This window comes from Photobacterium satsumensis (assembly GCF_050336935.1).
Classification (GTDB): domain Bacteria; phylum Pseudomonadota; class Gammaproteobacteria; order Enterobacterales; family Vibrionaceae; genus Photobacterium; species Photobacterium satsumensis.
The window spans coordinates 692,058-807,400 of record NZ_JAKJSK010000006.1 but is presented as its reverse complement, the minus strand read 5'-3'; the positions used below and the strand labels follow the sequence as shown (position 1 = coordinate 807,400).

105 protein-coding genes and 1 pseudogene (2 of these 106 cut by a window edge) are annotated in these 115,343 nt (G+C 44.2%); 58 read left to right on the top strand and 48 right to left on the bottom strand.

The window, feature by feature from the left end:
- Window positions 1-301 carry the start of a zinc-binding alcohol dehydrogenase family protein gene (locus L4D79_RS03785; RefSeq protein ID WP_428647579.1) on the bottom strand. 707 nt of this gene lie to the left of the window's left edge, so the window shows 301 of its 1,008 coding nt (coding positions 1-301); its start codon is at window positions 299-301; its stop codon lies beyond the left edge, outside the window.
- 265 nt (window positions 302-566) lie between these two features.
- On the opposite strand from L4D79_RS03785, the gene L4D79_RS03780 reads away from it, so the two are divergent.
- The 3 genes from L4D79_RS03780 to L4D79_RS03770 all read left to right on the top strand — a co-directional run bounded on the left by L4D79_RS03780 (window position 567) and on the right by L4D79_RS03770 (window position 3,175).
- Window positions 567-1,655: a mandelate racemase/muconate lactonizing enzyme family protein gene (locus tag L4D79_RS03780; protein ID WP_428647576.1), complete on the top strand. Its 1,089-nt coding sequence runs from the start codon at window positions 567-569 to the stop codon at window positions 1,653-1,655.
- On the top strand, window positions 1,655-2,437 hold the full coding sequence (locus L4D79_RS03775; RefSeq protein WP_428647573.1) for an SDR family NAD(P)-dependent oxidoreductase: 783 nt from the start codon (window positions 1,655-1,657) through the stop codon (window positions 2,435-2,437). Before L4D79_RS03780 ends, L4D79_RS03775 begins: the two co-directional genes overlap by 1 nt.
- A gap of 78 nt (window positions 2,438-2,515) precedes the next feature.
- Window positions 2,516-3,175 carry a GntR family transcriptional regulator gene (locus tag L4D79_RS03770; RefSeq protein ID WP_428647570.1) on the top strand — a complete coding sequence of 220 codons (660 nt, stop codon included), beginning with the start codon at window positions 2,516-2,518 and terminating at the stop codon, window positions 3,173-3,175.
- 187 nt (window positions 3,176-3,362) lie between these two features.
- On the opposite strand, the gene L4D79_RS03765 is transcribed toward L4D79_RS03770, so the two are convergent.
- Complete coding sequence (locus L4D79_RS03765) at window positions 3,363-4,544, bottom strand: hypothetical protein (protein ID WP_428647567.1); 1,182 nt, start codon at window positions 4,542-4,544, stop codon at window positions 3,363-3,365.
- Between the two features lie 523 nt (window positions 4,545-5,067).
- On the opposite strand from L4D79_RS03765, the pseudogene L4D79_RS03760 reads away from it, so the two are divergent.
- A pseudogene (locus tag L4D79_RS03760) lies at window positions 5,068-5,357 on the top strand (YcxB family protein); the annotation flags it as partial.
- Between the two features lie 114 nt (window positions 5,358-5,471).
- Here L4D79_RS03760 and L4D79_RS03755 read toward each other — a convergent pair.
- On the bottom strand, window positions 5,472-6,398 hold the full coding sequence (locus tag L4D79_RS03755) for a LysR family transcriptional regulator (protein ID WP_428647564.1): 927 nt from the start codon (window positions 6,396-6,398) through the stop codon (window positions 5,472-5,474).
- Between the two features lie 90 nt (window positions 6,399-6,488).
- Here L4D79_RS03755 and L4D79_RS03750 point away from each other — a divergent pair, with 90 nt between their 5' ends.
- A complete protein-coding gene (locus L4D79_RS03750; protein ID WP_428647561.1) occupies window positions 6,489-7,145 on the top strand; it encodes a CatB-related O-acetyltransferase in 657 nt (218 codons plus the stop codon).
- A gap of 61 nt (window positions 7,146-7,206) precedes the next feature.
- On the opposite strand, the gene L4D79_RS03745 is transcribed toward L4D79_RS03750, so the two are convergent.
- Window positions 7,207-8,019, bottom strand: coding sequence for an enoyl-CoA hydratase/isomerase family protein (locus L4D79_RS03745; RefSeq protein WP_428647558.1), 813 nt, complete (start codon window positions 8,017-8,019; stop codon window positions 7,207-7,209).
- Between the two features lie 723 nt (window positions 8,020-8,742).
- On the opposite strand from L4D79_RS03745, the gene L4D79_RS03740 reads away from it, so the two are divergent.
- The 11 genes from L4D79_RS03740 (at window position 8,743) to L4D79_RS03690 (ending at window position 17,748) form a co-directional block, all read left to right on the top strand.
- The gene (locus L4D79_RS03740) at window positions 8,743-9,771 is read left to right on the top strand and encodes a glycerophosphodiester phosphodiesterase family protein (RefSeq protein WP_428647555.1); all 1,029 of its coding nucleotides are present in this window, start codon (window positions 8,743-8,745) and stop codon (window positions 9,769-9,771) included.
- Window positions 9,772-10,508: 737 nt separating this feature from the next.
- Window positions 10,509-11,135, top strand: a complete 627-nt coding sequence (locus L4D79_RS03735) for a PepSY-associated TM helix domain-containing protein (RefSeq protein ID WP_428651693.1) — start codon at window positions 10,509-10,511, stop codon at window positions 11,133-11,135.
- A gap of 24 nt (window positions 11,136-11,159) precedes the next feature.
- Window positions 11,160-11,681 carry a DUF2271 domain-containing protein gene (locus L4D79_RS03730; protein WP_428647552.1) on the top strand — a complete coding sequence of 174 codons (522 nt, stop codon included), beginning with the start codon at window positions 11,160-11,162 and terminating at the stop codon, window positions 11,679-11,681.
- Window positions 11,682-11,724: 43 nt separating this feature from the next.
- A complete protein-coding gene (locus tag L4D79_RS03725; protein WP_428647549.1) occupies window positions 11,725-12,561 on the top strand; it encodes a DUF4198 domain-containing protein in 837 nt (278 codons plus the stop codon).
- A 65-nt stretch (window positions 12,562-12,626) separates the two neighbouring features.
- Window positions 12,627-12,956 carry a hypothetical protein gene (locus tag L4D79_RS03720; RefSeq protein WP_428647546.1) on the top strand — a complete coding sequence of 110 codons (330 nt, stop codon included), beginning with the start codon at window positions 12,627-12,629 and terminating at the stop codon, window positions 12,954-12,956.
- Complete coding sequence (locus tag L4D79_RS03715) at window positions 12,953-13,558, top strand: DUF6162 family protein (protein ID WP_428647543.1); 606 nt, start codon at window positions 12,953-12,955, stop codon at window positions 13,556-13,558. Before L4D79_RS03720 ends, L4D79_RS03715 begins: the two co-directional genes overlap by 4 nt.
- Before the next feature lie 89 nt (window positions 13,559-13,647).
- Window positions 13,648-14,520: a metal ABC transporter solute-binding protein, Zn/Mn family gene (locus tag L4D79_RS03710; RefSeq protein WP_428651691.1), complete on the top strand. Its 873-nt coding sequence runs from the start codon at window positions 13,648-13,650 to the stop codon at window positions 14,518-14,520.
- A complete protein-coding gene (locus L4D79_RS03705) occupies window positions 14,520-15,272 on the top strand; it encodes a metal ABC transporter ATP-binding protein (RefSeq protein WP_428647540.1) in 753 nt (250 codons plus the stop codon). Before L4D79_RS03710 ends, L4D79_RS03705 begins: the two co-directional genes overlap by 1 nt.
- Complete coding sequence (locus L4D79_RS03700) at window positions 15,272-16,147, top strand: metal ABC transporter permease (RefSeq protein ID WP_428651689.1); 876 nt, start codon at window positions 15,272-15,274, stop codon at window positions 16,145-16,147. Before L4D79_RS03705 ends, L4D79_RS03700 begins: the two co-directional genes overlap by 1 nt.
- 17 nt (window positions 16,148-16,164) lie before the next feature.
- Window positions 16,165-17,049: a metal ABC transporter solute-binding protein, Zn/Mn family gene (locus L4D79_RS03695; protein WP_428647537.1), complete on the top strand. Its 885-nt coding sequence runs from the start codon at window positions 16,165-16,167 to the stop codon at window positions 17,047-17,049.
- Between the two features lie 159 nt (window positions 17,050-17,208).
- Window positions 17,209-17,748 carry a hypothetical protein gene (locus L4D79_RS03690; protein ID WP_428647534.1) on the top strand — a complete coding sequence of 180 codons (540 nt, stop codon included), beginning with the start codon at window positions 17,209-17,211 and terminating at the stop codon, window positions 17,746-17,748.
- 78 nt (window positions 17,749-17,826) lie between these two features.
- Here L4D79_RS03690 and L4D79_RS03685 read toward each other — a convergent pair whose 3' ends face one another.
- Entirely contained in the window at window positions 17,827-18,912 is a 1,086-nt protein-coding gene (locus tag L4D79_RS03685) for a hypothetical protein (RefSeq protein WP_428647531.1), read from the bottom strand.
- Window positions 18,913-19,228: 316 nt separating this feature from the next.
- On the opposite strand from L4D79_RS03685, the gene L4D79_RS03680 reads away from it, so the two are divergent.
- Window positions 19,229-19,510 (top strand): hypothetical protein, encoded by a 282-nt coding sequence (locus tag L4D79_RS03680; RefSeq protein WP_428647528.1) that lies wholly within the window; start codon window positions 19,229-19,231, stop codon window positions 19,508-19,510.
- A gap of 138 nt (window positions 19,511-19,648) precedes the next feature.
- On the opposite strand, the gene L4D79_RS03675 is transcribed toward L4D79_RS03680, so the two are convergent.
- From L4D79_RS03675 to L4D79_RS03655, 5 genes are read right to left on the bottom strand one after another with little or no spacing between them, the layout of a single operon-like run.
- Window positions 19,649-20,578: a hydroxymethylglutaryl-CoA lyase gene (locus L4D79_RS03675; RefSeq protein WP_428647525.1), complete on the bottom strand. Its 930-nt coding sequence runs from the start codon at window positions 20,576-20,578 to the stop codon at window positions 19,649-19,651.
- Window positions 20,571-21,413, bottom strand: coding sequence for an enoyl-CoA hydratase-related protein (locus tag L4D79_RS03670; protein ID WP_428647522.1), 843 nt, complete (start codon window positions 21,411-21,413; stop codon window positions 20,571-20,573). The genes L4D79_RS03675 and L4D79_RS03670 overlap by 8 nt, the downstream gene beginning before the upstream one ends.
- 28 nt (window positions 21,414-21,441) lie before the next feature.
- The gene (locus tag L4D79_RS03665; RefSeq protein WP_428647519.1) at window positions 21,442-23,046 is read right to left on the bottom strand and encodes a carboxyl transferase domain-containing protein; all 1,605 of its coding nucleotides are present in this window, start codon (window positions 23,044-23,046) and stop codon (window positions 21,442-21,444) included.
- Window positions 23,047-23,055: 9 nt separating this feature from the next.
- Complete coding sequence (locus L4D79_RS03660; RefSeq protein ID WP_428647516.1) at window positions 23,056-24,225, bottom strand: isovaleryl-CoA dehydrogenase; 1,170 nt, start codon at window positions 24,223-24,225, stop codon at window positions 23,056-23,058.
- Between the two features lie 31 nt (window positions 24,226-24,256).
- Window positions 24,257-24,649, bottom strand: a complete 393-nt coding sequence (locus L4D79_RS03655) for a MerR family transcriptional regulator (protein WP_428647513.1) — start codon at window positions 24,647-24,649, stop codon at window positions 24,257-24,259.
- Between the two features lie 167 nt (window positions 24,650-24,816).
- Here L4D79_RS03655 and L4D79_RS03650 point away from each other — a divergent pair, with 167 nt between their 5' ends.
- The 7 genes from L4D79_RS03650 to L4D79_RS03620 all read left to right on the top strand — a co-directional run bounded on the left by L4D79_RS03650 (window position 24,817) and on the right by L4D79_RS03620 (window position 32,723).
- The gene (locus L4D79_RS03650) at window positions 24,817-26,019 is read left to right on the top strand and encodes a thiolase family protein (protein ID WP_428647510.1); all 1,203 of its coding nucleotides are present in this window, start codon (window positions 24,817-24,819) and stop codon (window positions 26,017-26,019) included.
- A 13-nt stretch (window positions 26,020-26,032) separates the two neighbouring features.
- A complete protein-coding gene (locus L4D79_RS03645; RefSeq protein ID WP_428647508.1) occupies window positions 26,033-27,541 on the top strand; it encodes a CoA-acylating methylmalonate-semialdehyde dehydrogenase in 1,509 nt (502 codons plus the stop codon).
- A 32-nt stretch (window positions 27,542-27,573) separates the two neighbouring features.
- The gene (locus L4D79_RS03640; protein ID WP_428647505.1) at window positions 27,574-28,734 is read left to right on the top strand and encodes an acyl-CoA dehydrogenase family protein; all 1,161 of its coding nucleotides are present in this window, start codon (window positions 27,574-27,576) and stop codon (window positions 28,732-28,734) included.
- A 25-nt stretch (window positions 28,735-28,759) separates the two neighbouring features.
- On the top strand, window positions 28,760-29,542 hold the full coding sequence (locus L4D79_RS03635) for an enoyl-CoA hydratase (protein ID WP_428647502.1): 783 nt from the start codon (window positions 28,760-28,762) through the stop codon (window positions 29,540-29,542).
- Window positions 29,543-29,583: 41 nt separating this feature from the next.
- Window positions 29,584-30,762 carry an enoyl-CoA hydratase/isomerase family protein gene (locus tag L4D79_RS03630; protein WP_428647499.1) on the top strand — a complete coding sequence of 393 codons (1,179 nt, stop codon included), beginning with the start codon at window positions 29,584-29,586 and terminating at the stop codon, window positions 30,760-30,762.
- Window positions 30,762-31,667 (top strand): 3-hydroxyisobutyrate dehydrogenase, encoded by a 906-nt coding sequence (mmsB, locus tag L4D79_RS03625; protein ID WP_428647496.1) that lies wholly within the window; start codon window positions 30,762-30,764, stop codon window positions 31,665-31,667. Before L4D79_RS03630 ends, mmsB begins: the two co-directional genes overlap by 1 nt.
- Before the next feature lie 297 nt (window positions 31,668-31,964).
- A complete protein-coding gene (locus L4D79_RS03620; RefSeq protein ID WP_428647493.1) occupies window positions 31,965-32,723 on the top strand; it encodes an SDR family oxidoreductase in 759 nt (252 codons plus the stop codon).
- A 53-nt stretch (window positions 32,724-32,776) separates the two neighbouring features.
- Here L4D79_RS03620 and L4D79_RS03615 read toward each other — a convergent pair whose 3' ends face one another.
- Both L4D79_RS03615 and L4D79_RS03610 read right to left on the bottom strand, forming a co-directional pair.
- Complete coding sequence (locus tag L4D79_RS03615) at window positions 32,777-32,884, bottom strand: 3-ketoacyl-ACP reductase (RefSeq protein WP_107347444.1); 108 nt, start codon at window positions 32,882-32,884, stop codon at window positions 32,777-32,779.
- Window positions 32,885-33,056: 172 nt separating this feature from the next.
- The gene (locus L4D79_RS03610) at window positions 33,057-35,075 is read right to left on the bottom strand and encodes an alkyl/aryl-sulfatase (RefSeq protein WP_428647489.1); all 2,019 of its coding nucleotides are present in this window, start codon (window positions 35,073-35,075) and stop codon (window positions 33,057-33,059) included.
- Window positions 35,076-35,193: 118 nt separating this feature from the next.
- On the opposite strand from L4D79_RS03610, the gene L4D79_RS03605 reads away from it, so the two are divergent.
- Window positions 35,194-36,096 carry a LysR family transcriptional regulator gene (locus tag L4D79_RS03605; RefSeq protein ID WP_428647486.1) on the top strand — a complete coding sequence of 301 codons (903 nt, stop codon included), beginning with the start codon at window positions 35,194-35,196 and terminating at the stop codon, window positions 36,094-36,096.
- A gap of 58 nt (window positions 36,097-36,154) precedes the next feature.
- On the opposite strand, the gene L4D79_RS03600 is transcribed toward L4D79_RS03605, so the two are convergent.
- From L4D79_RS03600 to L4D79_RS03590, 3 genes are all read right to left on the bottom strand, one after another.
- Window positions 36,155-36,694, bottom strand: a complete 540-nt coding sequence (locus L4D79_RS03600; protein ID WP_428651688.1) for an NUDIX hydrolase — start codon at window positions 36,692-36,694, stop codon at window positions 36,155-36,157.
- A gap of 6 nt (window positions 36,695-36,700) precedes the next feature.
- Window positions 36,701-37,750 carry a GGDEF domain-containing protein gene (locus L4D79_RS03595; protein WP_428647484.1) on the bottom strand — a complete coding sequence of 350 codons (1,050 nt, stop codon included), beginning with the start codon at window positions 37,748-37,750 and terminating at the stop codon, window positions 36,701-36,703.
- Window positions 37,751-37,901: 151 nt separating this feature from the next.
- Window positions 37,902-38,834: an alpha/beta fold hydrolase gene (locus tag L4D79_RS03590; protein WP_428647482.1), complete on the bottom strand. Its 933-nt coding sequence runs from the start codon at window positions 38,832-38,834 to the stop codon at window positions 37,902-37,904.
- Between the two features lie 194 nt (window positions 38,835-39,028).
- On the opposite strand from L4D79_RS03590, the gene galE reads away from it, so the two are divergent.
- Window positions 39,029-40,045, top strand: coding sequence for a UDP-glucose 4-epimerase GalE (galE, locus tag L4D79_RS03585; RefSeq protein WP_428647479.1), 1,017 nt, complete (start codon window positions 39,029-39,031; stop codon window positions 40,043-40,045).
- Between the two features lie 367 nt (window positions 40,046-40,412).
- A complete protein-coding gene (locus L4D79_RS03580; protein ID WP_428647476.1) occupies window positions 40,413-41,753 on the top strand; it encodes a DEAD/DEAH box helicase in 1,341 nt (446 codons plus the stop codon).
- Between the two features lie 84 nt (window positions 41,754-41,837).
- Here L4D79_RS03580 and L4D79_RS03575 read toward each other — a convergent pair whose 3' ends face one another.
- The 3 genes from L4D79_RS03575 to pdhA are packed head-to-tail and all read right to left on the bottom strand — an operon-like array spanning window position 41,838 to window position 45,047.
- Window positions 41,838-42,986, bottom strand: coding sequence for a dihydrolipoamide acetyltransferase family protein (locus L4D79_RS03575; protein WP_428647473.1), 1,149 nt, complete (start codon window positions 42,984-42,986; stop codon window positions 41,838-41,840).
- Window positions 42,983-43,966, bottom strand: coding sequence for an alpha-ketoacid dehydrogenase subunit beta (locus L4D79_RS03570; protein ID WP_428647470.1), 984 nt, complete (start codon window positions 43,964-43,966; stop codon window positions 42,983-42,985). Before L4D79_RS03570 ends, L4D79_RS03575 begins: the two co-directional genes overlap by 4 nt.
- Window positions 43,959-45,047 carry a pyruvate dehydrogenase (acetyl-transferring) E1 component subunit alpha gene (pdhA, locus tag L4D79_RS03565; protein ID WP_428647467.1) on the bottom strand — a complete coding sequence of 363 codons (1,089 nt, stop codon included), beginning with the start codon at window positions 45,045-45,047 and terminating at the stop codon, window positions 43,959-43,961. The genes L4D79_RS03570 and pdhA overlap by 8 nt, the downstream gene beginning before the upstream one ends.
- A 392-nt stretch (window positions 45,048-45,439) precedes the next feature.
- On the opposite strand from pdhA, the gene L4D79_RS03560 reads away from it, so the two are divergent.
- The 3 genes from L4D79_RS03560 to L4D79_RS03550 all read left to right on the top strand — a co-directional run bounded on the left by L4D79_RS03560 (window position 45,440) and on the right by L4D79_RS03550 (window position 47,458).
- Window positions 45,440-45,892 carry a hypothetical protein gene (locus L4D79_RS03560; RefSeq protein WP_428647464.1) on the top strand — a complete coding sequence of 151 codons (453 nt, stop codon included), beginning with the start codon at window positions 45,440-45,442 and terminating at the stop codon, window positions 45,890-45,892.
- Between the two features lie 93 nt (window positions 45,893-45,985).
- The gene (locus tag L4D79_RS03555) at window positions 45,986-46,420 is read left to right on the top strand and encodes a DUF6568 family protein (protein WP_428647461.1); all 435 of its coding nucleotides are present in this window, start codon (window positions 45,986-45,988) and stop codon (window positions 46,418-46,420) included.
- A gap of 123 nt (window positions 46,421-46,543) precedes the next feature.
- Entirely contained in the window at window positions 46,544-47,458 is a 915-nt protein-coding gene (locus L4D79_RS03550; protein ID WP_428647458.1) for a cation diffusion facilitator family transporter, read from the top strand.
- 758 nt (window positions 47,459-48,216) lie between these two features.
- On the opposite strand, the gene nagZ is transcribed toward L4D79_RS03550, so the two are convergent.
- Window positions 48,217-49,221 carry a beta-N-acetylhexosaminidase gene (gene nagZ / locus L4D79_RS03545; protein ID WP_428647455.1) on the bottom strand — a complete coding sequence of 335 codons (1,005 nt, stop codon included), beginning with the start codon at window positions 49,219-49,221 and terminating at the stop codon, window positions 48,217-48,219.
- Window positions 49,222-49,598: 377 nt separating this feature from the next.
- Here nagZ and L4D79_RS03540 point away from each other — a divergent pair, with 377 nt between their 5' ends.
- Complete coding sequence (locus tag L4D79_RS03540; protein ID WP_428647452.1) at window positions 49,599-50,078, top strand: DUF1097 domain-containing protein; 480 nt, start codon at window positions 49,599-49,601, stop codon at window positions 50,076-50,078.
- A 73-nt stretch (window positions 50,079-50,151) separates the two neighbouring features.
- Here the strand turns inward: L4D79_RS03540 and L4D79_RS03535 are convergent, their stop codons facing one another.
- Window positions 50,152-51,105: a precorrin-2 dehydrogenase/sirohydrochlorin ferrochelatase family protein gene (locus L4D79_RS03535; protein WP_428647450.1), complete on the bottom strand. Its 954-nt coding sequence runs from the start codon at window positions 51,103-51,105 to the stop codon at window positions 50,152-50,154.
- Between the two features lie 336 nt (window positions 51,106-51,441).
- Between L4D79_RS03535 and L4D79_RS03530 the strand changes: the two genes are divergently transcribed.
- Complete coding sequence (locus L4D79_RS03530) at window positions 51,442-52,563, top strand: efflux RND transporter periplasmic adaptor subunit (protein WP_428647447.1); 1,122 nt, start codon at window positions 51,442-51,444, stop codon at window positions 52,561-52,563.
- A gap of 2 nt (window positions 52,564-52,565) precedes the next feature.
- Window positions 52,566-55,718, top strand: a complete 3,153-nt coding sequence (locus L4D79_RS03525; protein WP_428647445.1) for an efflux RND transporter permease subunit — start codon at window positions 52,566-52,568, stop codon at window positions 55,716-55,718.
- Window positions 55,719-55,825: 107 nt separating this feature from the next.
- Here the strand turns inward: L4D79_RS03525 and L4D79_RS03520 are convergent, their stop codons facing one another.
- Both L4D79_RS03520 and L4D79_RS03515 read right to left on the bottom strand, forming a co-directional pair.
- Complete coding sequence (locus L4D79_RS03520) at window positions 55,826-57,013, bottom strand: S1 family peptidase (protein WP_428647442.1); 1,188 nt, start codon at window positions 57,011-57,013, stop codon at window positions 55,826-55,828.
- Between the two features lie 298 nt (window positions 57,014-57,311).
- Entirely contained in the window at window positions 57,312-58,406 is a 1,095-nt protein-coding gene (locus tag L4D79_RS03515) for a S1 family peptidase (protein WP_428647439.1), read from the bottom strand.
- A 336-nt stretch (window positions 58,407-58,742) separates the two neighbouring features.
- Here L4D79_RS03515 and L4D79_RS03510 point away from each other — a divergent pair, with 336 nt between their 5' ends.
- Window positions 58,743-59,567, top strand: coding sequence for a DUF5718 family protein (locus L4D79_RS03510; protein WP_428647436.1), 825 nt, complete (start codon window positions 58,743-58,745; stop codon window positions 59,565-59,567).
- A 103-nt stretch (window positions 59,568-59,670) separates the two neighbouring features.
- Here L4D79_RS03510 and L4D79_RS03505 read toward each other — a convergent pair whose 3' ends face one another.
- Window positions 59,671-60,663, bottom strand: a complete 993-nt coding sequence (locus L4D79_RS03505; protein WP_428647434.1) for a lipid A deacylase LpxR family protein — start codon at window positions 60,661-60,663, stop codon at window positions 59,671-59,673.
- Between the two features lie 218 nt (window positions 60,664-60,881).
- On the opposite strand from L4D79_RS03505, the gene L4D79_RS03500 reads away from it, so the two are divergent.
- Window positions 60,882-61,730: a sulfurtransferase gene (locus L4D79_RS03500; RefSeq protein ID WP_428647431.1), complete on the top strand. Its 849-nt coding sequence runs from the start codon at window positions 60,882-60,884 to the stop codon at window positions 61,728-61,730.
- A 65-nt stretch (window positions 61,731-61,795) separates the two neighbouring features.
- On the opposite strand, the gene L4D79_RS03495 is transcribed toward L4D79_RS03500, so the two are convergent.
- Window positions 61,796-62,614, bottom strand: a complete 819-nt coding sequence (locus L4D79_RS03495; protein ID WP_428647428.1) for a phosphate ABC transporter substrate-binding protein — start codon at window positions 62,612-62,614, stop codon at window positions 61,796-61,798.
- A 104-nt stretch (window positions 62,615-62,718) separates the two neighbouring features.
- On the bottom strand, window positions 62,719-63,588 hold the full coding sequence (locus tag L4D79_RS03490) for a GGDEF domain-containing protein (RefSeq protein ID WP_428647426.1): 870 nt from the start codon (window positions 63,586-63,588) through the stop codon (window positions 62,719-62,721).
- 523 nt (window positions 63,589-64,111) lie between these two features.
- Between L4D79_RS03490 and L4D79_RS03485 the strand changes: the two genes are divergently transcribed.
- Both L4D79_RS03485 and viaA read left to right on the top strand, forming a co-directional pair.
- The gene (locus L4D79_RS03485) at window positions 64,112-65,767 is read left to right on the top strand and encodes an ATPase RavA domain-containing protein (protein ID WP_428647423.1); all 1,656 of its coding nucleotides are present in this window, start codon (window positions 64,112-64,114) and stop codon (window positions 65,765-65,767) included.
- A gap of 14 nt (window positions 65,768-65,781) precedes the next feature.
- Entirely contained in the window at window positions 65,782-67,230 is a 1,449-nt protein-coding gene (viaA, locus tag L4D79_RS03480) for an ATPase RavA stimulator ViaA (RefSeq protein WP_428647420.1), read from the top strand.
- A gap of 90 nt (window positions 67,231-67,320) precedes the next feature.
- On the opposite strand, the gene L4D79_RS03475 is transcribed toward viaA, so the two are convergent.
- Entirely contained in the window at window positions 67,321-68,415 is a 1,095-nt protein-coding gene (locus L4D79_RS03475) for a transporter substrate-binding domain-containing protein (protein ID WP_428647418.1), read from the bottom strand.
- A gap of 270 nt (window positions 68,416-68,685) precedes the next feature.
- Between L4D79_RS03475 and L4D79_RS03470 the strand changes: the two genes are divergently transcribed.
- Complete coding sequence (locus L4D79_RS03470) at window positions 68,686-70,104, top strand: NfeD family protein (protein ID WP_428647416.1); 1,419 nt, start codon at window positions 68,686-68,688, stop codon at window positions 70,102-70,104.
- 72 nt (window positions 70,105-70,176) lie between these two features.
- Window positions 70,177-70,950 (top strand): slipin family protein, encoded by a 774-nt coding sequence (locus L4D79_RS03465; protein ID WP_428647413.1) that lies wholly within the window; start codon window positions 70,177-70,179, stop codon window positions 70,948-70,950.
- A 127-nt stretch (window positions 70,951-71,077) separates the two neighbouring features.
- Here the strand turns inward: L4D79_RS03465 and pelG are convergent, their stop codons facing one another.
- The 7 genes from pelG to L4D79_RS03430 are packed head-to-tail and all read right to left on the bottom strand — an operon-like array spanning window position 71,078 to window position 83,123.
- Window positions 71,078-72,451 carry an exopolysaccharide Pel transporter PelG gene (gene pelG / locus L4D79_RS03460; protein ID WP_428647410.1) on the bottom strand — a complete coding sequence of 458 codons (1,374 nt, stop codon included), beginning with the start codon at window positions 72,449-72,451 and terminating at the stop codon, window positions 71,078-71,080.
- On the bottom strand, window positions 72,432-73,979 hold the full coding sequence (pelF, locus tag L4D79_RS03455; protein WP_428647408.1) for a GT4 family glycosyltransferase PelF: 1,548 nt from the start codon (window positions 73,977-73,979) through the stop codon (window positions 72,432-72,434). Before pelF ends, pelG begins: the two co-directional genes overlap by 20 nt.
- Entirely contained in the window at window positions 73,976-74,944 is a 969-nt protein-coding gene (locus tag L4D79_RS03450) for a HEAT repeat domain-containing protein (protein WP_428647405.1), read from the bottom strand. The genes pelF and L4D79_RS03450 overlap by 4 nt, the downstream gene beginning before the upstream one ends.
- Window positions 74,907-76,253, bottom strand: coding sequence for a PelD GGDEF domain-containing protein (locus tag L4D79_RS03445; protein ID WP_428647402.1), 1,347 nt, complete (start codon window positions 76,251-76,253; stop codon window positions 74,907-74,909). The genes L4D79_RS03450 and L4D79_RS03445 overlap by 38 nt, the downstream gene beginning before the upstream one ends.
- 48 nt (window positions 76,254-76,301) lie before the next feature.
- Window positions 76,302-76,826, bottom strand: a complete 525-nt coding sequence (locus tag L4D79_RS03440; protein WP_428647400.1) for a hypothetical protein — start codon at window positions 76,824-76,826, stop codon at window positions 76,302-76,304.
- Between the two features lie 31 nt (window positions 76,827-76,857).
- The gene (locus tag L4D79_RS03435; RefSeq protein ID WP_428647397.1) at window positions 76,858-80,367 is read right to left on the bottom strand and encodes a tetratricopeptide repeat protein; all 3,510 of its coding nucleotides are present in this window, start codon (window positions 80,365-80,367) and stop codon (window positions 76,858-76,860) included.
- A gap of 23 nt (window positions 80,368-80,390) precedes the next feature.
- On the bottom strand, window positions 80,391-83,123 hold the full coding sequence (locus L4D79_RS03430; RefSeq protein ID WP_428647394.1) for an endo alpha-1,4 polygalactosaminidase: 2,733 nt from the start codon (window positions 83,121-83,123) through the stop codon (window positions 80,391-80,393).
- Between the two features lie 271 nt (window positions 83,124-83,394).
- Here L4D79_RS03430 and rlmF point away from each other — a divergent pair, with 271 nt between their 5' ends.
- Window positions 83,395-84,399, top strand: a complete 1,005-nt coding sequence (gene rlmF, locus L4D79_RS03425) for a 23S rRNA (adenine(1618)-N(6))-methyltransferase RlmF (RefSeq protein ID WP_428647392.1) — start codon at window positions 83,395-83,397, stop codon at window positions 84,397-84,399.
- Window positions 84,400-84,480: 81 nt separating this feature from the next.
- Here the strand turns inward: rlmF and L4D79_RS03420 are convergent, their stop codons facing one another.
- Window positions 84,481-86,112 carry an electron transfer flavoprotein-ubiquinone oxidoreductase gene (locus tag L4D79_RS03420; protein ID WP_428651687.1) on the bottom strand — a complete coding sequence of 544 codons (1,632 nt, stop codon included), beginning with the start codon at window positions 86,110-86,112 and terminating at the stop codon, window positions 84,481-84,483.
- Between the two features lie 155 nt (window positions 86,113-86,267).
- On the opposite strand from L4D79_RS03420, the gene L4D79_RS03415 reads away from it, so the two are divergent.
- Window positions 86,268-87,041 carry an electron transfer flavoprotein subunit beta/FixA family protein gene (locus L4D79_RS03415; RefSeq protein WP_428647390.1) on the top strand — a complete coding sequence of 258 codons (774 nt, stop codon included), beginning with the start codon at window positions 86,268-86,270 and terminating at the stop codon, window positions 87,039-87,041.
- The gene (locus tag L4D79_RS03410) at window positions 87,041-87,970 is read left to right on the top strand and encodes an electron transfer flavoprotein subunit alpha/FixB family protein (RefSeq protein WP_428647387.1); all 930 of its coding nucleotides are present in this window, start codon (window positions 87,041-87,043) and stop codon (window positions 87,968-87,970) included. Before L4D79_RS03415 ends, L4D79_RS03410 begins: the two co-directional genes overlap by 1 nt.
- A gap of 23 nt (window positions 87,971-87,993) precedes the next feature.
- On the opposite strand, the gene L4D79_RS03405 is transcribed toward L4D79_RS03410, so the two are convergent.
- Complete coding sequence (locus L4D79_RS03405; RefSeq protein WP_428647384.1) at window positions 87,994-88,956, bottom strand: LysR family transcriptional regulator; 963 nt, start codon at window positions 88,954-88,956, stop codon at window positions 87,994-87,996.
- A 251-nt stretch (window positions 88,957-89,207) separates the two neighbouring features.
- Between L4D79_RS03405 and L4D79_RS03400 the strand changes: the two genes are divergently transcribed.
- The 3 genes from L4D79_RS03400 (at window position 89,208) to L4D79_RS03390 (ending at window position 91,501) form a co-directional block, all read left to right on the top strand.
- Window positions 89,208-90,584, top strand: a complete 1,377-nt coding sequence (locus tag L4D79_RS03400; RefSeq protein ID WP_428647381.1) for an MATE family efflux transporter — start codon at window positions 89,208-89,210, stop codon at window positions 90,582-90,584.
- 116 nt (window positions 90,585-90,700) lie between these two features.
- Window positions 90,701-90,970: a type II toxin-antitoxin system TacA family antitoxin gene (locus L4D79_RS03395; protein WP_428647379.1), complete on the top strand. Its 270-nt coding sequence runs from the start codon at window positions 90,701-90,703 to the stop codon at window positions 90,968-90,970.
- A complete protein-coding gene (locus L4D79_RS03390; protein ID WP_428647376.1) occupies window positions 90,971-91,501 on the top strand; it encodes a GNAT family N-acetyltransferase in 531 nt (176 codons plus the stop codon).
- A gap of 76 nt (window positions 91,502-91,577) precedes the next feature.
- On the opposite strand, the gene L4D79_RS03385 is transcribed toward L4D79_RS03390, so the two are convergent.
- On the bottom strand, window positions 91,578-91,988 hold the full coding sequence (locus L4D79_RS03385; protein WP_428647374.1) for an SPOR domain-containing protein: 411 nt from the start codon (window positions 91,986-91,988) through the stop codon (window positions 91,578-91,580).
- Window positions 91,989-92,324: 336 nt separating this feature from the next.
- Between L4D79_RS03385 and L4D79_RS03380 the strand changes: the two genes are divergently transcribed.
- The 3 genes from L4D79_RS03380 (at window position 92,325) to L4D79_RS03370 (ending at window position 94,415) form a co-directional block, all read left to right on the top strand.
- A complete protein-coding gene (locus tag L4D79_RS03380; RefSeq protein ID WP_428647371.1) occupies window positions 92,325-92,708 on the top strand; it encodes a LexA family protein in 384 nt (127 codons plus the stop codon).
- A 3-nt stretch (window positions 92,709-92,711) separates the two neighbouring features.
- Entirely contained in the window at window positions 92,712-94,013 is a 1,302-nt protein-coding gene (locus L4D79_RS03375; protein WP_428647368.1) for a Y-family DNA polymerase, read from the top strand.
- A 150-nt stretch (window positions 94,014-94,163) separates the two neighbouring features.
- Window positions 94,164-94,415: a hypothetical protein gene (locus L4D79_RS03370; RefSeq protein ID WP_428647365.1), complete on the top strand. Its 252-nt coding sequence runs from the start codon at window positions 94,164-94,166 to the stop codon at window positions 94,413-94,415.
- Window positions 94,416-94,535: 120 nt separating this feature from the next.
- Here L4D79_RS03370 and L4D79_RS03365 read toward each other — a convergent pair whose 3' ends face one another.
- The 5 genes from L4D79_RS03365 to L4D79_RS03345 form a co-directional block, all read right to left on the bottom strand.
- Window positions 94,536-95,486, bottom strand: coding sequence for a YeiH family protein (locus L4D79_RS03365; RefSeq protein WP_428647363.1), 951 nt, complete (start codon window positions 95,484-95,486; stop codon window positions 94,536-94,538).
- A 159-nt stretch (window positions 95,487-95,645) separates the two neighbouring features.
- On the bottom strand, window positions 95,646-95,969 hold the full coding sequence (locus L4D79_RS03360) for a YdbL family probable chaperone protein (RefSeq protein ID WP_428647360.1): 324 nt from the start codon (window positions 95,967-95,969) through the stop codon (window positions 95,646-95,648).
- An 18-nt stretch (window positions 95,970-95,987) separates the two neighbouring features.
- Window positions 95,988-96,203, bottom strand: a complete 216-nt coding sequence (locus L4D79_RS03355; protein ID WP_428647357.1) for a YnbE family lipoprotein — start codon at window positions 96,201-96,203, stop codon at window positions 95,988-95,990.
- A 106-nt stretch (window positions 96,204-96,309) separates the two neighbouring features.
- Window positions 96,310-99,636, bottom strand: coding sequence for an intermembrane phospholipid transport protein YdbH family protein (locus L4D79_RS03350; protein WP_428647354.1), 3,327 nt, complete (start codon window positions 99,634-99,636; stop codon window positions 96,310-96,312).
- Window positions 99,633-99,857, bottom strand: a complete 225-nt coding sequence (locus L4D79_RS03345; protein WP_428647351.1) for a hypothetical protein — start codon at window positions 99,855-99,857, stop codon at window positions 99,633-99,635. The genes L4D79_RS03350 and L4D79_RS03345 overlap by 4 nt, the downstream gene beginning before the upstream one ends.
- Window positions 99,858-100,027: 170 nt before the next feature.
- Here L4D79_RS03345 and L4D79_RS03340 point away from each other — a divergent pair, with 170 nt between their 5' ends.
- Window positions 100,028-101,305, top strand: coding sequence for an NRAMP family divalent metal transporter (locus L4D79_RS03340; protein ID WP_428647348.1), 1,278 nt, complete (start codon window positions 100,028-100,030; stop codon window positions 101,303-101,305).
- A 192-nt stretch (window positions 101,306-101,497) separates the two neighbouring features.
- Here L4D79_RS03340 and L4D79_RS03335 read toward each other — a convergent pair whose 3' ends face one another.
- Window positions 101,498-101,854, bottom strand: a complete 357-nt coding sequence (locus tag L4D79_RS03335; protein ID WP_428647345.1) for a hypothetical protein — start codon at window positions 101,852-101,854, stop codon at window positions 101,498-101,500.
- 402 nt (window positions 101,855-102,256) lie between these two features.
- Window positions 102,257-103,153, bottom strand: coding sequence for a DUF4344 domain-containing metallopeptidase (locus tag L4D79_RS03330; protein WP_428647342.1), 897 nt, complete (start codon window positions 103,151-103,153; stop codon window positions 102,257-102,259).
- Window positions 103,154-103,371: 218 nt separating this feature from the next.
- Here L4D79_RS03330 and L4D79_RS03325 point away from each other — a divergent pair, with 218 nt between their 5' ends.
- Window positions 103,372-104,268 (top strand): LysR family transcriptional regulator, encoded by an 897-nt coding sequence (locus L4D79_RS03325; RefSeq protein WP_428647339.1) that lies wholly within the window; start codon window positions 103,372-103,374, stop codon window positions 104,266-104,268.
- A gap of 43 nt (window positions 104,269-104,311) precedes the next feature.
- Here L4D79_RS03325 and L4D79_RS03320 read toward each other — a convergent pair whose 3' ends face one another.
- Together L4D79_RS03320 and L4D79_RS03315 are read right to left on the bottom strand one after the other, a co-directional pair.
- The gene (locus tag L4D79_RS03320; RefSeq protein ID WP_428647336.1) at window positions 104,312-107,005 is read right to left on the bottom strand and encodes a bifunctional acetate--CoA ligase family protein/GNAT family N-acetyltransferase; all 2,694 of its coding nucleotides are present in this window, start codon (window positions 107,003-107,005) and stop codon (window positions 104,312-104,314) included.
- Window positions 107,006-107,170: 165 nt separating this feature from the next.
- Complete coding sequence (locus L4D79_RS03315; protein ID WP_428647333.1) at window positions 107,171-107,680, bottom strand: DUF2301 domain-containing membrane protein; 510 nt, start codon at window positions 107,678-107,680, stop codon at window positions 107,171-107,173.
- A 159-nt stretch (window positions 107,681-107,839) separates the two neighbouring features.
- On the opposite strand from L4D79_RS03315, the gene L4D79_RS03310 reads away from it, so the two are divergent.
- The 6 genes from L4D79_RS03310 (at window position 107,840) to L4D79_RS03285 (ending at window position 112,101) form a co-directional block, all read left to right on the top strand.
- Complete coding sequence (locus L4D79_RS03310; RefSeq protein WP_428647330.1) at window positions 107,840-108,364, top strand: SPOR domain-containing protein; 525 nt, start codon at window positions 107,840-107,842, stop codon at window positions 108,362-108,364.
- Window positions 108,365-108,433: 69 nt separating this feature from the next.
- Window positions 108,434-108,820 carry an ArsR/SmtB family transcription factor gene (locus L4D79_RS03305; RefSeq protein WP_428647328.1) on the top strand — a complete coding sequence of 129 codons (387 nt, stop codon included), beginning with the start codon at window positions 108,434-108,436 and terminating at the stop codon, window positions 108,818-108,820.
- A gap of 135 nt (window positions 108,821-108,955) precedes the next feature.
- A complete protein-coding gene (gene arsB / locus L4D79_RS03300) occupies window positions 108,956-109,987 on the top strand; it encodes an ACR3 family arsenite efflux transporter (protein ID WP_428647325.1) in 1,032 nt (343 codons plus the stop codon).
- Between the two features lie 213 nt (window positions 109,988-110,200).
- The gene (locus L4D79_RS03295; protein ID WP_428647323.1) at window positions 110,201-111,193 is read left to right on the top strand and encodes a D-alanine--D-alanine ligase; all 993 of its coding nucleotides are present in this window, start codon (window positions 110,201-110,203) and stop codon (window positions 111,191-111,193) included.
- Between the two features lie 106 nt (window positions 111,194-111,299).
- Window positions 111,300-111,473, top strand: coding sequence for a YhfG family protein (locus L4D79_RS03290; RefSeq protein ID WP_428647320.1), 174 nt, complete (start codon window positions 111,300-111,302; stop codon window positions 111,471-111,473).
- Window positions 111,463-112,101 (top strand): putative adenosine monophosphate-protein transferase Fic, encoded by a 639-nt coding sequence (locus tag L4D79_RS03285; protein WP_428647317.1) that lies wholly within the window; start codon window positions 111,463-111,465, stop codon window positions 112,099-112,101. Before L4D79_RS03290 ends, L4D79_RS03285 begins: the two co-directional genes overlap by 11 nt.
- Window positions 112,102-112,184: 83 nt before the next feature.
- Here L4D79_RS03285 and L4D79_RS03280 read toward each other — a convergent pair whose 3' ends face one another.
- On the bottom strand, window positions 112,185-113,156 hold the full coding sequence (locus L4D79_RS03280; RefSeq protein ID WP_428647315.1) for a tyrosine-type recombinase/integrase: 972 nt from the start codon (window positions 113,154-113,156) through the stop codon (window positions 112,185-112,187).
- Window positions 113,157-113,348: 192 nt separating this feature from the next.
- Between L4D79_RS03280 and L4D79_RS03275 the strand changes: the two genes are divergently transcribed.
- Window positions 113,349-113,705 carry a DUF3319 domain-containing protein gene (locus L4D79_RS03275; RefSeq protein WP_428647312.1) on the top strand — a complete coding sequence of 119 codons (357 nt, stop codon included), beginning with the start codon at window positions 113,349-113,351 and terminating at the stop codon, window positions 113,703-113,705.
- Between the two features lie 52 nt (window positions 113,706-113,757).
- Here the strand turns inward: L4D79_RS03275 and L4D79_RS03270 are convergent, their stop codons facing one another.
- Together L4D79_RS03270 and L4D79_RS03265 are read right to left on the bottom strand one after the other, a co-directional pair.
- Entirely contained in the window at window positions 113,758-114,273 is a 516-nt protein-coding gene (locus tag L4D79_RS03270) for an ATP-dependent zinc protease family protein (RefSeq protein WP_428647309.1), read from the bottom strand.
- Between the two features lie 88 nt (window positions 114,274-114,361).
- A complete protein-coding gene (locus L4D79_RS03265) occupies window positions 114,362-114,967 on the bottom strand; it encodes an HAD family hydrolase (protein ID WP_428647307.1) in 606 nt (201 codons plus the stop codon).
- Between the two features lie 117 nt (window positions 114,968-115,084).
- Here L4D79_RS03265 and yciH point away from each other — a divergent pair, with 117 nt between their 5' ends.
- A protein-coding gene (gene yciH, locus L4D79_RS03260) for a stress response translation initiation inhibitor YciH (protein ID WP_428647304.1) crosses the window boundary here: on the top strand, window positions 115,085-115,343 show its 5' portion. The gene runs 65 nt beyond the window's last position; 259 of the gene's 324 nt are visible here — the first part of the coding sequence; the start codon lies at window positions 115,085-115,087; its stop codon lies beyond the right edge, outside the window.

The following is a 115,343-nucleotide window of genomic DNA, read 5'->3' as shown; positions in this document are numbered from 1 at the left end:
TTGTTTTTAGTTGAGTACAAGCCTGACATTTACCACAGTGCTTGTATGGAATGACAGTGACTCTTTGTCCTTTCGCGAATGATGATATTTCGGCACCAACATCGCTAATGGTTGCGCAGACTTCATGACCCATGATCTTGGGGTAATCAAACATGGGTTGTTTACCTTTGAATGCATGTAAGTCAGATCCACATATGCCAACTTGCTCAACAGTGAGCTGGACTTCATGAGGTTTACACTCAGCAAGTGTGGTTTGTTCATACTCAAGCTGATTTACATCCTTGCACACTAAAGCGTTCATTGTTACCTCCCGATATATAGGTTGATTTATATACTGGTGTATTTTGTTGTATTTATCAGCATAAAAATAAGAAAAGTGCTGGTTAGATCAAAGTTCACACATGTTTTTTAACAAGGGGTAACTTTTGTGTCATTAGTTAACATGTTGATTTTACTGTGTATGGTCTGGATTTTATGGTGTGGTTTGAATTTACTTGTTAAATATTGATCTTGAATCCGATATTTTTACCGATATATTGGTTGTGTCGACTTTAAGGAGGTATGTGATGTCAAAGATTGAAAACATGAGTATTTTTAAAGCGGTATCACCGTTGTCCCAACCGATTGCTGATTCAACGCATAGTATTGATGAAATCGGATTCTATGTGGTACGCCTGCAACTGACGAATGGTGTAGTTGGTGAAGGGTATTTACTGTCATTTCACTATTCACCAAATGCAATTGAAGGTGCTCTTAAAGATTTACGGGAAGCAGTGACGAATTATCATTGTTTTGAAACGGGAAAGTTCATCGATGACATCTCAAAGGAGCATGAGTATTTTGGTCACGACGGTATTCAAAAGTGGGCATTAGCAACCATCAACATTGCTATGTGGGATGCATACTGTAAAACGTTAAAGCAGCCAATTTGGAAACTTTTGGGAAATACCGCTAATAAGGTTCCAGTGTATGGGTCCGGAGGTTGGTTGTCGTATACGGATCAAGAGTTGATAGAAGAGGTTACTGACTATAAGAACCGTGGCTTCGGAGCAGTTAAGATCAAAGTTGGCACCAGTGCACAGGACGGTGGTGTAGAACGAGATTTAGAAAGATTGCAAAAAGTCCGAGATGCTGTGGGTACAAAGTTAAATATCATGATGGATGCAAATCAGGGAATGAATGTTCCTGATGCTATCAAGCTTTCAACTTTAGCCAGAGATCTTAACATTCACTGGTTTGAAGAACCTGTTAACCATATGGATTTTTCAGGATTTGAAATCATTCGCCAAAAAACAGGTATTGCTTTGGCAATGGGTGAGCGTGAATATAATTTCGAAGCGCTCAAGTCATTAATATCGCGCAATGCCCTAGATTTGTGGCAGCCAGATATTGTCCGGATAGGTGGCGTGGATGCTTGGTTGGAATCTGCCGCACTCGCGAAAGCTCATAATATCCCCGTTTTGCCTCATTACTATAAAGATTATGATGTTCCGCTTCTTTGCACTATTTCTAACGGGTACGGCAGTGAATCGTTCGATTGGATAGATAATATTATTGATAACAAGATGGAAGTGAAAGATGGATTTGCCTACCCACGAGAGGGTGATGGCTGGGGGTTTAACTTCCTTGATCAGTTCTTGACGGAGGTTAAATAATGCGGGCCGACATTCAAGAAACAGTATTGGCAGACTTTTTTTCCCTCGCTGGACGGGTAGGTATTGTTACTGGGGCTTCATCAGGTATTGGACGTGGTATTGCCTACTTGCTGGCTGCGGCTGGCGCCAAGGTCTATAACCTCAGCCTTGAGCCGATGTTGAATGATGAAGAGTACCAGCCAAACGAGAAAATCATCGATATTCAAGTTGATATAACAGATATAGATTCGCTTTCGATGATTGTTGATGATATCGGTAAAGCAGATGGGATCGACTTTCTGATTAACAATGCTGGAATTACTAAAAAGCAATTTGCACATGACGTCGATAGGGACTGGTGGGACAAAATCCATGACGTGAATGTGAATGCGCTCTTTTTCCTATCAAAGTTGTGCTATCCATTCTTGAAAGATTCCCCGAATGTTGGAAGAGTTATCTCAATAAGCTCAATGGCTGCGCATCTTGGCTTTGGAGAGGTTACGCCTTATTGCTCAACGAAATCTGCAGTTACAGGTATCACTCGCGGCTTAGCGGTCGAGTGGGCAAAAGACAATATCTTAGTGAATTCTGTCGCTCCAGGTTGGGTTAAAACAAACATGACTGCGACGGTGAGTGATCCCGTTAGATTGGAGAAAATTCTCAATAGAATGCCCTTGGGACGCTATGGAGATGCATACACCGAACTAGCTCCAATGGTGTGGTTCCTCGTAAGCCCCGCGGCAAATTATATTACGGGGCAAGACTTTGCTGTTGATGGGGGGGCATTGACTTTTGGATATTGATGCTTAACTAAATCAAAAATTAAGGTAAACTCAAGAAGTTAGCTTGAGTTTACCTTTCGGGATTTTTCGGGAGTTTTAGTGGAAAACAATAACGATAAAGATAAAGCATACAATTATATTAAAAAGAGAATTGTAAAGACTGAATTACCTCCTGGTTACGTGCTGGATCGCTCGGTCATTGCTGATGATCTTGGGCTGTCAATAACCCCTATTAGAGAAGCGCTTATATTGCTTGCTCATGAAGGTTTTATCGATATCATGCCGAATAAGGGCACGCGAGTCAGTTACATAGACATTGATTATCTAAAAGAAGTTTCATTCATGCGTTCATGCCTTGAATGCGGGGTTGTTGAACACTTAAGTCTAATTGGGCTGAGTGGCGAAAGTTTAAGCAAGTTGCGTGATCTCTCTGATAGACAACTTGAATTAGTGCAATCGGGAGATATTCAAGATAGTTACGATTTAGACTTTCAGTTTCATCGGCTGCTTTGTGATTTAACAGGTTTTAGTTCACTTTGGGATACTCTTGATAAATACAAGCAACACTTAATCAGAGCAATTAACTGTTCGCCACTAAATAAGAGGGCTAAGCAAGTTGCAGTGAAGGATCACTTAGCAATTATCGATGCCATAGAGGAAAGAAAGAGCAACATTGCAAAAAATAGAATGAAAAAGCATGTAAATCGTATAGTGGACGAGCTGCAAAGTATTCCTCCACACTTTATAAAAACAAATTAGTATTCTTAGAACATACGGCATAGAGCATTAGCGACGACCGTATGTTTTCCTTATGCTAATTCTTAATATTTCCATAAAAATTAATGCTATAAGCTCAGTATTTTTCTTGGAAGAACAGCATATACCCTTAAGTTTTTTACTTAGTTTATATAGAAAGCGCTGGTGAATTTGGGTAACAAAGTTGTATCTAGACTATATGTGTCAAGCAACTTCTTGCACTTGAGTGTGAATCCCAATAGTTTTGATGAGCTTTAAAACCATAGAACATCATCATTTTTGTAATGGATACTTGGCTAGGGTTGACCATGTTATATACAACGTCAATTTTACCTAACTCTTGCCAAAGCTCATCATTACAAATAAAAGTTTCCTTCTTAGCAACGAATCCATCGAATCTAGATGAAAGAACATCCAAATCAGAATAGATATTAACCCACCCTTTAAGTTGAAGTGATGAGTAGTTTCTCTCTGAAAAGTACCTTGGCCAATATATCTCAATAAAATCAAAAGGGCATCCGATCGTCACTAACCTAGTTACCGTAGACTGGATTCTTACATTTGGTTCAGCTTCACAAGGAAAAATGGTGTCGATCGCGAGTACAGAGCCAAAACTGTAGGCATGGACTTCAATTTCAACGTTCTGGTCCTCTTCCGCGATTACCTCTATCAATCGATTTATCTTTCCGGTAATTAAGAGCCTTCTGTCACCAACACTAAGATATTGATTCGCTGATAAGTATTCTATTGCCATATCAGTAAAAATACTCTTCGAGTTAGGGGCGAATAACATAAATGCCGAAAAAGTCGCCAAGAAGTATGTAGCTTTTCCTTCAAACCTGACCAACATTGCCAACACCCCGCTCCAGTTATTTGTGCCATCCTGTCCTTCAAAGAGCGTAATAAGTACCGACAGTAAAGACGGAATCAAAAAGATCAAATACAAGGCTAGAAGCATATATAAAGCTGAAAAATAGAGCGCCTGAGCCTTCGATTTGGAGCTTATTTCATCTTTCGGCGAAACAATAGACTTAAGGACAAAAACTGAACGCGTTAATAGTGCAAGGAAGAGAGATAAAAAGCGGGCAAAAACATTGGATTCTCGGTACTTTCCTGTAAGAAATTCAGCGTATCTAAACTCATAAAATCGATATGTTTCCGTTTCCTTATTGTCGCTATGCTCGAAAATACTCACGATGTTTGTGAGACTTCCATCGCTATCATACTCTTTTTCACCAGACTCAATTCGGTAAGTCTTTGCTGGCTCAGGATGATGTTCATCAAGCGCCTTCATCATTCTCAGCGCATAGGATTTGACGGAAATATTAGCGTGGTCTTGTCCGAGACCTGGAATGTAGAGCACCCTTTTCATAAGTCCACCTCTATCCATTATGTCAAATTTGCCGATCTACAGGCCCACGAACGAGAATAATGAAATCGAAGCAACACAACGACTCTCGCCTAAACCTAAGGATAGACTTGCAAGCAATATTCTATTTGTGAACCTAATTCCAAAAACAGACATCAGGGTTACTTTTCATCATGCTAATAACAAGCAGTGAACACAACAGCTGTCAATTGATTAAGGCAGCCACAACCAATAGACTTGCTAAAGTAATTAGTAAAACTAATACAAACTGACAGCTAAGGAAGCCGAAGATAATTATTCACTAAAAAGGAAAGGGGAATAAATGTGTTATCGGTGCGTGACTAAATTTTGATATAAATACTATTTCATACTTTATCTAGATTTTCTGATCTAGCAAATGCTTCAAATTATTTTGTCCAGCTACCCTCAAACAGCTAAAGAAAAGTACCGAGAAGCTATACAATACTCGAGTTGCGAGGTCGCAGGATGGGATACTCATTCACAGAAAACCTCAAAGTAGCCACATATGTCTAAAGATTTTGATTTCACCACAGAATACACCCTCGAAAAGCCCTTTTTTTTGCAGAGCGTTATGATCAAACTAGCCGCCCTGCTGAATTTCCAAAAGCCTATTTAAAAGGAATACTTTTCTTCTTTTTGGGGTGGTTATGGCGACAAACACTCAGCATGAGCTCTGGCAGCAAAGTGGTATGCTATGTTGACTCTAACGGTGTGAGTTATAAAAGCGGCAAAAACACCCGTAACACCGCCTGGAGTGAAATCGACCAACTTCAACAAAGCGATTTCGGTTTTATCCAGTTCAAAGTTACTTATTCCGCCAATTCAATTCCACTAATTCAAACGAAAAGAGCCTTGCTCCAGAAAGACTCTTTCTATGTTTAATCGTTTATTGTTATTAGCCCACTTTGTTTAGCCACACTCATCGGATTGAACTCCTTTGAGTTGGTTTCGAAAGAACTCAACGAACAGCTTGGTGCGTCTGGGCAAATGTTGTCTTTTAGGGTAGAGGATATACAAGGGCAATATCGGGCTAGTTTCCCAATCGGGAACAAGTTGAAGCACTTCTTTTCGCTTGGCTTGCGGTAGTTTGGATAGGGCAAGTTCATCTAACATCGCGACACCACACCCACTCAGCATGGCATCGACCATTGATGTGACCAAATTGACGCTGAATGCCCCATTTAGCTTTATGAGCAGTTCTTCTTTGGACGCTTTATTCAAAAACGTCCAGTTCTCTAATGTGAACTCTGTATTTTTATAAAGAATATGGCTGAGCTTAGCCAGTTCCGAGGGATGCGTAATCTCACCGTATTCTCTGATATAACTTTCATGGGCGTAGGGCTTGCAGTGCAATGAGCGAAGGTAACGCCCGACATAACCTTCTGGTGGCGAATTCGTGAGGTAAAATGCTACATCAAAGCCTGACTCGATAAGGTCTAGCGGGGTTTCAGTGAAGATAACTTCTATGTTGATCTCTGGGTATGCCCGGCTAAAATCTGCCAAGGGTTCAGTCAGCAATATTCCTCCGAACGATGCTGAAGCAGCCACTCGTAATTTGCCTGCTAAGTTTTCTGTTGAACAGAGTTTCTCATTAATAACCTCTGCATTTTCCAGTAGGTGCTTAACCTGCTTATAAAACTCAATACCATCGTAAGTCAGGTTGAATTGTCTTGTTGTCCTTTGAATGAGTTGTACGGACAAAATATCCTCAAGCTGCCTCAGTTGCCTACTCACATGAGCATTTGAACAATTCAGCCTGCTTGCAGCCCCCGCAATGCTTTTTTCTTCGCATATGGCGATGTAGGTGGGGATATAGTGAAGCCATTTTATTTCCATATGGTAATTCTGAATGTCTAAATGAGAACTACAGGAAATAATAGGGATAACTTAGACTGCCGGCAACATGAATATAAAGAGGGTTAACACATGGCACTGTTCAACAGCTGGCTTGAGGGCCAAAACTTAAAAGATCACGTTAAAAACCCGAATATTGAGGTCGGGGAGTACAGTTACTATTCCGGATATTATCATTCAAAGTTGTTTGAAGATCAGGCTGTACGCTATTTGCTTGGTGATGAAGTCACGAAAGAGGCATGGCAAAGTGGTCAGTTTGGCGATGTTGATAGGCTGCGTATAGGTAAGTTTTGCTCTATTGCATCAGGAGCAACATTTATGATGGCAGGAAACCAAGGGCACCGACTTGACTGGGTATCAACGTTTCCATTTTCAGCAGAAATGTTTGGCGATGGGGTTATAAGTGGATTTCAGAGAGCAGGGGATACTTTAGTCGGGAATGACGTTTGGATTGGTAGTGAGGCGATGATCATGCCTGGCGTTCAAATAGGTGACGGTGCAGTGATAGGTGCGAGGGCTGTCATTACTAAAAACGTTGAGCCTTATTCTGTAGTGGTTGGTAATAACCATGTTATTAAAAAGCGTTTTTCTGAAGCGTCTATCCAGTCGTTATTGGTTATAAAATGGTGGGATTGGCCGTTGGAACATATCAAGAATGCGATGAGCCTGCTATGCAGTGGGAAAATCGAGGAATTGGAGAAATACTTCTTTGAGAATGTGGTTAATTAATTCTTGTGTCTCTATGGCGTTAGGGGCCAAGCCAGATAAGTGATCTGACTTGGCCTCTGTCTTATTGACTCAGCTGTGCCGCAGTATCGACAAAGATCCCTTGGATGTCTTTTGCTTCACGCTCAGTTTGGCCACCGTGCGTGAGGAACGCATCGATAATAGCTGCGGTTTTGTGTTCTTTGGCGCGCTCAAGGAAGTAGCGCAACTCTAACTCTGCTCCTGCCTCTTCATCTTTGATAGAGGAGGTAATAATCGCTTTGTACATCTCGATATCACGCAATTCTAGTCGGATCATTACCCCGAGCGTTGTAGCCAAGAAAGTGTCCATCTCAGCTTTGGGTACAAATTGCGTGATGATGTTCAACTGCTCTGCTTGTTGTGCTGTAAAGTCATTGCCCAGCAGTAATGCTTGAAGCGCTTTGTTTTTACCCATACGCCGAGCAAATTGCACCGCTCCCTGGCCACCAGTAGGAATGTTGACGTGGATTTCAGGCTGAGCAAAGGCGGCGTTTTCGGTGCCGTAAGCCAAATCACACGCCATCACAAATTCATTGCCGCCGCCACGAGCCACGCCATCAACGACTGCAACAGATAGTTGTTTCATCGCTTTGATATTGGCGATCATATGGTTGAACTCAATCGAAGCAGCCTGGCCACCTTGTGTGCCGTTTATAATGTTCAAATCTAGATGCGCCAGGAAAAATGTTTTGTGCAGTGATTCGAATACGACGATTTTTGTCTCACCGTCATTTTTCAGTGAAAGCACAAATTCATTGATTTCATTGATCAAATCGATAGTGAGTACGTTTACCGGCGGATTGCTGATTTCCACTTTTGCAATGCCATTTTGTTGAGTGATCGATAGCGTTTTCATGGTTACTTCCTCTGCGTTATAAATGACACCATTTGCCGTTCAGTGGCTATGGTGTTGTTAGAAACGAATGATTTGTAGTTGATAGGTGCACTATAAAAAGTATGAGAGTGCGGCTCTTATCATTTCGCGCCGCCATAAAATTAGGCTGAGGAAGAAATCGCCTAATTCGAGTTATCCATAGGAATATATGCAAGAGCCTCCAGTACAAACGAGCTAAAACATTTCTGCCCCACTGTGTGTTAGCGCTAAAAATCATTTATAGCCTGTGTATACTTAATTGATAAGTTTTTCTGATACTTAATTTTAATAGGGTATAAGGAATTCATGAGATGAACATATCTTGGATATCAGTTAGTAAATATAGTTAACTAAAGCTAAAAGTTAAGTGCAGAGTAAGGTTTACGAGCTTGAACAATGTTAATCTTGATGATAATTGAAGGGGTTTATTTTAACTATGAATACATTAAGTTTTTTAAATTTTACTGGTATTTCGAAAGGTAAATTAACCCAATATCACAACGCGCCATAAATTACACTCTGTTTCAAATTGAAATCAGCACTAATAAATTCAAATGGATGCTCACAAATAGAATGTGATATTTGTCACTTAACTTTTATTTGTATGTGACTTTGGTATAGTAATTGTAATTTTTCATTTTCAGCAAATCCTTGAATGAATCATTATTTCGTCCCATAAAACAACCATTAGTCAGGATATCTAAGATGAAAATTCAAGCATTGATAAAAATTTCTATTTTATCTACTCTCACATTTAGCTCTTTTTCTAGTATTGCAGAAACTGAGTATGTAGATAAAATTATTGAACGCCTCAAAAGTGCAAATGACAATCGTGATCATGTCATGATTGTTGCACACCGTGGATTATGGGTGAAAGATGGAGAGCCAGTGTATGCCGAAGGATCATTAACCTCAATAGAAAAAGCAATTGAACTTGGTATTGAAGCTATTGAGCAAGATATCCGTAAGACTAAAGATGGTGTTCTGATTGGGATGCATGACGAAACTCTCGATAGAACAACTACTTGTACTGGAAAGGTGGCTGAAAAACTTTGGGTTGAGTTACAAAAGTGTAACTTGGTTATTACTGACAACCTTGGCAATAATAGAATCGAAACTGAAGATAAAATCCTTACGCTTGAAGAAATATATAGTGCAATTAAAGGTAATATTCTATTAAACCTTGATAATAAGATTGGTGTAGATTACTTTCCTGAGATGTTTGAACTTGCGAAAACTATTGGTGTTGAGCATCAAATATTAGCGACTGTTAATCAAAATAATGAAGAGCAACGTAGCGCAGCTACTTCAATGGTTGCCACTTTAGAAGGTAGTGACGCACATTTCTTACCTAATATTTATGATTCACATGTTGGCTTAGATATTGTTAAAAGTTCATTGGTTGAATTTAACCCGCCAGCAATTCAATTACGCAATTATCATGCACCAGATGGAAAAATCACGATGGATGGAGGCGATCTTTTCAGTACAGAAGCTCGTCAACTAGCTGAAAAATATAATGCACACATGTGGATTAATACTTTATATACATATAGAGAAATGGCTGGTATGCGTTCTGGTGGCAGAGGTGACGAAATGGCGGTTTATGCTAACTTGCCGTCAGAAGTTTATGGTTTTTGGGCAGAAAAAGGTGTCACAATGTTCCAAACTGATGAGCCTGAGTTTGCAATGAACTGGTTGGAAGAAAACGGTTACCGGAAGCCTTATAACTAAACCTTATAGTAAATCTATGACTTCTTGTAAGCTGAGTACTTCAGTACTCAGCTTTCCGTTTCTATATTGAGTAACAAAGCATATAGTAATTTTATCGATACTTCATTTAAGATTTGATAAATCAGGAAATTACTAACTCAGAAATGTCCAAATGAGAGTTACGTTTAAGGGCGTAACTCTTGTTTTATTCAGATTCTTGAAACACTGTAAATCACCAGTGACAGCGTAACATGGTTGTTTCTCTCATTTTATCATTTACCACCACCGAAGCCTAAATTACCTATTTTTGAAAAAGCCTGTTTGACATAACCATGAATTTTCAGATAGTTAAGTTCTTAAGTTACTGACTAAGAACAAATTAAACTCCAAGCATGCTGTTCAGCCATCTTGAAGTCCTTTCGGTTTTCTTTGGGCATTTCCGGTTTATTACCTTCTTTCCCACCACCATTACTATAAGATGAATTCCTTCTTTTTTTCGTTATATGAGTTAGTACATATCAAGTTAACGCTTTAGTTAGTAGGGCATAGATTTGCTATAACAACGCATCTTCTGATAAATAGACAAAAAACACAAAATTCCGCGTTTCTGATCACTTTTCCGCCTTTATGGGTTCCTAGTCACAACAGTACGTTCCACACCATCCTTACATTCGTAAACAATGTAAATTTAATGCCAATGAAAACGATTATCAATTATGTTATGCAGCATAAGATAGTCACTATACATTGAATTGATCATGCTACTCAAAAGTAAAGCGGTTCAACTTTGGGCTCGGCGATTACATATCTATGTGTCTATGGCTCTGCTGCTTGTTGTGCTCTTTTTCTCGGTAACAGGCATAACGCTCAATCGCCCTGAATTGTTCGTAAAAAGTCAGCCGAGCGTAGAGACGCTTACCTTATCGTTACCCGAATCGCTGTTTAAAAGCCCTGAGGCATTTGTTCCCGTTGAGGCTGACTTACTGGCTTACTTGAAGGCGAGGGCAGACATGTCCGGGACACCTTCTGCCATGGAAGTCTTTACCGAGATTGAAGATGGCGAATTAATCGAAGGCGAAATTGCGCTGGATTATAAAGGACCGGGTTATAACGCAACAGTTTTTATCGACCTGCTGAATAAAGAAGCGGAGATCGAAAAAAATCGTTATGGCGTGATTGCTGTTTTAAATGATCTTCACAAAGGCAGAAACAGTGGTGAAGTCTGGAAATGGTTTATCGATATCACCGCTTTGTTGATGGTCTTTTTTGTACTGACGGGTGTCTGCTTATTGCTTCCAAAAAAGAAAACGTTGAATACATCAATGAAGTGGATGGCTCTGGGCTCATTTATCACGCTTTTCATTTTTATTTTTGCTGTGCCTTAACAGGCTTTATGACAAGGAACACCCATGAATGCTTTTGCTAAATCGATAGCCGGTCTCACTCTGGCGTTACCGATTGCATTTACGGCTATCGCCAAACCTATCCCTGAATCGGCATCAATGGATGTTGAATTTCAACTCCCTAAGATTGATACCGCGATGTATGCGCGTCCGTATGTTGCAGTATGGATAGAAGATAATCGCCGTAAGCCGGTTCGTACCATGCAGTTGTGGGTGGGTAAAGATGAATGGTTAAAGGATTTACGCAGCTGGTGGCGTAAGGTCGGCCGCTACGATCGTGAATTGGTTGATGCAGTGACTTCGGCAACAAGGCCTGCTGGTGAATACCGTTTTGTATGGGACGGGCTGGATGATGCGGGCAACCGAGTAGAGCAGGGTGAATACACCTTCTATGTCGAGGTTGTTCGCGAGCATGGTGGCCGCAACTATTTGCGCCAAAAAATCACATTGGCAGACACCAGCTTCACTCATCAGATAAAGCCGACTGAAGAAACCGGGGATATCCGCCTTCAGTACTCAGTGAAATAACCGACTTTTCGTTATCAGATTAACGCTATCAGAGAATTAAAAAATGATTAAACGTTCGCAATTTAAAGCGGCGACAGTGGCTTGCGCGCTGTTGGCTGGAATGGCAGTAAGTGCTACGGCTAATGCTCACCCTCGTTGGATTTTACCTTCACACTTTACGGTTTCTAAAGAAGGTGGCGATTGGCTGACTTTTGATGTGACAGCGTCACACGGTACATTCGTATTCGACAAACCGGCTGGTAGTGAAACGGGCCAGATCGTGATGCCTGATGGTCGTATTCAGTACCCTTCGTATGTGACCAAGGGTAAACGCCGCTCGGTGTTTGACTTCTATTTTGAAGAGGAGGGTACGCACAAGGTACGTGTGAATAACGTTCCTTCTTACTACACCCAATATAAAGCCGGTCGTCGCGATACGGTGAAGTGGGTCAAAGCACATAAAGCCGAACGTGACGAAGTTCTGCCTAAGAAGTCACGCGATGTGATCACCCAGATCAGTTATACCCGTGCTGAAACCTACGTGACAGTGGGTAAGCCAACGGAAAGAGCCTTTGAAATAGAAGGTAAGTACCTTGAGCTGGTACCGGTAACACATCCTGCAGATATCGTTGAAGGTGAAGAGGTGACATTCCAGTTTTTCTTTAATGGTGAGCCACAGCAGGGTGTGACGGCTGAAATTACACGTGAAGGCACACTTTACCGTAACCACCAAGAGCAAATTGACGTCGTCAGTGATGAGCAAGGCATGGTGAGCTTTGTCCCTGAGCATGCTGGTCGCTGGCTGATGAAGGCCAACTACAAAGGTGATCTTGAAAACAATGCACTGGCTGATCGTGCAAGTGTAAATGTGCATCTGACATTTGAAGCGGTTTTGCAATAAACAGGCTGTGACAAGTATTGATGGCCTGTAAATAAAGCAGGCCAGTTTCTAGAGATGAGGTTGTAATGAAAAATTTCTCGAGATCCGTTTTCCTGGGTGCTGTAGCAGTGGCTGGATTCATTAATGCGAGTACAGCACATGCTCATTTCCCATTGATGAGTTGCTGGCTGGAAGCCGACAAAGTGATTTGTCAGGCGGGTTACAGCGATGGCAGCGAAGCGGTTGATTATGCCGTGGAGATGTTTGATTACGATGACAATTTGATGGAGCGAGTAATGACAGATAAGCGCTCAATTGTCGAGTTCTCAATGCCTGAAGATGACTTCTATTTGGTGTTTGATGCTGGGCATGAAAGTCCTGTAGAAGTTGATGTTGTTGAGATTGAAGAGAAATGATCACTGAGTCAGTAAAATCAGATGACGGTGGTACGGAAGGTAAATGGGTGGCACTGGCTATTGCTGTGATCTTGGCCGTGGCCTTCTTAGCATTGCCCCATCACCAGTCTGGCGGTACCCAGTTGGCATTAGCTGCTCATCAGATCTCGGTCAAGGATTTGTCTTCTGAAGATTTGGCGATGGTTGCGGATCTGCGTCTCGCCCATGAGGAAATTCGCAACTTATTTCAGGATAATCAAGACAGTATTGATGTGTCATCTCGACAAGCCTCTCAGCAAACAGATGACCAATTTTGGCCATCGATAGAGGCGTTAGAATCATTGTGGTTACCCCCTTTTGTTAAAGACAAGAGCTGGGAACATAAAGGCCGTCACCATTGGCAGCATGTTTCCAATGGCGCGTACTTAGGTGTGCCACTACATCTAGACACGGCTAAGCCAGTTATCCTTATCAGCCAACATGTTGAACCCGAGATTTGGTTTTACCTGGCATCTGACAATAGTACTTTTGAGAAACTGGCAACTCTCTCTTCTTCGGCTCTGACTGACGCTGGTTGGATTCAAGTTTCTTTCGGTGAAAAAGCACAGAACCATTTGCATTAATAATCATGCGCATTAATACCGACAGACTATTTGGAAATAAGATGAAAACAATAAAATATACCCTCAACGGGCTGTTAACTGCCGCTGTGATGTTGACTGCATCAACTCATGCTTTTGCGACAGAAAAATTAAATATTGGTATCACGCTGCAGCCTTACTACAGCTATGTCAAAGCTGTCGTTGGTGAAAAGGCCAATATTGTTCCCTTAGTAGATGCTGGCTTTAATCCGCATAACTACCAGCCTCAACCCAATGATTTACGCCGTTTGAAACAAATGGATGTCATTGTGGTTAATGGTATTGGTCATGATGACTTTGCGCTTAAAGTCATTGCCGCTGCAAACCGAAGCGATTTGGTTGTAATAGAGGCGAATAAAGATGTACCTCTACTGCCAGCAATGGGCCAATCCGTCGGTGACGGCGCAGTTAACCCTCACACTTTTGTAGGGCTTTCGACGACTATCCAGAAGGTTTATACCATTGCGAATGAGTTGTCGAAACTGGACCCTGAAAATGCCCGTTTTTATCGCGCCAATGCTCGTAAATATTCTATTGCCTTTAGAAAGCTAAAGCATGAAGCAATGGTTCAACTGGGTGACTTGGATACCAGCGGTATGGTTGTTGCGACAACTCACAACGCTTACGGGTACTTGTTGCAAGATTTTGGTGTTGATGTCGTCGCCGTGATTGAGCCAGCCCACGGTGTTGAGCCAAGCGCTAGCCAGTTACAGGAAACGATCGCGAAGATCCGCCAGTCAGATATCGACGTGCTGTTTTATGAGTTGAATATGCCTAACCGCTATGTCGATACCATTGAGAAAGCGACAGGTGTTCAGCTATATCGCTTTTCACACATGACGCATGGGCCTTATGAGGCAGGCAAGGTAGAGAAGGAAATGAAAGAAAATCTCGATACCTTGATCGAAGCCATGCAGTTCGTTGCGAAGAAAAAGGTGAGCTAATGGTTGGGCCAAGCATTTCACTGCAAAACGTTAATTTGCAGTACGGTGAAAATCAAATACTTCATGCTATCAACCATGAGTTTGCCGCAGGTCAGTGCCATGTCGTTATGGGGCCGAATGGTGGCGGCAAGACGTCATTGTTACGTTCAATTCTTGGCCTGACACCTTTTACTGGTGATATTAATATTCATTGGGCTGATAAAAAAGGCAAAGTGGGCTATGTCCCGCAAAAAGCGGTGTTTGAATCAAGTCTACCGCTAACCGTTATGGATTTTATTCTGCTAAACCAAAGTCGCACACCGTTGTTTTGGTCTCGCTGGCGCAATCTCTCAAAACAAAGAGGCTTTGCGCTTGAGCAGCTAGACCGTGTTGGCATGGCAGAGCGGGCAGACCGTCGTATGGGACAGTTGTCAGGTGGTGAGCAACAGCGGGTGCTGTTTGCCCAGGCCTTGTTAGATAACCCAGATTTATTGGTGTTGGATGAGCCAACAACCGGTATGGATGAACAAGGGGTTCGTTATCTGGAATCACTTATTTTAGAGCTGGTTACAGAAGGCAAAACGTTATTGGCCGTGCATCATGATGTCTCAGCGGTACGACGCTTGGGGGCAAAGGTTCATGTCGTTAATCGTCAACTGATTGATAGCGGTACGGTACAAGACGTATTGACCCCGGAAAAAGTGGAAAGACTGTTTAATCATTACTCGACAAATTCGAGTGGTGAAATGTTCAAGCAAGGTAAAGCAGCATGATGGATTCAATTCGCCAGTTGGCATTGCAAGGTGTTGAAGCCGGTTGGCTAAGCGAGAGTTTCTCTTATGCTTTTCTCGTCAATGCGGTTGTGGCAGCGTTACTGGTTGGCCCTTTGCTCGGTGGTTTGGGAACGCTGGTTATTGCCAAGCGATTAGCCTTTTTCTCCGAGGCGGTCGGTCATGCGGCATTAACCGGTATTGCCCTAGGTGTATTGCTGGGGGAGCCACCGGAAAACCCGATCATCGGATTGTTCTGTTTCTGTATGGTGTTCGCGTTATTACTGCATTTTGTCAGAAACCGCACCAATGTCCCTTACGATACCTTAGTTGGGGTTTTTCTGGCATTGGCCCTGGCCGTCGGTGCTGCACTGCTGATGTATGTTGCACGCAAGATCAATATCCACATGTTGGAGAATGTGCTGTTCGGTTCTATTTTAACAGTAACCGATCAAGATATCCTGATCCTTGGACTTAGCTGCTTACTGATTATATTGGTATTGATCCCAACCTTTAATCGTATTCTATTGACTTGTATTAGCCCTGATATTGCAAGAGTCCGTGGTCATGCCACCCATTTTTACGATTACCTCTTTGTCATGATGATCACCTTGGTCACGATTGCATCGGTGAAAATAATTGGTGCCGTGCTTGTAGGGGCATTGTTGCTAATACCAGGTGCAACTGCACGCTTGATGACTAAGAATATGGGTGACTTTGTACTTGTATCTGCTTTTCTTGCGACAGTCAGTTGTTTAGTAGGTACGATTTTACCGATGGAATTAGAGATGCCGGTACCATCGGGTGCTGCGATTATCATTGTTTCCGCTTTCTTCTTCCTTGTCGCAACTTGCTACCGCATTGTTCGTAGGGGTTAGAACAAATGAGTATTAATATGAACAAACAAGCGAAGCAGATCGTTCGGTTAGTCGGACTTTGCACGGTGCTGCTACTACCCACGGTCACTCAGGCCAAAGATATTCTTACTGCAACGCCGGTGACCTATATGCTGGCGTCAGAGTTAACCAAAAATACTGGGTTAGAAACCCAATACTTGCCGCCCAAGCGATATGGCATGATGCGTTTGCCAAATTGGTTTAGTAGTAAAGGGGCTGAAACTACAATGGAGGCGGCGAAAAGTGCGACAGCAGTCATTACCATTGGCGCTGTTTGGCCACAAGACCCGACATATGTGCATGCACGCCAAGGTAATATCCACATTGTTGAAATTGATGCCTCACAATCTATCTCGCCAAGGGCACAGGGAGTGGCAGCCCTCCGGTTAGACGATGGGCTTATTTCACCCTATTCATGGCTTAACCCAGCGAACCTAACGCGGATGGCTGCGATTGTGAGTCAAGACTTGCAACGTCTTTGGCCCGAACAGGCAGAAACTATCTCGCTTAACCAGCAGCAGCTTATGATTAGTATTCGTAAACTCATCAATAGCCAACAAACACGTTTGTTTGATGCTGAGGTGGATTCGGTAATTCTGCTCTCTCAAGAACTTGAGGATTTTGCTTCGGGTAATCAATTGTTTGTTGTCGGGCGCTATACCAAACCGGAACTGGACTGGTCGGAAGATGAAAAGCGTACGTTACTCGAAACACTCAAAGAGGACCAAAGCGTATGGGTCCTGACATCGCGTAAGTTGAGTAAAAAATTACAGTCTCAATTGCCTAACCCTGAGCGTGTACTGACTATTGACAGTATTGACCGATGGGGAAGGGAAGGTATTAATACCGGGGACCCGCTCTCACGTTGGGAAATTAAGTTATAGGCTGATTAAATGAACTCGGTAAGTTGATAGAGACTTACCGAGTTTTTTGTACCCTGTCCCAAATATGAAATCGCAAGCAAAGCAAAAAGTCACTTGGTGATATGGTTGTTGTGTAACTATTTTGTTTATGAATAAATAGTGTTGTACAAGGACAGTGTAATGAAGCGATTGAAGATTTTCTTTGCCGTATTATTTTTAACAGCATGTGTTGATAAAGACGAAATATATCAAAATCCACCGGAAGATCTAATGAATCAAATGGCATTGATTTTACCGTTAGCTAATGACTTTGTAGCAAAGAATCAACAAGAGGCACTGGATAATGGTGTCGCTCTCACCTCGACTCAAATGGAACTCGCAAAACGTGTTGGTATTCAACATCCAGACAAAATACGTTTATATTATGTCACTAAATTACCGTTTCCAGAGCATCCTACATTGGCGAAGCTTGCACATGAACAAGGTTATAGCTCACCTTTAATGGCTGCGTACACCTATGGCTATGGTATTTGGATTCGCAAGCAATTTCAGCATGATAAAGAGTTGTTAGCGCATGAGTTTATCCATGTCCGTCAAGCAGAGCAACTCGGGTTGGAAAGTCAAATTAAGCAATATTTAATGCAGTTGTATATTTACGGATATGCTGATGCACCATTAGAAGTTGAGGCATATAAAGAAGCGCCATCTTATTTAAATTGATATTTAAAAATTATGATTGGCCAGAATGTTTATATACCTATACCCAAGCTACCTGTATTTTGAAGTAGCTTGGGTATATTAATTCGTGGGGTTAGGGATTTTTCTGGCTAATCTGTCAATCCCACCTTCTGCAGTGAAAAATAGTTCGAATTCAAGCATGATTCCCGGGTTAACTTTATATTGGAACTCATCCTGGAAGTCTAGCTCAGGAGTGACTATCATATAAAGCCAATCACTATAAAGGCGATGTTTCCAAGCCAATGAAATCCATGAGTTAGTTATTGAATAGTTTGGTGTGGAATCCGCACTAATACCGATTGAATACTGTAATAAATTATCATGGTTAATTCGGTCGAAAATCTCTGCTTGTTGTACAAACTCCCAATTATCATCCGTGTCTAAATATTGCGCAGATGAACTGAGTTTGAGTATCGTGCTGGGGTCATCAGGTGTAGCAAAATAAAAATTCAGAGAGGTCAGGGCGCCAGGCCCTTTGGAATCATAGTAAAAGATTTCTTGTTTGATTCGGCTGGTCCATTTATGGCTTAGTCTATCAATGCGCCTGAGATCTGCTCGAGCAAATGGATCAAGCGGAAGTTTTATTTTTAAACCAAGGTCAAGATTAGTACGCCATTTACCCCACTGTTGTCCTTGTAATTGCACACCACCCACTGCGCCGGACAAGCTGCTGTCTGAATTATTTGATATACCACGCTGTTTATCTTCCAGTCTGTCAAAGTCATCAGGATCGGTATCAAGGACAAGTTTCCAGTTCTTTTCTGTATGGGGCAGATCGAGTTTCAATTTTACGCTGGCATCCAAGTCCGTATAGTCACGGTGTGTATATCGCCCCTTAAATTTTAAACGTAGGTAGCTGCGATTAGTGATGGGTAGCTCTTCATCTTTTTTAGCCATGTAATGATCGATTGAGCTGCTGTAGTCATGAATACTGTCAGAGATGGTGTCTTGCGTTTCATCAACCCAGTCTTGGAAACTGTCTTCATCATTTATATCGGAATACAGCCTGTCATAATAGATATCATAGGGCTCTTCCTTTATTTCCGTTGTCATGCCAAAGGAAGGGTAAAATAGTAGAGCCGTTATGGCTAAACGAGTGGATAACACGTTTAGCATGTAATCAAAGGGAGTTAAATTTCGCCACATCCTACCTCTCCAATAACTACACGAAAAGTACTAACGTATTGATATATTAGAGTATAGACCGAGGGGTTATCGAATACATAGAAAGAGATGATATTTATGAAAATGAGATCTAATTCTAAAAAATTAAAACAAAAAATACCAAAATTATCGTATGTACGCTGTTCAATTTTAAATTAACTTAACTAAAACATCAGTTTATTGTATGGAATAATTTGTTACACATGATTTTCCTTAAGATGATAAATATTTCCTTCATCAGCTACACTTATCATGTCTAGATTGATTAACACTCGTGGTTAAATGTTTGGAGAAACTAATGGATAGTGTTGACTTAGAAGGGATCAAAAGGGATGTTTCACACAAAGTAATCGATATTTTCGAGTCATTTGAGGAGGACAATAATTGCTTACCGACGTTGGAAGAATTTAGGCTGCTTTTCAATAATGAAGCTGAACAATTTATCGGCCCTGCAGAGACCCTTAACGTGAAGCCGGGCAGTGTCATGCACACTAAGTTACAAGAGCGAGAGCAAAAATTGTGGCGAGCGGTTAATGAACTTGAAGCTGAGCAACGGTTCCTGAGATCAGAAAGTTATTAGCAGTTGTCACCACTCAGTGAATGGGTAGCAGTGCTTCTAAATAAGAGGTGAGGATAGGGTGGAGTTCATGGTGAGTTAGTGGTAATTACCTCTTCTAGGGTAGTTACCACTTTTTTTGATGTTAGATAATGAAGGGTTTTATTGAAGTTGTTTGGCTTTCATCGCGAGGGACACATTGGAACGCGGTGTGATATCGAGCTCTTGGCAAATCATCCATCCAGCTTTTGCTAATGTGTTTAAGTTTATTCCTGTTTCTATGCCTAACTGATGACAGAGGTAGACAACATCTTCAGTGGCGACATTGCCACTTGCACCGGGTGCATAGGGGCACCCGCCTAACCCCGCAACACTGGCATCAATCGTCTGAATACCCATTGATAAAGCTTGATAGATATTGGGTAACGCCTGACCCCATGTGTTATGGAAATGCACGGCTAGTTGCTGGCTAGGGATACAGCTCATAACAGTGTCTAATACATTAGCGACTTTCAGAGGGGTGCCGGTACCTATGGTATCTCCTAGCGACACTTCGTAGCAGCCCATATCGATGAGTGTTTTGGCGACTTGCATCACTTGGTCTGCATTTACTGGGCCGTCATAGGGACAGTCAATCACACAAGAGAGATAACCTCTTACCGGTATATTGTGGAGTAAAGCCAAAGCCATCACTGGTTCAAAACGTTTAAGACTCTCACTGATCGAGCAATTGATATTGTGTTGGCTGAAACCTTCAGAGGCTGAGCCAAATATAGCCACCTCATTGGCTTGTGCACTTAATGCCATTTCAAAGCCTTGAATATTGGGGGTAAGTGCAGAGTAGATGATAGTGTTATGTCGTTCGATAGCGCGCATGACATTTAAAGAGTCAGCCATTTGCGGAACTCGCTTTGCAGAGACAAATGCTCCCGCTTCAATATGGCTAAGGCCTGATTGTGACAGTAAGTTGATAAAGTCGACTTTAGTTTGCGTAGGTAGTGCGGATTCATTTTGTAAGCCATCACGCGCACCGACTTCATACAAGGTGACGGAAGTTGGAAAACCGCTGGAATGATCTGGTCGTTTAATCATGGTCTGTCATCCAGTTTGGTTCTCGCTTCTCTAAAAAAGCGCTCAGACCTTCTTGTCCCTCTGGTGAGACTCGTAATTTTGCAATGATCTCACTGGTTTTCTTTCTGAGCGATGAGTCGAGGGTTTCTGACTCACACAGGTGGCAAAGGGCCTTAGCTTCTCGAACGGCATTGGGGCTATTCATAGAGATATGACGAATAAAATGTTCAAGGTGTTTATCTAATGATTGAGCAGTCGGCATGAGATCGTGGATAAGATTAAGCGCTTTTGCTTTTTCTGCATTGATAAACTCTGCCGTGATCATATAACGCCTGACTTGCCGCTGGCCCATAGCTCGGCAAACATATGGGCCAATGGTTGCAGGTACTAGTCCAAGTTTGACTTCACTTAAACAAAATTGGCTATCTTGAGTAGCGATAGCGATATCACAGCAGCAAATCAATCCGAGTGCGCCGCCAAAAGCTGCCCCCTGAACCACGGCGATGGTGGGGGCGGGAAAGGTGTCTAACTGGTGGAGTAATTCGGCAAGTTTTTCAGCATCCTTTACGTTTTCTTCCATGGTGCAGTTAGTGAGAGATTGCATCCAATTGAGATCAGCTCCAGCACTAAAATGACTGCCGTTAGCCCGCAAAACCAAAGCTCTCACATTGGAATCTGCTCGAGTATGGAGAAGAATACTGAGAAGAATCGAAATGCATTGGCTGTTGAAGGCATTTTTTTTATCGGGACGGTTTAGCGTAATCGTTGCGATGCCTTTGTCGTCGATATGAAATAGTACGTCATTGCTTTCAATGTTCAGGGCACTATTACCATGCTCCGTGGTGATCCGATTCATGCTACTACCTCACTGTCCTTGTCGTGCCTCACATTCGAAATATACCAAACGTACTGTCCGTTTTCGGTGCCCTTTGGCAAGCGTGCAACGCTGTGCCAACAACATGTCGTGTATCACGGGGATCAATGATGCCATCATCCCATAGCCGTGCGCTGGCATAGTAGGGTGAGCCTTGCTCATCATACAAATCACGAATAGGCTGTTTGAATGCCTCTTCCTCTTCGGCAGTCCACTGTTCACCTTGTCGCTTTTTGTTATCACGGTTTACTTGGGCTAATACACCAGCGGCTTGCTCGCCACCCATCACCGAGATGCGTGCGTTGGGCCACATCCACATCATGGTTGGGCTGTATGCGCGGCCACACATTCCGTAATTCCCCGCACCGTAGGAACCACCGATAATGACGGTAAATTTGGGGACATCGGCACAAGCAACCGCCATCACCATTTTGGCGCCGTGTTTGGCAATTCCTTCCGATTCGCACTTTTTACCCACCATAAAGCCGGTGATGTTCTGTAGAAACAGAAGAGGAATGTTTCGTTTACAGCATAATTCGATGAAGTGCGCGCCTTTTTGCGCTGACTCTGAAAATAAGATGCCGTTGTTGGCAACGATGCCTACCTGTTGGCCGTAGATTTTGGCAAAGCCACATACCAGTGTAGTCCCATATAGCGCTTTAAATTCATCAAATTCAGAATTATCTACAATGCGGGCGATGACTTCACGGATGTTAAACGGCGTACGTAAATCGGTGCCGACAATGCCAAATAATTCCTCAGAAGGATAACGAGGTTCAGGTGACTTTTGGCTTAATGGCGCGAAAGAAGGAAGGGCACAACTTTCTACTGCTTGTCTTGCTAATTCAATGGCATGTTGTTCATCGTTGGCAAAATAATCAGCCACACCTGACGTTTTGCAATGTACATAAGCCCCGCCTAATTCTTCTGCTGTTACGACTTCGCCAGTGGCTGCTTTCACAAGAGGGGGGCCGGCCAAGAAAATGGTTCCTTGTTCTTTGATAATAATAGAGACATCCGCCATCGCAGGCACGTAAGCGCCCCCGGCCGTACAGGAGCCCATGACAACTGCAATTTGAGGGATCCCCTTGGCAGACATTCTTGCTTGGTTATAAAAAATGCGACCGAAGTGATCTCGGTCGGGGAAAACATTGGCTTGATGGGGAAGGTTGGCGCCACCAGAATCAACAAGATAAATGCAGGGTAAATGGCAGCGTTCGGCGATCTCTTGAGCCCGAAGATGCTTCTTTACGGTAAGAGGGTAATAGGTGCCGCCTTTAACGGATGGATCGTTGGCAACGACCATGCACTCAATCCCTTCCACTCGCCCTACACCGGCAACAACACCCGCGCAGGGGATAGGATCTGGATAGACGTCCCATGCGGCAAACTGGCCTATTTCAAGAAATTCACTGTCATGGTCGAGCAGGGCTTGGATTCTGGTTCGAACCGGTTGCTTGCCTTTTTCTTGCTGTTTTTTATGCGAGTTAGCCCCGCCGCCAAGCTTAATGGTTTCAACATATGTCTGCAGCTGGTCGACAATAGCGGCCATATTGTGGAAGTTATTAGAATAAAAGTTATCGTCTTTATTGACTGTAGACTTGAGTATCGCCATTGTCTGTCCTTACTTGGATTCTTCAAAAAGCTCACGTCCAATCAGCATCCTGCGTATTTCTGACGTTCCTGCGCCAATCTCATACAGTTTGGCATCACGCAATAAACGACCGGCAGGAAACTCATTGATATAGCCATTTCCGCCCAGAAGCTGGATGGTGTCCAACGCCAATTGGGTGGCAATTTCTGCTGCATATAAAATGACACCGGCTGCATCTTTTCGGGTTGCTTCACCACGATCACAAGCTTTGGCGACGGTATAGACATAAGCTCGAGCTGCATTGGTTCGGGTATACATGTCGGCGACTTTGGCTTGGACGAGTTGGAACTCGCCAATAGAGCGGCCAAATTGCTTCCTGTCATGAACGTAGGGCAATACCAGATCCATGCAGGCTCTCATGATCCCCAATGGTCCGGCTGACAGGACAACCCGCTCGTAGTCCAGGCCGCTCATGAGTACCTGCACGCCTTTGTTGAGTTCTCCCAGCAAGTTTCCTGCAGGTACAATGGAATCCTTGAAAACCAGCTCACAGGTGTTGGAGCCACGCATACCGAGTTTGTCGAGCTTCTGGGCATGATTAAAGCCGGGGAATTGCTTTTCTATAATAAACGCAGAAATACCATGTGACCCCTCATTGGGGGCGGTTTTGGCGTAGACAATCACTGTATCGGCATCTGGACCATTGGTGATCCACATTTTGCTGCCGTTAAGCAGGTAGTGATCACCTTTGTCTTCCGCCTTAAGCTGCATACTGACTACGTCTGATCCCGCATTGGGCTCGCTCATCGCCAATGCTCCGATATGCTCGCCACTGATGAGCTTGGGGAGATATTTGGCTTTTTGCTCATCTGTACCATGGCGATAAATCTGGTTTACACAGAGATTGGAGTGAGCACCATAGCTTAGACCTACTGAAGCCGATGCGCGGCTGATCTCTTCCATGGCGACAACATGGGCAAGGTAGCCCATATCAGCGCCGCCGTACTCTTCACTCACCGTAACGCCCAGTAAGCCCATTTCACCCATCAGGGGCCATAAATGGTTGGGAAACTGATTGTTTTTGTCTATCTCTGCTGCGAGAGGATAAATAACTTGTTCAGCAAAGCCATTGACTTGCTCGCGAAGCATATCAATGGTCTCTCCTAGGCCATAATTTAAAGGGGCGAAGCCGTCTTTCATAAGTGCTCCATGGGACAGATTGAAAGTGAGGTTAAGGCTCTGGTTGGTTATCAGAAGCCTGTGTACTTAAAGCCTGTCGGCATTTGTTTTTGGCAATTTGTAATTCGGTCATAACGACATTGATATCTTCCAGTTGACGCTTGAGTGCCGCTTGCTTGGTATCAATGATGATCAGCATTTTATTGAGCTGCGATGAGCTTTGATTAGTGTCGTACAAGTCGAAAAGCTCACGGATTTCGGCCAATGAAAAGCCGAGTCTTTTACCGCGTAAGATTAGCTTGAGCCTGATCTTATCCCGGCGATGGTAAACACGGGTATTACCTTGTCTTTTGGGCTGCAATAACCCGACATCCTCATAGAAACGGATGCTGCGGGTGGTGATATCAAACTCTTTGGCTATTTCGCTTATTTTGAACGTTTCCACCTTGCTTTGCCCCCCAACGTGACCGCACAACAATGGTTAGGTAATGGCTTCACTGCTGCAATGTGTTCTGAGTTTGTTTCTTAACGTTTACGTAAATGTTAGTGCTATGCTTACGTAAACGTCAAGAAATCGCCTGCAGAGATAGAGCACACCAAGAGGGCTTTGTTATGAGTAAGGAAGTGTGGGTCATCGCGGCAAACCGAACACCGATCGGTAGCTTTCAAGGAGAGTTATCGTCACTCAGTGCTTCTGAACTGGGTAGTGTTGCCATAAAAGGCGCACTACAGCATTCCGGTCTTTCGCCAGAAATGATTGATGAAGTGTTGATGGGGCATGTGCTGCTCGCTGGTTGTGGTCAAGCACCGGCAAGGCAAGCGGCATTAAAAGCCGGCATTCCAGAGAATATCGGCTGTACCACCATCAATAAAGTGTGTGGCTCTGGCATGAAGAGCGTTATGTTGGGTCATGATGCTATTTTGGTTGGCACCGACCAGACAGTAGTGGCCGGTGGGATGGAGAGCATGAGTAATGCTCCATACCTGCAAAGTAAAATACGCTCGGGCCTTAGGTTGGGTCACAGTACCTTACACGACCATATGTTCCTTGATGGCCTACAGGATGCTTACGAAGGTGATTTAATGGGGGTCTATGCCCAAAAAATTGCCGATGATCGCCATTATACGCGCCAAAGTATGGATAAATGGGCGGTTAAGTCAGTAGAGCGCGCTCTTATTGCCCAAGAACAAGGGTGGTTCGATCGTGAAATTATACCGGTTAAGGTGGCTAATCCTAAAGGTGATGTTGTCGTTAGCCGAGATGAACACCCGAACGAAATCAATCTGACTAAACTACCAGTCCTTCGCCCTGCATTTGTCGAGGGCGGTACAGTAACCGCTGGGAATTCCAGTTCTATTTCTGATGGGGCTGCAGCAATTATTTTAATGGAAGCTAGTCTTGCCAGACAGCAAGGTCATAAGCCATTAGCGGTTATATCGGCGCATTCCAGCCATGCTCGCCAACCAGCAGAATTTACTGTCGCCCCAATTTATGCAATTCGCCAACTGCTAGACAAACTCGCGTGGTCGCCTGATCAGGTAGACAGCTGGGAAATTAACGAGGCTTTCGCCGTCGTTACGCAAATGGCAACCAAAGAATTAGGAATAGATCCCGAGCGGGTAAACCCGGATGGTGGTGCATGTGCACTGGGACATCCCATTGGCGCCAGCGGTACAAGAATTCTCGTGACCTTAATACATCGCCTTAACAGGTTACACCAAAGTATTGGTCGTCCTGTTCGTGGCATTGCAGCCTGTTGTATTGGTGGAGGAGAAGCCACAGCCATTGCAATTGAAGTGGGCAACACTGAATAAGCGAGGAGCTGATATGAACGATACAAATCCTATTTCTCCTGTACCGCTATACATTGAAGGAGAATTCAAAAATTCATCCGCTAAGCAATGGATTGAGGTGACAAATCCTGCCACCAATGCGGTTATTGCCAGTGTCCCTTGTTCTACCGAGCCCGAAATGGAAGCGGCCATTGCCAGTGCTGCTGAAACGTTCGAACAGTGGCGCGAAGTTCCGGTTCCTGAGCGTGCTCGCTTGATGCTCTCTTATCAGCAAATATTGAAAGAGCATCATGATGAATTGGCTACGTTACTCTCTAGTGAAACCGGTAAGAACTTTGCTGATGCCAAAGGGGATGTGTGGCGCGGCATTGAGGTCGTCGAGCAAGCCGCGAATATCGCCAGCTTGATGATGGGAGAGACGGTAGAGAATGTCGCCAGTGATATAGACAGCTATTCATTGATTCAGCCACTTGGCGTGTGTTGTGGAATCACCCCGTTCAATTTTCCTGCCATGATCCCATTATGGATGTTTCCAATGGCAATTGCTGCCGGCAATACTTTTGTTCTTAAACCTTCCGAGCAAGTACCACTGACCACAATGCGTTTGGCTGAGTTGTTTCAACAAGCGGGTGCGCCTAAAGGGGTACTTCAAATCGTTCATGGTGGCAAAGAGCAAGTAGATTATTTGTTAGCTCATCAAACTATACGCACAATTTCTTTTGTCGGCTCAGTGCCCGTTGCCAAGCATATTTACCAAACAGGGACCCACAATTTAAAGCGTGTCCAAGCGTTCGCTGGGGCTAAGAACCATATGGTGGTGATGCCTGATGCCAACATGGATCAAGTTGTGAATCATCTTGTGGGCTCATCGGTTGGTGCTGCAGGACAACGTTGTATGGCGATATCAGTAGCTGTGCTGGTGGGCAATGCCAGCGAAGTTGTGTCTGAATTAAAAGTCGCGATGGAAAAGGTCAAACCGGGTCCATCAGATGACAGCAAAGCGGCCTACGGCCCATTGATAAGCCCAGCGGCGAAACAGCGCGTGTTAAACCTTATCGAGCAAGGTAAGCAACAGGGTGCGAACTGTGAAGTTGATGGTTCACATTGCACGGTTGACGGCTATCCGGACGGCAATTGGTTGGGCCCCACCTTGTTTAGTGGCGCGACCACAGATATGGCAATTTATCAGCAAGAAATTTTTGGCCCTGTATTGGTATGTATTGCTGTTGATACGCTTGATGAGGCCATCACTCTTATTAATAACAACCCATACGGTAATGGCACCTCCATCTTTACTGCTTGTGGGGCTGCAGCGAGAAAATTCCAACACCGAATACAAGTTGGTCAAGTCGGGGTAAATGTCCCAATTCCTGTCCCGCTACCGTTTTTCTCTTTCACCGGATGGCGTGGCAGTTTTTATGGTGATTTGCATGCGTATGGCAAGCAAGCGGTTAGGTTTTATACCGAAACAAAAACTGTAACGGCTCGTTGGTTCGATGAAGATATCCCCGATGGGCCAAATATGACCATACATTTGCGCTAAATATTCGATGTAGGCAGGTATAAGGAGTTGATATGGATTTCTCTTTGACAGAAGACCAACGAGCCTTTGCAGATGCCGCAACCCAGTTTGCTAAAGACAGGCTTGCGCCAAATGCAGCTGAATGGGATGAAAACCAAATATTCCCTAAAGATGTATTGAAAGAAGCGGGCGCAATGGGGTTTTTGAGTTTGTATATTCCGGAGCAACAAGGGGGCTTGGGACTCACAAGGCTTGATGCTTCTATTATCTTTGAGCAATTGGCGATGGGATGTACGTCAACTACTGCGTATATGACTATCCATAATATGGTCAATTGGATGATAGCCAATTTTGCCACTGATGAGGCCAAGGAGCAGTTTTGCCCACAGCTAGCCACTGGTGACAGCCTCGGGTCTTATTGCTTGACGGAAGCCAATGCCGGGTCGGATGCTGCGTCGTTAACTACGACTGCAAAAAAACAAGGCGACGAATACATTATCAGAGGAGCAAAAGCGTTTATCTCTGGTGCCGGTGATACAGATGTATTGATCGTAATGGCAAGAACCAACCCGGACCGCGCGGGCGCATCAGGGATATCAGCCTTTGTGGTACCTGCAGAGGCGAGTGGGATCAGTTATGGTCGAAAAGAGCCCAAAATGGGGTGGAACAGCCAGCCTACCAGAGCGGTGACGTTTGATGACGTGCGCATACCTTCGAGTTACTTATTGGGAAGCGAAGGGGACGGGTTTAAGTTTGCCATGAAAGGGTTGGATGGCGGCAGGATCAATATTGCTACATGTTCGCTAGGTACTGCACAACAAGCGTTGGAAATGGCGAGCCAGTACGTTGAAGAACGAAAACAATTTGGACAAAAGCTGTCAGGCTTTCAATCTGTTCAGTTCAAGCTTGCCGATATGACGACAGAATTAGTCGCAGCCAGACAATTAGTCCGCTACGCCGCTTTTCAGCTGGATCAAAAATCCCCTGAAGCCACGGCTTATTGCGCAATGGCCAAGCGGTTTGCAACCGATATAGGCTTCAAAGTCTGTGATCAGGCACTGCAGTTATACGGTGGCTACGGTTATATCAAAGAGTACCCGTTAGAGCGCTATTTTCGTGATGTCAGAGTCCACCAAATTCTAGAGGGTACCAATGAGATCATGCGTTTGATCATTGCCAGGCGGGTGCTCAGCGAAGGTAGTCGACTGTTGTAACAATCATTCAAGAGAGGGGAACCTCATGTCACAAATAAATGCCATTGAAGTTGCTTTGGATGGTCACACTGCCGTGTTGACCATGAATAACCCCCCGGCCAATACGTGGACTGAAAACAGCTTAACACTTCTGCGCGATACCGTACTCAAGCTCAATGAAGATAAGAATGTCTATGCACTGGTAATAGTCGGCCAAGGCGAAAAGTTTTTTTCAGCAGGTGCAGATTTGAACCTGTTTGCCGATGGTGATAAATCGGTCGCTCTTGGCATGGCACAGGCATTTGGTGAAGCCTTTGAGACGCTCAGTCAATTTAGAGGTGTTTCGATTGCTGCCATTAACGGGTATGCAATGGGTGGTGGTTTAGAGGTGGCGCTGGCATGTGATATTCGTATTGCGGAAGCGCATGCGAGTTTGGCTTTACCCGAGGCGAAAGTGGGTTTGTTACCTTGCGCAGGAGGTACTCAAAATCTGACTTGGCTGGTAGGGGAAGGATGGGCAAAACGAATTATACTCTGTGGCGAAAGAGTGACGGCGTCACAAGCGTTGGATATTGGTTTGGTCGAACACGTTGTCGCTTCAGGTCAAGCGTTGGAAAGTGCAAAACAAATGGCAAAAGATGTGGCTAATCAATCGCCTTCATCAGTAGCGTCGTGTAAAGCCTTGATCCAAAACTGCCGTCATTCTCCTTTGAATCACGGTCTGCTCAAGGAGCGCGAGTTATTTATGAAGTTGTTTGATACCGAAGATCAAACCGAAGGGGTTAAGGCGTTTTTAGAAAAGCGTCGACCTGAGTGGAAGAATCGTTAAGAAGCTTGAAGCTTATTTTAGTGATAATTTCGGGGGAAGGTATGTCAGGACTGGTCAATATCAGTGAACTTGAATGTAGCGGCGGATTGAAATTTGGTATTGCCGAGTTAAACAATCCAAGCTCTTTAAATGCATTGACCTATGAAATGCTGGTGGTGCTCTATGAAGCCCTGAAGCATTGGCAAGATGATGATCATATTGTCGGAGTGGTGATCCACGGCGTTGGGGAGAAAGCTTTCTGCGCTGGAGGAGACGTAAGGGCGATGTATCAGGTTATGCATGAGACAAAGTCTGCTCAGTCCCAAAACAGCACCTGTCAGGCGATTGGGTATTTGACCGATTACTTTACCGTTGAATATACAACTGATCACCTCATCCATACCTACTCCAAGCCCGTAATTGTGTGGGGGCAGGGAATCGTGATGGGCGGTGGTATAGGGCTGTATATCGGTGCCAGCCACCGCATAACAACAGCAACATCAAAGTTGGCCATGCCAGAAATCAGTATTGGTTTATACCCTGATGTGGGTGGCACATGGTTCCTAAACCATTTACCGCAAGGTGTCGGCCTTTTTCTCGGCTTAACCGGAGCGACGGTCAATGCAACCGATGCCCTAGCACTATCAATGACTGATCATATTTTGCTTCCCCAGCAAAAAGAAGATTTGTTTGAAAAGCTTCAGCAAGCTAAGTGGGATGATGTCGAGCCGCATCAGGGGGTAACAGAGTTACTGGATAGCTTGGGAAATGATGCGAAATATAGCCACCCACAAAATGTATTGCTGCCCCACCTGCAAGCGATCCAAACGGCTTGTCAATATGGCTCGTTACAAGAGATTTATGAGCAAATTCAAGCTATGGCCGAACCTGTAGACGAAAGTGAAGGTAAATGGCTGCGTAGGGCAAAGCAAACATTAAGGGAAGGGAGCCCAGTAACCGCCCATATTTGCTACCGCCAGCTAACCCAGTTTCATTATGAATCGTTAGCCGATTGTTTCCGTTTAGAACTTACTTTGTCAGTTCGCTGTGGTGAGCTTGGCGAGTTCTATGAAGGGGTAAAAGCACGGCTGATAGAGAAAACCGCCCAGCCTAAGTGGCTATTTGCTGACATTGCTAGTGTTGATCAAGTCGTAATTGACACGTTATTTACCCCGCTTTGGGCAGATTATGAACATCCATTGCAAGCATTGGGGCTCAACGACTTACATGAAGGAGATTAGTGATGAAAATTGCTTTTATTGGTCTCGGTAACATGGGCCATCCGATGGTACTTAATTTGCTCAAAGCGGGTTGCGATGTCTCTGTTTATGATATCAATACCGCGGCGGCTAACGCCCTGAAGTCTGATGGTGCAACCGTTGCTAATTCGATGGATGAATGCGTAAAAGGTGCTGAGACGGTGATGACGATGTTGCCTGCAGGGGAGCATGTTAGGGCAGTCTATCTTGGTGACCATCAAGGCGGTGTTGGGCTGTTTAAAATGATTGACGCTGGCACTTTCCTTATTGATTCATCAACCATTGATCCGGCTTCCGCAAAGCTGGTCGCGCATGAAGCACACGCTCAAGGTTTCGAATTTGTTGATGCGCCTGTTTCTGGTGGTGTGGCCGGTGCACAAGCAGGTACGCTGACATTTATTGTTGGGGGCACTGATACGGGCTTTAAACAAGCTCAAGCGGTGTTGCAGCATGTGGGTAAGAATATCTTCCATGCGGGTAAAGCCGGTGATGGGCAAATGGCGAAGATCTGTAACAACCTCATGCTGGGCGTTTTAATGTCGGGCACTTGTGAGGCGCTGAGCTTGGGCATAGACAACGGTTTGGATCCTAAAGTGCTGTCAGAAATCATGCTGCAAAGTTCAGGACGTAACTGGGCGCTGGAGTTATACAACCCATGTCCGGGCATTATGGAAAAAGCACCGGCATCAAACCAGTATCAACCGGGCTTTATGGCAAAACTGATGTTGAAAGATTTAGGGCTTGGATTGGAAGCAGCAACGAATAGCCAGTCACCGATCCCGATGGGTACGCTGGCGCGTAACTTATATGCTTTCCATAACGCTGAAGGGAATGAACTTCGGGATTTCTCTAGTTTGTTTGAGTTTTACCGCAAGCAATCTAAGTAATACACCCAAGCTACTTCAAGATGCAGGTTCAGCGAGATTTTATAAGCTTTTAGACAAGGCATTGTTTTGAAGCTCTTGTGGCTCTAAATCAAAAACAATAATGCAGTATAGAAGCTTAGAAAACTCGCCCTTCGGGAGGGTGTCAGCCCATTCACTCCTTCGTTGAAGCTTTTTGAAAGGGAATGCCATTCCTGCAAACCTTCGCCTTGTATTGAATGCGCTGACAACCCTCTGAATCCACACCTTGAGGTAACTTGGGTATAACGACGGTCTATTCACATTATTGTAGGGGGGATCATGGATTTAAAACAAAGTGTGATTGCTATTACAGGGGCAGGGCAGGGACTTGGGCAAATGATGGCGATTAGTCTTGCTCAGGCTGGTGCAGAGCTGGCATTGATTGATTTGAATGAAGAAGGGCTGCATGAAACCAAACGGCAGTGCCAAATGCTGAGTGTAAAGGCGTTAACCTATCTGGCTGATGTGACGCATGAGCAACAGGTTGTGGCGGTATTTGAAAACATAATGGAAGACTTCGGACAGCTTAACGGTTTAATCAACAATGCGGGTGTACTTAGGGATGGGCTGTTGGTTAAGGCGAAAGATGACACTGTAGAAAAAATGACGCTGGAACAATTTTCAACAGTGATGGACGTAAACGTCACCGGTACGTTTTTGTGCGGCAGAGAAGCAGCTGCAAATATGGTTTTAGCCGGAAATCATGGCGCGATTATCAATATTTCCAGTGTGGCCCGAGCAGGTAACATCGGCCAGACTAATTACGCAGCATCCAAAGCCGCAGTCGCAACCATGGCTGTTTGTTGGGCCAAAGAGCTTGCCCGTTATGGGATCAGGGCGGCTGCGATTGCACCTGGCGTGGTAGAAACAGCAATGGCGAAACAGCTTAAACCTGAGGCGATTGAAAGGCTCAAATCAATGATCCCTGTTGGCAGAATAGGAGACGCTAGCGAGATAGCCCATGCTGTAAAGTATATCTTCGAGAACGATTACTTTACTGGGCGTGTACTTGAGGTTGATGGCGGTATGCGTATGTAACACATAGCTATCTTGCATATGCTCGTATTACACACGCTTGGGGGCATGGTGACTTAGTTACCGTAAAAGAACACAAATAACGCCATACCACCGCCTGCAACAAACATAAGCATTGCAACGATAGAGGCGAACTTATTGAGAAAAGAAAAGAGTTTATCCATAGCTGATATCGTCACTTGAATGAGTTTGGCAGCAAGATGCCACAGTTAGCAGTAAAATGCGATAGGGGGCTTGTTTCTTAATGTTTCATTGCAATTGGTGACGGTGAGTAATACGACCCTAAATTTAAAAAATAGGCCCCGCTTTATCGCGGGGCATTTTGTTTATTAGGGATTACTTTGTCGGCATTGGCAGAATTTCAAACATTCCGTCAAAATCATCCAGAGTACCCGCTAGCTGTTGTAGCAACTGTCCGTTACCTTCCACTTTTGCTACGCCCGATTTGACTAACGCCTCAAGCGTTGACTTGCCCAGTACAATCTGAGTTAAGTCTGCTTTGGTGATGGTAAGTGTCACGTCCGTATTCGGTAGCTCCTGTACCTCAATATTGGCCATATTTGAGTTTGATACTTCACCATAGTATTTTTCATTCAAATCAGGGTGCACAACACCAAAGTTAAAGTTTAACCCTGCTTGTTCGACTTTTTCTGCATTCAGTTTTACCGCGACAAAGTCTAGGAACATACCTGTTGGAGTATTGGCAATAACATCCGGTGATGCGAGCTTGATTGAAGGCTGGATGTCACCAGTACGCAGTTCTACAGCACCTTGAAGATAGGAATTACGCCATGCCATTGTTTCAGACTGATAACCTTGCTGCTCGAAGCTATCTGCAAGTGCGAAACGGTAATCGATGTTATTCGGATCACATTGCACCAGGTCGTTAAACAGTTGCGATGCATGCTGGTATTCACCTTTCTCGAAATGGACCATCCCCGCTTTATACAACGCCTCTTCACCGGCGGCTTCTACATACACACATGATTTATCTTTAGTTTGTAGTGGATTTGTATTGACCGGGTTTAAGTCGTGATAACCTAAATACAAATTCACTACTGCACGTGCATTGTGGCTATAAGAGCCGTGGTAACCGTTTGTATGCCATGAATCAAGCTGTGATTGGGGAACAAGCTTCTCAATTTCACGGCCAACATCATTGATTGACACACCGTGATTAGCTAATCGCATTGACTGATTATGGATAAAGCCATAATTGTCCCTTTGCAGTGTCATATACTCTGAAATTTCATTTATATCCGTAGTTGGATCATTCCATACAGGTGCTGAGTGCGCTGCATGAATATTGTCGACTAATCCACTGTCGACAAAACGTAGCTTGAGTTCAGTAAGGTATTTTGTCCAGATTAATGAGTCACGTACTTTTGCACCTCGGAAAGTATAAATGTTGTGCATACCATCGTAAGTCAGCTCTGCGGTATTCAAAGAGCGATACTCCGGTACATAGAGTACAATTTCAGCTGGTGCTTCAGCGCCCGGCATATTAATCGCTAGGAAGTCCAAGCCATCAATAGTAATGCGCTTTTCACGGTCTTGAATTTCATGGGTTGGCGCAACCAGCGTCACTTGGCCGCGAGAGGTACCTAAACCTAACGCATTATCAACAATCCCCTTGGTGTTGTTATCAAGTGTGGTGCCATACTGATAGTTTGCACGACGGCTCATAGCCGTGCCGGCAATCACGTTCTCGTCAGCAAGTTCTTTGATAAAATCTTTGGGTGCGTAAATTTGAGCATCCTCAGCGAAGTCACCCGACTCAACAATTGCTCGTGATCCCCCGAAGTGGTCTGCATGCATATGCGAGTAAATCATTCCCGTGATCTTGTGGTCGCCATTAACAGCGGGTAGGTGCATTTTTGCAAATTCCCAAGAGGCCGCCGCCGCTTCTTTGGACAGCAGAGGGTCATGAATCACATAGCCGTTATCGGTGCGGTAGATAGTCATATTCGAAAGATCTGCGCCCCGAATTTGGTAAACACCATCGGTGACTTTATACAATCCACCCGCCGCGTAATTTAGCATTCCTTGACGCCAGAGTGACGGATTTACTGAATCCGGCAATTCGTCTAGGTTCATCTCTGACATATATTCGAAACGGTTTTTTAGCTCGCCTGCTTCATGATTGCCGAACTCTGCAATCAGTCCCTTCTGTGTACGCTCAAACGCGGATGTGTCTTGCCATGGCAACTGCTTGGATAATTCAGCGTTAGCATTAAGTGTATGTTCGCTAGCTGGCTTTCCTTGATAACTTTCTATGCTTGCATAATCAGCACTAGCGTTGAAAGAAACGATGATCGCGAGCGACAGGATTGAAGGTGCAAAACGGGTCTTCATAGGGAGCCTCATTGTTTTCAGTATTGGATACAGGGCCAATATACGCGGTTGACACATAACAAAAAATGCATGATGGTGTATGTCACGCATCATGATTTGTTATGTGTTAAGGACGTTAATGTTTAGCAATATGGATTTGAATCTTCTTAAGGTGTTTGTCGCCGTTTATCGTCATCGTTCAATAACGTTGGCAGCAGAAGAGATAGGAATGACGCAGCCCGGAGTGAGTGGGCTTCTTAAGCGTTTACATCATCAACTAGGGGTACAACTGTTTGTTCGTTCAGGCCGTGGCATCGTACCCACTCACCAAGCTCACGAGTTAATGCGGCAGATTGAGCCAGCACTCATTCAAATTCAAAATGCTCTAGAGGGAATTGAGTCGTTTTCGACAGAGCAGGATCGGCGGTTTGTCATATATGCTTCTGAGCCGGTGATGCTAATGTTACTGCCTAAAATTGAAGCGGATAAATCACTGGGTAATGTCAAAATAGAGCTTCATCCGACGCTTTCCAGCGAGGAAAAGCTCATACATAGCCTTAATCAGCAAAGAGTGGATCTGGCCATTGATTTCGCTAACTATTCCGCTCCGTCGTTTTTGTTTGAGTACCTTTTTGAGGATGAGCTCTGCATAATTGTGCGCAAGCATCACCCAAGAATTGTTAATTCAATATCATTGGAACAATTCTATCAAGAGAAGCACATTACGCTGAAGCTACGCAGAGAGGATGCTTATCTTGCTGACTACTTTACCGAAGAGAGCATAGGCGAACGGCACATTGCTGCGGAGTGTGACTCTTTGCTTTCTCAGATGTCCATGATTTCAAACAGCGACTGTGTCGCTGTGATGTCCAGAAGCTTAGCCAGAATGTTTGCCGAAAAGCTGGATATTGAAATATTCGACGCCCCCTTTACGAATATTCCTATTCGCTATCGTATAATGACTCATAACAGAATGAAGCAAAGTCCTTCTAATCGATGGTTGCGTCAAAAGCTAAAATCATATTTTACGGGCGCTGAATGAATGGTTTCTGGACATTAATTTAACCGCACTAGCGAGGCATTGCCTGTCGCGCTGTATCTTAAGTGTGGGCGAAATTTGTTGATGGTAGATGGCCCATAGCCTGCAACTTGAGAAATGCCGCTAATGTTTTAGCATCTTTGATTTCGTTCTGCGCCACTTTGCTTAGGAAATCAGCGGGAGTCAGTTTTATAACTTCAATGACCTCATCTTCGTCGCATTGGGCAGGGTAAGGCTTAAGGTGCGTGGCTAAGAACAAATACTGTACTTCGTCACAGAACCCGGGGACTGGAAACAGTTCGCCCAAATTATGCCAGTGGCGTGCACCCAGTTGGGTTTCTTCTGCTAATTCGCGTTGCGCACAGCCAAGAATATCCTCATTGCTCTCTAACGTTCCCGCTGGAAACTCCAATATCCAATCTTTGATAGCTGGTCGGTATTGGTTAATCATCACCAAGTTACCCGCTTCGTCGACTGGGATAATAATGACCGCCCCAGGGTGTTTGACAGTGGTGAAGTCTATTTCTCTTCCATCTGGAAGGGTGTGCTGCGACTGCTCAACGGAGAAACATTTCCATTGGCAAAGGGTTTTTGTCGTCATCATTTTTTATCCAATCGCAATTTGATCTTTGCCCCAGTTCTTCGCACGAAGTAAGGCACTGTCTGCTTTGATGTAATCAAGGCTGAAGTTCTGGAATTCTACCAATGTTAGGCCGATGCTAACAGTGACTGAAAGGTGCTTACCGCTTTCCAATTCTAGCTGCCATTTTTTGATGTCTTGTATAATTTTCAAGGCGGTGAGCTCAGCGTCTGCTTGCGATGTGCCGGGTAGCAGCAAACAAAATTCGCCACTTCCCATGCGGGCCAAACTGTCGTTGGCTCGCAGTTGATGGTTCAGGTATTGAGAGACCATGATGAGTACCTGATCACCAATTTCTAACCCGTATCTGTCATTGATGTCTTTTAGGTTGTCAATATCAATGAGAACCAACGAAAAATCCTTCAAGTAACGGTTGCACCGGTAAGCTTGGTGGAGGTATTGCTCTTCTAGACCCTTACGATTAAGTAGACCGGTCAGGAAATCTTTCTTGGCAGTGACTTTTACGCGGTTGATAGCTTCATTGCGGTGCTGGGCCAATAAATAGGCCATTACCAGGACCATGGCATAGGCGCTTATATTCTGCAGGGCTTCGTTGATTTGAAGATGCTTTTGAATATATTCATCGGCACTCATCGCCACATAATACAGCCCAAACAGCAGGCTATACCAGTATGCATATTGATGCCTTAGGGTAAAAAAGCACAGTAGTGGAATGGTGAGGGCAATGGTGTTATTTAATAAATTTGGCCCGTCGGTGTAGAACCCGTGAATACAATTTGTGGTTGTATACACAATAAAAATCCAGATGAGGATACGAGGGTTTGCCGTGCGTTTATTGACCGACGCCAAAAACTGACAAAGTAGTGCACCTAACAAAGCCTGGCTAGTCAGCCAAAGAGAATTTGTTGCAACGAAATAAGAAAAGGCAATGATGAGAAAAATGATGCCGGAAACGGGAAAGAGAATGGACAACTGCCTTTTTAGCGTTTCCCTGCTAAGTTCAATATAGGCGTGATTGTCAGATTGTAGCTGGTGGCTCTTAAAAACCATATTCATGGTAAAAGGTTATCCCTAGGAAAGCAAAAATCCAATCAATACGCAATCGTGCGCATTGATTGGGATAGCTTAATTCAAGGTGAGAACCATGTCTAATTTTCTTGCGAAAAAAATGTAATTCATTGATCTGTGATAAGTGCTAATTGAAAGTTTAACTTATAAATACTTTCAATAGCTTAGTTACAGTGTCTGGTTGCTCGTTAGTCACGCCATGTGCTGTTTTTGGTAACACGACGATGGCGGAGTTCAGGTGTTGGCTTAGTGCAATGCCATTTTTCAGTGGGAAGATCTGATCGCTGTCACCCCAAATTAGCATTGTTGGTGGGAAAGAGCCTGTGTTTGCCTGCGAAATATGCTCCCTGTCGTCCATAAGGGATTGTATTAAATGTTCTTTTTCTTTTTTAAAAGGTGAAAAATAGCCGCTGTAGATCTGTTGTGCAACAAAATCAGGCATGCTTTTGGGTTCATAGAAAACATTGTCGAACAGGCGTCTAACTTCGTCGCTATTGGTCGGCACGAAAAGTTGTTCGGGTGTTTCAACGCCGGCACGAAGGCATAATTCATTGAGATCGTCGTCGCTGAAGAGTGGGCCCGGGCTGGCAATAATTACACCTTTCTCAACTCTTTCAGGCTGCATCATCATGTTGTAGGTAATGAAGCCGCCATAGGAGATACCGGCAACGTTGACTTTATCGATCTCAAGGGCGTCAAGCAATTGCCACATGGTCTCGGTTTGCGTTGTTAGATTCGGTGTGCCCATGCTGTATGATTCACCGAACCAAGCGAGATCAGGGGCGATGACACGATAATGCTTGCTAAGCTCGAGCATTTCGTCTTTCCAGGTAGCGACTGCCGTTCCACCAAACCCATGGATTAACAATAATGGCTTACCTGTACCCCCGACCCAGTACTTTAATTGACCACCTTCTTTTAGGCTGAGAATATGCTCTTGATAGCCTTGGGCATAAAGTTGGTCGTGGTCATGTTTTTCTTTCCACTGTACCAGCTCACAGCCATTGAGCATGAAGAGAGTGATGAATAAGGCAATGAATTTAGTAAGTTGGCGGTTTATACGAAAACGCATGAGAATTTCTCCACTCCCAGAAAATTGAACAACGCTATTATACACTGTTTTATTTGAGTTGAAACTGAACCGATTATTGCTCGTAATTTAAACGTATAATGTGATCGTTACTTTATTTTCCAGTAGGTTATGTTACTTTATGGCCAGATTAACTAAGATTATTTGAGTAATTCCTCACTCAAAGGGAGATAAGCATGCGAGTTCTCGTCACTGGTGGTATGGGTTACATTGGCAGCCACACTTGTGTTCAGATGATTGAAGCAGGTATGACACCAATTATTGTTGATAACCTATACAACAGTAAGAAATCAGTGTTGACTAGAATTGAAAAGCTGACGGGTGTTACCCCCGCTTTTTATCAGGGCGATATTCGTGATCGCGCTTTCCTTGACAAGGTGTTAGCGGAAAATGAAATCGAATCGGTTATTCACTTTGCTGGCCTTAAGGCAGTGGGTGAGTCAGTAGAAAAGCCGCTTGAGTACTACGACAACAACGTTCACGGCACATTGGTACTGGTTGAAGCGATGCGTGCAGCGGGTGTCAACAGCCTGATTTTCAGTTCATCAGCAACGGTTTACGGTGATCCGGCGAGCGTGCCAATTACAGAGGGCTTCCCAACCAGTGCGACCAACCCATATGGCCGCAGCAAGCTGATGGTAGAAGAGTGTTTGACTGACATTCAAAAAGCCCACCCTGAAATGAGCATTACGCTCTTGCGCTACTTCAATCCGGTTGGTTCACATCAAAGTGGCGAGATGGGTGAAGATCCACAAGGGATCCCTAATAACTTGATGCCATTTATCTCACAGGTCGCTGTGGGGCGTCGTGAATTCCTATCGGTATTCGGTGATGACTACCCAACGGTTGATGGTACTGGCGTTCGCGATTATATCCATGTGCTCGACTTGGCAGATGGCCATTTGGCTGCGCTAAATTACAAGGGTAAAGAGGCTGGCCTGCATATCTACAACCTTGGCACTGGTAATGGCTTTAGTGTTCTACAAATGGTGAATGCTTTTGCTAAATCTGCCGGGGTTGATGTTGCGTATAAAATTGCACCGCGTCGTCCAGGTGATATTGCCGAGTGTTGGGCTGATCCGGCCAAAGCAAAGGCTGAGTTACATTGGGAAGCGACGCGTACGATCGATGACATGACTTCAGATACATGGCGTTGGCAGTCTGCGAACCCAACAGGTTACCCAGACTTGTAATCAAGCCAGTGAGTTTGTTTTAAGTGTGAATAAGCCCGCTAAGTAAGCGGGCTTTGTTTTGAGCTTTTTCAAAGCGTTTTTATTGTTAGTTTCAAGGCTAACTTTTAGCGCTAGGCTTCAAGCTGATAAGACTTAATGATACGAAAAAGCACCAAGCTGGTAATCGTGCCTACTGTATCTGCAAGCAGAAAGGCCGATGGAGAAGGTATCTTAATGAAAAGGCAATAAATCTGTTTCAACTAGGTGCTAGCAAATTGAAATGTGGTATAATCCTCTGCTAACCAAATTTAGAGCTGTGTGATTACTGTCACATAGGCTCGTACTGTATAATTCTTGCTCATAGTTGGGCAATTACCGGAGCATCACTTTGCAATTTAACGATCTTGGATTAGACCAGCGCCTACTTAAAAGACTCAATCACTTGGCGTTCGATAAACCAACTGAAATTCAAAAAGCAGCAATTCCTGTTGGCATTCTAGGCAAAGACATCTTGGCCTCGTCAAAAACAGGTTCTGGTAAAACACTGGCCTTTTTGTTGCCAGCTATGCAGCGCATGTATCGTAGTAAGCCATTTACTCGCCGTGACCCACGTGTTTTGGTATTAACCCCTACTCGTGAATTAGCAAAACAAGTGTTTGCGCAGTTACGTACTCTTAATGCAGGTACGCCATACGATGGCGCCTTGATTGTTGGTGGTGAGAACTTCAACGACCAAGTGAAAGAGCTACGCAAAGACCCAATGTTTGTGATTGCAACACCAGGCCGTTTGGCAGACCACCTTGAACATCGCAGCACTCACCTTGATGGTTTGGAAATGCTGATCCTGGATGAAGCTGACCGTATGCTTGACCTTGGTTTTGAAGACCAACTTCGTCGTATCCATGAAGCTGCCAACCACCGTCGCCGCCAGACAATGATGTTTTCAGCAACGCTTGACCACACAGATGTTGTTAGCGTTGCCAGCGATATGCTGAATGCACCAAAACGTCTCTCGATCGGCCACTCAGCAGAAGAGCACACTGATATTACTCAGCGTTTCTTCCTTTGTGATCACCTAGATCACAAGCAAGCGTTGCTAGATAAGGTTCTGGAAACTGAAAACTATAACCAGCTGATTATCTTCACGGCAACCCGTGCTGACACCGACCGTCTAACGAAAGAGTTGAACGAGCGTAAATTAAAAGCGGTTGCGTTGAGTGGTGATATGAACCAGACCCAACGTAATGCGATCATGAGCCAGTTCGAACGTGACTGTCACAAGATCCTTGTTACCACCGATGTCGCATCACGTGGTTTGGATATCGAAAAAGTCTCTCATGTGATTAACTTCGATATGCCAAAGCATGCAGAAGAATACGTTCATCGTATTGGTCGTACTGGCCGTGCAGGTAACAAAGGCGATGCGATTTCCCTTGTTGGACCTAAAGACTGGAAGAGCTTCAAAAATGTAGAAGCCTTCCTTCAACAGACAATCAGCTTTACGACTTATGAAGGTCTTGAAGGTAAGTTCAAAGGCTTGAAGCCGGCACCGAAGAAAAAATTTGTTAAGAAGAAGCCAACGTCTAATAAGCCTGCAGAGAAGAAGCAGCAAGCTAAGCCTAAGGCCAAGAAGAAGGTTGATAAGCGTTTCTACGACAACGTGGCTGTTGGTGACAGTGTCTTTATCCCTAAGAAGAAAAAGCCTGTAAGCCCTTCTTCTGAAGACTAACAATGTGTTTTGAATATCAATGAAAAATGCCAGTCTATCGACTGGCATTTTTTTATCTGCCTTTTTTCTAAAAGTTGAACCTATTTACAGTTCAGGCCGTTGAAGATGGCTCACCAGCACTTTCATGAACCTGGCGGCTTCACCACCGGTGCATGCTCGGTGATCGAATGTCATCGAGAGCGGAAGGGTTTTAATTGATTTCACCTCTCCTTGCTCAAGAACAACCTTTTCAATGATGCGTCCCGCACCGACAATGGCAACCTGTGGGGGGGTCACAACGGGGGTCGCAAATATACCGGCAATAGCACCGAAATTGGATAAAGTGATCGTCGCATGTTGGAGTTGTTCTCGACCAATTTTCCGCTCACGGATACCGGCAACCGTTTTATCTACCCATTGTCTGATCCCTTTAGTGCTGAATTCATCAGCATGACGTAAAACAGGCACGTATAGGCCGTGTTTGCTATCAACAGCAATACCAATATTCACAGTGTGGTGTAGGCAGCGAGTCATGGTTTCCGCATCGAACCAAGCATTGAGTGCCGGCTCCTGTTGGCAGGCTTCGACGATGGCTTGTACAAGCCGGCAGGTGATATCTTGTTCAGGTAACCATGCTGCGAGGCTTGCTTCCTCCGTTATTGTAACCGCAGCAATGCTATGGTGGGATTCTGACATAGCACTAACCATACTTCGGCGAGCGCCTTTCAGTACTTCGGTGCCTGGTAATTGTTTGTCGCAGGCATTGTAGACATCACGATCTAGGATGACGCCGTCTGGGCCGCTGCCTGTAATTGCACTCAGATCTACTCCCAGCTTTTGAGCAAGTAGACGCGCTGATGGCATGGCACTCAGTGGCTGGTCAGCATTCTCTTGTTGAGAGCTTCCAACCCAGAATTCATCGACATTAATATCATGGCTTTCCTGTGCTACTGTACCAACAACGGTGGCGGCATCCGTTTGTTGTGTCGCGTTTTTTTCCTTTGGCGTAGTGGATGTATTGGATTCCTCAATTTCCAGTAACAGGCTACCAATGCCGATGACATCTCCGGCATTGCCATGACGACTAATAATTTTTCCACTATACGGGGCAGGGACTTCTACTGTTGCTTTTGCTGTTTCCACCGTTAAAACAACTTGGTCAACTTCTACGTAGTCCCCAATATTGACATGCCATTGGACAATTTCTGATTCAGCTAATCCTTCGCCTAAGTCGGGCAAGTTAAATGTTTTCATTTCCACCCCTCTACCAGCGTTTTCGCTGCATCAGTTATGTCATCTTCTTGAATCATGAAATAATCTTCATTGCGGTAATAAGGCATGATGGTATCTGTCCCCGTTACTCGTTTAGGTGGGGCTTTTAGCAAGCACATGGCATGCTCAGACACTCGAGCTATGATTTCCGCTCCCACACCGCATGTCTTGCATGCTTCATGCACAACAAGTAGCCGCCCCGTTTTTTCAAGAGACTTGATGATAGACGCCATATCGATAGGCTTGATGGTTGCTAAGTCGATGACTTCAGCTTCGATACCCATTTCAGACAGTTTCTGAGCTGCTTGCAGTGACTCAACAACGCATGCACCCCATGTGACCAAGGTGAGATCGCGTCCCTTTCTTAGGGTAAAGCAAGTATTGAGGGGGAGGGCTTCACCATTATCGACAACCGTCGATTTCACCGTACGGTAGATGCGTTTTGGTTCAAAAAACATGATTGGGTCATTACTTCTGATAGCTGCCAGGAGTAAGCCATAGGCACGTTGCGGTGAAGACGGGATCACTACGCTAATACCCGGTATATGGGCAAATAGGGCTTCCACACTTTCTGAGTGATGTTCTGGTGCATGGATCCCGCCACCGAACGGAGCACGGAAGACGGCAGGACAGGTTAACCGCCCGCGTGTACGATTGCGTATTCTTGCGGCATGGCAAACCAGATGTTCCATGGCTGGGAAAACGAATCCCTGAAACTGAAACTCTGCCACCGGGCGTAACCCTTGCGTAGCCATGCCCACAGTGATCCCACCGATAAGTGCTTCAGCCAATGGGGAATCAATAACTCGCTTACAGCCATATTTCTCTTTGAGCCCGACCGTTGCTCGGAACACACCGCCGTTATCACCAACGTCTTCACCTAAAACAACAACACTCGGGTCATGGGCCATCTCGTAATGCAACGCCATGTTAACTGCGTCTAGGAGGGTATTTTCAGCCATGGTGACCTCCTTGCATGCGCATTGCCTTGTTGATGATGTGATCTCGCTGGCTCAACAAATCCTCGTGAAGTTGTTCATAGAGAAAATCGAAAGCTGACTCTGGCGTTTGTGGTGTCGTTTCTTGGTATTTCTTAACGATCTTTTCTATCTCCTCTTTGCAGTGAGTTTGCCAATCGAGATCATCTTGTTCAGACCAAGCGCCTTGTTCAATAAGAAAAGCTTTAAGGCGTTTTATAGGTTCGTATTGCCAGGCTTGCTGAAGTTCATCTTCACTGCGATATCGAGATGCATCATCGGCTGTTGTGTGGTCGCTGAGTCGGTAACTCACGGCTTCTATTAGCGTTGCTCCCTTGCCTTTGCGGGCGTGTTCTAATGACTGTGAGACAATATCAAACATAGCGACGACATCGTTACCATCAACAGTTATGCCATCAATACCAGCCCCTTTAGCCTTGTCAGAAAGCAGTTCAGCGCCGCACTGAATTGAACGGGGGACTGATATTGCCCATTGATTGTTGTTGATGACAAACACCAGTGGTATGTTCCAGACGCCTGCGCAGTTCAAGGACTCTAGGAAGTCGCCTTTCGAGGTCGCACCGTCGCCGCAAGTGACGAGAGCGACTTGATGGTTGCCTTGTATTTTCAGTGCAGCAGCAACACCAACGGCATGAGTACACTGGGTGGCAATAGGCACGCAGAAGGGAAGATCTCGACAATGACTATCATCGGGAGAAAAGTCACTACCGCGTTCGTCACCGCCCCAGTATTGGAGATTCTTTTCCATGCCAATACCGCGGGCCCATAAGGCGGGGAGGTCGCGGTAATAGGGAATGAAGACATCGGATTGTTTTAAAGCGCGTCCTATAGCAATACCTATTGCCTCGGACCCAAGGTGAGAAGGGTAAGTTCCCAGTTTACCTGTACGTTGAAGAGCGACAGCTTTGTTATCGTATGTACGGGTTAATACCATGTCGCAATAGAAGCCTTTCAGGGTTGTAAGATCAGCCCATTCAGGGAGCGGATTAACCAACTTACCGCGATGATCGATGAAACGATGCATCGGCATAGCCAGAACATTCATCGTTAGCTCCTTCTGGTGCTGCCTCAAAAGAGGCGGACAGCAAATTGAAGAACGTGCCTATGAAGAGAATGATAGAAAGCATCGTTAGTTTGTTGGGCAGCGTTCAATAGTACTAAGTGTAATCAAATTGTTAACATTCGCTGATGCTCGGATTACGCCGATTAGTAAACTTATCGGTACACTTGACTGGATTGTCAGTAAAGCGAATTCGAGAGTGATGTTTTAGTGTTAAGACCCAGGCGCGTTATTTTCACAATGCATAGGCTATCGCACATACTTACCAATGTTGAAATAAAGTAATCCTCACTGCATATGATGTTCATACAGCACAGGATGGTAATGCTGTCATTGTGTGTTGAATTTTTGGTAACCTTCTTTGCGAGGGCATATTAATGAAATGGTACAGCAGCTTGGCCGCGATGGTAGTGATGTCAGCCTGTTCGTCACAGGCCAATGTCAGTGATATAGCCCAGAAAAAAACGCAATACATCGAAGATGAGTGTTATGTAAACGAAGGTAGCTCACTCAATGATGCGTTTAAGACTTTTATGTCAGATCGACAGAAAGAGTTGGGGGGGCTGCGTGAATCATTGAGTAGCGAAAATTACGAACAGCTTGATTATGCATTGAATCACTTCGTGACATACTGGGATCAGTTACAAACAGAACGTAATCTGGCCTGTGAACAGCATGCTACCTGCGAATTTATCCAATTTAAAACCCCAGAGCTGCAGAGTAAAAGTGATTTTTGCGATGGTACAGATTTCGAGTACAGTGTAAGCCGAGCTAAAATCATCAATTTCTATAGTGATATCGAGCGGCTGGAGCTGCAGAAGTCTCCCTAGCACTGAATTGAGCAACTTGAAGTCAGTTCGGTATAATGTATTTGGCTATCATCTCTGCTAGTATCCGCCGTTTTATACTAAGAAGAATGTAAAATGGCAGCCTTTTCTGTTCAGTGTCCCCATTGCCGTCAAAGCGCAAGTTTAATGCCTCAGTCGCTATCAAATACCGTTAGGTGCCCTCACTGTAGTAAACAAGTATTAGATGGCCAACCGATTGATGCTGATAGTAAGTCACTGGAGAAATTAATTTTTTCACCTGTACCCGTGATTGTCGTGTTTTGGAATGATAATTGTGCTCCCTGTAAAGCGTTCAAACCTATCGTGACTAAACTTGCGAAAGAACGAGTAGGGAAGCTACGCGTAGTATTTGTTAACTTAAGTAAAAATATTGCTTTATCATCAAAATACCGCTTGCGTGGTGTACCGACCACTATTGCCTTTAAGAAGGGACGGCAGCAAGCCGTTTTGAATACAGCATTACGAAAAAATGAATTTTCCAAGTGGTTATCAGATTTGTTATCAATTTGATCACAAATACGTAACTGTGGTAAAGGTATAGTAATAAACAGGCAAACAGACAGTGCATAGCGAATAGCTGTTTGTTTGCTTCCTTAATCATTGCAATATAACGAAAAGAATAAGGAGGATTTTATGGCTACTAGCCGTAAAATTAGTAAGGAGCGTTTAGCACTGAAGTTATCTCTAGCGGGTACCGTGGTACTGTCCTCGCTAGGTATTGGCTATGGGTTGTATGTTGGATCCAATGCCATTCTTCTTGACGGTATGTTCTCTTTACTCAGCATGGGAATGACAGGTTTAAGCCTGTATACCGCTTACCTCGTCGCCAAGCCTGATGATCAGTATTTCCAGTTTGGCTATGCGCACATTGAACCGTTAATCAACGTCGTCAATGGCTTGCTCATCTTACTTACATGTATTTTTGCCTTTTTTAGTGGTGTGCAAACCATTGTCAACGGCGGCCACGAGATTGTTCTGGAGCATGCTATCTTCTATGCTGTGCTTTCGACGATTTGCTGCTTTTCTATCTATTTCACTGAAACCTATATTGCGAAAGCCGAGCAATCTGAATTAGTTAAAGTAGACTCGCAGGAATGGCTTATCGATGGAATCTTGAGTGCGTCGATTCTGGTCGGGTTTATTGTCGTGATGATCCTTGATCATTACGGGTATTCACAATGGAATCGCTATGTTGACCCTATCTTAGTATCCGCCTTATCACTTGCTGCAGTGGTACTGCCAATAACAGTGTTACGCCGTAACTTAAGGGAGGTATTACTTGTTGCCCCTCAGGATGATGTGCAAAAAAATGTAGACCGCGTTATTGCCAAATTGTCTAAGCAGTATCATTTTGATGATTATACGCATCACTTTGCCAAAACAGGTCGGCAGTATGATCTTGAAGTGAACATCCTCGTTAAAGACGATACGTATTGGACGACTAAGCGACAAGACCAGATCAGGTTGATTTTGTGGGAAGCATTATCTGATGAGCTTGGTGATACGTGGTTATCTGTGAGCTTTACTGGGCAGGCGAGGTGGCTCTGATAGACGCGGTGCAGAATATTTAACTAGAAAAGGGCATTATTTGCCCTTTTTTTTTCTCATAAATTAATAATTCCAATTATCCTCATAGTTATGTAGCCAAACCACTTGGGTATAACAATATCTAATCTGGGCATGGAATAAATTTAGTCAAAAATAGACTGGTTATTTTATTCCTTTCACCGCAGAATATTCATTAGTTCATCAAATAATTGATGAGAAATGAGTGAAATGCATTTTGATATAGTTATATATGGCCTAAGTTATTGTTTTAAATATAAGTGGTAGGCCATTGTTGGATTGAAAAGTTTGTGCTGCCGAGTTACTAGCACGAATATTATGCAAACTTTTTAGTGCATTTTTTGCTCTGTTGGGGTATCTTGTCCCCAGTCTAAAAATTGCTTCTAATTTTAGTGGTAATCTTTAGACTTACAGGCAGCATTTCGGTGCTAAACGTATTCACACATTATTGAAAATCATAGGTTTAAGTGACTATGGAAACATTACTGGTTATTGCCTTTATCATTGGTGGTTTCTACATTATCTACAACGAAAAAAAGAAATGTACCAAGGACGTTGATCACTCTCGAAACTCTTTATAAACGATATCTTTTTTGAGTGATCTGCTGGATTTTACGTTGTACCAGTACTGAGCGCTGATTATTAGAATTAGCGACATAAAGCAAAATCGCCCATAGAATATTCTGTTATCCGTTTGGTATGAATATTCTGGGCGATTTTTGTTTTGAATAAACCGCGAGTTAAGCTTGTTTTTCCAGCCACTCATTACGCAGGTGGGTGATACGTTTTTCTGTTTCTTTCCACTTTGATGTTTTAATCAAGTCTCTATATTCACCAGTTGGCTTTTTACATAGTGACTCCAAGGAATGAACCTGTGTCTGAGGTAATCCATCCAGAGCCTCGATAGCGCCTTCACGGTTATTACAAAGCATCACCATGTCACAGCCTGCACGCTGGGCAGCAACTGCCCTTTCACTGTAGCTGCCAAGCATATCGGCGCCTTTCATATTTAAGTCATCAGAAAATACGATACCTTTGAAGCCCATCTCCTCACGGAGAACTTGTTTTAGCCAGTATTCAGATCCACTCGCTGGTGATGAATCATAATGATCAAAGACCACATGGGCTGGCATCATTGCATCGAGCAGGTTGTTATCGATCAAAGACTGAAATACCGTCATGTCATGTTGCTTAATCGTATCGCGCGAATCGATAGGGGTCTCGAGGTGTGAGTCAGCGATAACGCCACCATGGCCGGGAAAGTGTTTTCCTGTTGCAGCCATTCCTGCCAGTTTCATACCCTTAATAAATTCGGATGCATATTGAATTACCTGCTGGGGATCATCAGAGAAAGCTCTATCACCAATCGCCTTACAGTCAAATCCGAGATCCAAAACAGGGGCAAGGCTCAGGTCTATATCCATTGCAAGTAACTCAGCAGCCATTAGCCAACCACCATCATAAGCCAAGCTTTTACCTTCAAGGCTTTCAGCAAAAGCTTTTGCGGGGGGGAGCAATGTGAACTCCTCACGGAAACGTTGTACACGGCCACCTTCTTGATCCACGGCAATAAGAAGAGGGCGCTTCGCTGTATTGCGAATATCTTTGGTCAGCGCGCGCAGTTGCTCACGATCATGATAGTTTCGTGCGAAAAAAATTATTCCGCCGACGGTCGGGTGTTGAATGATCTCGCGATCTTCTGCATCTAGCTCATAGCCAGCCACATCAAGCATCAGAGGGCCCATGAATTCTCCTTACGGAATATATCTAATAATAACAACCAGATAATTATGCCTTATATTGCAGAAATACCATAACGAACACGCTTAATTATAGAAAGATTTAACTAAATGTTGGCAATGGGATGAGGCTATTTGACAAAATGTGGAGAGCGCCATTGTTCACCCTAGGAAACACTTTGTTGTGTAATGGTTTTCACAAAAAGAGCCTTAAATTACTTGTCTTTACTAACTATATGTTTTTAAAGTAATTAGTTGGTGGGGTTAATGTGCGGTGTAATTCATTGTTAATGTGTTGCACTGAAAGTGTGATGGGTCGCACTTTAATACAAGGTGTTGTCATTTACACTGTTTCCTTAATTGTCCAATTAGGAAAGTGAAAGATGTCAACTTTGGTCGCAATTGCTATTACTACCGGAATCCTATCGGGAATTTGGGGTTGGGTTGCTGTATCCCTCGGATTGTTAAGCTGGGCTGGTTTCCTCGGTTGTACGGCATACTTCGCTTCCCCTAAAGATGGTGTAAAGGGCTTGTTACTCAGCTTGGCTACAACGATGAGTGGCGTATTCTGGGCAATGGTGATCATCCATCTTTCTACTGAGGTGGGCATTGAGATCATCGGCTATGTTATTACGGCCGTCGTTGCTTTCTTTATGTGCTTTCAAGCAAAACAAGCATGGCTTAGTTTCATTCCGGGCACCTTTATTGGCTCTTGTGCCACATTTGCAGCTGGTGGAGATTGGCAGCTTGTCGTTCCATCGCTGGTTCTAGGTATTATTTTTGGTTATTCAATGAAAGCTTCAGGTTTGTGGTTACAACAGAAGCTGGTAAAACCAGAGGGAACTCTTGCACCAGCAGAGTAAACGTAAAGTAGCGATATTGAATTGAAGAAAAAGCCGCAACCTGAATTGCGGCTTTTTTGTATGCTTTGAAAGGCTAAAGACAAGGCACATAGAGACCCTTGAAGTCTTCTTCCAGTGCTTTCAGAAGGTTATCTGTTTGATCCTTAGGTGCGAGAACACAAACCCTTAACCCTTGATTAAGCTGATGTTGTACTTGTGCTTTTATTGATTCCTCGCTATATGACTCGCGATCGGCGTCCCTTCGACATAAATCGACAAAGGTATCATCAGCGCCATCTAACGAAAGTGGGCACCCCGGGTAAAGTACGAACTCTGCTTGTTGCATCAAGCGTAATGCTTTCAAGGTGAGTAGCTCGGTGTCCGTACCCGTTTCTATCAAATACAATGCTCCTTGCACTTTAGCATCATGATTGAGCAGTCTGACAAAGACTTGCTCTAGCTCATCGATTGTTTGAGCTTGCTCTACAGCCGAATGACGGAAAAATAACTCCCAGAATTTACGTCTTTCATCAACCGTTGAAAAGTGCTGCTTTATGCGTTCTCGTTGTTCACCAGCATAGCTAGCTAATAGTGACAAATTATGAGGCAGCTGGGTTTCCAGTTTTTCCCTTAGGTAGCGAACCAAAACAGGTGAAGCGCCACCACTGGATACGGCAACTTGAATCGGGCTTCTATCTACCATGGATGGGGTGATGAAGTCACAATAGTCTTTATCGTCGACAACATTAATCCAGATACTCAAGTCTGTCGCATCCTGGTGGACTTGGTGATTCAATGATGGGCTGTTAGTTGTGGCCCAAACTTGATAACTACCTTCGAGATCACATTTTTCGTAACACTTATTTTTCCAATGAATATGTCCGCTGTTTACTAATGATGCTAAGTAGTTGTGGATCTTAGGTGAGATAACGGTAATGGTTGCACCTGCTTTGCGAAGTAAGTCCACTTTTCTGCAAGCGACTTCACCACCGCCAATAACTGTTACTTTTTTCTGTTTTACAGAGAGAAAAATCGGGAAATAGTCCATATTTGATATTCTTTATAGGTATATACTCTGGCGCTAAGTCTATGACTTGTCGTGATATCTTTTTCTAGTTACTATGAAAACACAGAATTAAAAGGTTTGAAATAATTTGAAACACTTACTTGGTGAAAATGTTTCATTACTCATGATTGTTCAGCTTGGATTAAAGGCATAATGCTAGTTTATGCGAACTATAATGATAGTTTTTTTTGAAGCCTTAAATAACCTTCAAGTCACTCAAATTTAAGCAGAATGATAATTCGTTTGTGGATAATTTTCGTGATTGAATATAACAAACTTTAAGCGTACTTTTTACATAAATTTAAGATGGTCGGCAATATGAATAAAAAACTTATGATTGCGACACTGATAAGCTCTAGCCTGCTTGTTGGTTGTGGCGATAAGTTGTCTGGTCCAGCTGGGGGAATGGCTCCTCTAGTCGCGGTACAACCAGTAACTGTGATTGATTATCAACAGGGGAAACAGTTTGTAGGAAGAACTGAAGCGATCGAGGATGTGGCTATCACCGCTCAAGTCTCAGGCTACCTTAAAGCGCGTTCGTTCAATGAAGGTGAGGTTGTTGAAAAAGGGCAGGTGCTGTTTGAAATTGAACCTGCGGCCTATGAAGCGCGAGTTGCAAGTGCATCTGCTGCTATCGCTCAAGCAGATGCTACGCTAAAGCGTGCTGAACTGGACTGGAAACGTGGTCAAAACCTGTTGCCGAAAGGCAGTATTAGCCAATCTGAATATGACCGCCTAACAGCAGAAAAACTGAGTGCAGAAGCCCAACTTAAAGCGGCGAATGCACAGTTGAAATCAGCGCAAGTTGACTTGTCATTTACAAAAATCACCGCACCATTTACTGGCCGTATCAGTGATAGCAAGGCCAGTATCGGTGATCTTGTCTCACCAAGCTCTGGCGTATTGACGACGCTAGTTAGCTTAGACCCGATCCAAGCTTCTTTTAATGTGAGCGAGCGCGAGCGCTTGAACCTTGGTATTGATAGCCTTGACGGTGCCGGTGAGGGGCAGGGGGATGTAGAAGTTGTTCTTACTCTGACAAATGGAAAAGAATACAGTGAGCTAGGTACGGTTGATTTCATTGGTAACCGTATTGACCTTCAAACGGGTACGATTGCCATGCGTGCAAGTTTTGCCAACCCGGAGCAATCCTTGCTTCCAGGTCAACATGTTCAAGTATTCTTGCGTGAAAAAGAGCCTGTAAAACGTATCGTGATCCCGCGTCGTGCTGTTCAAAGTGACTTGGAAGGTGACTTTGTTATGGTATTGGCTGATGAAAATGTTGCTGAGCGCCGTAATGTGGTTCTAGGACCTCAAACTGAGCATGGCATCATCATCGCTGAGGGTATTAGCAGTGAAGATGTTGTTATGACTAAAGGTCTTCAGCGTGTACGTAATGGTGTAACAGTACGACTTGAAGAAACAGGGGCGCAAGAGTAATCATGCTAAGTCGCTTTTTTATCCAGCGCCCTAAGTTTGCGCTGGTCATATCAATTATTCTAACGCTGGCGGGGGCGATTGCAGTCCTGAACCTGCCTGTGGCGGAATATCCTAAAATCAGTCCGCCATCAGTCGGCGTGACGGCTTTCTATTCAGGAGCAAGTGCGGAAACAGTAGAAGAAGCAATTGCCGACCCGATTGAAGCGTCAGTGAACGGCGTTGAAAACATGATTTACATGTCTTCAAAAAGTGCGAACGATGGTTCGTACAGCCTGAACGTGACCTTTGATATTGGTACCGACCCAGATATGGCTCAGGTAAACGTTCAAAACCGTGTGGCTCAGATTGAGTCTAAACTGCCAGCCGAAGTGCGTATGGTAGGGGTAACGGTTAAGAAGCGTTCGCCAGACTTATTGATGGTTCTGAACTTCTATTCACCAGAAGGTCGTTATGATGACCAGTTCCTGATCAACTACATTAACCTTAATGTTAAAGATCAGCTGGCACGAGTGACGGGCATCAGTGAGGTTAACGTTATTGGTGGTGGCGAATACGCAATGCGTGTTTGGTTAAACCCTGAGAAAATGGCCAACCTTAAGCTGACTACGTCTGACGTCAATGCTGCACTGTCTGAGCAGAACGTTCAGGTTGCCGCTGGTCAAGTCGGTGCCGCACCATACAATAACCCGCAAGAAGTTCAGTTTAACCTGGTTACCAAAGGTCGACTACAAACTGTTGAAGAGTTCGAGGATGTCGTACTTCGAGCGAACAATGATGGGTCAATAGTATACCTGAAAGATGTTGCTCGCGTTGAGCTAGGTAAGAAGTTCTACAGTGGTAACGGTATGTTCCGTGGCCAGCCAGCTTCGATTGTTGCACTTAACCTACAGTCTGATGCTAACGCATTGGAAAGTGGTCAGGCGGTAATGGATTTGCTGGAAAATCTGAGTAAAGACTTCCCTGAGGGTATGGAATATGAGACCAGTTACGATACAACGTTGTTTGTTGCTGAGTCTATTAAAGGTGTAGTTGTTACGCTTATCCAAGCTATCTTGTTGGTAATTGCTGTAACTTATATGTTCCTTGGCAGTGTTCGTTCGACATTGATCCCAGTTGTTGCTATTCCCGTATCGCTTATCGGTACATTTGCCATCATGCTGGCTGCTGGTTTTACCATTAATACGGTAACTCTGTTCGGTCTGATTTTGGCAATCGGTATCGTGGTGGATGATGCCATTCTGGTCATCGAGCAGGTCGATACCAACATGAAACGGGATCCGAGCCTTAGCCCAGCCAAAGCAACGCTGATTGCGATGAAGGAAGTGACCGGCCCAATTGTTACATCAACGTTGGTACTTCTTGCGGTATTCGTTCCTGTCGCCATGCTACCGGGTATTACCGGTATTATGTATCGCCAGTTTGCCCTGACGATCTGTATTTCGGTAGTGATCTCGTCGATCAACGCATTGACGCTTTCGCCTGCACTGTGTTCGTTAGTGCTTAAACAAGGTGGTGGCAACACTGCTCGTTGGTTCGAAATCTTTAACCGTGGCCTTGAGAAGGTGACGTTGAAGTACGGTGCTATCGCTGGCTTTATGGTTCGTAAAACAGCGTTACTTGTTACCTTCTTTGTACTGGCTGTCGGTGCCGTTACTTTTCTATCGAAAACGACGTCAACAGCATTTGTACCGACTGAAGATAAGGGTATCTTGCTGGTTAACGTTCAGCTTCCAGACTCCGCTTCTCTGTCTCGAACTGAAGAAACAACTGAAAAGCTACAGGCTATCCTTGCTGATGAGCCAGGTATTGAAGGTATTACCGTCGCAAACGGTTACGCATTCCTTACCGGTGCAGCAGCGTCAAACGGTGCATCTCTGTTCATTAAGTTGAAAGATTGGGATGAGCGTAATGCAATGGAAGGCGATCATTCATCCTTTGCTATCTCGAACCGTGTGAATGGCCGAGCTGCGATGGAGCTTCCTGAAGCAATTGTCTTTGCAATGGGTGCACCAGCGGTACCGGGTATGGGCGCCGCGGATGGTTTTGAGTTCGTACTTGAAGATACTTTGGGACGAAGCCGTACAGACTTGGCGAATGTCATGGGTGAAATGATTCAGGCTGCAAACCAACAGCCAGAAATCCAGTTTACCTTCAGTACTTTCCGCGCCAACGTACCTCACTACTACATTGATGTTGACCGAGTGAAAGCGAAGCAACTCGGTATCCCGCTGACGGAAATTTTCCAGACGCTACAGGGTAACCTGGGTTCAATGTATGTAAATGACTTCACACTATACGGTAAGAACTTCCGTGTAACTGTGCAGGCTGACAGTGACTACCGTGATAGTTTAGATGCGCTTCAGCGGTTCCATGTGCGTTCTTCTTCAGGTGATATGATCCCGCTAAGTACTATTACATCGGTAGAGCAAGTATTTGAACCTGATGTAGCTTGGCGTTACAACATGTATCGCTCAGCGGTTATCCAAGGTAGCCCTGCACCGGGTTATTCAAGTGGTGATGCAATCGCAGCGATGGAGCGTGTTGCTGCTGAAGTCCTACCTCAAGGCTATCAGTATGAGTGGACAGGTATGGCTTACCAAGAAGTTAAAGCGGGTAACCAAGCTATTTACGCCTTTGCACTAGCACTTGTATTTATCTACCTATTCATGGTGGCGCAGTACGAGAGCTGGAGTATTCCGCTAGCTATCATCCTTGTTGTACCTGTTGCGACATTGGGTTCATTCTTGGCACTGGCAATGACGGGGACACCGTTGAACCTGTATGCTCAGATCGGTTTGGTTCTCTTGATCGCACTGGCGGCGAAGAACGCCATATTGATTGTAGAATTTGCCAAGATTGAGCGTGAAGAGAAAGAGCTGGATATCGAGCAGGCGGCGGTTCGTGGTGGTAAGCTACGTTTCCGTGCGGTAAACATGACGTCTTGGTCGTTTATCTTGGGTATTCTGCCTCTGATCTTCGCCAATGGTGCAGGTCATATCAGCCAGAACTCGCTAGGTATTTCACTAACCGGTGGTCTATTGTGCGTACTGTTGGCAGGTACCTTCCTGATCCCTGGTTTCTTCGGATTGGTACAGCGTCGTCGTGAGAAATTCCACGGTGGTTCAACCAAGTTGATTCCACTGGATGAAGAATAACGCATCGCTGTGAATTCAGAGTGAAGCTCAAACTAAAAAGCTCCCATCAAGGGAGCTTTTTTTATGGCTTCAGCTCTGACAATTTAAGCTGTTCTGTCAATAACCGATTAGTAAGTTTTACGGCGGAGAAGGGCGAGGGCCGACAAGCTGATCAATCCTGATAGTGGTAGGCTACCACCGCCTGAGCCGCCTTTTGTACCGCCGTTACCCGTTTGGTTGGTACCGCCGTTACCTTCTTTGCCATCAGGCTTGTCTTCTTTAACTTTCTCAAATGGATCGACATTGAAAGTTGAAGTTTGAACCTCATTTAAAGTCAAACCCGTCTTTGCTTCGATCCAGTTGTAATAGCTAGATAGTTCAGTGTAGAGGCCATTTGTTTGAGCGTTTGGATGTCCGTTTTCTTTCAGACGACACAGAGGGCCATTACTGACGACACCAATAACACGCAGCCCGAAATCTGGATCGTTAGCATGAGTAGGGTTTTGCCAAACAAGTGGTCCACCAGAATCCCCCTTACAAACGTCTTTTTTTATCTCAGGGGTATTACTATCGGCACAAACAAAATGAGAGTTTTCACCTAGCTTATAACTGGTGTTACATTTATCCATAGGTATACCGCCAAGTTTTACAACCATCAAGTTATTTGGCTGGTCAAAATCAGGTTCATGGTAACCCCAGCCAGAAGCAATTAGGTTAGCTTCGGAGTAACCCGTTGGGTTCCAAGTTTGTTCGAATTCTAAATTGATATCTTTCTGTTCTTGAGGGGTTGCAATACGAATTGGTTTTGCAACATCTGACATAGAGCGATCGACTTTAATCAGTGCAATATCATTATCTGCTCTGAGCTCGTACTCAGAGCCGGCATCATAGTTAGGATGAACTACTGATTCTTCGATATTAATTCTAAATAGATATTTGTCATCAATGTTATCCGCATCACCTTGTTTGTTACGGATAACAGGCGTACCGACTACAATTTGGTCACTCATTTCGGGGATAACACAGTGTGCTGCTGTTACAAGCCAGTAGTCATCAATCACAACAGCACCACACCACGATGTTACTAGGTTATTATTCTGTGATTGAGGAGCGGACAACCAAGCCGCTTGCCAAGGTAGTAAAAGTTCTTCCGAAAGTTTGCTTGCATCTTGGCCATTTAACACTCGTGTTTGTACTTGAGCGCTATCAGCCAATACCGACATACTTGTTGCACAGGCCATTACAATTGAGATTGAGGCTAATGTTTTTTTCATAATATCCTGGATATGATTGTGTTCTACTTGACGTTCGCTCAAGGTTTAACCATCTGTTTTATGGATTGTTAAACATAATCCTTAATCGAACGCTGTTTTAATGCGGGGTATATTAATCGATTTTATTTATCAATCCAATCAAAAAATTGCTTTGGTTGATATTTTTTTGTAACTATCAATCGATTCAATAGGTAATGGCTAGAAACAGTATTTATTGGTGAGTGAGATGGGACAGGTGAAAGAAAGCCCCTGTCACCAAGAGGTGAGGGGCTCTATTCATGATTTTGCTATTATCAAATTTTAAGTAAACACAGGTAGCTAACGCTTGATGACTTTCTTACTAGCGAAGTCGGCGACGTAGCATACCGAGTGCAGCCAGTCCGAATAACCCGGAGAGAGGCAAGCTACCACCGCCTGAGCTGCTAGAACTAGATCCCGCTTTACTCTGAGGGTCACTGACTTTTTCAAATGGGTCAACGCTGAAGGTTGGGGAGTTTTGCGATGCGAGATCTAAGCCTGTTTTCACTTGAATCCAGTCATAGTATGAGGCGAGCTCAGTGTATAGACCATTTTGCTGTGAGTTAGGGTTACCAGCTTCTTTTTCGTGGCAAAGAGGTCCATTGCTTGTTACACCAATGACGCGAAGACCAAAATCACTGTCATTCACTCTGGATGGATCTTGCCAAACGAGTGGGCCGCCTGAATCACCGCGGCAAACGTCTTTTTTAATCTCTGGTGCATTACTATCAGCACATACGAAATGCGACTGGTTGCTAAGCGGGTAGTCACCATAGTCACAGTCACTCATTGGAATCCCGCCAAGTTTGACCACCATTAACTCATCAGGCTGGTCAAAGTCAGGTTCCATATAACCCCACCCAGAAGCAATGAGATTAGCTTTCGAGTATCCACTGGCGTTCCAAGTGGTAACGAATTGGTTATTGGCAGCCTCTTGCTCTTCCTGAGTCGCTATTTTGATTGGTTTTGCGACTTCAAGCATTGACCGATCCACTTTCAATAAAGCTATATCGTGGTCTAAATCAAAATAACCGTTATAGCCATAATGTTTGATTTTGTCTGTAATGGTAAATTTATACTTTTCGTCAATGTCATCAGCTGTATGGGCTTTATTCTTTATGATGTTGGTCCCTACTATCAGAGTGTTACTCATTTCAGGGATAATGCAATGTGCAGCTGTAACGGCCCAAACATCACTAATAACAACAGCTCCACAGCCAGATGTGATGTAAGTACCGTCGTTCAGTTGTGGCTCAGTAAGGAAAGCGGCTTGCCATGGCAAAAGTAGATCAGATGAAAGCTTACTTGCTTCTTCACCGTTCAATACACGTGTTTGTATACTTGTTTCATCAGCGAAACTAGGTGCAACGGAGAGGCAAGCCAACGCGACGGCAATAGGTGTATATTTGGTCTTCATAAGGTCCTTCTATTGTTCTTTTAAGCTAAATAATTAAGTTGGCCACCAAATGATGGGGAGAATGATTAAACATCGGCCAACAATGCTTCTTATCAGTAAATGTACATTGTTTTTATAGCTGCTATGTTAAAGGTGAATAGTAATATTTCCAGTCAAAAAAATGCTTTATGTGACAAAGGTTACCAATTATTCGTTTCGTCAATGCCATTTTCGGGTTTTATATCTTGCGACTGAATATTGATCTAATGCAAAGCCTTGAGATCTTCTGATCGTGATTGTTGCAGTAGCACGTTATACTGCTGACTGATATTTAGTAATAACAAAGAGTTGCAGAGTATGACTTACAAACACGTCATTGGCTTTGGTGTTGCGGGCAATTTTGCCGGTCACTTGGAGCAGGCTGGTGAAGACAAAGACTTCTTAGCGGTAGAAGTCAAAGAGGCAGTACAGCCTAAAGCGATTTTCCCTTTCTATGTGCCATCAGAAAAGGCCGGTTTTTTGTCAACGTACCCATTGTCGTCGGATACGATTATTCCACCTAACGACGCCGATAACTTGCAAATCGAGCCAGAGGTGGCGTTAATTTGTGATATTGAATATCAAGACAATAGGGTTGTTGCCATTAAGCCGCATGCATTCGCAGCGTATAACGACTGTTCTATTCGTAAACCCAATGCAAAGAAGATCAGTGAAAAGAAAAACTGGGGTGTGAATACCAAAGGGATTTCATCTCAAGTTATTGCACTTGATCACCTTCGCGAAGGTGGCAAGTTGGATAATTACCGCATTGCAAGTTTTCATAAACGTGGCGAAACCATCTCACGTTACGGTGAAGACAGCCCTGTAATCGGTTATAGCTATTTCCACGAAAAGCTATTGAACTGGATTGTTGATCGTATGAATCATCAGCAAGATGTTGGTCCAACAGAAAACATTGCTGAATTTCTTGCCGAAGCCAATTACCCGTCACAAGCGGTGATCAGTATTGGTGCTACTCGTTATACTGAGTTTGGTGAAACGACGTTCTTGAAATCAGGTGATACCAGTATGGTGGTCGTTTACGATGGCACTGTTTACAGCCAGGAAGAGATAACCGCGATGGCTGAAAAGCAGACGTTTGCAGAGCAGGGCATTTCGGCCTTGATTCAATCTGTCGCTTAAGCTAATTAAAAAGCACTGTGAAAACAGTGCTTTTTCTACTTTTACGTTACAGGGTAGCGTAATGGTTGTTGGTGTAACTGCACGCAATTCAGTTAGGGAGCGCTTATAGCCGCCAGAACAATTCTAATGAGCCGTTTGAATTTGAGCGGTGTTTATCTTCTTTAAACTCTGGTGTGTTGGTTGAGAAACTCAAGCTGACTCCCCATTTCGGCTGATAGTACACGCCACCCAAAACGGCTGTTGCTTGCCAATGTTCCACGTTAGTATCGGGTACTTCACTTGGTCGGTCACCTTCAATCGTAATATCGTTGAAGCGGTAACGCCCTTCGATGCCGGTAAACAGAAAATACCCAGAACAGCTTGAAGATAGCACGCCAATATCAACGAAGTTGCCTGGTGAGAACCCAGTTGTACCAAAGTTGCCAGCCAAATCATTACCCCAGCGAGCAACACCACCTACAGCAACTTCACTTTGGTAATTACCAACATTTATTCTTCCAACACCACTAAAATCATAATCATCCATCAAATAAGCTTGATTACGGGTAAGCAATCTGTGGCCTTGATACCCGAGATTAAAGACAAGGGTATTCTCAATCTGGTAATCCCAGCCCATAGGCTCATCGGAGCCAACGATATCGTGAATGAACTTTTGACCTTGTTCAGCGAATGAGTTGGGACCAACGACTCCGAGCATCAAGCTGAACTTATCGACGAAGGTAGGTGTGTATTGATAGGCACTGGCTTCTAAAAAGAGTAGGCCGGCATAGGGACGTTCATTTTCTGGTGGTTCAATGGACTCTATATCTTCAGGTGTCCACATCTGTTGCCCAAGCGTTAAGCTCCACCCTTGTTTCGTTCCTTCTTCAAGTGGCAGGTATTGACTGATCTGGCGAATAGGCGTTGGAGCGGTTTCTGCTAAATTTGATGAAAAAGGTGAATTGTACTCAAGAAAAATACCATTGGTGTAGTTCTGGTCGGTACCGACAATGCCGTCATTGTCCATGGAAAAAGAAAAGCTACCCGCGTTGTAAGCGAATGCATTGGGAGCAAGAGCAGAAAGACAGGCGAAAAACACAGGTGAAAATTGTTTCATTGGTAATCCTTTGGTACAACAAGCAGGATGAAGTCAGAAAGTGGATGCGCTACGCGTGTTTTTATTTTTTGTAATAACATACGGTTAAACAGAACATTGCATACATACACGTTCATCCATTAATCTCTTCATCATATCGAAAGGAAGAGATTTATCGCTAGTGGTTTTAAAGAATAAGCGTAAATCTTTGTGAATATCCGAAAATATAAGGAAATGGAATGTCGTTGCTCAAAATAACATCACCCCTCGTTTCGGTTTCTTGGCTAGCCGAAAATCTGTTTCAGCCCGAGCTGGTCGTACTCGATGCAAGCTGGTTTTTGCCCGGTTCAGAGAGAAATGCTGAAAACGAGTGGTTAGCAAAGCGTATACCGAGTGCACGCTATTTTGACTTTGATACGAAAATAGCGGATTCCGCGGCATCGTTTCCTCATATGCTACCTGAGCCAGCGCATTTTGCTCGTGAGGTTGAAAAGTTGGGCGTCTCAAGCAGTAGTCAAGTTGTGGTTTATGATAGCCAAGGTATTTTCTCTGCACCTAGAGTGTGGTGGATGTTCCGCGCAATGGGGCATGATGATGTTGCGGTACTAGATGGCGGACTGCCAGCTTGGGAAGTCGCGGGAAACCGTCTTGAGACTGGCGAGCCTGTTTCACCGGCAGTCGGTGACTTTAATGCACAATACCAGTCGCAGTGGGTAATAGATGGTGATACGTTGCTCAAGCAGCTTAATACTCCGGATGTTCAGGTACTGGATGCTCGTGCAGCGGCAAGGTTTTATGGTACCCAGCCAGAGCCACGGCAAGGGGTAAGAAGTGGTCACATGCCAAGTGCTAAGAGCTTGCCATTTGGGCAATTACTCAAAGATGGGCATTTTTTGCCAGCAGAACAGTTACAGCAGCGTTTCGATGCCGTCAGTGATGCAGAGCAAAGGTTGATTTTCAGCTGCGGCTCAGGGGTCACTGCTTGTATTCTTGCTCTGGCAGCAGAACTCTCGGGTAGGAAGCAATTAACGGTCTACGATGGTTCTTGGACCGAGTGGGGGACTACCTATAAATACCCGGTTGTTTAAATATAAAAGACAGGCGAAGCTCCATGGAGCTTCGCCTGTCTGCATTTCAAAAAGGCTGAGAAACGTTAGTCGAGTACAGACACGTATCCACGTTGTTCAATCAAGTTCTGGCCAGACTTCGAAGTAACATAGTCGACAAAGTCCTTCGCGCTATCTTTGATCTTTTTCTCTTTATAAAGCATCAAGAAAGGGCGGGAAATTTTGTATTTTCCTGACTCTAAATTCTCCAATGATGGCGATACTCCCTCAAAGTCGAGCGCTTTGATAGAGTCGTCAACTGAGCCAAGAGATACATATCCAAGCGCGTGTTTATTGCGTGAAACCAAACTCTTAACGGTACCGTTAGTATTAACTATTAATACCTGCGGATTGATATCCGATACCGTTTGACCTTCGATTTGTTGGGTTAAGCCCATAAAATCTTCAAAAGAAAAACGGGAACCTGACGCGTTTTCGCGGCTGACAACCGCAATTTTTAGATCAGGCCCGCCAACGTCTTTCCAGTTGGTAATTTCACCATGATAGATCTTTTCTACTTGCGCTTTATTGAGGTTGGCAACGGGGTTTTCTTTGTGTACAACCAGAGCAATGCCGTCATGGGCAATGGTAACGGTTGAAAGATCTGGATTAATCTCTTCGGGCTTCAGATAGCGGGAGCTCATTCCCAAGTCAGCGACATTTTGTTTTACGGCACTGATACCAGCAGAAGACCCAATACCCTGCACTTCAATCAGTGTTTCTGTGTGTTTACTGGAATAGGTTTCGGCCAAAATTTCAACGATATGACTTGCAGACGTTGAGCCTGTGACAGTGACCCTTTCTTTCGCATGAACCGAAAAGGTGAGGCTGGCAATAAGGGCGCAAAGAGTTGTTCTGGTAAGCATTTTTTTCTCCAAAGTACACCAGAAAAGGTTGGCGCTAATCTTATTACGGCTTTATGACACTAATGTGAAAAAGTGCATGGTAATGGAATGGTAATACACAAACACTATAGGTAAGTTGTTCGCTTGTTTTGCTTTTCTTGATACATCGCCTTGTCAGCTTTGGCTAGAATAGAGTCAGGATCACTCAAATTACCGGGGTAATATGGAGATAAACCGACGCTGATATCAATGTGGTAGGCTTTACAAGTGGGGGCTGAAATATCATACATTTCATTGATCCAGACTTGGCAAATTTCTGGGTTATCAGAGGGTAGCAATACAACAAACTCATCGCCGCCGATACGGTAAATATAGCTACCGCTTGGTACTGTCTGGGTTAAGTATTGAGCAATAGTGATCAGTAATTCATCACCGCACTGATGATTGAAGGTGTCATTTACTTGCTTGAAATTATCCAGATCGATGTAGGCCAGTATTCCTCGTTGGGTATTGATCGCCATATCATCAAAGCGGCGAAATAACGCGCGACGATTATTTAGGCCAGTAAGATCATCTTCCAGTGCTAGACGACTGAGGTTTACTTCCAGTGTTTGTGATACTTCTACTTGTTGGTGGAGTTTTGATATTAATGTGCGGTGGATATCGAGCATTTTGATAAAGCAAAAACAAATGAGAAAAACACCAATATGAAGAAAAATATCGTCGCTTGAGTCAATTAGCCAATGATCATTCAGTTCGGGTATTTCATCAAGTAAATCGGCCGTTACGCCTATTGCATAAGTACCCAAAGCTAATTTCATCCACCCTCGCATTTCCTGTTCCATATCTTCACGTAGCAACAGGATGATTAAAACCAAAGTTAGAACAGAAACGACAATATCGAGTTTGCCGCTAGAAGGGACGAGCGCAGATAGCAGCACGCCGATACAGACCACAACGGTCATTCGTGTGGGTAATTTAGAAAGAGAGCTCATAATGAGTATTTATATTCGCGTGAAGGCTGTATTCATTATCTTTGCAGAGTCGCTTAACTCTAACAAAGGGTTTTATTGATTAGGGGAAGAATTCAATTTTCGGTCGGTTCTTGCAATATTATAGATGAAGCAATGAGTTGTATTTGACCCTTTTGTCCGGTAGTAAAAGCGATGCCATCGGCTCGTGTGGGTATCGTACGTATATTCAGTGTTAGAAACAAATAAAATGCCAATTTGAATCAAACTTATTATTCTCCCTATATATATAAATCAATGCTAATACATAAATTCTGAATTTCTATGCGATTTGTTAGTGTTTTGTTCATCACCCATTATCGATTGTGTTACTTCCGTCCCATTTCTGAAAACAAAGATTGAGCTCTGGTAGCAAGCTGAACTCTTTGATATATAAAGAGTGTAACTAAATATTTCAGTTTACAATATTGTAACATATAGTGGTTTGTGTCTATCCTCAATATAAGTACGAGAGTACAGGGATATGACAACTTAAGAGGTCGGAAATATGCTGACAATGGCAAGAAGAGCGCAGCCTAATAAAGCGCTTGTTTCTGAAAGGATTCAGAAACTAATCAAAGCGTTATCAAATGGCGTATATGAAAGAGAAGAGACAATTAAGTTATGTCTTCTAGCCGCGCTTGCTGGTGAGAGTGTGTTTCTATTGGGGCCTCCCGGTATTGCAAAAAGCTTGATCGCTAAGCGGCTGATTCAGGCTTTCGATAATAGCCAGTTTTTCGACTACCTAATGACCCGTTTTTCTACTCCTGAAGAAGTATTTGGCCCGCTTTCAATTCAGGAACTGAAGGATAACGGAAAATATGTTCGTTTAGTTGATGGTTACCTACCAACCGCTCAAGTCGTGTTTCTTGATGAAATTTGGAAAGCAGGGCCGGCGATTCTTAATACGTTATTGACGGTTGTGAATGAGCGAACCTTCAAGAATGGCCAAGACGTTTTGCCTGTGCCTATGCGTCTGTTGGTAACAGCATCTAATGAATTGCCTGAAGAAGACAGTGGCCTAGAGGCTTTGTATGACAGGATGCTTGTTAGGGTGTTTGTTAATCGTATTCAGGAAAAACAAAATTTTAAAGCCATGTTGATGGGGGAAGGTCCGACTGTACAGGAGCTAGAACCCGGCTTGGCAATCACTGATGAAGAGTACGATGATTGGCAGTTACACATTGAAGACATCAAGTTGTCTGAAGATATTTTCGATAAAGTATACCAGCTGAAAACCATGATTGAGCAGCGTGCAGAAGGCGCTGAATCGATTGATGAGCATGAAAGTGAACTATACATCTCAGACCGACGCTGGAAGAAATCTGTTCGGTTATTGAAGGCCAGTGCCTTCTACAATGGTCGAGATGCCATTAACCCACTTGATTTACTGTTGCTGCAAGACTGTATGTGGCATAGCCCTGAGTCACGCAATGTGATTAGGGAGATTGTTAGCGATTTTGCCATTGAGAAAGCATTCAATCAGGAATCGGCTCAAATCAATGCAGCAGATGCACAATCGATTATTGATGACGTGAATGCCGAAATTGCCACTGAATTGGCAGTTAACTTAAGCCGCGAAACCATGATGCGTAAAGAGTGGTTCAAATGCGATCTCAGTAGTGCAAAGCGTTATACCGTTAATCACAACTCACGAATGATCAAACTGGTTATGTTGCAGCATAACCCATCTGTTTCTGAACAGGAGAAAGGCGACAGCCGTTGGGTTTATGTTGATGGTGATGATTTTGAGAAAAAAATCAAAACCGGTCAATGTGATATCTATGGATTTGTAAATAAGAATTCTCACCTTTGCCGACTGCAGTTTGAGGTGGATGCCCAGCAGCAACTGGTAATTAAAGATATTGCGAATCGATCAGTCTTGGTGGGTATTGCTGGTGATAATGGGATTTCTCAGGAGCAACAAGAGCACTGGGTAACGATGGCAGAAAAAGCGTCCTCGAAAGTGTTGGATGCAGAACACAACCTTAAGATTTCTCGCAGTAGCTTCCATGGTGCTTTACCACATAACTTTATCGACCCTCAATTACCCGAGCGAATTGAGCAGAGTTTATCGCAAGCAACGGATTCGGTGCATGACCTGAAAGTAATGGTTGATAAGAGTGTATTCCGTATCAGTCATTTGACTGAATACTTTGCTTAGCGGGAGTGTAGGTTATGCCGGTTTCTGAAGGTATAAATCTGGCGATGATGCTATCTGAATCCGGCATCATCGATAATGCAGTGCATGAATTGATGATGCAGCAGCAGATAATTGTTGCTGCGGAATCTAATCCTGGCATCAAGTCTGCGATGAAGAAGCAGATCATGAAATGGCGTGGCCATGTGCAAAAACGGATGACTAATGTCAGTGTTGAGGAGCGCTTTCATCAGGAGATAGAACTCTACCAGCAGGTATGCCAATGGGAGGATGATCATTTCTTTAACCATGTTGATGAAGTTGTCAAACAATTAGAAGGGCATTCGGCTTTCTACTTTAAAGCTAAAACGCTGATAGAGCGGGATCATCAGAAGCACAATCCGATGTTCCAGAGTTATTTTTGCAGCCAATGGCGCAAGTATCTAACACTTGCGCTGACTGAGGCCCAACAAATTGAACTGGAACAGCATAAAGAAAAACTGTTGGCAGATTTGTACCAGCGTATCGAAACCATGCAGCATATGGAATCGGTGACGGAAGCTGGTGATGAGAAAAAAGCAGGCCGTTTATGGGATATGGCCAAGGCTAAACTGACGAAAAGTGATGTCAGCACACTTAAAGATATGGCTTACTTTCTGAAGAAGAATAGTGGCTTGAAAGAGATTGCTGAAAAGCTAGGTCGGATGGCCAATGAAGTGGATGACCCAAATAAAGAACGGGTGCGTTCTGAAGATTTGAAAATGGTCGAAGAGCAAAGCGATAACGTTACGGATGATATCGTCGGCATCCATGAAAGTGATGATTTGTCTAAATTGCTTCCGAATGAAGCCATGTTCTTGGCCTATCCTGAATTGGAAGTCGTCTTCTATAAGCACTTAGTCGATAAGCGCTTGTTGAATTATAAGGTGCAAGGTGCCCAGCGCAAACTACGCCGGGTGAAGGCGTATAAGCGTCAAACTAAACAGGTTGAACAAGATAAAGGGCCATTTATCGTCTGCATCGATGCTTCAGGCTCGATGAACGGCTTTCCTGAGCAATGCGCGAAGGCATTGGCGTACGGCTTGATGCAAATCGCTTTGGCCGAAGATAGAGACTGTTACGTCATTATGTTCTCAACGCAACAGATCACTTATGAGCTGACTAAGCAAGATGGATTGAGTGAAGTGCTTAATTTTCTCTCGTATTCATTTCATGGTGGTACTGATTTAGGACCGGTGCTTGATCAGTCAATTGAATTGATGCTGGGTGGTAAGTACAAGAATGCCGATTTGATTGTGTTGTCTGACTTTATCGCACCATCACAGCCAGATGAAATGATGAAACGAATCAATAAGCTAAAAGAAAGTCGTAATCGTTTTCATGCTGTTAATTTATCGAAGTACGGTAACCCTGAGTTAATGACTATCTTTGATCATTGCTGGTCTTATCACCCTTCAAAACTCGGGCGGTTACTGAAGTGGAAATAATGCACAAGAGTATATAATGGTACTTGGTTATAGAGTGTAAAATAGGTTTATAGTTGTCTTAGCTTAGGCGCTCATATGAGCGCCGTTTTTTTATTTATCGGCAAAGTACTTATTGAGTATCTGTTGCCATTCAGGGCTGTGCCGAATTTTAAGCAGCGCTCGGTTCAACTTCTCTCTGTGAGGACTGTTATTTTCTAACACTAAACCGTAGTTCTGCTTTTCAAATTGGTAAGGCAACACTGACAATGTTTCATATTTTCCCGATTCTTTGGCTGTTTTTATCAAATATTTTAATACGGCATCATCAGCAACGATGGCCTCTACTTGGTCATTATTGAGTGCCTCAAGTAAGTCATTGGTCGACTCAAAACTACGATGAACAATACTATGGCTGGTTAAAAATAGTGAAGAGGTTGAGTCTACTTTTGCGCCGACAGTGAGATTGGCAAGATCGTTTGGCCCTTTGATATCGCTATTTAATAAGCCTAAGGTAAAAGTACTGGCTAAAATTGCAGTGATACTGGCAATGAAAAACGTGGTTAAAATAGCCAGGATAACTGTTAATACTCTGCCTGTCAGCGTCTTGAATTCAAAATAGTTGAACGGTCCTTTAGTGATAAAAAGAAGGCCAAGGATAAACCCTTCTATCATTTGTGCTCTGTTTGAGCGCATGGAATATAATTTGTCGTTGACCTTATGTTCCAACAAGTAATAAGTGCCTCCCACAATTCCTGCAGCAATAAAGGCAATACCAAGAACGAGCCAAAGTTTTTTATTAGTAACAATATTCTTAATAGATGAAAGGTGACCTTGTTGTTTTACTGCGATGGCGAGATGGGTCTCGTAAAAGGAATGGGAAAAATCGAGAATTTCTTCTCTCTCTGGCGTAATAGAAATACAAGAAACGCCAATATTGAGCTTTTTGGTGCTGACTCGCTCCAGTAAATCACCTAATTCATGGTGGCTGAACTCGTAGTTGACGCCAAGCTCGCTTGCGATTTGTTCCCAAAGATAAATACTTAAACCCGATGGAGCATCCGTCTTGCTTTCAATCACGAAGGGAGGGCAATGGTAACTGCCTACTTTTACATTACTTTCATTCGAGGCATAGGCTGCTGCGGGACTGGTAAGCAGGTAAATGCAATACAGGAATGTTAGTAGCAAATTGTGGTGTACTGCTCTCATGGGATGGTCATACTCCAGTAGAGGACGCTAAGCCATGAGTTAAGTATAAACATCGTGACATTTTCACAAGCCTGTCATTAAAGTCGTCTACATCAGATATTGGCTTAACGCATTCGCTGTCAACTATCCTTGCCAATTCAGGGGGCTTCTACAGAGAAGTTGCTTAGTCAATGAAGTCAATGAACTATGCTTATTAACAGATTGATGGGCGTGAGTGGTGGGCTGAAATGCACGGTACCAGAGTTTTGGTCACCATGGCGAGGAGGGTGTATGAAAGTGTTGGCTATTTTAGCTGCACTTAGCATCTGGTTTTTCAGTCAGCCGGCGTTGGCGCAAAATGTGTGGGTGATTGAAATTTCCGGAGGTATAGGGCCAGCAACCAGTGATTATGTGTCACGAGAAATCGAGCAGGCGCATAAAGAGCAAGCCAGTTTCATTGTGTTAAAAGTGGATACGCCCGGAGGGCTCGATACCTCCATGCGCGATATTATCCGCGCAATTACGACATCACCTTTGCCGGTTGCAACTTGGGTTGGGCCTGCTGGCGCGCGGGCTGCAAGTGCCGGGACGTACATCTTACTGGCTAGCCATGTTGCTGCGATGGCCCCAGGGACGAACCTTGGTGCCGCAACACCGGTATCGTTGACAGCGCCCGGAGGAAAAGAACCTGATGATTCAGGTGGGAACCCATTCACGCCAAAACAAGAAAAAGAAACAGAGTCGTCTGATGGTGATAAGGCAAAATCACAAGAAGGTGATGCCGCTGACAGTGAAAAAGTGACGGCTAAAACTGCGATGGAAAAAAAAGTGATTAATGATGCCCGTGCGTATATCCGCGGTTTGGCGAAGTTGCACGGGCGGAATGAAGAATGGGCAGAAACCGCAGTCACAGAAGCGGCCAGTATCGATGCTGAAAAAGCGTTGGAGCTTAATGTGATTGATTTTCTGGCGTCGGATTTAGATAGTCTGATTACTCAGTCTAATGGGCGTACAGTTATCATTAATGGGCTTGAAGCCAAAATCGAATTAGCGAATGTTGCCTATATTGAGCGAGAGCAGGACTGGCGGTTCAAATTATTGTCAGTTATTACCAACCCTAATGTTGCCTACATTTTGATGCTCATCGGGATTTATGGCTTGTTGCTTGAGTTCTATAACCCTGGAGTTGGACTTCCTGGTGTTTTGGGGGGCATTTGCTTATTGCTGGCGATGTATTCGTTGCAGATGCTACCAGTGAGCTATGCTGGCTTAGCTTTGCTATTACTGGGGATTGCCCTCATGGTCGCAGAAGCTTTCAGTCCTAGTTTTGGCATTCTTGGGCTTGGAGGTATCGTTGCCTTTGCGCTGGGGTCAATTATGTTGATGGATACAGAAACACCCGGGTATCAAATTGCCATTCCACTGATTGTCGGTCTGACAGTGGTGTCAGCTTTGTTTACCTTTGTTATTCTGAGCTTGTTACTCAAAACAAGGCGCAAGCCTGTAACAACAGGTGTTGAAGTCTTGTTGGGGCAAGAGGCTATCGTGGTGAGCGGTTTTCCTGGCAGTGGTCGTGTGCTGGTGGATGGGGAGATTTGGCAAGCAAATTGCGATGACTCTTTAATGAAAGGTGACAGAGTCACGGTGGTGCGGGTGAACGGTCTTTGTTTGGAAGTAAATTGTCTGGAAGTAAATCAACAAACGAAATGAATCTAATGTGCTGGTATACCTAAGTGACTTCACGGTGCACGGGAATATAACCTTTTTATAAGGACCAATAATATGATCACATACTCATTAGCAACGATTATTGTACTGGTGTTTGTGCTTATTGTTAGCATGTTCAAAGTGCTTCGTGAGTACGAACGTGCCGTTGTGTTTTTACTTGGGCGTTTTTATGAAGTGAAAGGGCCTGGCCTAATCATCATTATCCCTATTATCCAACAAATGGTTCGGGTCGATCTGAGGACTATTGTTTTGGATGTGCCCACCCAGGACTTGATCACGCGCGATAACGTGTCGGTCAAAGTGAACGCCGTTGTCTATTTCCGAGTTGTGGACCCGAAAATGGCGATTAATAACGTGGAAAATTACCTCGAAGCCACCAGCCAGCTGTCCCAGACTACGCTACGTTCAGTGCTAGGCCAACATGAGTTAGATGAGTTGTTGTCGGCGCGTGAGGAGTTGAACAAAGATCTGCAAGGGATCCTAGATCAACACACGGATAACTGGGGGATAAAGGTGGCCAATGTAGAGATCAAGCATGTCGATCTGGATGACAGCATGGTTCGCGCACTTGCCCGCCAAGCAGAGGCTGAGCGTTCTCGTCGGGCTAAAGTGATCCATGCGACGGGTGAGCTTGAAGCATCTGCTAAATTACGCCAAGCAGCAGAGGTACTCAATCAGTCACCCAATGCGGTTCAGTTACGTTATATGCAGACACTAACTGAAATATCCAACGATAGAACAACGACCATAGTATTCCCAATGCCGATAGATTTGGTAGAAAGTGTCAGTGAACTCATGGCTGCAGCTAAGAAAAAAGACGATCAATAAACCGTATACCGACGTCACTTCAAAGTGCTTGGGTAGATTGTAAGCAACATAGCCGTTTGATCTCATTGCCCTTCAGAGTAGGTAGAATCCATACTCAGAGGGGCACTTATTATTCAGTTTGATAGTACTATGAACGTTGCAACATAAAGGTTTGGTACTCAAGATCCTCAAACTGGCTATCAAGCATGATGAGTCCGATTATCGTTGTGATAAGCATGGTGACAGCAAAGCCATAGCCATAGAAAATGGGGCCAAGATTGATACTAACGTGGGCTAACACAAAATTGCCTACAGCCATTAGTAAGGTGAGTGCAAGTGCTGAATAACGTTTATCCAAATAATACATGACGTTGAGTATCGCCATAACTAATACTTGAAGGCTTACACCAACAAGATCGACATACAGTAGATGTAAGTAAGCTAGATCGATATTTAGGACATTGAGAATATCTTCAGCCCACAGCATAAGTAGCGCCAGTGTTAGGCCCTGTACTTTGAATATTTCATAAATACTTTGTTGGCAAGCAAGAACCATTTTATCTTTGAGTAGATAAATTGATTCTAATGTTGCGCCTTCACGAACGGCATCGTAAAACTTGAGGCAAGCATCAGCAAAATCCGTTTCCATTCGAAGCATGAATACCGCCATACCAGGAACAATCGCTAAGTAAGCAATGAATATTGGCAGGTCATAGATATAGGATGCTCTAAAAACATCAATAACTTGGTGTGACGTTTCATCCCGGAACCAGAAGACAAACTTATCGAGCCAAACGCCTAAGTTATAAAGAAAACCACAGAGCATGAGAGAAAAGAACGTTTTCTTATGGTTCAAAAACTCAAATGAGACCAACTCATTGGCAGGGAAGTCGCGAATGACATGGTATAAAAAAGCAAAAGTTAAGATTGCTTGGCAAAAGCCAAAAATGATCATCAAACCAAGCAGGCCAAATGGCGGTAAGAATATACTTAAAATGACCATTAGGCCGTAACTGAACATCATAGTGAAAAAGATACGGTAGTATTCTTTCATACCGCTTAAGAATATGATGATAAGCCATTGGTTACACATCAATAAAAAGGAGGTAAAAATCGTTATTTTTTCTGCTGGAGTGATCGTGTCGCTGAGGGCAAGTACCGGAACACCAACTATGGCTGCAATAATACTGGTTACCAGCATTGACCCTAATAGATTCGGTACAATGCGATGATCATGTTTAGCGAACAATAAATCAGAAATAAAACGTGTAAGCAATAACTGGAATAACCCACTGATAATCAAGGAGCCAGCCATTAAGTAGGTGACAATCACCAGAAACTGTACAATCACATGGGTTGGAAAGACAATTCCGACACTGATAATACCGATTGTCAACAATGCGAGGATCGATAAAACCCACGGACCAGAGCTGATAAGCCCTGCCAAACCATACGCTTCAAGCATGGATAGCAGTGAGTTTTTTTTGAGAATTTTCCTTAATTCAAATCCGATGCCGGCCACTGATTGCCTCCTTGTATAAGCTACGATAAGCACCGTACATCATGGGTTCGTCGTAATAGCGTTTAACCCTTACTCGACCATTATCACCGGCCTCTAGCCATTTTTCAGTATCACCGAGTACGTTGATGATAGCATGAGCCCCTTCGGTTGGGCTGGCAATGGGAATGATTTCGCCTGCAGAGCCGATAGCGGCATCCTCACCTTCGGCACCATCGATAATCTCACGGCAGGCACCGACTTCCGTTGCGATGCAGGGGATACCTGCAGCCATGGCTTCGAGTAATACCAAAGGTTGAGCTTCACTGATGGAAGTAAGCATCATAACGCCAAGTTCTGGCATGATTTCAGCCACGTTTTTACTGCCCAGCATTTTGACGCTGTCTTTCAACCCCAAACTTTCGATGAGTAGTTTACACTCTCGCACATACTCCTTGTCTTCTTCTGTTGGGCCGATAATCCAACCTTCAAGCTCGGGCAGGGTTTCGATTGCTCCCCGTATGGTTCGGATAAAAGTCTTTATATCTTTAATCGGCACCACACGGCCGACGAGTCCGACGACCATTGGTGGGCTGTCTGGACGGCGTTGATAGGCCGCTTCGAAACGCTCGGTACTGATGCCATTGACAATGACTCGGGTCCTATCCGTTGGGGCACCGTCTGTATGCTGTCGCTGTCTGTTCCCTTCAAACAGCGCAATAATATGATCGGCTTGATGATAGGCAGAAAGCCCCAATTGCTCGAAAAACTGAATCCAGGTTTTACGGGTTGTATCCATGCCTTTATGCATGGAAATGTCAATTTGACTGTGATTGTCTTTAATCCAAGTTGCCTGAGAAAGGTCAATTTTCCGCTCTTTGGTATAAATACCGTGCTCGGTTAAAATGAATGGGGTTTGGGTTTTCTCTCGGCTCAACGCCCCTAGAAAACCAGCGTATCCCGTCGAGACACTATGAAAGAGCTTTGCTTTTGGTAAGCTTTGCGATACTCGGGATAGCACAAATAAGGGTTGGTATATATTGCGGTAAGTCCAAAAAAAATCGACAAAAGATTGCCTTGGCGCTGATTCCAAATACCTTTCAGTCAATACTTCCCATGACGCACGGCTGTATAGAAAATCGATGAGTGTCAATTTGTTATCGGCATCTAGAAATTCAGAGACTTCCGAGAGCAATTGACCGGGAATGGGTTCCCCTTTTTTTTCGAAATAAGAAAGAAAGCGATTCCAGATATTGAATAGTTTACTCTTACCGGGACGAGCTGACGGTTTGAGGTGACCCTTATCAGATAAAAGATAATGAACTTCAAACCCGACAACGTTATCGGGAAAGTCATAAGCGGGTTTATCATAAAAGTCGGGGTGTCCACCAAGAAAAATCAAATGGAAGCGGTATTCAGGTAAGCCACTGATAATTTGGTGAACCCAACTGGAGACACCGCCGCGAACGTACGGGTAGGTACCCTCAAGGAGAAGGCAGACATCTACCTCTTCATTGCCCTCGAAGTCAGATTTACGGTTAAACCATTTCATCCCCAATACTCCTTTATCTGACTCAGTTTATTGCCTTTCTGTTCAGGGAAGTAAGAAATATATTCTCGGGCAGTTTGGAAGTCACCGGAGATATATGACGCTTCTGCTAGGTAAGGCGCGACTTGCTTGAGTAGCAAGCCTCCGTCCATAGCTGCTTTCAACACAGGAACAGCTTCGGAGGAGCGTTTTTGTTCGAGGAGTACCCGGCCTAAAAGGAGGTTTGCTGAAGCCGATGACTTGATACTGTTGGACTGGTTGAGATAGTTTTCGGCTTGTTGCAAGTAGTGGTTACGTAAAATGCCTTCGGCAATGCCGAGATAGCACAGTTCCCAATATTGCTGTGCAATGTCAAAAGCCTTTGAAGCTGAAGGCTTGTATTCAAACTGTTTTTTAGTCAGTGAAATGAATTCGTTAATTTGTGTTTCGATGTTTTCTAGGCTTGCATAGGCAAGTAAGCGTACATCGTCGGTCAAGTCCTTTAAAGCCAGCTGCAATAGCGGGACCGCATGCTGGCGAGGTAAGTTTCGTATCGCACTGACGGCCAGTAAACGACGATCTGGGTTCTGGTTGTGCAATAGGATTTCCCTCAAGGCACCTGAACCAAATTGGGTGCCAACCACTTCGCCGGGACTCTGTGGTAACTCACTTTTTTCACATTCCTGCCAAGTGACGTTGGATTTCTCCCTTGGCAGATACAGCGCAATTAACAGCGAGCAGCTTGTACCTACCATTCCAACAAGGGGTAATAGATAGTTGAAGATAAACAGAAATGAAAAAGAACTAACGACCGGTGTTTTGTACTTCCTCGGCAGTATTAGCCAGCAGAGTAGTGAAAAACTGAGACATGACAAAGCATGGACTCCGGCTAAAACCAGCCACATATTTAGTGTCATGGTTTGGGTGGTTATGATGTAAAGGCCAGAGCTCTCAAAGGCTATGGTCTGAAGAAGTAGCCATGTCTTCATCGTATGCTCCAAGCTCATCCATTAGCTTTCTGATTTCAGCCCTATCAGTCGACATCGACAGAGGACCAAGGATATCGATGTCTTTAGCATCTTCGCCAAGTTGGTCTTTTAGCAGTTCTTGTAGCCTGACAATATATTGCTGGGCATCGTAGGCGGTTGTCAGGGGAAGCAGTACGGCAAGCGCGGCATTCCCTTGGTTCGTCCGGCAAGACCAGTAAACATCTGCCCCCCGGCGGTAACTGATGGTGTTATCGAGCACATGATGATGTCTGCCATCACTATCGATACAGACAACCACTGAGCTATCAGCACCATAATGGCGTTTGTTATAACTGGCCCGTTTAAGGTAGTCGGTAAATAAATCGCTTTGATGCGGGCGCAAAATAGGCGTAAGGATCTCGTCACTCAATAAGTCTGCGGCATAGTTGGCTACCAGTGACAGTAGCGCCACGTTCGCAGGAGTGAGCATGAAAAACTTGGCGTTTTCAGCAACGATTGCCGCTTGCAGTTCTCCTCGGGTATCCACTAGCGGGATACACAGTTGATAGCGAGATTTATGGACTTGATTCGCTTCTAGCTTCGCTGGAGAAAGTAGCTTCTTGGTCTCCAGCATATCGAGCAGCATAGGATCCGAACCCTCCAAGCAGTGGTGGTCACCTAAGGTTGACGCCGCGTGCGGGTTTATCTTGCCATGGGAGACTTGATAGATCCCTGCAACTTCCAAACCGCCAATATCTGCCATCAAGTTGAGGTACGGCTGGCCTAGGAATTCCAAGCGGTGCTCAGCATGCTTTGCGGCTATTTTGTGCAATGCGCTAATACTGGCCCGTAAGCTAACAGTTTGACCGGCGGTACGCTGTTCGAGTTGGTCATGAGAAACTTTCAGCAAATGGTAGTTTTGGGTAAAGCTATCCAGCTTCTGTGCCATGTATTGATGGTCAAGAATGTGCTTTTGGTTAATGTTGTGCCAATAATCGTGAAATTCACCTGCGACCATAGCCACCATGATGGTTCCAATTGCCAATGACAAAGGATAATAATCTAGCATACCGGACGTATTCATAATGGTTGCGAGCCCGGCTGTTGTTAGCAATGAACAGACAAAGCCTTTGGCAAAACCGTAACGTAGGGCAATGAGCATAGGACCGAATAATGGCCAAAAAAAGTTATGCTCAGTAGAGGTCGGGGCAAAAGAGTCAGACTCTACCCAAATGTAGATAGAAATGATGGCAACGAGCAGTACCTCGAACCATACATAGCTTTTATTTGAAAAACCAAGAAAGGTTTTGTTGTTGTATTTTTTATCCATATAAAGCAACCATCATCTTTGAATCGATATACATCAACCTATCGCTTTTTAATCATCATTTGTTGCGACATTCAGGCCGCTAAGCAGTTCTTCAATGACGATATGTCCAGTGCCGCTGACACTTTCGCGCCCCCAGCCGCCACGGCTTCCAGAAGCTTGCCAGTAGGTTTGACCACTTTTTGCTGACTTGACCTCAAGCGTAATACCAACAGCTGGCTCACCGTCAAGGCCACTTTTGTAATGCCACTCTTCAACAGATCCCGTGATCACAAAGTCAACAGGCTGGGTAGCCAGCCAAGCTTGGGCTTGCTTCTGTTTGGCAGAATCATCAAGAATACTTTGCAGGTCATTGACAGCTGAGGGGGGGTATTTCACCGCAACGACGCCTTTGGCAAAGAGTTGAGAGCTCAAAATCTGTTCAGCTTTTTCAGCCGCCAGAGGAGTGCTTGAATGGTTGTACATTGGCATGATGGCCCAGCGACTATCAGCAGGAAATTGATTGCTGTCAGTGACTTGATAACTACTGCAAGCACTCAGTGTTAATAGGCTGGCTAAAGTGAGTATCTTTTTCATCATGGTCTTCCTTGTAATAATTCGGTTGAGGTTAAAAGCCGTAGTAGTAACCAAGGGTGAGTTTTAACGATTCATCACCATTTCTGTCTTGGCTTTGCCAGTCTGTACTGAGGTAGACCTCATCATTGCCAAACACACGCCAACCCAAGCCTGCGCTTAAAGTGACATCAACTTGTGAACTCGTGAAGTTGTACCCAACCGAGCTATCAAGCCAATACCTTGGTGATGGAACAGTCGCGCCTGGCTGGCCCGGTTCACCGTGCCAAACACGTTGACCAATTCCTACGCGTTGGTATTTGTCTTCGATAAAATCACTGCTTGTCAGCGGGGTTGCTTCATTGTGCCAGCGGTTGATCCCGGTCAAAGGGGCATCACTGAGATTAACATCCTGCATTGTGACATCGGCGTAGATTTGCCATGCAGGATCAGCAAAGAAAAACTGCTCGGCCACTCGCAAGCTGAGATCCCAGCCTTGACCTATCTCATCGTCAAAGCGGGTAGAGAGATCGTGTAAGTTAAATTGAAATGCTAAAGACTCTCTTGCTGTGGGTTGATAAGCAAGGTTGAAGCCAAGTAAGTTATCTTGACCCGCAATATTGAGTAATTCGCTAGCCTCGATATGGCTGTTGAGGCCGAATCTGAACCCTAGGCGCAGGTAATCGTCGACAGCAAATTTGTATTCCCCCTTAAAACCAAGCCGTTGGTCACCAATGCCATCAGCTAAGTCAATGCCTAGCGCCCAATAGCTCTCGCTCATTTGGTATTGGTACTGTCCCCGCAAACGGAATTCATCATCGATATCAGTGTTGGCCAGCTGGTCAGGGGAGCCTGAACGTTGGTTATCAAGGCCAAGCCGCCAATTTCCGTGATAATGAGGAGAGTAATAATCGAGACTGGTGCGGTCGATATCCCAATGAGTGATCTGTGAATGCTGCGCTCGGATACTGTGGGTTTTCGTTGGATGCTGAAGAACATGGACACGGCGAAGTTGTTTCTCTGCTGTTTTATCGGTCATGCGGCCAACATTTTGTTGACCTTGTTGCCATGCTTCTTGGTGCTGACCAATAAATTGTAAAGCGACGTTTTCATCCGCTTTTGGCAAGTTGACTGCTTCGGCCAAAATTCCTTCAATTTCTACCCGATCTTTTTTCTGGAGCGCGAGCGAGAGTTGCTGCCAGTCTGGGATTTTATAGCGTTCAAGGGCTGTCCTCTGGTGCCAGAACAGTATTTTTTCACCGTGGCTTTGTGCCAAAAGGTCGGCAAATAGTTCACTAACGTTATTGTCTGTTGGCTTGTTTAGGGTATTTTCTTCAATCATTTGGCTAGCAATTTGTTCACCAATAAATAGCCTGATTAAGGAGCGGTAGCTAATATCGCCATCGGGCAGCGCCAGTAATTCAGTTGACTGTTTATCTAGCAGGTAACGACGTAATTGATAGGCTTTTTCACCACTCCCTTGCTGCTCAAGTAACTGGGCATAATTGAGCAAAAGAGAAGGTTCAGGATTAGTATCATTGAGTAAGAGCTGGCGATACCAAATATCTGCTTCATGGTTAAGTCCGAGTTGTTGGCTGGCACTGGCAAAAGCCAACCAAAGATCACGATTTGCTGCCAAAATAGGCTTATACCGACGGTATATTTGATCGAGTGTATCTATGTCGTTTTCATTGAGTGCAAACCATATCAAATTACCCACAGCCAACGAGTTGATGGGATCCAACTGTAAAACAGTAAAGTACAGTTGTTTGGCTTGCTCTGGTTCTCCTTGCCACTCTGCTAACAGTGCTTGATAACTGAGTATTTCGATATTCTGGTCGAATACTGAATTTTGTTTTGCAATTTCAATCAGTTCATCAAGCAACCCAGTGTCTTTGTTTTGCACTGCATACCGAAATGCGGAAAGGAGCAATTCTGGATTACGGTTTTTGTCATACAGTGAAAGCAGTTGCGTTAACTTTTCTTCGCTCAAAGGAGCCATGATAGCGATATAGCGATATATATCTAACGTCTCACTGGCTCGTGTTGCCAATTCAGATTGTGATGTAATTGATACTGTTCGGTTGTTGGTCTCCCAAGCCAATGAAGAAACGGCTTCGAGGTAGTCATTGTCAGCTTTCAACCAATCGGTTGGCTGTACCAGTGTGTTTAGAGCCAGCTTAGGCTGATTCAACATGATATGGGCATTGGATATACGCAATGCTTCAGTGACGTTGAGCGACCTTTTTTGCTGTAGCTTATTGCCATATTGGATCACGGACTCATGATCACTGCGGTAACTGTATAAGCGGGTAGTGTGGCTAAGTAGTTCAGGATCATTTGGACGTTTTGCAAGTAGAGCAAGCAGGCTCTGAAATGCCGATGATGTCCCTTCGCCTTTTTCAAGTGCGTTTAGCCAATTTGCATATTCTGCGGGATGGATATGGTTATGAGCGGCCAACGTTTTGAAAAAGCTGCCTTCACTTAATATATCACCCAGAGCTCTTGATTCATCAATACCTGCACGGATGTTTTTTGCACTCGGGTTGAGTGAGACTAACTTAATGCTGACAGCTTGTGCTTTTTCGATATCACCTTGCCAACGGTAAATCTGGTGCAGCAATACATAATCATACTGATTCGGTGTGATGGAAATTGCCTTAAGCAGTAACTGTTCGGCAAGATTGAGTTCACCGATAGCGATAGCAACCTGAGCCGTTTGACCATATAGTTCTGCGGTTGGCTCAATTGTTAATAGGTGACGAGAAAGAGCAAGCACAACATCAAGGTTAGCTATTTGCTTTGAGTGCGTTATAGCTGCTGCGAGAAAGTCTGTGTTGTTATACAGTTTCCCTCTATAACTGCTAAAAAATTGCCGGCTGAGCTGTGATTGACCGCTTCTTAGCATTAAATCAAACAGTTTTTGGGCGCTATCGAGATCTTCAAATTCACGAAATGCATCAAGTTGGACTTTCAGTGACTTATCGTAGTCCTCACTTTGTAAGGCAAGAGAAACTAACTCGTCATAAGAGGTTTCACCACTTTGCTGGTGGGGGTAGAGGTAATCGAAGCCCTTGTCCGGCATCGATAATGAAATCGCCGTATCAGCAAATTGTCGGGCAAGCTCCGCTTCAGGCACATAATCAACGACGTTAAGAAGGGATAATAACGCTTGTTGAGCGTGATGTTTTTCTTTGGGTTGGTCTTGATATGTTTGTTCTAATAATAGCGATAGATAGCGGCCGATGGCGTCCCAGTCATTATTACCATCAGTTGTTTTTAGAATAGTTTCGAGAAGAGAAGTCGCATCGGTCAGTTGTCCCATCGCAGCATAGTTTTTAGCAATTTGCTTTACGATATCGCGGTTTTTGGGGTCATCACTGTAGAGTTGCTGCAAGAATGCGAGTGATACCTCTGGAGAGGAAGAGCGTGCAATAAGCTGTATTAGCATGGATTTGGTAGGCGCAACAAGCCACAACGCCCATAAAGAGGTTGCAGTTAATACCGCAAGGGTGAATTTGTTGATCAGCCTTATCCTTGGCTTCTTATTGTTATCTCTTGCCATCGCCTATAACTAATTCCTTTGCTTTACAGCAATTGGCACTGGATCGTGCCCGTTAGTACCCCTTTTTCAGGGCTAGTTAATTCAACCTGTCCTTTTTCTCGATTATTAATGGCTATTCGAGGGCCATTAATGCGCTTACAGTTTTTGGCCCCGCTCACAACCATCTTTAATGGCATATGTGTGGAAACAGACCAATCAACGACGTTGTTACTGATTTCCCAACTTACCAGTTTACCGTTTGCACTTTCGAGGCGAAGGGCTCTGTCTGGTGTCTCAGTTGTTGTAAAGTGGGTTTTTGGCTGTTTAAGAATCATAAATCTACCATCCGGTCCTGAGTTCCACCCTGCAAACTCGTTACCATTCGGGTAACCCAATGCATTAGGTAGCCGGATACTTGCAACTCCAGTGCTTGCAATTTGCCATTGGCCTTCTAATGTTTTAGCGACACCCGTCTCATAAAGAGCGCTCGCTCTTTGGGCATATTCACTTAAGAACAATGGAGTACTTTGTTGTTCTATCGCCCAGTTATAGACTTTCTTTAAGCCGTTGAGTGATGCTGGGTATGCGCCGGAGTACATATGGTAATAAATACTAATGCTTTTTAAGCGACGTGGGCTACCTAATATTTCAAATGTTTCAACTGCACGGCTGTATCCATCGTGATGCTCAGTCCAAAGGTTGGTATAGAGGTTTTCGTTAATCACCGGTGCATAGACTTGAACGGCGGAAGGGTACCAAGCGATAGTGGGAGATACTTGGGTGAAATTGCTGTTGCCGCGTACAACATAGGTGTTGCCGCCATTTACATTCAGGACATTCGCTTGTTCCGCAATCGCCAATATCTCTTCTGTTGGATCGGCTCTGCCTGACCATAAAATCAGCTCTGCTCTTTTGTTTGTTGGGGCGAGCTCTTTGTTTATGTAGTTAATAGAACCCAAAATTTCGTTGTAGTAATCAACGGTATAATTTGGGATAGGTAGATTGTCACCGTATTGTTTAGTTTGGATATTGGCTGAAAAATCCCAGAAGAATGGGTGACTAAATGTATGAGAAGCGATTTCGACATTGGGTAAACGGAAAATTTCGCGCGCGATGGCTTCCATTTTGTCACTTTGCTCCGGGTATAGGCCACGTTTTCCCACTTCACCTTCAATCACGGAGACAGTTTGTGGGATGTCGTATTGTTTGAAGATATAGTCATTGAGTACTTCAGCCGTATATGGCTTGCCTGGGAACCATGCTTTGGAGGGAAAACCATCGCCATCGACGTGGCTGGTTAAAATCCGCAACCCTGATTCCGTTGTTGCGTCTGCCGCAGGAATTACCGGGAGGGGAAATATTTCGTTAATGAGCCTGAAAGGGTCCAGAATCCAAGTTTCAGTGTCGTTGGCAAGAGCCATAACGGGGAAAGGAGATAATACGGCACCTCCCCACGGTGCTTTGAATAGGGTTGTTGTGGTTTGGCCATTCTCGTTACTAAAGGTTATTTCACTGCTGACGCCGATTTGCGTTGGTTGCCAAAGCGTGTGCTTTTCAAATTGGCTAAATGAAGCGGGGTAAAACTGCTGAGTCCAGTTTTGGCCTTGCTGTTGGGTGATGTTGCCCGATATCTCACCTTTATCAGCAATGCCCAGTTTGGCTAGAATCGCTTGGTTAGTAGGTAGTGCATTGAGGAATAGAATAGGGCGCTTTCCGATTAACGAGTTTACCCAAGCTTGCAAGTTGGGTACTTGTTGGTAGCTTGTTTCTTCTAGCCAAAAAAAGAAGCCAGCATAGCGACTGATATCAATATTACTGAAGTTGGTGGTGCGAATATCCAAGCACTCGGGTACATAACCGTAATATTCGATCGGCATTGACATCATTCGATGACACTTTGACGTAACCATGCGGCCAAATTGACTGTCATAAAAACCGAGAACTCGCTTAGCGATAGGTTCAATTGTGCTGACACCGAACTCATACAGGAGACCATCACTGATATATGGGGTATAACCTTCGCTGATCAGGCGTTTGGCGGCACGCTTCTGGGCATCTCGGTCACTGGCTGGTAAATAGTCGATGACAATGGCCTCAACCCCTGCCTGTTTGACGTTTTCAAGTTTGCTTGTTAACCATCGGCGGTCAGATTCTGGAACTAATTGGTAGCTATCTGATAACGGGTCGTAGCTGTTATACATTGACTCGGCAACCAATGCATAGGGCTTAAAGCTAAGTTGGTCAAAGACCTCAAACCCTCGATTTAAAATCAGTAGCGGACTGGTAGGGAGTGCATTTAACGCCTCAAGGATGCTGACAAGGGCAGACTGTTGTTTGTTGACTTGCTTACTTGATTTAGCAAAAAGGGTATAGCTATCAAGTGTGTCAAGGAATATGCCATCAAATCCGCGAGCGGTAAGAGCTCGGGCTTGCTGGGTGAGGTACTCTCGCCATGTTATTGCCGATAAATCCATGACATGGCTTGACCAATTTGGGTTGATAAGGGGAGATAGCCCCTTAAGATTATTGGGTAATACCTCTCCATCGTATTCACCAACACTGAGATAGGCGAATACTTGTGTCTCTGCTTTTTGTAGGGTTTCAATTTGCTTGTCGGTAATTAAGCCTGGGGTGACGACAACACGGTCGTAGTTGATAAGCTCTCGGACTGAGTCAATTTGGTTATAATAAAAAGCAACGGACTGGCCTGCCTGTACTAAATGAGTAGGCAGTAGAAAAACGGCAATGATCAACAATGTGCGCTTGAAAATGTCCATGTGCAACCTCTTCCCTTAGTCGCTCAATCCTTAAAGGCTTTGTTAATACCTTATATGTAATAATAAAGTTAAGATAATGAAAATGTACAGTTTTCATTGATATTGTCACGAAATTATTCAGACCTAGGCGGTGTATATTTAGCTTTTGTCAGGTTTTTAGTTCAAAAAACAACCAAGCTAAAGGGGGCGACGGTTCCAAGGTCGGTCAGATTCAAGTAGGATACATCTCTTTTTGGCTTCAGGCCGAGCAATACTCTATAAAGAAAGCGATATGGCACAAAAACATAAGCAGAAAGCGCCGAGTAAGGGGCTGCACCCACGAAACCCTCACCGAGCCCGTTATGATTTTGACAAGCTAATTCAAAGCTGTCCGGAATTATCACCGTTTGTAGAGAAGAATCCCTATGGTGATTTATCGGTCAACTTTAGTGACCCCGACGCTGTCAAAATGCTGAACCGTGCATTGCTTAGTCATTTTTATTCGGTTCCTTATTGGGATATTCCAACTGGCTTTCTTTGTCCGCCGATCCCTGGAAGGGCTGACTACTTGCATTATATAGCTGACTTACTGGCTGATTCTAATGGTGGCAAGATCCCAAAAGGAAAGGCCATTAAAGGTATTGATATTGGAGCCGGTGCGAACTGTGTGTATCCGATCATCGGCCATCGTGTTTATGGTTGGCAGTTTATGGCAGCAGATATTGATCCAATTTCGATCAAATCTGCCAAGTTTATCGTTGATTCTAATCCTTCGCTTAAAGGCGGGATTCAATGCCGGTTGCAGAAAAACCCAGACCATATCTTTACCGGTATGATTAATGAAAACGATTTGTTTGATTTTACGTTATGTAATCCTCCGTTCCATGGTTCTTTAGAAGAGGCCATGGCAGGAAGTGCGCGTAAGGTCAAAAACCTCGCAGCCAATTCTCAAAAGAAACGCTCCCAACAATCGTCACATGCAATGAAAGGGAAAAAGCCTGTTCTTAATTTTGGTGGGCAAAAGGCGGAGTTATGGTGTCCAGGTGGAGAAGCTGCTTTTATTAAGCGTATGATTGATCAGAGTGTGGATAAGGCCAGTCAGTGTTTTTGGTTTACCACATTGGTGTCGAAAAAAGACAACCTATCTGTGATTTATAAGCAGCTTAAAAAGGTCGGAGCGACAGAGGTCAAAACGATCGATATGGCACAGGGACAAAAATTAACCCGGGTTGTAGCATGGACCTTTCTGTCTACTGAACAGCAGGAACTCTGGCGTAAAACCCGTTGGTCTAAGTAGCTTGACTATACCAGGTGACGGTATACCCCAAATAACTAAAAGCTGTTTGGGTGCTATTGGGGTATCCCTTTTAGTTGTGCACTACATGTTTGGATAATTAGGCCCACCGCCGCCTTCTGGGGGTGCCCAGGTAATATTTTGGGAGGGGTCTTTTATATCACAGGTCTTACAGTGTACGCAGTTGGCGGCGTTGATTTGAAATACCGCTTTACCTTCTTTTTCCACTACCTCGTAAACACCGGCAGGACAATACCTTTGACTTGGTTCATCATAACGCTCGAGATGAAAATTAATGGGTATAGAGTCGTCAGACAAATGTAAATGACACGGTTGGTTTTCCTCATGCTGTGTGCCAGATAGGAAAACTGAAGAGGCCTTATCGAAACTCAGTATGCCATCAGGCTTTGGGTAACTGATCGGCTGGTGGCTGGCTATGGGCTCAAGGCATTCATGATCCGGTTTACTGTCTTCCAGTGTCCATCTAAAGGATTTTCGAAACCATTTCTGTTCGATTGAAGCCAAAGTGCCACCGATCACCGTACCAAAGCGATGGATCTCCGCCCCGAAGTTTCGCGACTCATGAAGCTCGTTATACAACCAAGATTGGTTAAAGATCTTATCGTAGCCCGGCGTGGTTTCATGAAAACCTTGTTCTAGTTCATGAAAGACGGCTTCCGCAGCAATCATGCCAGATTTCATACCGGTATGGCTGCCTTTTATCTTCGCCATATTCAGTGTGCCAGCATCACAGCCAATTAACAGCCCGCCCGGAAATTGTTGCCGTGGTAGGGATGACAGTCCGCCTTTGGTTATTGCTCTGGCACCATAAGCGATACGTTGTCCACCGGCTAAATGCTGGGTAAACAATGGGTGATGCTTTAATTGCTGAAATTCATCAAAGGGGCTTAAGTAGGGGTTGTGATAGTTCAGGTCGATAATCAACCCGACTGCGACTTGATTGTTTTCAAGGTGGTATAGAAAACTACCGCCGTTAGTGCCTGTTTGGCTCAAGGGCCAACCCACGCCGTGGATAACATGACCGGGTCGGTGGTGTTCAGGTGGGATCTCCCATAATTCTTTTATTCCCAGGGCGTAATGTTGAGGTTGCTTACCGTGGTCGAGATGGAACCGCTCAATGAGCTGTTTGCCCAAATGCCCCCGAGCCCCTTCGGCAAAAATTGTGTACTTTGCTTTTAACTCAATTCCGGGCTCGAAAGTGGCTTTTTGCTCTCCTTGCTTATCAAGCCCCATATCTTTGGTGATCACACCCGACACCATACCTTGGCTGTTATAGAGTATTTCGTTGGCAGGGAAGCCGGGAAAGATTTCGACACCTAACTCCTCTGCCTGTTTTGCCAGCCAACGGCAGAGGTTTCCCAAACTAATAACAAAGTTGTCTATATTCTGTAAGGTTTCAGGTATCAGTGATTCAGCAACAGTAATGTAGTTGAATTCATTGGTGATATAACAAAACTTATCGTCGGACACTGCTGTATGTAACGGTGCCTCCATGCGCTCCCAATCTGGAAAGAGCTCATCCAATGCTTTGTGCTCGAACAGGGCGCCCGAGAGAATATGGCTGCCGATTTCAGCGCCTTTTTCTACAACACAAACTGACAAAGGATGATCATTCTCACTGGCAAGTTGCATCAGGCGACAGGCTGCAGATAATCCGGCAGGGCCAGCTCCAACAATGACAACATCAAACGACATGCTTTCTCTTTGCTGCTCTGAACTCATGCTTCAATCCCTAACTGAATCTCGCTTGGTTAAAATATAGTCCAGTTGACGTAAACGTAAACTCAACTAGGCTCAAAGAATACAACAATTGCAGGGCCTAACCGCCTTGGTTTGATAAGGAAGTGCCTGTGAAAGTGTATGTTGCGATTAAGCGCGTCATTGATCCTTACGTTAAAGTGAGGGTGAAAAGTGATGGCTCAGGTGTTGAAACTGCCAACGTCAAAATGTCCATGAACCCCTTCTGTGAAATTGCCGTAGAGGAAGCGATTCGCCTCCGTGAGGCGGGCTATGCAGATGAAGTCGTCGTAGTTTCTGCTGGCGAGGTCAGTTGCCAAGAGCAACTAAGAACTGCGCTAGCGTTGGGGGCTGACAGAGCAATACATATTAAAACCGATGCCGTGATTGAGCCTTTGTCCGTTGCGAAGCTATTAGCTGCGTTGGTCAAACAAGACCAACCCGAGTTAGTTATATTAGGTAAGCAGTCGATAGATACCGACAATAATCAGGTTGCACAAATGCTTGCTGCTTTGTTGGGCTACCCGCAGGGGACTTTTGCTTCAAGTGTCACGATTGAAAGTGACGGTGTCACTGCTGGGGGCCAACGAGCAATTAGCGTGACCCGAGAAGTCGACGGTGGTCTTGAAACGTTATGCTTGGCCCTGCCTGCGATATTAAGTACTGATTTACGATTGAATGACCCTCGTTATGCAACGCTCCCCAATATCATGAAAGCAAAGAAAAAAACGCTTGATGTCATTACCCCGGAAGCCCTGGGGGTAACGATAAAAAACCATCAAGAAGTTATCGAGATAATGGCGCCAATGCAGAGAGCGGGCGGCGTAAAAGTTGCCTCAGTTACCGAGCTTGTCGATAAACTTAAAAACAGTGCAAAGGTGATCTGATGACGGTTTTAGTAATTGCAGAGCATGATAATCATCGTCTGGGTGGGGATACACTTAAGTCTGTCGGGGCTGTATCCGCTTTATCGTTAGATATTGACGTATTGGTTATTGGATACCGATGCCAGTCGGTGGCCGAACAAGCATCCACCATTGAAGGTATCCGTCGAGTTATTGTTGCTGATATGCCTGAATACGAGTATCAGTTAGCTGAAAATAGCGCATTGTTGATCACCGAACTTGCTACGGACTATAGCCATATTGTCGCGCCGGCAAGTACATTTGGTAAAAACCTGCTGCCCCGGGTCGCAGCACTACTGGATGTGGGGATGCTTTCTGATGTTGTGACGATTGAGAGTGAAGACACCGTTATCAGGCCTATATATGCAGGTAATGCATTGGCGAGGGTGCGCAGTTGTGATAGTAAAAAATTGATGACCCTTCGTAGTTCGGCATTTGATGCAGCTTCATTGGTGGATACGCAAGCGGAACAAAAAGCGGTAGGGATCTCTATTGGTAATGACTTAAGTGAATTTGTTGAGAGACAAGCATCTGAAAGTGTCAGGCCAGAACTAACAGCAGCTCGTGTTGTTGTCTCAGGAGGCAGGGCGCTTGGTAGTAAAGAGAATTTTGCGTTAATAGAACAGCTCGCAGATAAACTTGATGGTGCAATCGGGGCCTCAAGGGCTGCGGTGGATGCTGGATTTATCTCTAATGATTATCAGGTCGGACAAACTGGTAAAATTGTTGCCCCTGAGTTATACATCGCAGTGGGTATTTCTGGCGCTATTCAGCATCTTGCAGGGATGAAAGATGCCAAGGTCATTGTTGCTATTAATAACGACCCCGAAGCGCCAATTTTTGAAATTGCAGACTATGGATTGGTCGGCGACCTGTTTGAGATTTTACCAGAGCTCATTGACTCGGTTTAACCTTATATTTATCACCAACCACGCTAATCAATAATCTTCCAGCCGTGCAACTCAGCCATGTGGGTTAGCGCGGCCATGTCTTTCTTCTCTTCTTGGATCATCCAATTGATAAATCGAGTGACGGTGTCACCTTTGCTGACGGTTTGATAGTAATATTGCCAAGTACTATTGGTAACGATAGTCGCTGATTCCGGTAGCTTTAAATAGCCTTGCTGGAGCTCATGTACGACAAGCATCAGGTCGGTAATTGTCACCCCTTGGCCAGCAAAGCAGGAGGTTAAAGCCATATCTAGCGTGTTGAACGTTAATCCGTTTTTATTGACTTGCTCTGAGCGGTTGTTACGAGTGAGCCATTCTCGCCAGTCACATTGGTCTGGTGTAGGGTGCAATCGCGGATAGTTGGCAATGAGATCATCGACAGAGATTGCCTGCTCAGTTTTGGTCAACAGCTCTGAATATACTGGGGCTAAGTATTCTTTTCTGAAAAAAGTCGGCATGTTGCTACTTTTGCTGATCTCAGGGACGTTATATATCGCTATATCGCAGTCATCCTCCTCTAATTGCAATAGCTCATTGCTGTGCCCCATACTCGATGACAAGATAATATTGACATCCGGGTTGAGTGATTTAAAGGAATGCAAACGCGGGATAAGCCAACGCACAGCAAAACTCATTGCGACCTGTACCCTCAACGTGCCAGTTTCTTTGGCTTTTAATTGAAGGATAGACTGGTTCAATTCGCTGTATTGCCGGGTGAGTAATAACGCGAGCTCCTTCCCTTGCAGAGAAAGCTCTAGCGAGCGGTGGTGGCGAATAAACAGTGAAAACCCTAGTTGGTCTTCTAACTGCCTGATTTGTCTGCTCACCGCACTTTGAGTCACATTCAGTTCGTCTGCTGCAGTCGTAAAGCTCAAGTGGCGTGCTGATGCTTCGAAAACCCTTAATCCGTTTAAAGATGATGGTAGTAGGCTATGCCTTTTTTTCATTATCTGTCCCATTAGCGTAAATCGAACCGGTTGAATTTCACTCGCATGAGTTTTATGAATGTAAAGGTACTATAAATGTCGTTTGAAACACAAATCTGAAGGTTTTACATTAGCTATGTTTCAGTAGTTTGATGCCTATTACACAATTTTGAGCCTGTTTATCCTCGCATTGTTCCTTGCACGGGCGGCCTCTTTTCATCACTGCTGAAATTCCTGTCTGTTTTACAATGCTTTAGTGTTTGTGGTGAAAAATGAAAAAACTTATTAGCTTGGCTGTGCCGCTAATTATTTCTCAACTGGTTGCGCAACTGTTGGTGTTTACCGATGTCTGGATGATGGCGCAGATGAGTATCCTTGCCATTGCTGGTGGTGGCCTCGGTGCTGCTGTTTATTCGATCATTTTTACTGTTGCAGGTAGTACTGTCGGTTGTGTGGCGAATTTAATTGCTATTGCTTATGGCAAAAGGCTGAAAGATAGGAAAAAAGGGGATGCAGATGTCAGTACTTCGCTCAAGAGTGGGCTGTTGCTTTCCGTTATCCTGACACTGACTTTGCTACCGGTTTTCTATCTGATGGATGGTTTGCTGATTAAAGCAAACCAAGATCCTGAGGCTGTTGTTTTAGCGGTGGATTATCTCGATGCACTTAAGTGGGCGATGCTACCGACGTTGGTTTTATTGGTTTTACGTAGCTTGGTCAGTGCGTTTGGCGATACCCGCTCAGTCATGGTGATGTCTATAGTCACGGTTATCTTGAATGTGCCACTGAGCTATTTAATGGCATTCCATTGGGAGATGGGACTGGCTGGCTTAGGCTATGGCACGGCGTTAGCTGCTTTTATTGTTATGCTTGGCTATGGCTACTGGGTGTTCACCCTAAATAAATACCGCCAATACAATCCGTTTAACAACATGCATGAGTATCGCATAGGTATCCTTGTTCCGCTGATGGCCATAGGGGTACCAATTATGATTGCGACTCTGATGGAGCATGCTCTGTTTTCTACCGCCGCACTGCTGGCGGGTACGTTGGGCGCTGTATCGTTGGCGATTCACCAAATTGCCATGCAGTGTCTTAACTTGTCGTGGAATGTGGCATTCGGTCTGTCGCAGGCTGCTTCAATCTTGGTAAGCCAACATGTTGGTCAGCAGGAGCCTGCGATGGTAAAGCGTTATGCCAAATTAGGTTTGCTGTTGGTAACCGTTACCAGTGCCGTGCTCGGAGCCATGCTTATTGCCAAGCCTGAATTCCTTACCGTTGTCTTCAATGTGGAAGGTGATGCGCTTGCTGAAGAGTTGGTTCTAGCCCTACCGAGTGTAATGATCATGGTCGCCACTTGTTTTGTTGTTGATGCCTGGCAATTGGCTGCGATAAGTATTTTGCGTGGCATGAAAGTGGTCAAAGCGCCGACGGTAACAACCGGTATTGGCTATTGGCTTATTGGTCTTCCTGCAGCATGGATTTTGATGCATATGTATGGTTTGGAAGGCGTATGGGGCGGGTTAGCCGTCGGACTTGCTGCTACAGGGTTGATGCTGGTGTTTATCTTGTTCCGTGAACTCCGTAAGTTGGATGTTCGGCACCCAGAAGATGATGCAGCACAAAGTGCAGCAGTGATGACATCCTAATAGCGGTCGGAAGAAATATGTAAATCGTACGGAATTTTTCCGTACGATTTGCTGAGCCAGTGCTGAACGGTTATACTTTTCACGTACGGATAATTTCCGTACTAATGGAGGGTAATATGGCAACAGCACGTTTAGACTTGCGTTTAGATGAAGAAATTAAAGCCAAAGCCGAAAAGGCCTCAGCATTATTGGGGCTGAAGAGTCTGACTGAATATGTGGTTCGCCTTATGGACGAAGATGCCACTCAGGTGATTGCACATCATGAAAGCATCACTGTTGATAATGATGCGTTTGACCGATTTGTCGAAGCATGTGATAAGGCGAAGGCACCGAATAAAGCTTTACTCGATGCAGTAGATTTTGCAGATGATAAGGGCTTTAAGTAAGTGAGTTGGTCCAAAGAATTTATCGAGCTTGATAAAAGGTTACATGACCGCGCATCGTTTGATTGCGGCGAGCCGGAACTCAACACATTTATTCAGACTCAAGCGGCAAAGCATATGCAGGCAGGTATTAGCCGAACCATGGTTCTACCTGCCTTACTTCCACTGCCAAATCAAAAATTACCGATTTGCGCATTTTATAGCATTGCGCCAAGCTCAATTTGCCGGGATACATTACCTGCAGCAATGGCAAAAAAACTCCCTAAGTATCCTATCCCAGTATTCCTGCTAGCCCAACTTGCCGTGCATCACGAATACCATGGCCATGGCTTGGGAAAAGTGAGCCTCGTTAGGGCGTTAAAATACTTATGGCAAGTCAATGCCCATATGAGAGCTTATGCCATTGTGGTGGATTGTTTGAGCCAAGAAGCCGAATCTTTCTATACCAAATATGGTTTCGAGGTGTTGTGTGAGCACAATGGCCGGATCAGGATGTTCATTCCGATGAAAACTGTCGCCCAGCTATTTGATTGAAGCTGTTTTATCAAAGCTGTTTTATCGCGAGAGAAGTAAGTGTAAAAAAGCCGGGTCATTGCCCCGGCTTTTTTGATCAACGTAAACGGAATACGTCTGTTTGTTTGTCGCTTTGCACTTCGGCAAAACTTCGGATGAATGGACCTTGTTGGCGAACGGCTTCAGGTAGGCGGTCAATCACGGCCTTGGCTTCTTCTTTGGTTTCGAAGTCCCCATAAATCACAGCATACCAGCGACCACTTTGGCTTTTCTTCCAGTTAACCCAAATCGGCTGTTGGCCTTGGATATGGTTAATGTAGTTTCTCACATCAGCTTGGCGCTCTTCTGTTAGAGCCAGTACCTGAATGGTGAAGCGCTCAGGGTTGAGGTGACCGTAGGCTTCTTCAGTGGTCATCTGGCCAATACATTGGCTATCAGTGTGTGTGTTTTCAGTGGTAGAACAGCCTGCTAACAGAAGCACAGCGAGAACTGCAAAAATCTTTTGCACAAAAACTCCTTGGTTAATAACCGTTATATCCCAGTATCTTGGATGTATATTTTAATTTTTATAAACGACAATTTTATCAACAATAATGAGTGTTTGTTTGACATTACTCGACCTGTTGAGAGTGTTTGTCGAAGAACACAGCAAAAGTTGCTTAAAATGTCGCCGCTGAACAAATAAAGCTCAGCACATTAATGCTAGGCGCTTGAAATTGTATAGAAAGTAACTTGTTTGATGGCTCAACCTACAGTTACCTCAAAAGTTGAATCTAAGGTGTGACTATTCTAGCTATTTTTCATTATACTGTATATATATACAGTCAGTTTGAGAGCGATGGTAATGAAGGTATTTCCTTACTTTATCGAAGGTGTAAAGTGTGGTTTCCCGTCACCTGCTGACGGCCATCAAGAAGAGCTTGATCTCGAGAGTTATTTGATACGAAACCCTAATGCGACTTTTTATCTAAGGGCATCAGGTGACTCAATGATGGGGGCGGGCATTTATGATGGTGATCTCTTGGTGGTTGATCGGGCAGAGCCGGTTGTCCCTGGGCGAATTGTGATTGCCCGTATTTATGATGAGTTTACTTGCAAGCGATTGATGCGCCATGAACAAGCATGGTGGTTAGTTGCAGAAAACCCCAATTTTCAACCATTCCCAATGCCTGAAGATTCAGAAATTTTTGGGGTGGTGACACGCAATGTCCATAATTTGTTGGGGTAAGCCATGGCAGCATTAGATGGATACCGTGATCAGGTATGGGCGCTTGTCGATGCGAAAAGCTTCTATTGTGCGTGTGAGCAAATATTTGACCCTAAATTGGTGAATAAACCTCTGGTTGTCCTTTCGAATAATGATGGTTGCTGTGTTGCCCTGTCACCACAAGCGAAAGCGTTAGGTATCAAACGTGGAGCCCCATGGTTCAAAATTGAGCGGGAGGCACGGAAAATGGGGGTTGAGGTCCGGAGTTCCAATTACACCCTCTATGCCGATATGAGCCGTCGTTTTATCGAAGAACTACACCGTTTTTCTCCCCATGTTGAACAGTATTCCATTGATGAGGCATTTATACGGTTAGATGGCTTCAAGTTGGATGGGTTAACCCAAATGGGAAAAGATATTCGAGATACTGTGTATACCCACCTAGGACTGCCTGTCAGGGTCGGGATTGGTGCAAGTCCAACATTGGCCAAGCTGGGTAACCATGCTGCCAAGCAATTCGAGCAGAGGGTCGAAGGCGTTATTCAAATTGATAATGAAGAACGGCGTCGTTGGTTGCTGGAGCGTTGTGCGGTGCAAGATATATGGGGAGTCGGGGCAAAAACGGCAACACGTTTACAAACCAGTGGCATCACGAATGCCCTTGAACTGTCAGAGCAAAAACCAGCTGATATGCGGCGTTTGTGGAATGTGGGGCTAGCCAGAACCGTACTTGAGCTTCAAGGGGTCGCGTGTATTGACCCCGGTGATATAGATGAAAAGCGCAAGCAGATATTGTCTAGTCGTAGCTTCGGTTCTGATTTGACTGATTTAGGCGACTTGAAGGCCGCTCTAGCGTTTCACTGCCAGCGTGCCGGGGAGAAACTTCGTCGCCAACATAGCCAGGCCAGTGTGGTCAGTGTGTTTCTTCGTACTAATCGCTATAAAGACTTGCCGCAGCATAATATCAGTTGTGCGAAAGAGCTGCTGTGCCCGAGTCAAGATAGCTATCGATTTCTCGATACAGCCATAACGTTGCTGGAGTCCGTCTATCGCCCGGGTTATGCCTATCAGAAGATCGGCGTGATCTTAGAAGGATTGACCGATGCCAACAATGATCAGTTTCAATTTGATATGTTCGATAACAGCGCATTGGAAGAGGTAAAACGGCGGGACCTAATGGCTATAACCGATCAGATGAACGCCAAATTTAAAAACGGTGTAAAGCCGGCCTCAGTGATAGGTTCAACCAACTGGCACATGCGCCAAGCATTTCGCTCGAATCGTTGGACAACACGGTTAGATGAACTGCAGGTGGCAAAATGTTGATAGGGGTTTATATAGATGGGTGTTTATTAACGCCTGTCGTTGAGCATATAACGAAACTGTATGTTATAGAGTGAAAGCGAATTTCTGAAGTCAGACAATTAGTTAATAATTACCTGTATCTTATTGCATTGTGAAAGATAGAGGTTATGGATGTTTATTTGGATAGGGATTGTGAGTGGCATTCTGATCACCTCATCGTTTACCTCTGGGTTGCTCAGTGCTGTTTTAGACTTCACCGCATTCATCATTATCATGTTCCTTGGGGTTCGGCGCTTAAAGCAGAATAATGAACGAGATAACTCAACAGAAAGCCAGCATAAGATAAAGAAGAGAGCTGTAGAGTTTAAAGAGGAAGTTAAGCATATTAACAACGAATCTGAACGGATAGACATTACACCGTAACGGATTTTGAAATGAGCCGGCAATCCTTATTAGCGTAACTATTCATAACGTAGCCATTCATAGTGTAACTAGTTTGGGTGTTTGCCGGCTTTTTAGTGTTTGACGGTGTAGAGAGGCGGTTTAGCTAAGAAACTGGATATAGGCCAATGACCCACCACCGATAGATACCCAAAGTATCACGCCAAGCAATAGCGGTTGGATACCCGCAGCCCGAAGTTTTTGGATAGTGATGCCAGACCCAATCAAGAATAGGCACACGACTAACACTCGCTTTGAGAGTGAAAAAACTGCACTGTAAAATGGTTGGAAGTCAGGTAACAAGTAAGCCACTAGGATAGCTAAGCAGTAAAATAGGATGAAGAAAGGTACACCTATTTTTTTGCTGTTCCCCTTGAACATCAGGGCGCTGAGGAACGCGATTGGAATAATCCATAGTGCTCGGGCGAGTTTTAATGTCGTGGCGGTTTTCAACGCTTCATCACCATAGGCACCAGCAGCACCCACAACCGATGAGGTGTCATGGATCGCAATAGCTGCCCATGTCCCAAACGCGTGCTGGCTCATCTCGAAAAAATGTCCAATCACGGGGAAGATAAACAATGCAATTGCATTGAGGACAAACACGGTAGCCAGTGCCAGCGACGTTTGGTCATCTTTTGCGTTGATGGCCGGTGCAACAGCCGCAATCGCGCTTCCGCCACAAATTGCCGTACCTGACGCAATTAGATGGCCTGTTTTCTGCTCAATACGAAGCAACTTAGTGAATATGTAGCCCAGTATTAGCGTACAGAATATAGACGCTACAATAATCCCGAAACCTTGCTTACTGGCTTCGATAGCTTGATCAAGCTGGATACCAAAACCTAAACCAATAATGGAGTATGAAAGGAGCTTCTTGGTTAAGGCTGCTAGATTGAATTGAGTAGGGACGATCCCAAAAGTGGCGAGGGTAAACCCGAGAACCAAAGCGATAGGGGAGCTAACAGCAGGTAGCAGGCACAGCAGTGCTACTGCGATGAAAATACCGTCGTTTTTGGTAAGCTTGTTTAAGTGAGGTTGAATTGCAGACATTGCGTATACATATGAACAAAACGTGGCAGGAGTATATGTCTAAAGTGGTATAAGGATAATTATAATCTTTTTATGCCGGGGTTAAGAAAAACTTAACCAATAGTTTGATGGTATTGAATAGACAGGATGGAGTAACGAGTGTTCCTTGTTACAGGGCTTCTATTTTTTGATCCACTTACCCGATGAGTCTTGGTAGTAGTTGCCTGGAGAGGTTTTCTCTATCGCTTTTTTGTGAGCGATGTGGCCAACTTCTTTAACTGTTAAACCATGGGAGACAGAAATTTTTTTGAAGGCGTTCGTTCGTCGCGTATTGATATTAGAAACCAGGCTTCTGACTTCTTTTGATGGACGGGCGGTAATAGGAGCAATAAGCCCGGTGTTGGCTTCCCCCACAAGCCCCTGATCTTTAGCCTGTTGCAGGTCGATAGCAAATGCACTAAAAGCGAGGAAGAAAGATAAAAAGAAGAGCAGTATTCGCGTCATGGCATACTCCCTGCCGACTCAAAAGACATCATCATCATTAAACAGCTCATCGATTTCCTTATCAACTTTAATTCGAATCTCGTGCTCTATTTTGACATTTAAATTAACTTCTATCGGCTTTTCTGATGCGGTAACTTGTACCGTCGGAGTGCAACCTGATAGTGCCGTAACAGACATTACCGAAAATAGGGTAATAAAAAATGGTATATAAAACAGCTTAAGTTGGATATCCATTGGTTACAACCTTTTGTGGACCTCATACCTAGCTTACTGCCCGTTAGCAGCATAGAAACGATAGGCGCGTCCAGCCATGTGATTTGTTAAATTCAAGCGCAAAAAGCTACTTATCCACACCAATCTGCTTTAAGAACATATTTTCCAGCTTTGTTGAATTAATCATGTTCAGTGTTTTTATCAATGCTGGAATGTTTTCTTCTAAGCTGAGGTTCAGATTTATCGGGCGTCCGGATAAAACATCAGGGTTTCGCCCTTTAAAATGTGATCTGGCACTCAGTTGTCCTTCTTTAGAATAGTCTAGATTAACGATCAGTGAGTGGTAGTTATAATTTTTGAGAATCTTGCTCACAACTAACAAGCTACTTTCACCGGCCGCCTCGACATTCTGATCAATGGCAGATCCTTCCTTGTATTTTAGGATCCCGCCAGGATACCGAGCATGGAGTTTCCCTGCCTTAATAACTGGAGCTTGATCTTCTAATCCCATAGGCAGTATGCCATCAACAATCCCCGTCATTTCGATATCTTTAGCTTCGACGACTTCAATCAGCTTAGGCAATTTCAAGCCATGAACCCGGATAGGTGTCGTTGGGATATCTGATAGGGAACGACTGGTAACATTGTTCAGGCTGATGTCTCCTCCCAGAACATAAGCTTTGGCTCGGTGCAGTTGGTAAAACGGTTGCTGGGTATCAAACTCAAGCAAGGCGTAAAGGTTCTCCAGTAAGACTCCAGCATGCAAGTAACTGACATGTAAGCTAATAGGTTGACGTGAGCGTGCTCCGTGATTGGATATATCGATAGCAAATGACACGTTGAGGTCGGCATAGTGAATATTATGGATATACCCACTTAAGTTTTTTGTATACAACCCAAGTTGACCTGACCACTGATTGCCTTTTACCGTCAGTTTCGCTTCAAAGCCTAGTGAACCAGCGGTGATATCATGATCTATCGGCAGCTTAGGGAGGTAATATTTCTTAAGCGATTGATCACTGGAAAAAGGAATATCATTACGGTGTAACTCAATATTGGCTTGCTGCAGAGGAAGTAAGTAATCGACGGTGTAGACAAATAACTTGGTATGGCGCTTGTTTAAAATACTGCCTTTGAATCTGGACCGACTTGGGTCGAGGCTAACGACACCTTCAGTCATTAATCCGGGTAAACGCTGATTATTTTGGCTCAAGGATAGGTGGATCTGATAACCAGCGCTGAGGGTAAATTGGACAGGCTGCTTTGGTTGCAAATCAATGTTGAATGCTAAATTAGAGGCAGAGGCGTTGAGTTGTCCGCCATAGCGTTGTACGGGCAATTGACTCGTATTTTTTTTCTGGCGGATAGTGGCTATTTCAGCTTCAGAAGCCTCTTCTGGAGTGATCAATTTTAGAGCGTCAAGGTTATTGGCTGTAATTGTAATTGGATGTTTGCCATCGGTCGAGATGGATAGTTTAGTGATTTTGTTTTGCCTGAATTCTTGGGCAAGGTTTATTTGCTTAGCGGCAATGGTGACTTTATCGGCATCAGCTTCAACCCATTCACCACTATGTTGATAGATTATTTTATCGATGTTGAGCTGTGTATCGACGAGTTTAAATTCAACATTATCTTCGGTCCATCCACCGACCATTGTTGATGATATTTTACTATTTGTAATGGCGAGTTCGGGTACTGGAAATAATTGCGGAATGAGTGCGTTGATGACACTTTTTGCGTGACACTGTAATGAATGTTCATTACTGAGAAAAGGGATCAGGCACTGAAGCTTCGAGAAAGCCAATTGCATATCATAGCCCAGCTTATGGTTATAAAACCGAAGCTCTTCAGTGTTTTTATCCAATCCCACAGCAATATTGCCATTCCGGTAATCAGCGTTAAAGCTCAGCGCGCCATCGGTGTTGAGCTCTAGCAGTGAAAGAGACGGGGCAGACTTATCTGATCGACTCGGGCTGAGTACGGCGTGTTGGAAAGCAAAGCGGTTGAGTTCAACACTGACTTTCTCCGGTAAGGTGACGTCGATGGCATAGCTGGCATGGTCGACATCTCGGAAATGAAAGGGATCGGTAGCCACAGTATTAGAAGGTGCTGCATCCTTGAATGTTAATGATGTCTGCTTGGCCGTGATGATGATGGGCTTGGTGAGTTCTGCACTCGGAATATCATATAGCTTGAGTCTATCAGTGAGATCCCGTGTCCGTTTAAATTTGGCCTCGCAGCGGAATTCCTTGGGTAAAGGGCTAATGAAATTCACATCGGCTTTACAGTCAAGCTCATTACCTTTTGGGCCAATAACCGTGCCTTTAAAGTCTGCATCTTCAAGAGAACGGTGCTTGATCAGCACATTGATGTCGTAGGGCTCATCAGGGCCGAGCGCTTTGCCAGTTAAATGAAGCTTTGCTTGTTTGTCCGGCTTGTTTTCTCGAACTCGTGGGGTATCCAGCACTAGCTTGGCATTCATGATCAAGTTGCCATACGTGAAATGACTGACTTTCAGATGTTTAATGGGCAGCAGGGCTAAATTGGCTATCGCATGACCAAGGTGCAGACCTTCATGAGTGTCATCAGGCTTTTCTAGAAATTCTGGTAGCTCTGCTGGTTGGGCAAAACGTAATTCTTCGGCCAGTAATCGCATGCTTGTGGCTGGCTGGTTAAGATCAACTGTTAGGGCAATGTCATTGCCTTGCTGCTGAAAACTACCAAGTAACGTTTGCCAACTTGGGGTTAGCTTGTCTATATGTACGGCCAACGGTGTTTTGTCTTTTTGCCAGCTGAGAGAAAAATGCCCTTTGTTGAACGCAATAGGATAGATATTTTGCCCAATGTCCTGTGGCAGAAAGGTGTTTAGCTCAGCGGCATCAATAATACCGGTTAAGGTAATGAAAGGATCAGTGGTCAGAACTAGCTGCAAATCATTCACCTGCTGTGGGATCTGTGTGCCTACTGTGTTTTCCACCATCACAGATGCCAACCGGCTGTGGGCACTAAAAACATAGGGGGCAGATAAATCGGTTAAATTAAATGTGATGTCGTTGAATGTAATGTCATTAACAGATACCCCATGGGCTTTAATCGCATTTTGTATGCCCGGCGCCAAGCGGACGACTGTATGGGGTGACAGTAAGCGCCATGAAGATGTAGAAATTGCACTTTGGTCATTAGAAAAGTGTTCGAGAGACAATTGCCTGATGGTGATTGCTGTTTTGTTGACTGAAATAGCGAGCTCATCAATTTGAATACGTTTGCCGATATGAATACCAGAGATCGCATTGATTTCGATCCCCTTTGAAGCTAGCCAAGGGGGGATGAACACGGCGAGTAGGACGATGGAGAAGATGATAAAAAACAAGCCATAGATAAACACGCGCACATACCGATAGCGGCTCGGTTTAGATGGCGAAGCATTGTTATTTTTGCCTACAGCGTCATTCATATAGCAATTAATATTCTAACTAACACAAATGTTTTATGACTTTTATAAGCATAAACGCTGCGCTGGAAATTGTAATAAATATTGTAAAAATCAAATACTTCTAGCTTAATTACTCTGTGGTTTTTTCTACTGTGTGTAACCTTTTCTTCTTGATTAGGATAAAATTTTGTCTTTTCTTGAAGTTGCTGAATTTCTGTTATTTTTTTATTGTTTTTTTGCATGGTTTTGCCTGATAACAAGAAAGTTTCAAGGTGTGGTTTTGATGTATAAATCTAGTTTTTGGCTGTAATTTGGATTAATTATCTTATTGCTTGTTTGGGGAAGGTTGATTGTTTGTGACAAAACTGAGACAAAGTGAGGTCAAACAAAAGAAAATCATCAGGATGTGATTATGTCAGAAACCTCTCCAATACAGCCGTCTCCCTCCGGGCCTATCTCACTGAGCAAACTGATTCGCTCACTAGGCCCTGGTGTGATGATGGCAACGGCCGCTGTTGGCGGCTCGCACTTAGTCGCGTCAACCAAGGCGGGGGCAATATACGGCTGGCAGCTTGCCGCTTTGATTCTGCTGGTAAACCTTTTGAAATATCCTTTTTTCAGAGCCGGCGTGCAATACACTATGGGAACAGGGAATAGCCTAGTACAGGGGTATGATGGCATGGGGAGAGGCTACCTATGGGTCTTTACCGGGTTAAGCCTGATCTCTGGTGTAGTCAACACGGCCGCATTATTGCTTTTCAGCGCAAGTCTATTGGGGTACTTCTTACCATTTGGCATGTCACTACCAGTCTTATGCGGTATTGTTGTTATTGCCTGTTTGGTGATTTTGATGGCTGGTCATTATAAGGCGCTAGATAATCTGTCTAAGATCATTATGACAGTGTTGGTCATCGCGACACTATCGGCTGTTGTTATTGCTGCGGGTAAAGGAAGTGTTGCTCCTGCTGATTTCGAAGCGCCTTCTGCTTGGTCAATTGCCTCGATTGGCTTTATTGTGGTGATGATGGGATGGATGCCTGCACCGATTGAAATTTCGTGTCTAACGTCATTGTGGCTTAAGAGTCAATGTAAAGAGCAGCAAGTCTCACCACAGTCTGCGCTGTTTGATTTCAATGTGGGATATATCGGTACAGCGATTCTTGCCATTATTTTCCTTTCCCTAGGTGCATTGGTATTGCATGGTAATGGTACTGAGTTGAAAGCATCGGGTATCGGCTTTTCGCATCAATTAGTCAGTATGTATGCCTCAACCATCGGCGAATGGTCGCGCTACCTTATTGCTGTTGTGGCTTTCTTTGCCATTTTTGGTAGTACCATCACTGTGATTGACGGTTATGCTCGTTCGTTGGCTGAAGCCCAATCATTATTGCAGTCAAAACCTGTTGGCCAACGTGCTTTCCACCATGGCTGGATGCTGTTTATTGCCGCATCCGCAATGGGGATCATTTTATTCTTTAGTTCAGCGCTAATGCCAATGCTTGATTTTGCGATGGTTATGGCCTTTATGACCACACCCATTTTTGCCTTACTTAACTATCAATTGGTTTCAAAAGCCGATTTACCCGTTGCTTTGCAATGGTCCAAGAAAATGAAGCTGCTGTCGTGGGTGGGCCTAACGTACCTGTTTGGCTTCTTGGCTGTGTTTATTTGGTGGAAGTGGTTAATGTAAAAAAGAGCCGGATACAGACAGGACGTAGGTATCCGGCAGATTCCATGTTGGTGTGGGGCTGCTATCGTCCGTGAGCTCTCTTCAGAAAGCTACACAGCCCTCGTTATAGTTATTAAATTCGTCTTACTATGATCAGTGTACGGCGTTAATGTTTACCTAAGTCATTTCAATCTGCTTGGGTATAGCATTCAATTAGCCAGCCAGTACGGGATCACTTATGACTTCATCTTTCTGCTTTGAATGAATGATTAAACGTTTCTTCGGAACGGTTAACTCAGTATTAATCTGCTTTATCCCTTCAATGAGTGCATTATGCACAACGTCAGTTTGCCCAGCCTCGAGGGCATGTAGTGCTCGGAATAATGTTTTTTGTAGCTCTTCGACTTGCTTATTTGCATGGTCGAGCTCAATAGAACCAAGAGAGATAAGGTCGTTGACTTGTTTGGCTGAGCCCGAAGAAGAGAAAGATAGCTGGTTAGAGATAATTTGCGAACTACATAGCTTTAAATAAGAGAGGGTTTGGCTGAGTGACTGAGCGGTTTTGTCCATCCGAAAACTCCTTGATATTTCATTATGCCACAGGGCTTAAAGGCAATAATGACGTCCGTTGTTGATAACTGATAATTTGAACAAAATGGTTGAATAGTTGTTGCTGTAGCTTTAATAACAATCTAGAGCAGTGTGAACGAGAAGAATTTGGCTCAGATCAAATTGAGGATAAACAAGAGCTTGTAATTAATGGGTTTTAGTCGTTTTTATGACTAACTTATCACAAAGGTATGAAATTTTACGGGGGATATACAAAAGATTTTGAATGATTATTCTGTAGCATGAATAAAGCGTGTTATGGGCTATCAATCGATTTGGTTGATACGCTATACCACGCGTTTAATGCAATTAGTGGGTGGTAATTTGTTACAGCATCTGAATCTTCTTGGGTCTATATCGTCACTATTGTTCTGACTGCTGTTCGAAATAGCTTTGCCAGCTTGTAGTAACTCGCTCGAACTCTTCAATACAAATATCTTCGCGTTCGGTTTTGACGTCAGAATCGAGATCTTGAAATAGGGTTTTGTGCTTATCAGGATCACTACCATAGACCAAACACAAACTATAAAAATAGCGTTGAATATCGAGGCTGTGCTCATCAATGAAATCAAGATCATCAAAACTGTCGATTTGCTGATCTTCAATAGCAAAAAGTGTGGCTGCATGTATCGCCTGGTCATCACCGGTATCGACATAATTGAGCATAAGGATATTTGCGAAGCTATCAGCCGCATCCTCTTCTTTACCCAAAATTGGAATCTCATTCAGTGCGATATAGGCGTGACCGAGTTCATGGAGCAAGGTATGCAGTAACGCACCTGCACTTGCTTTTAAAGCATATGCTTTGTTGGAATCGTGTAAATCGGGATTATCACTACTGCCTGCTATATCGGAAGAAAAGCGCTCAACCATTTCACGCCAAAAGCTATATGGGATTTCAATTTGGTTGGTCTCGGGATCGTAAAGTGGACCATCTAGCGCGCCAAAGACAATGTGCACAGGAGTAGGAAAATGAATAACCGACTCGGAGAGTGATTGTATCGTTCTAAGAGAACTTGTTTTCTTTATCTCGAGGATCGTTTGTTTATCAAGTTCGCTGACGCTTGGGGTGAAAGTGATACGGATATTGGGTAGTTCATTACTGTTACCATATACAGAAAAAAAGCAGGCGGCTAATACACCGCATATGCGAATAGCACGGTGAGTTTGTTTGAAAAGATGGGAAGATGTACCGCTGTTTGGTTGGGAAATGCGCTTGAGATTTGAGGTGGTTCTATAAAGTAACATGCTGAATACCATGGATGTACCCTAATGAATGATCAACTAACGATAAGTATGGCCTATTGCTAGGGCTGTAAGGTGGATCTCTCTACGATAACGTTAAAATTACGTTGTGAATAATAAGGGAAATAAAGAGTTGAGACAAAAATTGATAGTGACGATGAATCACATTAATGTGTATGCTAATTGCTATATCAACATGGATCTTACAAAGGCCATTATAATAAGGAGAAAGGGTGAACAAGCTATTGTCTTTTGAAGCTTTGATGGTGCTAGATGCTATTGAGCGACGAGGTAGTTTTGCTGCGGCATCGGAAGAGCTAGGCAGGGCGCCTTCATCTTTGAGTTACCAGGTTCAAAAACTTGAACAAGATTTGGACTTAGTGATTTTTGATCGCTCTGGTCATAAAGCCGTGTTTACAAAAGCGGGGCACCTTCTTCTTGAAAGAGGTCGACTGTTATTAACGGCTGCTGATGAAATGATTGCTGATGCCAGCGCACTGGCTCATGGTTGGGAGCTTGATATTACTATCGCGTACGATGGTTTGGTAAAAGTTGATACTTTATTTCCGCTGGTGGAAGGGCTTGCTCAGCAAAGTAAAACCCGCGTTCGTTTTCAAGAGGAAATATTGGCAGGTTGCTGGGAAGCCTTAGCCCAAGACCGTGCTGATATTCTGATTGCTCCGCTGCCAACTGTTGCACCTCCAGAAGTTAAAATCCAGAGGTTGGGCACATTGGATACTATCTGGGTGGCACATCCTGATCACCCAATTCATAAGCATAAATATCCTCTCGATCCTTTAATTCGCAAACAATATCGTGGTATAGCTGTTGCTGATACAGCTCGTCACTTACCCCCGATGACTCATAACATTCTCGATGAACAACCATTACTGACCGTGGGCTCCATGCATGACAAGTTACAGGCTTTGAAGGCTGGGTTAGGTATCGCAACTATGTCTTATAGCTACGCGAAAGAGTCTATTGAAAGCGGTGAGCTGGTGGTTATTGGGGACGATCCTGTGTATGAATTGGAACTGGTCATAGCTTGGAATCGAAGTCGTATGGGAAAAGCTAAATCTTGGTGTATACAGCATATTATGTCGCTCTGGAAAAAGCAGACTAGCAATTAATCATTTAGTCATTGCTAGTCTACGTAAGATACTGACGTTGCTGTTACTGCTTGAGTGGCAGCAACATTTCGACAATACCATCTTCCATTTGAATATCGATTTCAAACCCGACTTTCTGAGCAAGCATAATCATACCTCGGTTAGAGGGCATGGTCATACCGGTAATGCGCTGCAGGCCTGCTTCTCGGCAATAACGAATGATTTTATTCATTAAAATACTTCCTAGTCCGACGCCTTTAAGATCAGATCGCACAAGAATGGCAAACTCGGCTTCGATATTCTCGGGATCAGACAGAGCACGGGTAACGCCTATAATGGTTTCTGTTATCTCGCCATCGTCATTCGCTGTCTCTTTAACCGCGACAAAAGCCATTTCTCGGTCATAATCTATCTGGGTAAAGTTCGCCAGCGCTTCATGATTGAATTCACCTACGTCAGAGAAAAAGCGTTTATAGAGATCTTCAACCGACACCTTGGCGATAAAATCGGCATGCTGAGGTTCGTCTTCAGGCAAAATAGGTCGCAGCAAGATCCGTTCGCCATTTTTCAAGGCGACATTTTCCTCAAGCTCTTTCGGGTATGGACGAATGGCCAGACGTTCTTGGCGGTTACCTTTGAAGTAGCGAAGCGTCATCGAAGCATCAATCACCGTCATTTCATTACCCGCGGCAAGTAATGGATGGATGTCGAACGACTCGATTTCTGGGCAATCGATGATCAGTTGAGACGTTTTTACCAACAGACGGCATAGCGCAGGGATATCTATTTTTTCCGGTAAATTACGCTGGGTAATTTTCCCTGTTTTGATCGCATTGATCACCATATATCGGGCAAGTGCCATATTTAATGGTGGAATACCCACTGCGGCATTCTTGTGAATGTCCCAATCGCCCATATCCTCGCCCAATAAGATGACAGGGCCAAAGATATTATCATTGTGTACGGATAACCGAAGTTCTTGGGCGCCGGCACGTTTTGCCATTCGTTGTACCAAGAGGCCATCGATCCTTGCATGCGGATAATCCAATGACACACGATCAAGGATCGCTTGCGCGCCATTGGCCACTTCTTCTGCCGTACGCAAATAGAGCAGAACACCGTGAATTTCCGATTTATGCGGAATATCTGGCGAGCGTAACTTCACTGCAACGGGGTAGCCAATTTGGTTGGCAATATGCGCCGCCTCTGCAGGATCGCTTGCGATCCAGGTTGGTAGGGTATTAAAGCCATAGGATTCCAGCACCGGCCTAACATCGTGTGTTTCTAATTGGGTGACGCCTTGTGCTAGAAGGTGGTTAACAACGTCATGTACGTGTTTTGGATTGGCTTTGGTTTCACCAAATGATACAGGGGTTTCCATTAACTGCTTTTGGTTTCGCCGGTATTCGACCAAATGCATGAAAGCAGACACGGCACTTTCGGGGGTTCGGTATGCGGGATAGCCTGCTTCTGTGAAAATTTTGCGAGAGACAACGGCCTCATCTTCGCCAGCCCAATTGGTCAATATATTGAACTTTCGGGTACGAGGATGGGCATTAAGCACTTCGACTAATCGGCGGGCTGTCTTGTTGCCTGTTGCTATCGCGGAAGGAGAGTGCATGATTAACAGCGCATCAAAATCATCACTATCAAGGAGAATTTTGACGGCTTCTTCGTAGCGACTAATATCCGCATCGCCAATGATGTCTATTGGGTTAGCCTTCGGCCAGCATGACGGCAAAATGGCTGACAGTTTGCTGGTGGTCTCTTCACTTAATGTTGCAAGTTTGCCTCCCCGATCCGCTAACGCATCAACCGCCATGATCGCTGGGCCACCGCCATTGGTTAAAATAGCCAGTCTTTCTCCACGCAATGGAACCGAGTGGGCGAGCGTTTCAACGGCAGCGAAAAGTTCATGGGTATTGTTTACCCTTAACATACCAGAGCGTCGAATGGCTGCGTCATATACGGCATCCAGTCCGGCTGGGGAGCCGGTATGCAAGAAAGCTGCGGCGCTGCCTGCTGGTGTTCTACCGCTTTTCACTACGAGGATCCGTCGGTTTCGCGCCGCGGCCCGAGCTGCTGACATAAACCGTCGTGCATCTTTCACCGAATCAATATAAAGCAGTATGGCTTCCGTTTTACTGTCGCGACATAAGTTATCCAGTAACTCGGCGAAATTAATATCACAGGCATCCCCAAGGGAAAGAAAGGTGGAAAATCCGACGTTTTTGTTTTTTGCCCAGTCCAAAATGGTGGTACATACCGCTGCCGATTGGGAAATGAAGGCGATATTACCTTTGTTTGCAGCGATCGGGGAAAAGGACGCGTTAAGATTCATCCATGGCAAAATAAGCCCCATGCTATTGGGACCGACCAAGCGCATATCGAACTGTCGGGCAACATCGAACATTCGTTGTTCTTCTGTTTTACCTTCCTTCGCAATTCCGGCCATGCCTGCAGCTAATACGATTGCGACTTTTACGCCTTTTTCACCTAACTGGCGAATAATGTCGACATTGCGGTGGGCATTGGTACACAGGATGGCTAAATCTGGAATGCGAGGAAGACTTTCAATGGTTGGATAGGCCAGAACACCAGCAACCGCATCGTATTTGGGCGTGACGGGCATGATGGGGCCGTGAAAAGAACCAGATAAAAGGTTACGTATGACCACATTACCTGCTCGGTTTGGGTTATCCGAGGCACCGATCACTGCAATTGACTTAGGTTTTAGTAGTTTGTCTAATCCGTCCATATCACACTCATTCTCGCAATGCTTTTCACTGAGTGTAACCAAAGCAACATCGAGTTTCTGACTAAAGTGTAGGAGCTGTGATCAATGCCTAATATCAATGGATTAGGTTAGCAAATGATGGTGGCAGGTCCTTTGCCACGCGAATAACTTGTCGGGAAAATGGGTTTAAATTTGGTACTTGGATTTATCGCCGATATCGTAATGCATTGGCATACGCCATTTAGAAAATGCGGCAACAGCGAGTAAAATCGCGCCTGTCATGCTGAATGCAATACTGATTTGCGTCTGGCCAAACACCAAACAAAACCAGTATCCGGCCAAGACCAAGGGGGTTAACAATAAAGGCTTTAATTGAAAGCAAAAGTACTCTTTTATGGATAGGGCACTAAAAGAGAATAAAGCCGCCCCAAGGGCCAATGGCTGCCAAAGGCCAATCAAAAACCAAACAACGGCGAAAAGCGCACTACCGAGGATTAACCAACGAAAGCGTTTGTCGTAGATGTGCACTGTGGTCGTTGCGAGAATGGCGGCAATAACAAGTGCCGTCGTACCAACATCAATTTCCCAAGCGAGAATAGACATTATACCGGCAGCGGCCGTAAGAGCAGAGCGATATAGGATCACCGTTAATTTATCCAGATTATCCAAGTCGCTCTTAATGTGAGGATCGGCCATGTTGAACTCCAATGAAACGAAAGAAAGAATGCAGTTGTATTTTACCTCTAATTCCTGTGATGAAGGGCAGAGAGTTTTTGATCTAACTTAAACTTAGGCTTGAATGGTGGAAATTCCGACGGCAAAATGTGACTAGATTTTTTGTCTGGCAGAGAAATAATGAAAAAACTAGCCATATTGGCCGTCGTTACGGCAATGTCTGGGTGCGCTTCAGATTCCGAAAATACAGAGATTATTACGTCATCCCAAGAAGAAATATATCTTCAGGAGCAAGCAGAGTCAGAGACTTTGGCTAAATTGGAAGAGGATACTGTTTACGGTAGCGAAAGCGCCAATCAAGCAACAGCTACAGACGTCATAAAGAAAGCGGCTGAAGAGGATACAGCCTCAGAACAGCAACTGTCGAAGGCGGGTTACTCGATACAGGTATTAGCGCTAAGCCATAACAAAGGCTTCGCGACGTACATGAATAAGCTGCCATCAGACCAACCGGTTTGGACTAACAAGAAGCAACTCAATGGCGTGCCTTGGTATACCTTGTTATACGGAAATTTTGATACTAAAGAGCAAGCCCGTAAGGCTCTTGAGGCATTACCAAGAGATGTTAAAGAGTACGGACCTTTCATTCGAGATATGGATGAAATTAAAACCTCATCCACACCGAAGTTAACACGGCTGAATTAACGAACATCTAAGCAGCCTACGGGCTGTTTTTTTACGCCCAAACAAAATATTTCGATAATTCAGGTAATATTGAAGCTTGATCATTTCAATAGTTCTTGTATTATTGAAGTCATGAACAGAGATGAAGCAACTACAATTTTTGACTCACTGTCTTCAGGTGTTCGGCTTGATGCCTGGCGCTTGCTCGTTAAAGCGGGTAATGAAGGCAAAGTAGCAGGGGAAATGGCAAAAGAGATGGGGGTTGCTCCCAATTCATTGTCGTTTCATTTAAAAGCGATGCTGCACGCGGGCTTGGTGTCTGTTGAGCAGCAGGGTAGGTTCCAGCGATATCGGGCGAACATACCAGTAATGATGGATTTAATTGCGTACTTGACGGAAGAATGCTGTGGTGATGACACTAAAGCAAGCTGCCATCCAAGCCATATCAATAGTATTTGTTCCACAGATAAAAAATAACATTGCCCAATGCGTTGGGTGTAATACCGATTTATACGTTTTTCTCTTTCCACGTTTTCTCCTGTTTATCGTGGCGTCACTGTGATCGGCCGCGATAAACAATCGTTATTTCAATAATATGTAGAGGGTCCCATAATGGGTATTTTCGAACGTTTCCTCAGTGTCTGGGTTGGGCTGGGTATGCTGGCCGGTCTTGTGGGTGGTGTACTGTTCCCAGAGCTATTTACCTTCTTGGGTAATTTGCAGTACGCACAAATTAACATGGTAATTGCAGTGTTAATTTGGCTAATGATTTACCCAATGATGATGCAGGTCGATTTTTCGGCAATCAAAGGGTTTCATCGTCGCCCGAAAGGGTTGGTAGTGACGATTGTTGTGAACTGGTTGATAAAGCCTTTCACGATGGCCTTGCTGGCAATTTTCTTTATCCGATACCTGTTCGGAGACTGGATATCACCGGCTTTGGGTGATGAATACATCGCCGGTATGATTCTACTCGGTGTTGCACCGTGTACCGCGATGGTGTTCGTATGGAGTCAATTAACCAAGGGTGACGCCAACTACACCGTTGTGCAGGTCGCAATTAATGATCTGATCATGGTGGTAGCCTTTGCCCCAATTGCTGCCTTACTACTGGGTGTCACGGACATTATGGTTCCGTGGGATACTCTGCTTCTTTCTGTCACCTTGTTTGTTGTAATACCTCTGATAGCGGGTGCGATTACACGTCACTACTTACACAGAAAAGGTAGCGAACAAGACAAGTTGGATAAGCTCTCTGCGAAGCTGAAACCACTTTCGATTGTTGGTTTAGTCGGAACAGTGATTCTGCTGTTCGGTTTCCAGGCACAAACTATCATCGCAAACCCGGTGGATATTGTTCTGATTGCGATTCCGTTGCTGATTCAAACCTATTTGATTTTCGCTGTTGCCTACATTTGGATGAAAAAGTGGAAACAACCACATAATGTTGCTGCACCAGGGGCGATGATTGGTGCGTCAAACTTTTTTGAACTTGCCGTGGCGGTTGCTATTAGCCTTTTCGGTATTCATTCAGGGGCCGCTTTAGCAACCGTAGTCGGTGTACTGGTTGAAGTACCGGTTATGTTGTCGCTGGTCGCATATGCGAATAAAACCCGAAATCAGTTTGCGGTAGAAGTGGCATAGCCTTTACACTAATCGAAACCCACAGTCTTGCATGATGAGGTTGTGGGTTTTGTGTTTCTTGCAAACCAATATCATTCATTGTGAGCGGATCTTGGCTTGAATGACTGCTTATTGTTAAAATATTGAAAGAAATAGCCATAAAGAGAGATATGAGGTGCAATAGTCACCTTTTTTTTATTACTATTAAGGAAGAACTTTAAACAAGGGATGATAATGAGCTCAATCCACGTTTTATTACTCTGTGGCGGTGGAAGCGCCGAACACGAAGTCTCTCTAGTATCTGCAAACTATATTGAACAGCAGCTCAAGCAGATTGACGACATTACCTATACCCGATTAGAAATGAACACTGATGGTTGGTTTAATCATCAAGGTCAGCTTTGTCATCTTACCCTAGACCGTACGTTGCATCAGGGTGATGAACAACAGGCAGTTGACTACGTTATTCCATGTGTTCATGGGTTTCCTGGTGAAACCGGTGATCTACAGTCATTTTTAGATATGGCCAAATTACCGTATTTAGGCTGTGGTGCTGAAGCCAGTACCAATTGCTTTAATAAAATTACGACTAAGTTATGGTTTGATGCGCTAGGCATCCCAAATACGCCTTATGTTTTCTTGAGTGAAAACTCTGAAGAATCACATCTTCAGGCTGCAGACGCTTTCGATAAGTGGGGCAAGGTATTTGTAAAAGCAGCAAGCCAAGGTTCATCGGTTGGTTGTTACCGGGTCACTGAAAAAGAAGCACTGGCAGCAGCAGTCGATGCTGCTTTTGGCTACTCTGAGCAAGTGCTGATTGAAAAAGCGATTAAGCCTCGTGAATTAGAAATCTCTTCTTACGAATACAACGGTGAGCTAATCATTACCAAGCCAGGCGAGGTGTCCTGTCCAGACGATCAGTTCTATACCTATGAAGAGAAGTACAGCGCTGATAGCCATTCAACGACTTCGGTTGAGGCAACGAACCTGACGGAAGCACAAGTCGAAGACATCCGTGGATATGCGCGTAAAGCGTTTGTACATATGAAGCTTAAAGATTTGTCCCGTATTGACTTTTTCTTGGGTGAAGATGGCGAAATTCTTCTAAATGAAATCAATACCTTCCCAGGTATGACGCCGATTTCTATGTTCCCTAAGATGCTTGAAAATCATGGTCATACATTTAAAGGCTTCTTAGAACAAGCTATAAAGAATGCAGTGAAATAAAACACAAAGCCGGGTTATCCCGGCTTTTTTCAACCCGCAGTATACTGGCTATACTTCAGATAGAGCACGCCAGCAAAGATAACAATGATGAGGCGACACTTATTTAATGTTAACGGATGATCAAAAAAGGCAACGCTTTAAGCAGTTGCAGGCAAAAAACTATCGAGCCAGTTTGCTACTAGAAGGGATTCATCTAGAGCCTGATGAGAGTGAAAGTCACGAGAGCGTACTGGCAGAAGTTGAACATATTAATAAGCTGAAAGGACGATATGCCAGATAGATACGGGGTTGATAGAGATCCAGATTGCTACCCAAACAGTACGGTGTTGATTAATTTACTCAATATCCGTGATGAGAATAAGCTCGAAGCGGCTGAGCGAGACTTTACTCGAGTGCGTGCAAGTCACTTTGAACCTGACTTCAACAACTTCACTTTCGATTACCTAAAGCAAATCCACCAAATTCTATTTCAAGATCTCTACCCATGGGCTGGGGTACAGCGAACGGTTGATATTACCAAGGGTGAAACCCGTTTTTGCCACTGGGAAAATATTGAGCGTGAATCAAAAAAGCTATTAACTGAATTAGCCAACCAAGATCACTTATGTAATTTAAACCTAAATGACTTCATAGATAAAGTTGCATTCTTTTACTGTGAGTTGAATGTCATCCATCCGTTCAGAGAAGGCAATGGCCGTGTTCAGCGGATATTCTTTGAAATTCTGGCTATAAACGCTGGCTATGAAATCTGTTGGGAAGGGATCTGTTTGAATGAGTGGGTAGAAGCCAATCAAGCAGGGTACTTTGGCAACATGGAGATGTTACATTCGTTATTTGAGAGAATTACAACACCGATTAATTTAACTGCAGGTTACAGCGAACATTGGACAGATGAGCCTAAACGTTAATGATTATTTGCCATGCCTAGTGCACTATAACTTTTATATGATAAGTCATTATATACATACCCCCATACCATAATGATGAAATTCTACTGTTCCCACGGCTTAAGCTTAATAAACTTACTCACTTCTTTCTCGTGGCGATCAGTATTACCGACATACTGAGCAGGCATTGCTGGGCTTTTCCAGCGGCCTTGTTCTTGAATATCGATGATGGACATGCCAGCATCCGATAAATCTTTTGCTGCGCCGACGCGGGGAGATTGTCCTGAAAATAGGGAAGTGTCACCTAAGCCTAATTCATCACTGGCACGGCGAAAAATACGATATATCGAAGAATGATCTAAAGGCTTATCACCAATATTGCTATGTCGGTCTATTCGTCTAAACACAAAACCATCTGAAATCATGCCAATAACAAGCCAGCGTTGTAAGGCTTTAGAGGCAATGGAGCTCAATGAAATGGTAGTGGAGCCGACGTCTAAATCAATCAGTCCCGAGCTATGGATATATAAATTTTCCGCACAAAGAGCAGCTAGTTCGCTGCGTTTCAGCATCGCTTCAAACATTACTGCCCATATAGCCAAATCTCTGATATCTTTAGGCTTTGTTGATAGTTCAAAACTATCTAGTAACTGCTGTAGATGCTCATCTCGAAAGGGGGCTGCATTTTGGCCGTCATCGTGTTTATCAAGTTGCTGCTTTTTCATGGCCAGTCGAATCTCAGCTTTCGCACAGGGGTCACTCAAATTATGGCAGCGATGAATAAGTGATATAGTGACAACGTAGCGTTTTAAGCTTGCTAGCTTTCGAGTTTTCGCCATTTGTTCAATATAACGGTGCACTGTATCCGGCTTTGCTGGTAGCGAAGGGATATGCTCTGAACGGCAGAAAGTTAAAAAGTTATTCCAGTCATTCTTGAATGAGGTGATCGTATTCGAGGCATACTTGTTATGTGTTAGCTCATTTAGCAGCGCTGTAGATTCCAAGTGTTGACGGAAACGTTGGATGCTTTGTAAGCATTCAGCTTCATTTTGAATCGGCGGGATCTCTTTAGCCACGATATAACCTCTAGTGCACTATAATTTGTTATGTATAACATTCTAATATAGAATTCAGCACACTTCATATATAATTGTGCAAATGTATCACTAATGAGCCTTGGTAGCAGACAAACATAGGTTTGATGCTTATATTTAAGAATACTGATAATAAAGATAAGGCTCATTATGGCTCAACCAAACGAGGCAGAAATGAAAAAAAGACTGTTCCATCGAGGCCACAATATTGAAAATGCCTCAGGAGCACCAGATGGCTGGAAAACAACCATCAATGGAAACACCATTATCAGTAAGCTAACGCTAGTAAAGAAAAGTATTGATTGGTGGTATGACATGCAGACGTTTATGCCGCCCGAAAAGTTTATTGCTGTGGGTTCAACAGAGAAAACCAGCCAAAAAGTCGAGGACTACAAAGGGTTCAAGTTAATCAATGATAACGGAGAGCCTAATGGTTGGTATGTGATCCTGGGAACTAGGCTGTTAAAAGGATCGCCGACTGCGATTAAAAAGCACTTGGACTTAGTGATAGCGAAAATGCAACAAAAGTAAGATACCCAAAAAAACGCCCAGAGTAGGGCGTTTTCAATATTTTTAATAAAAACTAATCATTTTCATCGAGCTTCTCTACGTCGACCAGGTAATCACCTTCAAGCCAGTTACGCCCAATCAAGAGTTTATACTCAAGCTTGCTTCTGTCACGAAGGTTGACGGCTACTGTTTTATGCTCACCGTTCCATCCTAAGTCCATTTCCACTGCATAACGACGCTCAACACCTTGAGCATTGCGGATTTTGCTTACTTTAACGATTTTACCTTTGTATTTGGCTTCTTCGCCTGCTTCGTTGAGGGAAGTAAACTCGACGGTATGACCTAGATGATCGCGCATGTTATCACTATCACTTTCATCACCAATGACCTTGATGTCTTTAGCATGGATCGACGTTGTTGCAGCACCGGTATCAATGCGAGCAAGATAATCCATTTCTAAATCATAGACTTTGATAGTCTCGACTTGACCAACAATCGATTTCGAATCGTTACTTTTTGACTCAGCCATGGCAAGATTTGAACCCATAACAGAGAATAACAACATTGCTGGGATAAAAAGTCTTTTCACGAAAACTCCTGACTATTAGGTACAAATTGAAGGCAATATGCCATTTTTTAGATGAACGTTATATGAATTACATCGTGTTAGGCAAATTCTAGTTAATTTTTAGCAAATTACGAATATCTGAGCAGCTTTCATCAGGTGTTGTAAAGTGAAACACCTCAAAGCCCAGTGCTTTTGCCGCATCTAAGTTTTTGGGCTGATCATCAATAAAGAGAGATTCTGTTGGGTCTATATTAAAGCGTTGGCAAAGTAGTTCGAAAATTTCCGCTTCAGGCTTAATAGTTAGTTCTTTACCTGAAACTAAGCCGCCGTCAAACAATTGATATAAACCGTGGCGCTCATTCAATTTTTCAAAAAAAGCGCTACTCATGTTTGTCAGAAAGTAAGCTGAGTAGTTGAGACTAAGAACTTGATTGACTAAATCATAAGTATCATCGATGAGCTGCAGATTACTCTGGATGTGCTCGAAAAAGTCTTCCATCCGGGATTCTGGCAGATTGACGCGGGCGGCACAGCGAGGAATGGCCTCAGCCATTAGCATAGTGCCACGATCTAGCGATATCCAATCTGGGTGTTGAAGCACATGTTCGAGCAATAGGGTTTGCTCATCCTTAGAATCTGTAAAGGTTGATACGATCTTTGCAGGATTCCATTCAAACAAAACTGCACCAAAATCAAAAATTACGTTTTTTATCATATCGGTTTCCGTTACAGTACCTAGTATTGATATTATTGTGGTTCAGGTGATAAGCAAATGAGAAATCACAAGATATTACCTGGTTCACAGATCCAAGAAATTTAACGAGATAATCCCATGAACGACAACAGCCGCTTGGTATTTTCAACAGAAACTGGCCGTATTAAAGAAGACAAGCCAACTCAACAACGTCCAACGGGCGATGGCATTGTTCGTATTCAGCGCCAGACAAAAGGCCGTAAAGGTAAAGGTGTTTGTATTGTTACGGGCCTAGACCTTGAAGACTCACAACTGAAGCTGCTTGCCGCTGAGCTTAAAAAAGTATGCGGCTGCGGTGGCTCGGTTAAAGATGGCAACATCGAAATCCAAGGCGACA

Excerpts from the sequence above, each read along its gene's own strand:
- L4D79_RS03780 (WP_428647576.1), top strand. The coding sequence starts at position 567 with ATGTCAAAGATTGAAAACATGAGTATTTTTAAAGCGGTATCACCGTTG.
- L4D79_RS03775 (WP_428647573.1), top strand. The coding sequence starts at position 1,655 with ATGCGGGCCGACATTCAAGAAACAGTATTGGCAGACTTTTTTTCCCTC.
- L4D79_RS03765 (WP_428647567.1), bottom strand. The coding sequence starts at position 4,544 with ATGAAAAGGGTGCTCTACATTCCAGGTCTCGGACAAGACCACGCTAAT.
- L4D79_RS03755 (WP_428647564.1), bottom strand. The coding sequence starts at position 6,398 with ATGGAAATAAAATGGCTTCACTATATCCCCACCTACATCGCCATATGC.
- L4D79_RS03750 (WP_428647561.1), top strand. The coding sequence starts at position 6,489 with ATGGCACTGTTCAACAGCTGGCTTGAGGGCCAAAACTTAAAAGATCAC.
- L4D79_RS03745 (WP_428647558.1), bottom strand. The coding sequence starts at position 8,019 with ATGAAAACGCTATCGATCACTCAACAAAATGGCATTGCAAAAGTGGAA.
- L4D79_RS03740 (WP_428647555.1), top strand. The coding sequence starts at position 8,743 with ATGAAAATTCAAGCATTGATAAAAATTTCTATTTTATCTACTCTCACA.
- L4D79_RS03735 (WP_428651693.1), top strand. The coding sequence starts at position 10,509 with ATGCTACTCAAAAGTAAAGCGGTTCAACTTTGGGCTCGGCGATTACAT.
- L4D79_RS03730 (WP_428647552.1), top strand. The coding sequence starts at position 11,160 with ATGAATGCTTTTGCTAAATCGATAGCCGGTCTCACTCTGGCGTTACCG.
- L4D79_RS03725 (WP_428647549.1), top strand. The coding sequence starts at position 11,725 with ATGATTAAACGTTCGCAATTTAAAGCGGCGACAGTGGCTTGCGCGCTG.
- L4D79_RS03720 (WP_428647546.1), top strand. The coding sequence starts at position 12,627 with ATGAAAAATTTCTCGAGATCCGTTTTCCTGGGTGCTGTAGCAGTGGCT.
- L4D79_RS03715 (WP_428647543.1), top strand. The coding sequence starts at position 12,953 with ATGATCACTGAGTCAGTAAAATCAGATGACGGTGGTACGGAAGGTAAA.
- L4D79_RS03710 (WP_428651691.1), top strand. The coding sequence starts at position 13,648 with ATGTTGACTGCATCAACTCATGCTTTTGCGACAGAAAAATTAAATATT.
- L4D79_RS03705 (WP_428647540.1), top strand. The coding sequence starts at position 14,520 with ATGGTTGGGCCAAGCATTTCACTGCAAAACGTTAATTTGCAGTACGGT.
- L4D79_RS03700 (WP_428651689.1), top strand. The coding sequence starts at position 15,272 with ATGGATTCAATTCGCCAGTTGGCATTGCAAGGTGTTGAAGCCGGTTGG.
- L4D79_RS03695 (WP_428647537.1), top strand. The coding sequence starts at position 16,165 with ATGAACAAACAAGCGAAGCAGATCGTTCGGTTAGTCGGACTTTGCACG.
- L4D79_RS03690 (WP_428647534.1), top strand. The coding sequence starts at position 17,209 with ATGAAGCGATTGAAGATTTTCTTTGCCGTATTATTTTTAACAGCATGT.
- L4D79_RS03685 (WP_428647531.1), bottom strand. The coding sequence starts at position 18,912 with ATGTGGCGAAATTTAACTCCCTTTGATTACATGCTAAACGTGTTATCC.
- L4D79_RS03680 (WP_428647528.1), top strand. The coding sequence starts at position 19,229 with ATGGATAGTGTTGACTTAGAAGGGATCAAAAGGGATGTTTCACACAAA.
- L4D79_RS03675 (WP_428647525.1), bottom strand. The coding sequence starts at position 20,578 with ATGATTAAACGACCAGATCATTCCAGCGGTTTTCCAACTTCCGTCACC.
- L4D79_RS03670 (WP_428647522.1), bottom strand. The coding sequence starts at position 21,413 with ATGAATCGGATCACCACGGAGCATGGTAATAGTGCCCTGAACATTGAA.
- L4D79_RS03665 (WP_428647519.1), bottom strand. The coding sequence starts at position 23,046 with ATGGCGATACTCAAGTCTACAGTCAATAAAGACGATAACTTTTATTCT.
- L4D79_RS03660 (WP_428647516.1), bottom strand. The coding sequence starts at position 24,225 with ATGAAAGACGGCTTCGCCCCTTTAAATTATGGCCTAGGAGAGACCATT.
- L4D79_RS03650 (WP_428647510.1), top strand. The coding sequence starts at position 24,817 with ATGAGTAAGGAAGTGTGGGTCATCGCGGCAAACCGAACACCGATCGGT.
- L4D79_RS03645 (WP_428647508.1), top strand. The coding sequence starts at position 26,033 with ATGAACGATACAAATCCTATTTCTCCTGTACCGCTATACATTGAAGGA.
- L4D79_RS03640 (WP_428647505.1), top strand. The coding sequence starts at position 27,574 with ATGGATTTCTCTTTGACAGAAGACCAACGAGCCTTTGCAGATGCCGCA.
- L4D79_RS03635 (WP_428647502.1), top strand. The coding sequence starts at position 28,760 with ATGTCACAAATAAATGCCATTGAAGTTGCTTTGGATGGTCACACTGCC.
- L4D79_RS03630 (WP_428647499.1), top strand. The coding sequence starts at position 29,584 with ATGTCAGGACTGGTCAATATCAGTGAACTTGAATGTAGCGGCGGATTG.
- L4D79_RS03620 (WP_428647493.1), top strand. The coding sequence starts at position 31,965 with ATGGATTTAAAACAAAGTGTGATTGCTATTACAGGGGCAGGGCAGGGA.
- L4D79_RS03615 (WP_107347444.1), bottom strand. The coding sequence starts at position 32,884 with ATGGATAAACTCTTTTCTTTTCTCAATAAGTTCGCCTCTATCGTTGCA.
- L4D79_RS03610 (WP_428647489.1), bottom strand. The coding sequence starts at position 35,075 with ATGAAGACCCGTTTTGCACCTTCAATCCTGTCGCTCGCGATCATCGTT.
- L4D79_RS03605 (WP_428647486.1), top strand. The coding sequence starts at position 35,194 with ATGTTTAGCAATATGGATTTGAATCTTCTTAAGGTGTTTGTCGCCGTT.
- L4D79_RS03600 (WP_428651688.1), bottom strand. The coding sequence starts at position 36,694 with ATGACGACAAAAACCCTTTGCCAATGGAAATGTTTCTCCGTTGAGCAG.
- L4D79_RS03595 (WP_428647484.1), bottom strand. The coding sequence starts at position 37,750 with ATGAATATGGTTTTTAAGAGCCACCAGCTACAATCTGACAATCACGCC.
- L4D79_RS03590 (WP_428647482.1), bottom strand. The coding sequence starts at position 38,834 with ATGCGTTTTCGTATAAACCGCCAACTTACTAAATTCATTGCCTTATTC.
- galE (WP_428647479.1), top strand. The coding sequence starts at position 39,029 with ATGCGAGTTCTCGTCACTGGTGGTATGGGTTACATTGGCAGCCACACT.
- L4D79_RS03575 (WP_428647473.1), bottom strand. The coding sequence starts at position 42,986 with ATGAAAACATTTAACTTGCCCGACTTAGGCGAAGGATTAGCTGAATCA.
- L4D79_RS03570 (WP_428647470.1), bottom strand. The coding sequence starts at position 43,966 with ATGGCTGAAAATACCCTCCTAGACGCAGTTAACATGGCGTTGCATTAC.
- pdhA (WP_428647467.1), bottom strand. The coding sequence starts at position 45,047 with ATGAATGTTCTGGCTATGCCGATGCATCGTTTCATCGATCATCGCGGT.
- L4D79_RS03560 (WP_428647464.1), top strand. The coding sequence starts at position 45,440 with ATGAAATGGTACAGCAGCTTGGCCGCGATGGTAGTGATGTCAGCCTGT.
- L4D79_RS03555 (WP_428647461.1), top strand. The coding sequence starts at position 45,986 with ATGGCAGCCTTTTCTGTTCAGTGTCCCCATTGCCGTCAAAGCGCAAGT.
- L4D79_RS03550 (WP_428647458.1), top strand. The coding sequence starts at position 46,544 with ATGGCTACTAGCCGTAAAATTAGTAAGGAGCGTTTAGCACTGAAGTTA.
- nagZ (WP_428647455.1), bottom strand. The coding sequence starts at position 49,221 with ATGGGCCCTCTGATGCTTGATGTGGCTGGCTATGAGCTAGATGCAGAA.
- L4D79_RS03540 (WP_428647452.1), top strand. The coding sequence starts at position 49,599 with ATGTCAACTTTGGTCGCAATTGCTATTACTACCGGAATCCTATCGGGA.
- L4D79_RS03535 (WP_428647450.1), bottom strand. The coding sequence starts at position 51,105 with ATGGACTATTTCCCGATTTTTCTCTCTGTAAAACAGAAAAAAGTAACA.
- L4D79_RS03530 (WP_428647447.1), top strand. The coding sequence starts at position 51,442 with ATGAATAAAAAACTTATGATTGCGACACTGATAAGCTCTAGCCTGCTT.
- L4D79_RS03525 (WP_428647445.1), top strand. The coding sequence starts at position 52,566 with ATGCTAAGTCGCTTTTTTATCCAGCGCCCTAAGTTTGCGCTGGTCATA.
- L4D79_RS03515 (WP_428647439.1), bottom strand. The coding sequence starts at position 58,406 with ATGAAGACCAAATATACACCTATTGCCGTCGCGTTGGCTTGCCTCTCC.
- L4D79_RS03510 (WP_428647436.1), top strand. The coding sequence starts at position 58,743 with ATGACTTACAAACACGTCATTGGCTTTGGTGTTGCGGGCAATTTTGCC.
- L4D79_RS03505 (WP_428647434.1), bottom strand. The coding sequence starts at position 60,663 with ATGAAACAATTTTCACCTGTGTTTTTCGCCTGTCTTTCTGCTCTTGCT.
- L4D79_RS03500 (WP_428647431.1), top strand. The coding sequence starts at position 60,882 with ATGTCGTTGCTCAAAATAACATCACCCCTCGTTTCGGTTTCTTGGCTA.
- L4D79_RS03495 (WP_428647428.1), bottom strand. The coding sequence starts at position 62,614 with ATGCTTACCAGAACAACTCTTTGCGCCCTTATTGCCAGCCTCACCTTT.
- L4D79_RS03490 (WP_428647426.1), bottom strand. The coding sequence starts at position 63,588 with ATGAGCTCTCTTTCTAAATTACCCACACGAATGACCGTTGTGGTCTGT.
- L4D79_RS03485 (WP_428647423.1), top strand. The coding sequence starts at position 64,112 with ATGCTGACAATGGCAAGAAGAGCGCAGCCTAATAAAGCGCTTGTTTCT.
- viaA (WP_428647420.1), top strand. The coding sequence starts at position 65,782 with ATGCCGGTTTCTGAAGGTATAAATCTGGCGATGATGCTATCTGAATCC.
- L4D79_RS03475 (WP_428647418.1), bottom strand. The coding sequence starts at position 68,415 with ATGAGAGCAGTACACCACAATTTGCTACTAACATTCCTGTATTGCATT.
- L4D79_RS03470 (WP_428647416.1), top strand. The coding sequence starts at position 68,686 with ATGAAAGTGTTGGCTATTTTAGCTGCACTTAGCATCTGGTTTTTCAGT.
- L4D79_RS03465 (WP_428647413.1), top strand. The coding sequence starts at position 70,177 with ATGATCACATACTCATTAGCAACGATTATTGTACTGGTGTTTGTGCTT.
- pelF (WP_428647408.1), bottom strand. The coding sequence starts at position 73,979 with ATGAAATGGTTTAACCGTAAATCTGACTTCGAGGGCAATGAAGAGGTA.
- L4D79_RS03450 (WP_428647405.1), bottom strand. The coding sequence starts at position 74,944 with ATGAAGACATGGCTACTTCTTCAGACCATAGCCTTTGAGAGCTCTGGC.
- L4D79_RS03445 (WP_428647402.1), bottom strand. The coding sequence starts at position 76,253 with ATGGATAAAAAATACAACAACAAAACCTTTCTTGGTTTTTCAAATAAA.
- L4D79_RS03440 (WP_428647400.1), bottom strand. The coding sequence starts at position 76,826 with ATGAAAAAGATACTCACTTTAGCCAGCCTATTAACACTGAGTGCTTGC.
- L4D79_RS03435 (WP_428647397.1), bottom strand. The coding sequence starts at position 80,367 with ATGGCAAGAGATAACAATAAGAAGCCAAGGATAAGGCTGATCAACAAA.
- L4D79_RS03430 (WP_428647394.1), bottom strand. The coding sequence starts at position 83,123 with ATGGACATTTTCAAGCGCACATTGTTGATCATTGCCGTTTTTCTACTG.
- rlmF (WP_428647392.1), top strand. The coding sequence starts at position 83,395 with ATGGCACAAAAACATAAGCAGAAAGCGCCGAGTAAGGGGCTGCACCCA.
- L4D79_RS03420 (WP_428651687.1), bottom strand. The coding sequence starts at position 86,112 with ATGTCGTTTGATGTTGTCATTGTTGGAGCTGGCCCTGCCGGATTATCT.
- L4D79_RS03410 (WP_428647387.1), top strand. The coding sequence starts at position 87,041 with ATGACGGTTTTAGTAATTGCAGAGCATGATAATCATCGTCTGGGTGGG.
- L4D79_RS03405 (WP_428647384.1), bottom strand. The coding sequence starts at position 88,956 with ATGAAAAAAAGGCATAGCCTACTACCATCATCTTTAAACGGATTAAGG.
- L4D79_RS03400 (WP_428647381.1), top strand. The coding sequence starts at position 89,208 with ATGAAAAAACTTATTAGCTTGGCTGTGCCGCTAATTATTTCTCAACTG.
- L4D79_RS03395 (WP_428647379.1), top strand. The coding sequence starts at position 90,701 with ATGGCAACAGCACGTTTAGACTTGCGTTTAGATGAAGAAATTAAAGCC.
- L4D79_RS03380 (WP_428647371.1), top strand. The coding sequence starts at position 92,325 with ATGAAGGTATTTCCTTACTTTATCGAAGGTGTAAAGTGTGGTTTCCCG.
- L4D79_RS03375 (WP_428647368.1), top strand. The coding sequence starts at position 92,712 with ATGGCAGCATTAGATGGATACCGTGATCAGGTATGGGCGCTTGTCGAT.
- L4D79_RS03370 (WP_428647365.1), top strand. The coding sequence starts at position 94,164 with ATGTTTATTTGGATAGGGATTGTGAGTGGCATTCTGATCACCTCATCG.
- L4D79_RS03365 (WP_428647363.1), bottom strand. The coding sequence starts at position 95,486 with ATGTCTGCAATTCAACCTCACTTAAACAAGCTTACCAAAAACGACGGT.
- L4D79_RS03360 (WP_428647360.1), bottom strand. The coding sequence starts at position 95,969 with ATGACGCGAATACTGCTCTTCTTTTTATCTTTCTTCCTCGCTTTTAGT.
- L4D79_RS03355 (WP_428647357.1), bottom strand. The coding sequence starts at position 96,203 with ATGGATATCCAACTTAAGCTGTTTTATATACCATTTTTTATTACCCTA.
- L4D79_RS03350 (WP_428647354.1), bottom strand. The coding sequence starts at position 99,636 with ATGAATGACGCTGTAGGCAAAAATAACAATGCTTCGCCATCTAAACCG.
- L4D79_RS03345 (WP_428647351.1), bottom strand. The coding sequence starts at position 99,857 with ATGCAAAAAAACAATAAAAAAATAACAGAAATTCAGCAACTTCAAGAA.
- L4D79_RS03340 (WP_428647348.1), top strand. The coding sequence starts at position 100,028 with ATGTCAGAAACCTCTCCAATACAGCCGTCTCCCTCCGGGCCTATCTCA.
- L4D79_RS03335 (WP_428647345.1), bottom strand. The coding sequence starts at position 101,854 with ATGGACAAAACCGCTCAGTCACTCAGCCAAACCCTCTCTTATTTAAAG.
- L4D79_RS03330 (WP_428647342.1), bottom strand. The coding sequence starts at position 103,153 with ATGGTATTCAGCATGTTACTTTATAGAACCACCTCAAATCTCAAGCGC.
- L4D79_RS03320 (WP_428647336.1), bottom strand. The coding sequence starts at position 107,005 with ATGGACGGATTAGACAAACTACTAAAACCTAAGTCAATTGCAGTGATC.
- L4D79_RS03315 (WP_428647333.1), bottom strand. The coding sequence starts at position 107,680 with ATGGCCGATCCTCACATTAAGAGCGACTTGGATAATCTGGATAAATTA.
- L4D79_RS03310 (WP_428647330.1), top strand. The coding sequence starts at position 107,840 with ATGAAAAAACTAGCCATATTGGCCGTCGTTACGGCAATGTCTGGGTGC.
- arsB (WP_428647325.1), top strand. The coding sequence starts at position 108,956 with ATGGGTATTTTCGAACGTTTCCTCAGTGTCTGGGTTGGGCTGGGTATG.
- L4D79_RS03295 (WP_428647323.1), top strand. The coding sequence starts at position 110,201 with ATGAGCTCAATCCACGTTTTATTACTCTGTGGCGGTGGAAGCGCCGAA.
- L4D79_RS03290 (WP_428647320.1), top strand. The coding sequence starts at position 111,300 with ATGTTAACGGATGATCAAAAAAGGCAACGCTTTAAGCAGTTGCAGGCA.
- L4D79_RS03285 (WP_428647317.1), top strand. The coding sequence starts at position 111,463 with ATGCCAGATAGATACGGGGTTGATAGAGATCCAGATTGCTACCCAAAC.
- L4D79_RS03275 (WP_428647312.1), top strand. The coding sequence starts at position 113,349 with ATGAAAAAAAGACTGTTCCATCGAGGCCACAATATTGAAAATGCCTCA.
- L4D79_RS03265 (WP_428647307.1), bottom strand. The coding sequence starts at position 114,967 with ATGATAAAAAACGTAATTTTTGATTTTGGTGCAGTTTTGTTTGAATGG.